The organism is Hymenobacter chitinivorans DSM 11115 (genome assembly GCF_002797555.1).
Taxonomy (GTDB): Bacteria; Bacteroidota; Bacteroidia; order Cytophagales; family Hymenobacteraceae; genus Hymenobacter; species Hymenobacter chitinivorans.
Genome location: NZ_PGFA01000001.1, coordinates 1,492,472 through 1,604,082, shown reverse-complemented (window position 1 = coordinate 1,604,082; position 111,611 = coordinate 1,492,472). Strand labels below are relative to the sequence as shown.

General features: G+C 63.2%; 106 protein-coding genes (2 of these 106 running past the window's edge). 61 read left to right on the top strand and 45 right to left on the bottom strand.

Translation table 11 applies throughout. The features are described 5' to 3' along the window. Positions 1-70: the 5' end (the start) of a glycosyl hydrolase gene (locus CLV45_RS06710; protein WP_100335597.1), read on the bottom strand. 2,783 nt of this gene lie to the left of the window's left edge; the window shows 70 of its 2,853 coding nt (coding positions 1-70); it begins with the start codon at positions 68-70; its stop codon lies beyond the left edge, outside the window. A gap of 170 nt (positions 71-240) precedes the next feature. Beyond that, complete coding sequence (locus CLV45_RS06705; RefSeq protein ID WP_100335596.1) at positions 241-1,392, bottom strand: glycoside hydrolase family 88/105 protein; 1,152 nt, start codon at positions 1,390-1,392, stop codon at positions 241-243. Between the two features lie 461 nt (positions 1,393-1,853). Between CLV45_RS06705 and CLV45_RS06700 the strand changes: the two genes are divergently transcribed. The 3 genes from CLV45_RS06700 (at position 1,854) to mgrA (ending at position 4,516) form a co-directional block, all read left to right on the top strand. Then, positions 1,854-2,642: a rhamnogalacturonan acetylesterase gene (locus CLV45_RS06700; RefSeq protein ID WP_100335595.1), complete on the top strand. Its 789-nt coding sequence runs from the start codon at positions 1,854-1,856 to the stop codon at positions 2,640-2,642. Between the two features lie 23 nt (positions 2,643-2,665). Beyond that, entirely contained in the window at positions 2,666-3,457 is a 792-nt protein-coding gene (locus tag CLV45_RS06695) for a rhamnogalacturonan acetylesterase (RefSeq protein WP_100335594.1), read from the top strand. A 66-nt stretch (positions 3,458-3,523) separates the two neighbouring features. Further along, positions 3,524-4,516, top strand: coding sequence for an L-glyceraldehyde 3-phosphate reductase (mgrA, locus tag CLV45_RS06690; RefSeq protein WP_100335593.1), 993 nt, complete (start codon positions 3,524-3,526; stop codon positions 4,514-4,516). Between the two features lie 91 nt (positions 4,517-4,607). On the opposite strand, the gene CLV45_RS06685 is transcribed toward mgrA, so the two are convergent. Together CLV45_RS06685 and CLV45_RS06680 are read right to left on the bottom strand one after the other, a co-directional pair. Further along, entirely contained in the window at positions 4,608-5,096 is a 489-nt protein-coding gene (locus CLV45_RS06685; protein ID WP_100335592.1) for a carboxypeptidase-like regulatory domain-containing protein, read from the bottom strand. Positions 5,097-5,366: 270 nt separating this feature from the next. Then, entirely contained in the window at positions 5,367-6,575 is a 1,209-nt protein-coding gene (locus CLV45_RS06680; RefSeq protein ID WP_100335591.1) for an acetate/propionate family kinase, read from the bottom strand. Positions 6,576-7,037: 462 nt separating this feature from the next. On the opposite strand from CLV45_RS06680, the gene CLV45_RS06675 reads away from it, so the two are divergent. Both CLV45_RS06675 and CLV45_RS06670 read left to right on the top strand, forming a co-directional pair. Beyond that, positions 7,038-7,763 (top strand): DoxX family protein, encoded by a 726-nt coding sequence (locus CLV45_RS06675; protein ID WP_100335590.1) that lies wholly within the window; start codon positions 7,038-7,040, stop codon positions 7,761-7,763. 122 nt (positions 7,764-7,885) lie between these two features. Then, a complete protein-coding gene (locus CLV45_RS06670) occupies positions 7,886-8,185 on the top strand; it encodes a hypothetical protein (protein ID WP_100335589.1) in 300 nt (99 codons plus the stop codon). A gap of 185 nt (positions 8,186-8,370) precedes the next feature. Here CLV45_RS06670 and pta read toward each other — a convergent pair whose 3' ends face one another. After that, entirely contained in the window at positions 8,371-10,464 is a 2,094-nt protein-coding gene (gene pta, locus CLV45_RS06665; RefSeq protein WP_100335588.1) for a phosphate acetyltransferase, read from the bottom strand. Positions 10,465-10,781: 317 nt separating this feature from the next. Between pta and CLV45_RS06660 the strand changes: the two genes are divergently transcribed. The 3 genes from CLV45_RS06660 to CLV45_RS06650 all read left to right on the top strand — a co-directional run bounded on the left by CLV45_RS06660 (position 10,782) and on the right by CLV45_RS06650 (position 13,416). Further along, complete coding sequence (locus CLV45_RS06660) at positions 10,782-11,606, top strand: universal stress protein (RefSeq protein ID WP_170061823.1); 825 nt, start codon at positions 10,782-10,784, stop codon at positions 11,604-11,606. A 378-nt stretch (positions 11,607-11,984) separates the two neighbouring features. Continuing rightward, positions 11,985-12,320 carry a YbaB/EbfC family nucleoid-associated protein gene (locus tag CLV45_RS06655; protein WP_100335586.1) on the top strand — a complete coding sequence of 112 codons (336 nt, stop codon included), beginning with the start codon at positions 11,985-11,987 and terminating at the stop codon, positions 12,318-12,320. Further along, positions 12,310-13,416, top strand: a complete 1,107-nt coding sequence (locus tag CLV45_RS06650) for a glycosyltransferase family 2 protein (protein ID WP_245882765.1) — start codon at positions 12,310-12,312, stop codon at positions 13,414-13,416. Before CLV45_RS06655 ends, CLV45_RS06650 begins: the two co-directional genes overlap by 11 nt. Before the next feature lie 38 nt (positions 13,417-13,454). Here the strand turns inward: CLV45_RS06650 and CLV45_RS06645 are convergent, their stop codons facing one another. Next, the gene (locus CLV45_RS06645) at positions 13,455-13,673 is read right to left on the bottom strand and encodes a PspC domain-containing protein (RefSeq protein WP_100335585.1); all 219 of its coding nucleotides are present in this window, start codon (positions 13,671-13,673) and stop codon (positions 13,455-13,457) included. Between the two features lie 256 nt (positions 13,674-13,929). Here CLV45_RS06645 and CLV45_RS06640 point away from each other — a divergent pair, with 256 nt between their 5' ends. The 7 genes from CLV45_RS06640 (at position 13,930) to CLV45_RS06610 (ending at position 22,525) form a co-directional block, all read left to right on the top strand. Beyond that, on the top strand, positions 13,930-15,657 hold the full coding sequence (locus tag CLV45_RS06640) for a tetratricopeptide repeat protein (RefSeq protein WP_100335584.1): 1,728 nt from the start codon (positions 13,930-13,932) through the stop codon (positions 15,655-15,657). Between the two features lie 575 nt (positions 15,658-16,232). Continuing rightward, positions 16,233-16,661 carry a hypothetical protein gene (locus CLV45_RS06635; RefSeq protein ID WP_100335583.1) on the top strand — a complete coding sequence of 143 codons (429 nt, stop codon included), beginning with the start codon at positions 16,233-16,235 and terminating at the stop codon, positions 16,659-16,661. A gap of 280 nt (positions 16,662-16,941) precedes the next feature. Continuing rightward, on the top strand, positions 16,942-17,925 hold the full coding sequence (locus CLV45_RS06630; RefSeq protein ID WP_100335582.1) for a pyruvate dehydrogenase complex E1 component subunit beta: 984 nt from the start codon (positions 16,942-16,944) through the stop codon (positions 17,923-17,925). 478 nt (positions 17,926-18,403) lie between these two features. Next, positions 18,404-19,447 carry an aldo/keto reductase gene (locus tag CLV45_RS06625; protein ID WP_100335581.1) on the top strand — a complete coding sequence of 348 codons (1,044 nt, stop codon included), beginning with the start codon at positions 18,404-18,406 and terminating at the stop codon, positions 19,445-19,447. A 104-nt stretch (positions 19,448-19,551) separates the two neighbouring features. Next, positions 19,552-20,547 (top strand): aldo/keto reductase, encoded by a 996-nt coding sequence (locus CLV45_RS06620; protein WP_100335580.1) that lies wholly within the window; start codon positions 19,552-19,554, stop codon positions 20,545-20,547. Between the two features lie 104 nt (positions 20,548-20,651). Continuing rightward, positions 20,652-21,554 (top strand): alpha/beta hydrolase family protein, encoded by a 903-nt coding sequence (locus CLV45_RS06615; protein WP_100335579.1) that lies wholly within the window; start codon positions 20,652-20,654, stop codon positions 21,552-21,554. A gap of 47 nt (positions 21,555-21,601) precedes the next feature. Further along, entirely contained in the window at positions 21,602-22,525 is a 924-nt protein-coding gene (locus tag CLV45_RS06610; protein WP_100335578.1) for a helix-turn-helix domain-containing protein, read from the top strand. A gap of 7 nt (positions 22,526-22,532) precedes the next feature. On the opposite strand, the gene CLV45_RS06605 is transcribed toward CLV45_RS06610, so the two are convergent. Beyond that, entirely contained in the window at positions 22,533-23,954 is a 1,422-nt protein-coding gene (locus tag CLV45_RS06605; RefSeq protein WP_157807329.1) for a hypothetical protein, read from the bottom strand. A gap of 215 nt (positions 23,955-24,169) precedes the next feature. On the opposite strand from CLV45_RS06605, the gene CLV45_RS06600 reads away from it, so the two are divergent. Continuing rightward, positions 24,170-24,706 (top strand): DinB family protein, encoded by a 537-nt coding sequence (locus CLV45_RS06600; RefSeq protein ID WP_100335576.1) that lies wholly within the window; start codon positions 24,170-24,172, stop codon positions 24,704-24,706. Positions 24,707-24,996: 290 nt separating this feature from the next. Here the strand turns inward: CLV45_RS06600 and CLV45_RS06595 are convergent, their stop codons facing one another. Beyond that, positions 24,997-25,443, bottom strand: coding sequence for an acyl-CoA thioesterase (locus CLV45_RS06595; RefSeq protein ID WP_100335575.1), 447 nt, complete (start codon positions 25,441-25,443; stop codon positions 24,997-24,999). 67 nt (positions 25,444-25,510) lie between these two features. Then, the gene (locus CLV45_RS06590; protein ID WP_100335574.1) at positions 25,511-26,254 is read right to left on the bottom strand and encodes a class I SAM-dependent methyltransferase; all 744 of its coding nucleotides are present in this window, start codon (positions 26,252-26,254) and stop codon (positions 25,511-25,513) included. Positions 26,255-26,392: 138 nt separating this feature from the next. Here CLV45_RS06590 and CLV45_RS06585 point away from each other — a divergent pair, with 138 nt between their 5' ends. The 3 genes from CLV45_RS06585 (at position 26,393) to CLV45_RS06575 (ending at position 28,692) form a co-directional block, all read left to right on the top strand. Then, a complete protein-coding gene (locus CLV45_RS06585) occupies positions 26,393-26,794 on the top strand; it encodes a hypothetical protein (protein ID WP_100335573.1) in 402 nt (133 codons plus the stop codon). Positions 26,795-27,124: 330 nt separating this feature from the next. Continuing rightward, on the top strand, positions 27,125-27,991 hold the full coding sequence (locus tag CLV45_RS06580) for a hypothetical protein (protein ID WP_170061822.1): 867 nt from the start codon (positions 27,125-27,127) through the stop codon (positions 27,989-27,991). A 53-nt stretch (positions 27,992-28,044) separates the two neighbouring features. Then, positions 28,045-28,692 carry a YceI family protein gene (locus tag CLV45_RS06575; protein WP_100335571.1) on the top strand — a complete coding sequence of 216 codons (648 nt, stop codon included), beginning with the start codon at positions 28,045-28,047 and terminating at the stop codon, positions 28,690-28,692. A gap of 122 nt (positions 28,693-28,814) precedes the next feature. Here the strand turns inward: CLV45_RS06575 and CLV45_RS06570 are convergent, their stop codons facing one another. Then, complete coding sequence (locus CLV45_RS06570; protein ID WP_170061821.1) at positions 28,815-29,624, bottom strand: universal stress protein; 810 nt, start codon at positions 29,622-29,624, stop codon at positions 28,815-28,817. Between the two features lie 210 nt (positions 29,625-29,834). On the opposite strand from CLV45_RS06570, the gene CLV45_RS06565 reads away from it, so the two are divergent. Further along, on the top strand, positions 29,835-31,451 hold the full coding sequence (locus CLV45_RS06565; protein WP_157807328.1) for a L,D-transpeptidase scaffold domain-containing protein: 1,617 nt from the start codon (positions 29,835-29,837) through the stop codon (positions 31,449-31,451). Between the two features lie 300 nt (positions 31,452-31,751). On the opposite strand, the gene CLV45_RS06560 is transcribed toward CLV45_RS06565, so the two are convergent. Further along, entirely contained in the window at positions 31,752-32,087 is a 336-nt protein-coding gene (locus CLV45_RS06560; protein ID WP_211289912.1) for a thioredoxin, read from the bottom strand. Positions 32,088-32,257: 170 nt separating this feature from the next. Between CLV45_RS06560 and CLV45_RS06555 the strand changes: the two genes are divergently transcribed. Continuing rightward, positions 32,258-33,853, top strand: a complete 1,596-nt coding sequence (locus CLV45_RS06555; RefSeq protein ID WP_245882763.1) for a sensor histidine kinase — start codon at positions 32,258-32,260, stop codon at positions 33,851-33,853. Next, on the top strand, positions 33,850-34,902 hold the full coding sequence (locus CLV45_RS06550; RefSeq protein ID WP_100335568.1) for a response regulator: 1,053 nt from the start codon (positions 33,850-33,852) through the stop codon (positions 34,900-34,902). Before CLV45_RS06555 ends, CLV45_RS06550 begins: the two co-directional genes overlap by 4 nt. Before the next feature lie 209 nt (positions 34,903-35,111). On the opposite strand, the gene CLV45_RS06545 is transcribed toward CLV45_RS06550, so the two are convergent. Both CLV45_RS06545 and CLV45_RS06540 read right to left on the bottom strand, forming a co-directional pair. After that, complete coding sequence (locus tag CLV45_RS06545) at positions 35,112-35,501, bottom strand: group III truncated hemoglobin (RefSeq protein ID WP_100335567.1); 390 nt, start codon at positions 35,499-35,501, stop codon at positions 35,112-35,114. Positions 35,502-35,527: 26 nt separating this feature from the next. Next, positions 35,528-36,022 carry a hypothetical protein gene (locus tag CLV45_RS06540; protein WP_211289911.1) on the bottom strand — a complete coding sequence of 165 codons (495 nt, stop codon included), beginning with the start codon at positions 36,020-36,022 and terminating at the stop codon, positions 35,528-35,530. Positions 36,023-36,212: 190 nt separating this feature from the next. Here CLV45_RS06540 and CLV45_RS06535 point away from each other — a divergent pair, with 190 nt between their 5' ends. Further along, a complete protein-coding gene (locus tag CLV45_RS06535; protein WP_100336976.1) occupies positions 36,213-38,642 on the top strand; it encodes a heavy metal translocating P-type ATPase in 2,430 nt (809 codons plus the stop codon). A 21-nt stretch (positions 38,643-38,663) separates the two neighbouring features. After that, on the top strand, positions 38,664-38,810 hold the full coding sequence (gene ccoS, locus CLV45_RS06530) for a cbb3-type cytochrome oxidase assembly protein CcoS (RefSeq protein WP_100335566.1): 147 nt from the start codon (positions 38,664-38,666) through the stop codon (positions 38,808-38,810). Between the two features lie 10 nt (positions 38,811-38,820). Here the strand turns inward: ccoS and hutI are convergent, their stop codons facing one another. Continuing rightward, positions 38,821-40,086: an imidazolonepropionase gene (hutI, locus tag CLV45_RS06525; protein ID WP_100335565.1), complete on the bottom strand. Its 1,266-nt coding sequence runs from the start codon at positions 40,084-40,086 to the stop codon at positions 38,821-38,823. A gap of 125 nt (positions 40,087-40,211) precedes the next feature. Further along, positions 40,212-41,234: a spore photoproduct lyase family protein gene (locus tag CLV45_RS06520; RefSeq protein ID WP_211289937.1), complete on the bottom strand. Its 1,023-nt coding sequence runs from the start codon at positions 41,232-41,234 to the stop codon at positions 40,212-40,214. A 332-nt stretch (positions 41,235-41,566) separates the two neighbouring features. On the opposite strand from CLV45_RS06520, the gene CLV45_RS06515 reads away from it, so the two are divergent. The 4 genes from CLV45_RS06515 (at position 41,567) to CLV45_RS06500 (ending at position 46,582) form a co-directional block, all read left to right on the top strand. Next, positions 41,567-42,421 carry a hypothetical protein gene (locus tag CLV45_RS06515; RefSeq protein ID WP_100335564.1) on the top strand — a complete coding sequence of 285 codons (855 nt, stop codon included), beginning with the start codon at positions 41,567-41,569 and terminating at the stop codon, positions 42,419-42,421. Between the two features lie 29 nt (positions 42,422-42,450). Then, a complete protein-coding gene (gene pncA / locus CLV45_RS06510; protein WP_100335563.1) occupies positions 42,451-43,068 on the top strand; it encodes a bifunctional nicotinamidase/pyrazinamidase in 618 nt (205 codons plus the stop codon). 5 nt (positions 43,069-43,073) lie between these two features. Next, positions 43,074-43,583, top strand: a complete 510-nt coding sequence (locus CLV45_RS06505; RefSeq protein ID WP_100335562.1) for a 2'-5' RNA ligase family protein — start codon at positions 43,074-43,076, stop codon at positions 43,581-43,583. Positions 43,584-43,798: 215 nt separating this feature from the next. Continuing rightward, entirely contained in the window at positions 43,799-46,582 is a 2,784-nt protein-coding gene (locus tag CLV45_RS06500; protein ID WP_100335561.1) for a TonB-dependent receptor, read from the top strand. Between the two features lie 67 nt (positions 46,583-46,649). On the opposite strand, the gene CLV45_RS06495 is transcribed toward CLV45_RS06500, so the two are convergent. Continuing rightward, a complete protein-coding gene (locus CLV45_RS06495) occupies positions 46,650-47,387 on the bottom strand; it encodes an SDR family oxidoreductase (protein ID WP_100335560.1) in 738 nt (245 codons plus the stop codon). 145 nt (positions 47,388-47,532) lie between these two features. On the opposite strand from CLV45_RS06495, the gene CLV45_RS06490 reads away from it, so the two are divergent. Next, on the top strand, positions 47,533-48,951 hold the full coding sequence (locus tag CLV45_RS06490) for a hypothetical protein (RefSeq protein WP_100335559.1): 1,419 nt from the start codon (positions 47,533-47,535) through the stop codon (positions 48,949-48,951). Positions 48,952-49,080: 129 nt separating this feature from the next. Beyond that, positions 49,081-50,604, top strand: a complete 1,524-nt coding sequence (locus CLV45_RS06485; protein WP_100335558.1) for a malate:quinone oxidoreductase — start codon at positions 49,081-49,083, stop codon at positions 50,602-50,604. A 206-nt stretch (positions 50,605-50,810) separates the two neighbouring features. Here the strand turns inward: CLV45_RS06485 and CLV45_RS06480 are convergent, their stop codons facing one another. Beyond that, entirely contained in the window at positions 50,811-51,617 is an 807-nt protein-coding gene (locus tag CLV45_RS06480) for a class I SAM-dependent methyltransferase (protein ID WP_100335557.1), read from the bottom strand. Between the two features lie 125 nt (positions 51,618-51,742). On the opposite strand from CLV45_RS06480, the gene CLV45_RS06475 reads away from it, so the two are divergent. Beyond that, positions 51,743-52,156: a hypothetical protein gene (locus CLV45_RS06475; protein WP_100335556.1), complete on the top strand. Its 414-nt coding sequence runs from the start codon at positions 51,743-51,745 to the stop codon at positions 52,154-52,156. Positions 52,157-52,246: 90 nt separating this feature from the next. On the opposite strand, the gene ctlX is transcribed toward CLV45_RS06475, so the two are convergent. From ctlX to CLV45_RS24835, 7 genes are all read right to left on the bottom strand, one after another. Continuing rightward, complete coding sequence (gene ctlX / locus CLV45_RS06470) at positions 52,247-53,173, bottom strand: citrulline utilization hydrolase CtlX (RefSeq protein WP_100336974.1); 927 nt, start codon at positions 53,171-53,173, stop codon at positions 52,247-52,249. A gap of 141 nt (positions 53,174-53,314) precedes the next feature. Continuing rightward, positions 53,315-54,298 (bottom strand): hypothetical protein, encoded by a 984-nt coding sequence (locus CLV45_RS06465; RefSeq protein WP_100335555.1) that lies wholly within the window; start codon positions 54,296-54,298, stop codon positions 53,315-53,317. 233 nt (positions 54,299-54,531) lie between these two features. After that, positions 54,532-55,728, bottom strand: coding sequence for a DUF1624 domain-containing protein (locus tag CLV45_RS06460; protein ID WP_100335554.1), 1,197 nt, complete (start codon positions 55,726-55,728; stop codon positions 54,532-54,534). A gap of 106 nt (positions 55,729-55,834) precedes the next feature. Next, on the bottom strand, positions 55,835-56,671 hold the full coding sequence (locus CLV45_RS06455; RefSeq protein WP_100335553.1) for a phosphatase PAP2 family protein: 837 nt from the start codon (positions 56,669-56,671) through the stop codon (positions 55,835-55,837). Positions 56,672-56,818: 147 nt separating this feature from the next. After that, positions 56,819-57,235 (bottom strand): hypothetical protein, encoded by a 417-nt coding sequence (locus CLV45_RS06450; protein WP_100335552.1) that lies wholly within the window; start codon positions 57,233-57,235, stop codon positions 56,819-56,821. A gap of 93 nt (positions 57,236-57,328) precedes the next feature. After that, positions 57,329-57,838: a hypothetical protein gene (locus tag CLV45_RS06445; RefSeq protein ID WP_100335551.1), complete on the bottom strand. Its 510-nt coding sequence runs from the start codon at positions 57,836-57,838 to the stop codon at positions 57,329-57,331. 101 nt (positions 57,839-57,939) lie between these two features. Next, positions 57,940-58,110 carry a hypothetical protein gene (locus CLV45_RS24835; RefSeq protein WP_157807327.1) on the bottom strand — a complete coding sequence of 57 codons (171 nt, stop codon included), beginning with the start codon at positions 58,108-58,110 and terminating at the stop codon, positions 57,940-57,942. A gap of 210 nt (positions 58,111-58,320) precedes the next feature. Here CLV45_RS24835 and CLV45_RS06440 point away from each other — a divergent pair, with 210 nt between their 5' ends. Next, the gene (locus CLV45_RS06440) at positions 58,321-59,403 is read left to right on the top strand and encodes a mechanosensitive ion channel family protein (protein ID WP_100335550.1); all 1,083 of its coding nucleotides are present in this window, start codon (positions 58,321-58,323) and stop codon (positions 59,401-59,403) included. A gap of 96 nt (positions 59,404-59,499) precedes the next feature. Here CLV45_RS06440 and CLV45_RS06435 read toward each other — a convergent pair whose 3' ends face one another. Continuing rightward, positions 59,500-60,177 (bottom strand): hypothetical protein, encoded by a 678-nt coding sequence (locus CLV45_RS06435; protein WP_100335549.1) that lies wholly within the window; start codon positions 60,175-60,177, stop codon positions 59,500-59,502. A 188-nt stretch (positions 60,178-60,365) separates the two neighbouring features. Continuing rightward, positions 60,366-60,971, bottom strand: a complete 606-nt coding sequence (locus CLV45_RS06430; RefSeq protein ID WP_157807326.1) for a GrpB family protein — start codon at positions 60,969-60,971, stop codon at positions 60,366-60,368. A gap of 172 nt (positions 60,972-61,143) precedes the next feature. On the opposite strand from CLV45_RS06430, the gene CLV45_RS06425 reads away from it, so the two are divergent. The 3 genes from CLV45_RS06425 to CLV45_RS06415 all read left to right on the top strand — a co-directional run bounded on the left by CLV45_RS06425 (position 61,144) and on the right by CLV45_RS06415 (position 64,965). Continuing rightward, on the top strand, positions 61,144-61,728 hold the full coding sequence (locus CLV45_RS06425; protein ID WP_100335547.1) for a hypothetical protein: 585 nt from the start codon (positions 61,144-61,146) through the stop codon (positions 61,726-61,728). Positions 61,729-61,777: 49 nt separating this feature from the next. After that, a complete protein-coding gene (locus CLV45_RS06420) occupies positions 61,778-62,719 on the top strand; it encodes an NmrA family NAD(P)-binding protein (RefSeq protein ID WP_100335546.1) in 942 nt (313 codons plus the stop codon). Positions 62,720-62,910: 191 nt separating this feature from the next. Then, positions 62,911-64,965: a HelD family protein gene (locus CLV45_RS06415; RefSeq protein WP_100335545.1), complete on the top strand. Its 2,055-nt coding sequence runs from the start codon at positions 62,911-62,913 to the stop codon at positions 64,963-64,965. 17 nt (positions 64,966-64,982) lie between these two features. On the opposite strand, the gene CLV45_RS06410 is transcribed toward CLV45_RS06415, so the two are convergent. From CLV45_RS06410 to hutU, 10 genes are all read right to left on the bottom strand, one after another. After that, the gene (locus CLV45_RS06410; protein ID WP_100335544.1) at positions 64,983-65,672 is read right to left on the bottom strand and encodes a hypothetical protein; all 690 of its coding nucleotides are present in this window, start codon (positions 65,670-65,672) and stop codon (positions 64,983-64,985) included. A 31-nt stretch (positions 65,673-65,703) separates the two neighbouring features. After that, on the bottom strand, positions 65,704-66,132 hold the full coding sequence (locus CLV45_RS06405; RefSeq protein ID WP_157807325.1) for a hypothetical protein: 429 nt from the start codon (positions 66,130-66,132) through the stop codon (positions 65,704-65,706). Between the two features lie 41 nt (positions 66,133-66,173). After that, on the bottom strand, positions 66,174-66,647 hold the full coding sequence (locus tag CLV45_RS06400; protein WP_157807324.1) for a hypothetical protein: 474 nt from the start codon (positions 66,645-66,647) through the stop codon (positions 66,174-66,176). 81 nt (positions 66,648-66,728) lie between these two features. Continuing rightward, positions 66,729-67,058 carry a GNAT family N-acetyltransferase gene (locus CLV45_RS06395; RefSeq protein ID WP_100335541.1) on the bottom strand — a complete coding sequence of 110 codons (330 nt, stop codon included), beginning with the start codon at positions 67,056-67,058 and terminating at the stop codon, positions 66,729-66,731. A 169-nt stretch (positions 67,059-67,227) separates the two neighbouring features. Continuing rightward, positions 67,228-67,854, bottom strand: coding sequence for a hypothetical protein (locus CLV45_RS06390; RefSeq protein WP_100335540.1), 627 nt, complete (start codon positions 67,852-67,854; stop codon positions 67,228-67,230). 307 nt (positions 67,855-68,161) lie between these two features. Continuing rightward, complete coding sequence (locus CLV45_RS06385; protein ID WP_100335539.1) at positions 68,162-68,887, bottom strand: NADPH-dependent F420 reductase; 726 nt, start codon at positions 68,885-68,887, stop codon at positions 68,162-68,164. A 498-nt stretch (positions 68,888-69,385) separates the two neighbouring features. Next, on the bottom strand, positions 69,386-70,114 hold the full coding sequence (locus tag CLV45_RS06380; RefSeq protein ID WP_100335538.1) for an NADPH-dependent F420 reductase: 729 nt from the start codon (positions 70,112-70,114) through the stop codon (positions 69,386-69,388). Between the two features lie 234 nt (positions 70,115-70,348). Next, positions 70,349-71,038, bottom strand: a complete 690-nt coding sequence (locus CLV45_RS06375) for a hypothetical protein (protein WP_157807323.1) — start codon at positions 71,036-71,038, stop codon at positions 70,349-70,351. Positions 71,039-71,538: 500 nt separating this feature from the next. After that, positions 71,539-72,966 (bottom strand): HNH endonuclease, encoded by a 1,428-nt coding sequence (locus CLV45_RS25200; RefSeq protein ID WP_211289910.1) that lies wholly within the window; start codon positions 72,964-72,966, stop codon positions 71,539-71,541. 33 nt (positions 72,967-72,999) lie between these two features. Next, positions 73,000-74,778, bottom strand: a complete 1,779-nt coding sequence (gene hutU, locus CLV45_RS06365) for a urocanate hydratase (protein ID WP_245882754.1) — start codon at positions 74,776-74,778, stop codon at positions 73,000-73,002. Positions 74,779-75,134: 356 nt separating this feature from the next. Here hutU and CLV45_RS25195 point away from each other — a divergent pair, with 356 nt between their 5' ends. Further along, positions 75,135-75,578 (top strand): hypothetical protein, encoded by a 444-nt coding sequence (locus tag CLV45_RS25195; RefSeq protein WP_211289909.1) that lies wholly within the window; start codon positions 75,135-75,137, stop codon positions 75,576-75,578. 192 nt (positions 75,579-75,770) lie between these two features. Further along, positions 75,771-76,859 (top strand): MBL fold metallo-hydrolase, encoded by a 1,089-nt coding sequence (locus tag CLV45_RS06355; protein ID WP_157807322.1) that lies wholly within the window; start codon positions 75,771-75,773, stop codon positions 76,857-76,859. Between the two features lie 138 nt (positions 76,860-76,997). On the opposite strand, the gene CLV45_RS06350 is transcribed toward CLV45_RS06355, so the two are convergent. The 4 genes from CLV45_RS06350 to CLV45_RS06335 form a co-directional block, all read right to left on the bottom strand. Beyond that, positions 76,998-77,801, bottom strand: coding sequence for a DUF4097 family beta strand repeat-containing protein (locus CLV45_RS06350; RefSeq protein ID WP_100335534.1), 804 nt, complete (start codon positions 77,799-77,801; stop codon positions 76,998-77,000). 160 nt (positions 77,802-77,961) lie between these two features. Continuing rightward, positions 77,962-78,771, bottom strand: a complete 810-nt coding sequence (locus CLV45_RS06345; RefSeq protein WP_100335533.1) for a DUF4097 family beta strand repeat-containing protein — start codon at positions 78,769-78,771, stop codon at positions 77,962-77,964. Positions 78,772-78,891: 120 nt separating this feature from the next. After that, complete coding sequence (locus tag CLV45_RS06340) at positions 78,892-79,698, bottom strand: DUF4097 family beta strand repeat-containing protein (RefSeq protein WP_100335532.1); 807 nt, start codon at positions 79,696-79,698, stop codon at positions 78,892-78,894. A 161-nt stretch (positions 79,699-79,859) separates the two neighbouring features. After that, entirely contained in the window at positions 79,860-80,765 is a 906-nt protein-coding gene (locus tag CLV45_RS06335) for an arginase family protein (RefSeq protein WP_157807321.1), read from the bottom strand. A 118-nt stretch (positions 80,766-80,883) separates the two neighbouring features. Between CLV45_RS06335 and CLV45_RS06330 the strand changes: the two genes are divergently transcribed. The 7 genes from CLV45_RS06330 (at position 80,884) to CLV45_RS25190 (ending at position 86,807) form a co-directional block, all read left to right on the top strand. After that, positions 80,884-81,351, top strand: a complete 468-nt coding sequence (locus CLV45_RS06330) for a copper resistance protein NlpE N-terminal domain-containing protein (protein WP_100335530.1) — start codon at positions 80,884-80,886, stop codon at positions 81,349-81,351. A gap of 173 nt (positions 81,352-81,524) precedes the next feature. Further along, positions 81,525-82,259, top strand: coding sequence for a YebC/PmpR family DNA-binding transcriptional regulator (locus CLV45_RS06325; protein WP_100335529.1), 735 nt, complete (start codon positions 81,525-81,527; stop codon positions 82,257-82,259). 122 nt (positions 82,260-82,381) lie between these two features. Beyond that, positions 82,382-82,921 (top strand): DUF998 domain-containing protein, encoded by a 540-nt coding sequence (locus CLV45_RS06320; protein WP_100335528.1) that lies wholly within the window; start codon positions 82,382-82,384, stop codon positions 82,919-82,921. 47 nt (positions 82,922-82,968) lie between these two features. Further along, entirely contained in the window at positions 82,969-84,033 is a 1,065-nt protein-coding gene (locus CLV45_RS06315) for a serine hydrolase domain-containing protein (RefSeq protein ID WP_100335527.1), read from the top strand. A gap of 157 nt (positions 84,034-84,190) precedes the next feature. After that, positions 84,191-84,829, top strand: a complete 639-nt coding sequence (locus CLV45_RS06310; protein ID WP_100335526.1) for a pseudouridine synthase — start codon at positions 84,191-84,193, stop codon at positions 84,827-84,829. Between the two features lie 268 nt (positions 84,830-85,097). Continuing rightward, positions 85,098-86,174 carry a proline iminopeptidase-family hydrolase gene (locus CLV45_RS06305; RefSeq protein ID WP_100335525.1) on the top strand — a complete coding sequence of 359 codons (1,077 nt, stop codon included), beginning with the start codon at positions 85,098-85,100 and terminating at the stop codon, positions 86,172-86,174. A gap of 78 nt (positions 86,175-86,252) precedes the next feature. After that, positions 86,253-86,807, top strand: a complete 555-nt coding sequence (locus CLV45_RS25190) for a hypothetical protein (RefSeq protein ID WP_100335524.1) — start codon at positions 86,253-86,255, stop codon at positions 86,805-86,807. A gap of 146 nt (positions 86,808-86,953) precedes the next feature. Here CLV45_RS25190 and CLV45_RS06295 read toward each other — a convergent pair whose 3' ends face one another. Beyond that, entirely contained in the window at positions 86,954-87,979 is a 1,026-nt protein-coding gene (locus CLV45_RS06295) for a hypothetical protein (protein WP_100335523.1), read from the bottom strand. Between the two features lie 462 nt (positions 87,980-88,441). On the opposite strand from CLV45_RS06295, the gene CLV45_RS06290 reads away from it, so the two are divergent. From CLV45_RS06290 to CLV45_RS06275, 4 genes are all read left to right on the top strand, one after another. Continuing rightward, the gene (locus CLV45_RS06290) at positions 88,442-88,792 is read left to right on the top strand and encodes a hypothetical protein (RefSeq protein WP_100335522.1); all 351 of its coding nucleotides are present in this window, start codon (positions 88,442-88,444) and stop codon (positions 88,790-88,792) included. Between the two features lie 282 nt (positions 88,793-89,074). Beyond that, positions 89,075-90,160 (top strand): 23S rRNA pseudouridine(2604) synthase RluF, encoded by a 1,086-nt coding sequence (gene rluF / locus CLV45_RS06285; RefSeq protein WP_100335521.1) that lies wholly within the window; start codon positions 89,075-89,077, stop codon positions 90,158-90,160. Between the two features lie 299 nt (positions 90,161-90,459). Next, a complete protein-coding gene (gene yiaA, locus CLV45_RS06280) occupies positions 90,460-90,894 on the top strand; it encodes an inner membrane protein YiaA (RefSeq protein ID WP_100335520.1) in 435 nt (144 codons plus the stop codon). Between the two features lie 101 nt (positions 90,895-90,995). After that, positions 90,996-91,247 carry a Kazal-type serine protease inhibitor family protein gene (locus CLV45_RS06275; RefSeq protein ID WP_100335519.1) on the top strand — a complete coding sequence of 84 codons (252 nt, stop codon included), beginning with the start codon at positions 90,996-90,998 and terminating at the stop codon, positions 91,245-91,247. Positions 91,248-91,339: 92 nt separating this feature from the next. On the opposite strand, the gene CLV45_RS06270 is transcribed toward CLV45_RS06275, so the two are convergent. After that, entirely contained in the window at positions 91,340-94,165 is a 2,826-nt protein-coding gene (locus CLV45_RS06270; RefSeq protein ID WP_100335518.1) for a TonB-dependent receptor, read from the bottom strand. Between the two features lie 333 nt (positions 94,166-94,498). On the opposite strand from CLV45_RS06270, the gene bioB reads away from it, so the two are divergent. From bioB to CLV45_RS06225, 9 genes are all read left to right on the top strand, one after another. Beyond that, positions 94,499-95,497, top strand: coding sequence for a biotin synthase BioB (bioB, locus tag CLV45_RS06265; protein WP_100335517.1), 999 nt, complete (start codon positions 94,499-94,501; stop codon positions 95,495-95,497). 261 nt (positions 95,498-95,758) lie between these two features. Beyond that, positions 95,759-96,022, top strand: a complete 264-nt coding sequence (locus CLV45_RS06260; protein ID WP_100335516.1) for a hypothetical protein — start codon at positions 95,759-95,761, stop codon at positions 96,020-96,022. 15 nt (positions 96,023-96,037) lie between these two features. Then, positions 96,038-97,195, top strand: coding sequence for an aminotransferase class I/II-fold pyridoxal phosphate-dependent enzyme (locus CLV45_RS06255; RefSeq protein WP_100335515.1), 1,158 nt, complete (start codon positions 96,038-96,040; stop codon positions 97,193-97,195). A gap of 55 nt (positions 97,196-97,250) precedes the next feature. Further along, positions 97,251-97,892 carry a dethiobiotin synthase gene (bioD, locus tag CLV45_RS06250; RefSeq protein ID WP_100335514.1) on the top strand — a complete coding sequence of 214 codons (642 nt, stop codon included), beginning with the start codon at positions 97,251-97,253 and terminating at the stop codon, positions 97,890-97,892. A 174-nt stretch (positions 97,893-98,066) separates the two neighbouring features. Further along, on the top strand, positions 98,067-99,407 hold the full coding sequence (bioA, locus tag CLV45_RS06245) for an adenosylmethionine--8-amino-7-oxononanoate transaminase (protein ID WP_100335513.1): 1,341 nt from the start codon (positions 98,067-98,069) through the stop codon (positions 99,405-99,407). Continuing rightward, positions 99,400-100,719, top strand: coding sequence for a beta-ketoacyl synthase N-terminal-like domain-containing protein (locus CLV45_RS06240; RefSeq protein WP_100335512.1), 1,320 nt, complete (start codon positions 99,400-99,402; stop codon positions 100,717-100,719). The genes bioA and CLV45_RS06240 overlap by 8 nt, the downstream gene beginning before the upstream one ends. Before the next feature lie 105 nt (positions 100,720-100,824). After that, the gene (locus CLV45_RS06235; RefSeq protein ID WP_211289908.1) at positions 100,825-102,189 is read left to right on the top strand and encodes a M28 family metallopeptidase; all 1,365 of its coding nucleotides are present in this window, start codon (positions 100,825-100,827) and stop codon (positions 102,187-102,189) included. 35 nt (positions 102,190-102,224) lie between these two features. Further along, positions 102,225-102,836 carry a hypothetical protein gene (locus CLV45_RS06230; protein ID WP_100335511.1) on the top strand — a complete coding sequence of 204 codons (612 nt, stop codon included), beginning with the start codon at positions 102,225-102,227 and terminating at the stop codon, positions 102,834-102,836. Between the two features lie 67 nt (positions 102,837-102,903). Continuing rightward, positions 102,904-103,605, top strand: a complete 702-nt coding sequence (locus CLV45_RS06225) for a carboxypeptidase regulatory-like domain-containing protein (protein ID WP_157807320.1) — start codon at positions 102,904-102,906, stop codon at positions 103,603-103,605. Here the strand turns inward: CLV45_RS06225 and CLV45_RS06220 are convergent. Together CLV45_RS06220 and CLV45_RS25440 are read right to left on the bottom strand one after the other, a co-directional pair. Further along, a complete protein-coding gene (locus tag CLV45_RS06220) occupies positions 103,598-104,185 on the bottom strand; it encodes a DUF4269 domain-containing protein (protein WP_100335509.1) in 588 nt (195 codons plus the stop codon). The two genes, CLV45_RS06225 and CLV45_RS06220, sit on opposite strands and share 8 nt — an antisense overlap. Positions 104,186-104,457: 272 nt before the next feature. Beyond that, on the bottom strand, positions 104,458-104,580 hold the full coding sequence (locus CLV45_RS25440) for a hypothetical protein (RefSeq protein ID WP_262496863.1): 123 nt from the start codon (positions 104,578-104,580) through the stop codon (positions 104,458-104,460). Between the two features lie 114 nt (positions 104,581-104,694). On the opposite strand from CLV45_RS25440, the gene CLV45_RS06215 reads away from it, so the two are divergent. Then, complete coding sequence (locus CLV45_RS06215; RefSeq protein WP_100335508.1) at positions 104,695-106,029, top strand: aspartate kinase; 1,335 nt, start codon at positions 104,695-104,697, stop codon at positions 106,027-106,029. A 68-nt stretch (positions 106,030-106,097) separates the two neighbouring features. After that, positions 106,098-107,243: a diaminopimelate decarboxylase gene (gene lysA / locus CLV45_RS06210; protein ID WP_100336971.1), complete on the top strand. Its 1,146-nt coding sequence runs from the start codon at positions 106,098-106,100 to the stop codon at positions 107,241-107,243. A 226-nt stretch (positions 107,244-107,469) separates the two neighbouring features. Here the strand turns inward: lysA and CLV45_RS06205 are convergent, their stop codons facing one another. Next, complete coding sequence (locus tag CLV45_RS06205) at positions 107,470-109,134, bottom strand: glycosyltransferase family 39 protein (protein WP_100335507.1); 1,665 nt, start codon at positions 109,132-109,134, stop codon at positions 107,470-107,472. 124 nt (positions 109,135-109,258) lie between these two features. On the opposite strand from CLV45_RS06205, the gene CLV45_RS06200 reads away from it, so the two are divergent. Both CLV45_RS06200 and CLV45_RS06195 read left to right on the top strand, forming a co-directional pair. Then, positions 109,259-110,758, top strand: a complete 1,500-nt coding sequence (locus tag CLV45_RS06200) for an SDR family oxidoreductase (protein ID WP_100335506.1) — start codon at positions 109,259-109,261, stop codon at positions 110,756-110,758. Positions 110,759-110,956: 198 nt separating this feature from the next. Next, on the top strand, positions 110,957-111,611 hold the 5' portion of the coding sequence (locus CLV45_RS06195) for a prolipoprotein diacylglyceryl transferase family protein (protein ID WP_100335505.1). It continues 1,205 nt past the right edge of the window; the window shows 655 of its 1,860 coding nt (coding positions 1-655); its start codon is at positions 110,957-110,959; its stop codon lies beyond the right edge, outside the window.

Genomic DNA, 111,611 nt, shown 5'->3' with positions numbered 1-111,611 from the left:
GGGCTTGCGCGAAGCCGGGTTGGGCCAGCGCGGCGGTCAGCAACAGGGACAGAGCCAGGGACTTTTTCATATGGGAGCGGGTTATAAAGAAGAACGTCATGCTTTATCTGTCGTCCGCTTGCCGAAGCAGCTCTACCGCACTGGTCAGTAGATTTTACTATTGCAACGAAGCGGCAGAGATGCTTCGCAGGACTCAGCAGGACGTTCTGTGTTGCCCGCCAGACACTTCGGCCTGAGCGGTTATGGTTGCAGCTTGTAGACCTCACTGCCGGCCAGCAGGAAGCAGCCCAGGCCGTAGTCTTCGAAATCGGGCCGGCTGGTGTAGCTCACCGGCTGTCCGTCCTTGGGTTCCTTGCCGGTGCCCTGCACGTAGCCCAGGAAGCCGTCGGGGTGCAGGCAGTCCTTAATCATGCCCTGCCAGGCCTTGGCAATGATGGGCTGGTAGGTTTTGCGGTCCAGCAGGCCGCGGTTGATGCCCCAGGCCATGCCGTACACGAACAGGGCCGTGCCCGTCAGCTCCTTGCCGCCGAAGTGCGTCTCGTCGTGCAGGCTCACGTTCCAGAAGCCGTCGGGGCGCTGCAGCGGCGGCAGCGCCTTGATCATGTTCATGTACATCTGCACGTACTCGTCGCGGTGCGGGGCGCTGCGGGGCATCACGTCGAGCACGCGCACCATGGCCGCCACCACCCAGCCGTTGCCCCGACTCCAGTAGCAGTCCTGGCCGTTGGGCTCCTTGTAGGGCGGCACAAAGTCCTTGTCGCGCCACCACAGGTTGTCCTCGGCATTGAACAGTCCCTTGCCCCCGTGCTGGGTTTTGGAGTAGTTATAGATCTGGTACATCTTCTCGTAGTAGCGGCTGTCGTTGTACTCGGCGCCCAGCTTGGCATACACCGGCATGGCCATCTGCAGGGCGTCAATCCAGCTCCAGTCGTCCACTTTCGGGCTGTTAACCATGTTGTCAATGCTGGCCTTGATGTCGCGGATGCGCTCGGGCTTGCGGTCAATCAGGTAGAGGTCGATGTAGGTCTGGCCGGCGCACTGGTTGTCGGCGTCCCGGTCGGTGATGCCGTTGCGGATGCCCCACTTGTGCTTTTCGGCCCAATCCACGGCGTAGTCGTAGTAGCGCTTCTGCTTGTCGAGCTGATACAGGGCCATCAGGCCTTCGTAGTACACGCTGCGGGTCCAGATATGACTGGGGCGCAGCTTGTTGGTCATGATGTCCTTGCCCGGGTCGGGCCACTTCTGCATGAAGTAGTCATTGGTCAGGGTCAGGGCTTTGAGCACCTTTTCTTTCTTGGGCAGCTTCTGGGCCGGGGCCGGGGTGGCCGTCAGCACCAGACCCAGCAAACCCAGGCCGGCAAGAGAAGTAGTGAGCAGGGAAGAAAGCTTCATGGAGGACGCGAGGTGGTAGAATCGGGTGAAGAAAGGCTGAACCCGGAAGATAGCGCTAGGAAGCGGTTTTCGCCACTTCCGACCCGCTCCCCGGGCTTGACCTCTCATTATTAGCCCGAAAAATAATCCATTTGTCGGCGGCCGGCTGCCGTAAGCCGCTTTCAACGGCGCCGGGCAGGCAACGGGTAAGGGGCATCGGCGCGGCGCAACAGCATGAATTACAGAGCGGCCGGCCGGACCAGCCGCTTTGTAGGTTGCAAGAAAACCAGGAGCCGCACCCAAACCCTCCTGTACTCTTCGGTACGCCGCTTTTGGTGCCGACCCGCAGGCCCCGGCCGCCGTTGCTTTGCTCACTATTTGCTCACTAAAAACCACCGGAACCCACAGGAGAGTGCAGGATGGGCCAGCCCGGCCGGCGTGCGTCCTTGCCGCAGCGTACTGTTGCTTTTCCCCGCTAATTCATGAAACACCCACTGGTTTTCCGCTTCGGCCTCCTGGCTGCGCTGGCCCTGAGCACCCTGCTGCTGGCCTTTGGCAAAGGACCCAAACGCCCCACACTCTATCTGATTGGCGACTCGACGGTGCGCAATACCAATGCCCCGCAGATGGGCTGGGGCACGCAGCTGCCGGCTTTTTTCGACACGGCCAGAATCAATATCGACAACCGGGCTATGGCCGGGCGCAGCACCCGCACCTTCGTTTCGGAGAAGCGCTGGCGCGTGGTGGACTCCCTGCTGCGGCCCGGCGACTTTCTGCTCATGCAATTTGGCCACAACGAAGGCAGCGCCCCCGACACCACCAAGGCCGGCCGCCGGGGCGTATTGCCCGGCACGGGTGAGGAAACCAAGCAGCTGATCTGGCCCAATGGCCGCCCCGAAACGGTGCATACCTACGGCTGGTACCTGCGCCAGTTTATCCGCCAGGCTAAAGCCAAAGGCGTGACGCCCCTCGTGGCCTCCATGATTCCGCGCAACCAGTGGCAGGATGGCAAAGTGAAGCGCGCCACCCAGAACTTCGGTGGCTGGGCCCGGGAAGTAGCCCGGCAGGAAAACGTGGCCTTCATCGACCTCAACCAGCTCACGGCCGACAAGTACGACCGACTCGGCCCCGAGGCCGTGGCCAAGCTCTTCGCCGGCGACCATACCCACACCAACGAAGCCGGCGCGTTGCTTAACGCGGCCTCAGTAGTGGAAGGCATCCGGGCCAACCGCAAAATCGCGCTGAACAAGTACCTGGCCAAGCAGCAGTAAGCAGCAACGACACTTGCTTTCCTATGAAACTCTTCCGCCCCACCCTCACCTTACTGCTGGCCCTGGCTTTACTCTCGGCTTTTCTGCCCCGGCCCAAACCCCGCCCCACGCTCTTCCTCATCGGCGACTCGACGGTGAAAAACGGTAAGGGCCGCGGCGACGGGGGCCTCTGGGGCTGGGGCAACTTCCTGCCCGCCTACTTCGACACGACCCGCATCCGCCTCGAAAACCACGCCCTGGGCGGCACCAGCTCCCGCACCTTTCGCAGCCAGGGCCACTGGGCCAAGGTGTTGCCCCGCCTCCAGGCCGGCGACTTCGTCATCATGCAGTTTGGCCACAACGACAGCAGCCCCATCAACGACACGACCCGGGCCCGGGGCACCATCAAAAGCAACGGCGAGGAAACCCAGGACATCGTGAACCTGCTCACCAAGCAGCCCGAAACGGTACACTCCTACGGCTGGTATCTGCGCCAGTTTATGGCCGAAATCAAGGCCCAGGGCGCCACGCCTATCGTCTGCTCCCCGATTCCGCGCAACGCCTGGACCGGCGGCAAAGTCAACCGCAGCCGGGAAGACTACGGCCGCTGGGCCCAGGAAGCCGCCCGGCAGGGCGGCGCTGGGTTCATCGACCTCAACCAGCTCGCGGCCGATAAGTACGACCGGGCCGGCGAAGCCACCGTGCGCGCCACTTACTTCAACCCCACCGACCACACCCACACCATCGAGGCCGGGGCCCGACTTAACGCCGAAGCCGTGGCCGAGGGCATCCGGCAAGCGAAACACCTGGCCCTGCGCAAGTATTTGCGGAAGTAGTTGCGAGAATTGGGCGCGGCCACCCATCTTGCCCGCTCGTTCTTTCGCCTTACCGTTTTTCCAACCATGCACTACCTCCCCAGCCCCGGCCGCTACCAGGACATGACCTACCGCCGCTGCGGCCGCAGCGGCCTCAAACTACCGGCTCTTTCCCTGGGCCTGTGGCACAACTTCGGCGACGTCGACCAGCTCTCCGTGGGCCGCAGCACCCTGCGCCGGGCCTTCGACGCGGGCGTGACCCACTTCGATTTGGCCAACAACTACGGGCCGCCGCCCGGCTCGGCCGAGCTCAACTTCGGCCGCATTCTGCGCGAGGATTTTGCCGGCTACCGCGACGAGCTGATCATTTCAACCAAGGCCGGCTACCACATGTGGGAAGGGCCCTACGGGGAATGGGGCTCGAAAAAGTACCTGGTCAGCAGCCTCGACCAAAGCCTGCGGCGCCTGGGCCTGGACTACGTGGACATCTTCTACCACCACCGCCCCGACCCCGACACGCCGCTGGCGGAAACCATGACGGCCCTCGACCTGCTCGTGCGCCAGGGCAAGGCTCTGTACGTGGGCCTGAGCAATTACCAGCCCGCCGAAGCCCGGGAAGCCTTCCGCATTCTGCGCGAGCTGGGCACGCCCTGCCTGATTCACCAGCCCAAGTACTCCATGTTTGAGCGGTGGGTGGAAGACGGCCTGCTCGACTTGCTGGCCGAGGAAGGCGTGGGCTGCATTCCCTTCTCGCCCCTGGCCCAGGGCCTGCTCACGGATAAGTACCTGCGCGGCATCCCCGCCGACTCCCGGGTAGCCAAGGGCGTCGGGTTCCTGACCGAAAACCAGCTGACGCCGGAGCGCCTCTCGCAGGTGCAGCGCCTGAACGAGCTGGCCCAGAACCGCCACCAAAGCCTGGCCCAGATGGCCCTGGCCTGGCTGCTCAAGGATGAGCGGGTCACCTCGGTCCTCATCGGCGCCAGCCGCCCCGAGCAGCTCACCGACTCGCTGCAGTGCCTGCACAACCTGCAGTTCACCCCCGACGAGCTGACGGCTATTGAGCAGGTTCTGCAGGGGTAAACGTGGCCTTTGCCAGGCTGACGACCCTAAAAAAGAAGCGCCCGAACTAGCAGTAGTTCGGGCGCTTTGCGTTTTGTCGAGCCAGCCAGACTTAGCGGCGGGCCAAGGGCTGCAGGGCCACGCTCACGCCGTTTTGCAGGTGGGGCTGGTTGAGCATCACGACCTGGTCGTGGTAGCCGGCGCACCCGATGGTCAGGCTTACCGGGGCGTTGCTGGGCAGGGCCAGCAGAAAGTCGCCCTGGCCGTTGGTCACCACGGCCGGGGCGTGGGTGTTGGTCATCCAGACGGTGGCCCCGGGCAGGGGCAAGCCGTCGGCCCCGGTAACCCAGCCGGCCAGCGTCAGGGGGCGGTGGTCGTTCATTACGTCGCGCGCCGGCGCTACCTGCACGGGCTGGAGCTTGGTCACCTTGGCCGTGGCCCCCGCGGCCGCCGTGCGCTTCTTGGCAGTACGGGCCGGCGCGGGCTTCGTCTGCTTAGCAGCCGGCGTCGAATCGTTGGCCCGGGCGGCGGGGCCGGTCAGCAGAGTCAGGGTCAGCAGCGCGGAGAGGCAAACGGCGAGGGCGGGGCGAAGTGGGAACATAGGCGGGCAGAAAAGAGGTAGCAAGAGCGGGTTTGGTACCACCGCCGCCCGTTGGTGGCGCAGTGATGAGTCAAACCTAGCCGCTATGGTTCAGCTTATCCGGCCTACTTACCCAACGGGCGCTGGCACGATGTCAACGACTGGATTCCCTGGCCGAAAGAAAAATAGCACTCCTCGCTTCCGCACCTGCTTCCGGCGGCCCAGCAGTTCTAGCTTTTCCCGACTAAAGCCAACGTTTCGCCCCCAACGACGCTTTAGCACCTGCCTGCTTTAGGCCGGCAACAGCAGCTGAGCGCACTGCCGGGCTATTTCCAGCTCCTCGTTGGTGGGAATTACCAGAATCCGGGCCCGCGCTCCGGCACTGCTGATGTCGCGCAGGCCCGGCGCCCGGCGCTGGTTCTGGGCCTCGTCGAGCTGCAGGCCGAAAAAGTCCATGTCCTGGCACGCCAGGCGGCGCACCAGGGCGTCGTTTTCGCCTACGCCGGCCGTAAATACAATGGCATCCAGCCCGCCCAGCACCGCCGCGTAGGCCCCGATATACTGCCGGATGCGGTAGGCATACAGGTCGTAGGCCAGCTGGGCCCGGGCCTCCCCCGCCGCCAGGGCCCGGGTTACGTCGCGCATGTCGCTAAAGCCGGTGAGGCCCAGCATGCCGCTTTCCTTGTTGAGCAAGGTGCTGACCTGCTCCGCCGAATAGCCCAGTGGCCCGAGCAGATGCAGCAACACCGAAGGGTCCAGGTCGCCGGAGCGGGTGCCCATCACCAGCCCGGCCAGGGGCCCGAAGCCCATGGTCGTATCCAGGGCCCGGCCGGCGCGCACGGCCGCCATGCTGCAGCCGTTGCCGAGGTGAATGGTAATCAGGCGGGCGTCGGGGTTGTTCAGGTAAGCGGCGGCCTGAGCCGCTACGTATTGGTGGCTGGTGCCGTGAAAGCCGTATTTGCGGATGCGCTGCTCGGTATACAAAGATTCCGGCAGGGCGTAGCGGAAGGCGTGCTCGGGCAGGGTCTGGTGAAAAGCGGTGTCGAATACCGCCACTTGCCGGGCCTGGGCAAAGAGCCGCTCGGCCACCTCAATGCCCAGCAGATTGGCCGGGTTGTGCAGGGGCGCCAGGGCAAACAACCGGTGAATTTCCGTTTTTACGGCCTCGGTAATCAGCGTCGTAGCGGCAAAAGCCTCGCCACCGTGCACCACCCGGTGGCCCACCACGGCAATTTCGGTCGGGTCCTGAATGACGCGGCCTTCGCCCTCGGTCAGCAGGCGCACCACTTCGCGCAGACCAGCTTCGTGGTCGGGCAGCTCCCGGGTCAGGCGCTGTTCGGCCGCTTCGGCACCGGCTCCGTCGAAAACCTTGTGGGTAATGGTGGCCTGCTCCTGCCCGATTCGCTCCACCAGGCCGCTGCACACGGGCTGCTCGGCGGGCCAGCGGAAAAGTTGATACTTAATAGACGAGCTGCCGGAGTTGACGACGAAAATATTCATGGAAGAAATTGGGCGGCCCCACCACGGGGCCCAAAAGTAAGACGGAACAGGTGGCAATACCCAGCAGTACGAGCATTGCCGCCCCAAAGTACGCCCGGCGGCTGCTCCACCGCCCGCCCCGATGCACAACTACGCCTGCTCAGTAGCACTGCGCCCGGCCGGCGCCCTGAGTAGATGGCCCCACCCCGCTCCTGCGCCTGGCTTTAGCTACTTCGGCTGGACCCACGGCCTTTCATGGCCCTTAACATCATAACTATCTACTTTTATGGCATTTACGCATCAAATCAACTGCATTCCAGGAAACGGCAACAGGAAAATACTCGGGCAAACCATTTTTTTATTTGCATACTTTGAAAAACAAAGTACTTTTGAAACATCAAGCTCGCACTGCTGCCGCCCTGCCAAAACCAACCGACGGCTCAGCTCCTGCAATCAACCTGCCGCGCCCCAACGCCCCACCCGATGAGCCTCGCTGCTACCCTCGACTCGCTTCATGCCCAGGCCCGGCACAACCGGTGGCTGCAGCATTTCACGGTCTTCAACCGGGTTGTGCTGGCCATGGGCTTTTTGCCGGCGGGCTACGTCAAAATTGCCGGGGAGCGGTTCACCGACCTGGCAATTAACCAGCCGATGGGGCATTATCTGTACGCTTTTTACCGCACCGGTTTTTATTACCCATTCGTGGGCGTGGTGCAAATGCTGGCGGCGGTGCTGCTGCTCATTCCGCGCACGGCCACGCTCGGCGCCGTGCTGTATTTTCCCATCATCCTCAATATTTTTATCCTGACCATTTCCGTGCGCTTCGTCGGCTCCATACTCACGTCGCCGCTCATGGTGCTGGCCAACCTGTACCTGCTCTGCTGGGACTACGACAAATTAAAACACCTCCTGCCCTGGCGCCGCCCAACCCCCGAGTTGGAAACCCAGCACTCCATCAGCAACGCCTTCCCGACTTATTTTTTCGCCGGCGTAGTGGCTGCCATTTTTACCGTGGCCTTTACCGTCAGCCACCTGTATACTATTCAGCCCTACAACACTTTTCAGGACTGCATCAAGCGCTGCCCGGGCAACAGCAAATCGGCGGCCTGCTACACGTTCTGCGACTGTATCCACAACGGCGGAGAGCCGCTGGATAAGTGCCTCGACGAGTACAACCGAGCCCCCGCCAACCCGGTCCGACGGCCCTAAAAACGGTCTAACCCAGCAAATGCACCGCTTCCGGCTTTCCTCAGAATACCTGAGCGGCTTCTGCCTGCCACGTACTTTCCCGGTTTTTTTTTAATAAACACTCACTTTCAAACCCCCACACCATGACCAACTCTTCAAATGCACTGACCAGCACTTTTACTGTAACGGGCTGGCTTTTCGGCCTGCTTGCTTTGGCAATTGGCCTGATCAACACCTTCTGGGGCAATGACCCGGGCTTCGGCATTTTTATCGTGGCGCTTTCCCTGGCTTTTTTTCCGCCGCTAAATGCGCTGCTGAAAGAAAAAATTGGTTTTGCAATTCCCGTGGTGGCAAAATGGGTGCTGGCCTTTTTAATTTTCTGGCTGGCACTGGGCGTAGGTGAATTATTCGATAAAATCGACCTTATGATGGCCAGCTTCTAAGCTCCGGCAAGCATGGTTTTACTTTATAGGCGATACAGAAATTGTGTCCTACTCTGTTATTATTTTGGCTACGGATAGAGATAAACAAGAGCACCAATTCTATATAACAGAGCAGGCAGGTCGCCACCAACGCCAGCGTTGTCGGCGGCCTGCCTGCGGACTTTATTCCCATTTTCAAAGCCGCCTTATTGCTGCTGACTTTGAATGGCGGTGATAACCACGGTGTTGAACACGTCGTCCACGGTGCAGCCCCGGCTTAGGTCATTTACCGGCTTATTCAGGCCCTGCAGCACCGGACCAATGGCCAGGGCGCCGGTTTCGCGCTGCACGGCCTTGTAGGTGTTGTTGCCGGTGTTCAAGTCCGGAAAAATCAGCACGCTGGCCTGGCCGGCTACCTCCGAGTCGGGCAGCTTCTGCCGGCCCACCAAGGGGTCCACGGCGGCATCGTACTGGATGGGGCCTTCCACTTTCAGATCGGGCCGCTTCCGGCGCACCAGCTCGGTGGCCTGCCGCACCTTGTCCACGTCGGCCCCGGCGCCCGAGGTGCCCGAGGAGTAGGACAGCATGGCCACGCGGGGCTCGATGCCGAAGGCCCGGCTGCTTTCGGCCGAGGAAATGGCAATTTCGGCCAACTGCTCGGCCGTTGGGTTGGGGTTCACGGCGCAGTCGCCGAAGACGGCCACCCGGTCGGGCAAGCACATGAAGAACACCGACGACACCACCGACACGCCCGGCTTGGTTTTGATAAACTGCAGGGCCGGCCGGATGGTGTGCTGGGTGGTGTGCACCGCCCCCGATACCATCCCGTCGGCGTGGCCCTTGTACACCATCATCGAGCCGAAGTACGACACGTCGCGCAGCAGGTCGCGGGCCATGTCCTCATTGACGCCCTTGTCTTTGCGCAGCTCATAAAAGGTGTTGACGTAGTCGTCGTAGAACTCCGAGTGCACCGGGTCAATGATGCGCACGTGGTCGGTGGGCCAGCTCAGCCCCAGGCGCTTAACGGAGGCCAGCACTTCCTCGGTGGTACCGAGAATGGTCAGGTCCACAATGTTCTGGTGCAGCAGCTGGGCGGCGGCCCGCAGGATTCGGTCGTCGTTGCCTTCGGGCAGCACAATGTGGCGGCGCTGGCGCTTGGCCCACTGCATGAGCCGGTACTGGAACATGTGGGGCGTAATGCCCTCCGCTTGGAAAGTAGTGAGCTGCTGGGCCAGGGCGGGCACGTCGACGTAGCGCTCAAAGGTGCGGATGGCCAGCTGCACCTTCTTGGGGTTGTCGGCCGAGATGCGCGACTTGACGGCCGCCAGCCGGGCGCTGGTTTCGAAGGTGCCGGTGGGCACGGCCAAGATGGGAATCACCGTTTGCAGGCCGCGCAGCAGGCGCAGAATAGGCTCCTCGGGCTCCCAGCCGGCCGTCAGGACCACGCCGGCCACCTTGGGGTAGCTGGCCGAGAGGTTGGCCTGCACGGCGCAGATAACGATGTCGCCCCGGTCGCCGGGCGTCACGATGACCACGTTTTCCTTGAGGTAGTTTAGGAAGTTGGGCACGTTCATGGCCCCGGTCACGAAGTTGTCGACCTGGTTGCCGAGCAGCTCTTCCCCAAAAAGCAGCCGCCCGCCCAGGGCCTTGTGAATTTCCTGCATCGTGGGGTTGAGCAGGGCTTTGTCCTCGGGAATGACGGACAGGATAACCTCGGCCGGGAGTTGGGCGCGCAGCAGCTCCTGCACATCAGCCACCTGCCCGGGGTGCACCTTATTGGCCACCACCGTGAGCACCTGCACCTCCCGGGCCTCGAAGCCGCGCAAAGCCGTGAGCGTGTTGCTGATGATTTGGGCCGTGGTTTTGCCCTCCCCCGACACGACCAGCAGCACCGGTTCGCCCAGGTTTTTGGCAATGGTCACGTTCAAATCAAACTTGAAGGCGGTGCCCTGGCCCACGAAGTCGGTGCCTTCCACCACGATGAAGTCGTGCTGCTCTTCGAGCTGCTTGTAGCGGCGGATGATGGTGTCAATCATTTCGCCCTGCCGCTCGGTTTCAATCAGCCGCAGCACTTCCGGGCCGGTGTAGGCAAAGGTATCTTCGTAGGCCAGCGGCAGCTGGAAGTGGCGCAGCACGGTGTCGAGGTGAGCATCGTGCTTGTCGTCGGGCCCCGGGGTAATGACGGGCTTGAAGTAGCCGACTTTCTGGGCTTTGCTGAGCAGCATATTCACCAGGCCCAGCGTCACGAGGGATTTGCCGCTGTAGGGCTCGGCGGAGGCAATGAAGACGGTTTTGGTCATAACAAGGCTAACGTAGCAGGTGGGCTTGGTGTTGGCGCAGGGGCCGGACGGGGGCTTTGGGCACGGGGCTATTCTCGGCCGGCTTTTGCCGAAGTCCGGCGGGTACAATGTAATCGGCAGACCAGCTTCGGCTACAGCTGGCCGCTTTTTCGGGTCACAAAAGTAGCGGGCACCACCGAGTTAACCCCTGGCCCGCGGCCTGATAAAGGTCAGGCGTTTGGCTGATGCGCGTCATGTGCGGCCGGGCCCGGGTAGCCGACTTTTACACCATCGGCCCTGCCTGCCGCGTCCGGTTCTCCACCACAAAATCTACTGTCATGCTACCCGCCTTCGTTGTACTTACCGACTTATCAACGGCCGCCGAATCGGCCCTGACCTACGCCACGCTGCTGGCCCAGCGGCTCAGTGGCCGGCTGCAGCTGCTGCACGTGTACCAGGACCCCATGGTGGTGCCCGAAGCGGCGATGGTAACGGTGCCGCTGGTGCTGGAAAGCCGGAAGGTTCTGCTCAGCGAGCTGGTCGAGCGGGCCCTGCGCCTGCCCATTCCGGCCAGCGCCGAGCTGGCCGTCGGCCCCTTCCGCGACGCGGTGGCCGAAGCCGTGCAGGTGCATCACCCGCTGCTGCTGGTGCTGGGCCGCGAAAAAGACCCCACTCTGCTCGACCAGTTGATTCGGCTGCAGGCCACGCCCATTCTGCAGGCGGCCCGCTACCCGTTGCTGCTCGTGCCCGAAGGCTATACCAGCTCCCGGCTGCCCCGCCGCCTGGTGGTAGCCGCCGACGACCAGCCGTTCTGGCTGACGGCGCCTTCCCTGGCCTTGTCGGAGCTGCTGGACCACTGCTACGCCACCACCACCGTAGTCCACGTCGCCCCGGAATCGGGCCCCAGCCGGGCCGACGTGGGCTTGGCCTCGGTGCAGCGCACGGGTCTGTTTGGCTCCCTTACCGGCAACAGTCTCTACGAAATCCGGGAAGCGGCACCCGCCGACGGCATTCTGCAGGCGGCCGAGGAGCTGCAGGCCGAAATGGTAGTGGTACTGGCCCGGCCCCACAGCTTCCTGGGCGGCCTGTTTCACCGCAGCGTCACGGCCCAGGTGCTGCGCCACAGCAAAGTACCCGTGCTGGTGTTGCCTACCACGGCGTAGCCTGTATCGTCAGCTTTTTTGTAAAAATGCAGCCACCTGCTGCCCTTGTCCGCTCCGCCGGGCGGGGGCAGCAGGTGGCGTTTACGGGGCAGCCCGGCAGCGGCGGGCGGCCGTGGGTAAGCGCGGCCGTTTCAGGACGTTTCCGGGGCGGCGGGCGGCTGTGGTGTCGGCGGCTTCCGTGGCCGCGCGGCTCCCGGGCGGTTAAGGTGCGGGGGCTTTGCGTAAATTGCCCCGCAATTCTGCTTTCCGTACGCCGTAAGGCCGGTGGGTGAAGTGGGGCCAGAATTATCGGCTCCAACGTCTCTTCCCGCCTGCCTTTCCCGTATTCCATTTAATGCAACCACCCTTCCAGCTTGCTGGAAACAACGAATAGACCCTATGTTTGACATGATGGGCATGATGGGCAAAGCCAAGGAGCTCCAGGAAAAGCTCCAGAAAGCCCAGAGCGAACTGCAGTACCTGACTGTCACGGCCGAGTCGGGCGGGGGACTGGTGAAGGCCACCGTAAACGGCCACCGCCAGCTGCTCAAGCTCGATATCGACGAGACCCTGCTCACGCCCCAGGACCGCGACATGCTGGCCGACCTAGTGGTAGCGGCAGTGAACAAGGCCATGAACGAAGCCGGCGAAAAAGGCAAGGAAGAGCTCAAAAGCAAGACTTCCGGCCTGCTACCCAACATTCCCGGCTTCGATTTGGGCAGCTTTGGCCTCTAGCGGGGCCGGCCCCGGCGGCCCGTGTGCCGACGTGGCCGTGGTGATTCTGAACTGGAACGGGCAGCAGTTTTTGCGGCAGTTCCTGCCCGCCGTGCTGGCTTGCTCCGACGGGGCCCGCATCATCGTGGCCGACAACGCCAGCACCGATGACTCAGTGGCCGTGCTGCGCAACGAGTTTGCGCAGGTCGAAATCATTCAGAACCCCGAGAACCTAGGCTTTTGCGACGGGTACAACCGGGCCTTGCAGCAGGTGGAGGCCAAATATTACCTGCTGCTCAACTCCGACGTGGAGGTGACGCCCGGCTGGCTGCGCCCGTTGCGGGAGCTGCTCGAAACCCGCCCGGAAGTAGCCGCCTGCCAGCCCAAAATCCGGCAGTACAGCCCCGAGGCGGCCCAGCGCGAGCTGTTTGAGTACGCCGGGGCCGGCGGGGGCTACCTCGACGGGCTAGGCTACCCTTTCTGCCGGGGCCGGCTCTTCGACACGCTCGAAAAAGACCTCGGGCAGTACGACGACCCACGCCCCGTGGCCTGGGCTACGGGCGCCTGCATGATGGTGCGGGCCGCCGCCTGGCAGCAGCTGGGCGGCCTGGAACCGGCCTTTTTTGCCCACATGGAGGAAATTGACCTCTGCTGGCGGCTCTGGAACGCGGGGCAGCAGGTGTGGTACCACGGCGGCAGCACGGTCTTTCACGTGGGCGGCGGCACGCTGCACAAGTCGAACCCGCGCAAAACCTACCTCAACTTCCGCAACGGCCTGGCCCTGGTCTACAAGAACGTGGCCGAGCCGGAGCTAATTAGGGTTATCGGGGCCCGGCTGGTGCTCGACTGGGTGGCGGCCCTGCGCTTTCTGCTCCAAGGCAACACCGCCGACGGCAAAGCTATCCTGCGCGCCCACCGCGACTTTTTCAACCAGCGCCGCTACTGGCAGCAAAAGCGCCGGCAGCACCCGCAAAAACTTCTGACCCGCCACCGCCCCGGCGTGTACCAGGGCAGCCTCGTCTGGGCCTATTTCGGTAAAGGAATTCGCGCTTTTAGTCAGCTCAGCCCGCAAGAATTTGGCGGAATGCAAGACGCAGCAAGCCCCACCCCTTCTTAAAACGGCTACTTCACCAACTCACCACTTCACCACTTCACTTACAAGTCCCAGACGGTGCTGCGCTGCCGGCGCATGGCCCGGCGCACGTTCATCCAGAAGGCCAGGGCGAAGTACAGCACGATGGGCGAGCCAAAGGTGAAGAACGACGCGTAGACAAAGGACAGGCGCACACTGCTGCTGGAGAAGCCCAAACGGTTCCCCAAAGCATTGCAGACACCAAAGCTCTGCTGTTCGATGAAGTCGGTTAGTCGTTTCATAGCTCCTCATTTTTAACCGGTTGAACCGGTTACTGCTCCTCAAAATAACAAGAAAACCCGCGGACGGCAAGCTCAGCGGCTACAATTGAACACAATTTCTGACCCCTCCCGGCAGTTTTTACGTTTGTAGGCCAGAATTTCCGCCCTGCCTCCGTACTGCCTAGCTTTTTCGCCTATGAGAGTTTATTTGCGCTTGTTTCCGTTCGGGTGGGTAGTGCTGGCCGCAGCCGCACTGCCGGGTTGTACGTTGCCCCGGATGCTAAAGGTTGCGCAAGAAGGTCAGCAAGTTACGGTGCAGCCCTCGGTGCTGGAAAGCAACGGCGAGAATGTGCTGTTCGAAGTCTCGGCCCGGGTGCCGGCCAAGCACCTCAAGAAGGGCAACGCCTACAACCTGGCCCTGAGCTACCGCTACGACAACGGCCTGCGCGAAGACACCGTGGGCCGCCTCACCTTCGTCTCGGGCGAGTACACCTACGACACCGAGAAAAAAGACGAGCTGGTCATCACCAAGCAGTTTTCCTTTCCCTACTCGCCCCGCAAAAGCCCCGGGGAGCTGCTGGTTCTGCCCGATGCCCACCAGCTCAAGCCCAACGGCAAGCGGGTGAAAGGCACTCCGTTTCGGTTGGCCCGCGGCATCGTCACGACGGGCCGGCTGGTGGTGCGCCAGGATACGGCCATCGGCCTGCTGCCCGAAACGGCCGACAACAACATGAGCGGCACCCGCATCCTGCCCTTCTTCTTCGACCAGGGCAGCGCCGCCATTCGCAATTATTTGGGCACCAACGTGCAGGCTCTGGAAGACTTTATCGAGGCCAACCAGCACACCAAGAAGGTGATGATTGCCGCCGGCCACTCCCCCGACTCTATCGACGCCCGCGACGCCCGCCTGGCCGATAAGCGGGTGCAGGGCCTGCTGCGCTACTACAAGAAGCGCGTCGATACCGATTCGTACCTGAATAAGGTCGGCGACATCAAGTTTGAAACCGTGGCTTACCACCGGCGCTGGGACCTGTTTCTGAACAAGGTCCAGAACTCGGCCCTCAAGCCCGCCCAGATCGACTCGGTGGTGCTGCTGATTAACGACTCCAAGGGCTCGTTTGCCCAGAAGGAGCGGCAGCTGCGGGCCCTGTCTTTCTACGATTACCTCGACCAGTACATTTACCCGGTGATGCGCTTCGGCACGGTGGCCGTGGAGTACACCGCCCCCAAGCGCTACGACTCGGAAATCTATTTGCTCTCCAAAAAGATTGTGGAGAAGGAAATGGAGGCCGACGCGCTGACTCCCGAGGAGCTGCGCTACTCGGCCACGCTCACGCCCCTGCTGGCCGAAAAGCAGCGCATCTACGAAACGGCCGTGGCCACCACCGGCCGCTGGGAAGCCTACCACAACCTGGCCGTGGTGCTCTTGCAACGCTCCGAGAAGGAAGTCAGTGACAAGGTGCGCAAGGCCTACCTGCGCCGGGCCGCCACCAACTTCACCCTGGCCGCCCACCGCAACCCCACCGCCGACCTGTTCTACCGCGTGGGCACGGCCTACCACCGGGCCGGCGACCGGCTCGAAGCCCTGCAGAACTACGACTACGCCATCAAGCTCGGCGGCCCGCGGCCGGTGCTGGAAAAAGTCTTTGCCGACAAAGCCGCCCTGGAAATCGAAGTCGGGCAGCTCGATGATGCCCTGGGCAGCATCAGCTACAGCGGCAAAACCTACCAGAACACCATGAACCGGGCCCTGATTTACTTGCTCAAAAGCAACTACGAGGGCGCCGCCGGCATTTACCGCGAAGCCCTGGACCTGAAGCCCAGCGACCCGCTGGCCTACTACTGCCTGGCCGTAGTAGCGGCCCGCACCAAGGACGAAGCCCAGATGGGCCAGTTCCTGCGCCGCGCCGTGCAGCTGGACCGCGCCTACGCCCAGCGCGCCGTCGAGGACCTGGAGTTCCGGGACTACGCCGCCGGCAAAGTGTTCCTCGAAGCGTTGCGGTAACAGAACGAAACTCCCCTCCTTTTTTCAAGGAGGGGTGCCCGAAGGGCGGGGTGGCCTAATCGTCGCTTCGTTGAACGGCAGCTCTACCCTGGTAACCCGTTCCTAGGCAGGTAAGTCGGTATAAAGCGCCAACTACCAAGTTCGCACTACTGCGCCGCCGTGAACCATCGCAGAACCGTGTAGTTCGCGTGCCCCGCGCCAGTAGAGTCGTTTTGGCACACGAACTACACGGTTCGCGCTACTACGCCGCCACCGGCAACGACCTTCTAAGCGGTGGAAATGAGCTTCGAACCGGTGGAAATGATTCACTAAGCGGTGGAAGCGACCTTCGAAGCAGTGGAAATGATCTTCTAAAGGCTGGCAATGACCTTCGAAGCGGTGGAAATGGTCTTCGAAGAGCCGTGAATGAGCTACTAAGCAACGGCAATGATCTTCGAAGCGGTGTGAACGATGTAGAGACGCATTCTTACGTCTCGTCGTAGGCGCCGTACCAACGATTGTCGTTCAACGAGGAGACGCAACTATGCGTCTCTACAGCGGCCAAAAGTGTCAATCAGCTGCTACCTTACCGGCCTATGGACTTTATAAACTTCACTCTCGACAAGCAGAATATCGGACTGGAATGGGCCAACGGCGGCTACGCTGATTTGCACAACGACTTCGATTTCGTAGAGCTGCGCTACAACCCGGCCGCCGCTACGCTACGGCTGTCGTGGCAGAAATCGACGGGTGAATGGGCCCGGAATGTGCCGTGGCCGGCGCTGCACCTGGTTTTTGAAGGTGTGAGCTACCTGCGGGTGAAAGAGCGGGACCCAGAATATCCTTTTTCCGAGGACAGCACGGTGCAACATATTTGCCGCACACCGACGGAGGCGCGAGAGGAGTTTGAGAACATCTATTTTAACAAGGATGCCCAACCGGATTACGACGTACTCTTATACTTCGAAAGCGAGTGGGGAATCAAAGTGAATGCGGCTACGGGGCGGCTGCAACTTGAATCCTAAACAGTCTTCTCGGCAGTCGCTCGGCTATGCCGAGTGACGACTACGCGTGAGCAGCTCTGCTGCGAATTACCGCGCGCCAGCAGAACGGCCACACGGCACGGGACGCCCGGGGCAGAGCCCCTCCGCATAGGCGTCACTCGGCAATAGCCGAGCGACTGCCGGGGCGGCGGCAACTTGAATCGTAATCGTGCTTGCCCGTCCCGGCTTGTCGTTGTAGCTTTACGGGCCGGAAAATTTCCGGCATTTTGTTTCTGACGTTTCGAATTCCTGTAATCTGATTATGCGGACCATCCAATTCCGGGAAGCCCTGCGCGAGGCCATGTCTGAAGAAATGCGGCGCGACCCGCGCGTGTTTCTGATGGGCGAAGAAGTAGCTGAGTACAACGGCGCCTATAAAGTAAGCCAGGGCATGCTCGACGAGTTTGGCGCTGAGCGGGTGATTGACACCCCGATTGCCGAGCTCGGCTTCGCCGGTATCGGCGTGGGCGCGGCCATCAACGGCCTGCTGCCCATCATCGAGTTTATGACCTTCAACTTCTCGCTGGTGGCCATCGACCAGGTCATCAACTCGGCCGCGAAGATCTACTCCATGTCGGGCGGGCAGTACTCCTGCCCCATCGTGTTCCGCGGCCCGACCGGCAACGCCGGCATGCTCTCCTCGCAGCACTCCCAGAACTTCGAGAACTGGTACGCCAACACCCCCGGCCTGAAAGTAGTGGTTCCCTCCACGCCTTACGACGCCAAGGGCCTGCTGAAAAGCGCCATCCGGGACCCAGATCCGGTGATTTTCATGGAGTCGGAGCTGATGTACGGCGACAAGGGCGAAGTGCCCGAGGAAGAGTACCTGCTCGAAATCGGCAAGGCCAACGTGGTGCGCCAAGGCAAGCACGTGACGCTGGTGAGCTTCGGTAAAATGATGAAAATCGCCCTGGCCGCCGCCGATGAGCTGGCCAAGGACGGCATCGAAGCCGAGGTAATCGACCTGCGCTCGGTGCGCCCCATCGACTACGACACGCTGGTGGAGTCGGTGAAGAAAACCAACCGCATGGTGGTGGTAGAAGAAGCCTGGCCCCTGGCCAGCATCAGCTCGGAACTGGCCTACACCGTGCAGCGCCGCGCCTTCGACTACCTCGACGCCCCCGTGGTGCGCGTGACCTGCATGGACGTGCCCCTGCCCTACGCCCCCACCCTGATTGAAGCCTCGCTGCCCAACGTGGCCCGCACCATTCAGGCCGTGAAGGAAGTAACCTACCAGAAGGCTTAGTTTCAGCTTTTCTAAGGCAAGCAAAAGCCCTGGCTACCGCGGTAGTCAGGGCTTTTTTAGTTGATTGTTGTTAGTTGACTGTTGTTAGTTGATTGTTGTTAGTTGATTGTTGTTAGTTGTTAGATCTGTCATCCTGAACGGCGCGAAGCAGAGTGAAGGACCTTCCTTACCTACCCCACTGAGGATTGTACCAACGTACCAAAGCCCTTTTCCGCGCAAGCAGAAAAGGGCTTTGGTACGTTGAATGATGCTTGTCACGAAGGCGAGGCAGGTCCTTCGGCTGCGCCTCAGGAGGACAGACTGCCTAACAACAATCAACCAACAACTAACAACTAACAACAATCAACGAACAACAATCAACTAACAACTGCATTTTGTGTTGCAGAAGCGTGGGTTTGTGTAGGCTCGACGGGCCAGTCAGGCCGGACCTTTGGGAAAGTTGTTTTACCAGAACAGCCCCACTCCCAACCCCTGCTTTATGTCGCTACCCAACTTCCGTACCCTGGGCCGCTCCGGCCTCGTGGTCAGCCCCCTGGCCCTGGGCACTATGACCTTCGGCACCGCCCGCTGGGGCTCCGATGATGACGTTTCCCGGGCCGTGTTTGATGCTTACGTCGACGCGGGCGGCAATTTCCTGGATACCGCCGACGTGTACTCGGGCGGGCAGAGCGAGGAAATGCTGGGCCGCTTCGTGGCTGAGCGCCGCCTGCGCGACCAGCTGGTGCTGGCCACCAAGTTCAGCTTCGGCGGGCAGGCGGGCAACCCCAACGTGGGCGGCAACGGCCGCAAGAACATCCTGCGGGCCCTGGAAGGCTCCCTGCGCCGCCTCCACACCGACTACGTGGACCTCTACTGGCTGCACGCCTACGACTCGGTGACGCCAGTGGAAGAGGTGCTGCAAACCCTGGGCGACCTGGTGCGGGCGGGCAAAATCCGCTACTTCGGCTTCTCCAACGTGCCGGCCTGGTACGCCACCAAAGCCGCCACGCTGGCCGCCGCCCACGCCGTGCCCGGCCCCGTGGCCCTGCAGCTGGAATACTCCCTGGTGGCCCGCCGCATCGAGCAGGAGCACGTGCCGGCCGCCCTCGAAACGGGGCTGGGTATTACGCCGTGGAGCCCGTTGGCGGCCGGCTTTCTGGCCGGCAAGTACCAGCGTGAGGGCGCCGGGGCCCGGGGCGAAGGCCGCCTGAGTGGGCCCAACCCCTTCGGTAACCTGAAATTCACCGACCACAACTGGCGGGTACTCGACGCGCTGCGGCCCGTGGCGGCCGAGCTGGGCCGGCCCTTGGCCCAGGTGGCCCTGGCCTGGGTGGCCCGGCAGCCCGGCATCAGCTCGGTCATCGTGGGGGCCAGCAAGGTGGCCCAGCTGCACGAGAGTGTGGCCGCACTCGACATTGAGCTGAGCCCGGAGCAGCTCCAGACCCTGGACGAGGCCAGCATCCTGGACCCGTTCCAGGACCGGTTCTGGCCCATGCTGAAGAAGGCCGTGTTCGGGGGCGGCAGCGTGCAAGGGTGGCAGTAGCAGCGTTTTGTGTTGCAGAAGCGCGGGTTTGTATACCTGCGGCAGCTACCCGGCGGCGGACCTTTGTGCAGTAGAACTATTCATCCTTCTTACCTGAAAACAAGATGAGCACCATCAAACAAGTAGCCCTGGGCAGCCAGGGTTTGGAAGTACCCGTGGAAGGCCTGGGCTGCATGGGCATGACCAGCGGCGTCAACGGCATGAGCGTGTACGGCGAGGCCGACGAGGTGGAAAGTGAAGCCACCATTCACCGGGCCCTGGAGCTGGGCGTGAACCTGCTCGACACGGCCGATTTGTACGGACCGATGGTCAACGAGCGGCTGGTGGGCCGGGCCATTGCCGGGCGGCGGCAGGACATACTTCTGGCTACCAAATTTGGCTTTGAAGTCGACGACCAGGAAAACTGGACCGGCGGCTACAACGGCCGGCCCGAGTACGTGCGCAAAAGCATTGAACGGTCGTTGCGCAACCTTGGCACCGACTACGTGGACCTCTACTACCTGCACCGTATCGACCCAAATACGCCGCTGGAAGACACCGTGGGGGCCATGAGCCGGCTGGTGGAGGAAGGCAAGGTGCGCTTTCTGGGCCTCTCGGAAGTGACGGCCGAGGAGCTGCGCCGGGGCCACGCCGTGCACCCGATTACGGCCCTGCAAACCGAATACTCGCTCTTTGACCGGGGCGTGGAGGAAAACGGCGTACTGCAAGCCACCCGGGACCTGGGCATCGGCTTCGTGGGCTACTCCCCGCTGGGCCGGGGCTTTCTGTCGGGCGACATCAAGACCCCGGACGACTTCGAGGCTTCCGACTCCCGCCGCTTTTTCCCCCGCTACCAGGGTGAGAATTTCTATAAGAATCTGGCCTTGGTGGAGAAGCTCCAAAGTTTGGCCCAGGCCAAGGGCGTCACGGCGGCCCAGCTGGCCTTGGCCTGGGTGCTGGCTCAGGGCGTGGTGGCCATTCCCGGCACCAAGCGCCGCAAGTACCTGGAGCAGAACGTGGCAGCGGCCAGCCTCGCGCTGAGTGAGGCGGAGCTGGCCGAGCTGGAAGCCATTATGCCAGTGGGCAGCTCGGTGGGCGCAGCCTATCCGGAAGGCTTTTAGCCGGCCGGATAAACGGCCGGGGCCGGGCTGGTATTATTGGCCCGGCCCCGATGCGCCGGAACCCACAATTAGCGTACTTGCCGGCCTAACCAACCCCGACGCTGATGAGCTACCCGGTGGGCTACCGCAGCCTCCTTGTAACCGACGCAACCCTGGCCCTGACCTTTCCCGTGGTGGTGCTCTACCCCAGCGCCGGACCCGAACAGCCCGAGCAACTGGGCCCCTACGAGCTGAGCCTGGCCCGGGCGGCAGAGCCAGCTCCCGGCCGGTTTCCCGTGGTGCTGATTTCGCACGGGACGGGCGGCTCGGGGCTGGTATACCGCACGCTGGCGCACTTTCTGGCTAGTCAGGGCTTTGTCGTGGGCCTGCCCGAACACCCGCACAACAACCGCGCGGACGACTCCTGGGCCCAAACGCCCCAGAACCTGACGGCCCGCCCCCGCCACCTGCAGCTGGCCCTCGACGCGGTGCTCCACGACTCCTCCCTGGCCCCGGCCACCGCGCCCGACGCCGTGGCGCTGATTGGACACTCCCTGGGCGGCTACACGGCCCTGGCCCTGGCCGGCGGCACGCCCACCACGCTGCCCCGGGAGTCGGCCGACGGGCGGCCCCGGCTGATTCCGACGCCGACGGATGGGCGTATCCGGGCGCTGGTGCTGCTAGCTCCGGCCACGCCCTGGTTTCGGGCGCCGGATACGCTGTGCCAAATACAAGTGCCGGTATTGCTGCTCACCGCCGAAAAAGACCAGCATACCGGGCCCTGGCACGCGCAAAACGTGCTGCGGGGCCTGCCCGACCCCGCCCGGGTGCAGCACCGGGAGGTGGCAAACGCCGGCCACTTCTCGTTTCTGAGTCCGTTTCCGGCCGCGCGGGTCAGTCGGATGTTTCCGCCTTCCCAGGACCCACCGGGCTTCGACCGGGCGCAGTTTCAGCAGGAGCTGCAGGCCGAGGTTTTAACTTTTCTACGGGCGGTGCTCCAACCTGCGGAGGTCCAACGAGGTTTGTAGCATAGTTGTCCGCGGGCCGCTTTTTCCAACCCGGTTATTTTCCTCTTATGAAACAGTCAGCCCGCGAATTCAAGGTTTTATCCACCGTGTCGGATTTCACCCGCCACTTCAACTTTCCGCCGCCGGCTCACCCGCTGCTCACCGTTATTGACCTGGAAAAGACGCGCCATTTGGTGCCGCCCACCAGCCCGGTTGTGCGGCAGCTCTACATTATTTCGCTGAAGAAAAACCTCAAGGGCAAGCTGCACTACGGGCACCGGGCCTACGATTTCAGCCAGGGCGTGCTGGCGTTTTACGCGCCCGGGCAGTTCTGCGAAGGCAGCCCCTCGGTAGATATTTCGGAGCTTAGCGGCTGGATGCTGGTCTTTCACCCCGACTTGCTGCTCAAGCACCCGCTGGCCAAGAAAATCAGCACCTACGGCTTCTTTTCCTACGCCGTAAACGAGGCCCTGCACTTATCCGACGCCGAGGAACAGGCCCTGGAAGGCTTGATGCACAACATTCGGCGCGAGTATCAGCAGCCCATCGACGCCTTTAGCCACGACGTGCTGGTGGCCCAGCTCGACGTGCTGCTCAGCTACGCCAACCGCTTCTACCACCGGCAGTTTCTGACCCGGCGCACGGCCGAGCACGACCTGCTGACCCGCTTTGAAACGCTGCTGACGGCCTACTTCGCCCAGGACGGGGAACTGCCCTTGCCCACCGTACAGCACTTTGCCGATCAGCTGCACGTGTCGCCGGCTTACCTGAGCGACATGCTGCGCACCCTCACCGGCCAGAACACCCAGCAGCACCTGCACCACGGCCTGATTGAAAAAGCCAAGCACTTGCTGCTGAGCACCTCGCTGAGCATCAACGAAACCGCCTTTCAGCTGGGCTTCGAGTATCCGCAATATTTTACCCGCCTTTTCAAAAGCAAAACCGGCCTGACGCCGGCCGCCTTCCGGACGGCGGACCACGCGGCGGCCTAGCATTTTCTCAGCGCTGGGCCTCGGTCCCGCCCAACGGAGCCAGCACCCGCACGTCGGCCGTGAGCTGGCGTTGGGTTTGGGTTGAAAGCCGCAAGCAGAGTAGCACAAATACCGCGTAGCCGGCCATCAGCAGGGCTATTCTGGGCCAAGGCAATGCCGTCCAGGCGGGCCGCCACTGGGCCCCGCCGAAGCAGGCCACCGCGTACAGCAGCAGGTGCAGGGGCAGCAGAAACCGGCACTCCATGGCAATGGGCAACGCCGCCAGGCACGGCAGCAGCAGGGCCGCTACCGTGAGCAAACTGCGCCCGTCCACGGCCCGCCCGCCGGCCGCTGCCACAACCAGGGCCACAAACCAAACCGAGTAGTGCAACCCCGCCAGCCACGGGGACCGGGCGGTAATTCGGGTGACGAACGGGCTGGGATACTGTACGTCGAGGCCGTTAAACAAATGCCGGCCGTAGAGAGCCACAAAGGCCAGCGGCTCGCGCCGGGTCGCAGCGGCATACTGGGCGTAGCTGGTGAAATGGCGGGTGTGCAGGCGCTGCAGCAGGGCCTGGCCGGCCGGGTCGGTGTAGAGCATGCGCGGGGCGGGAAAGGCCGGGTCCAGGCTGGTTTCGTACTTCTGAATAACTAGCCCCCAACCCAGCTGCGCCAGGTACAGGTTGGCCGTGGGCAGGCGGGCATCGCGCGACAACACCAGGGGCGTAGCCACGTGGTGGTGGCGCTGGTTGAGCAGCAGCTGGGGCCCACCCAGCAGGGCCGCGCCCAATAGCAACCCGCCGAGCTGCCCCAGGCGCCGCGGGCCGGGCACATGCAGCACGCTCAGCAACAGTACCGCCGGGGCGGCCAGCAAGTACACGGGCCGGATGTTGGCGGCCGCCATCAGGCCGGCGCCGGCCAGCACGGCCGCCCCTGGTCCGCCCCGGCCCAGCACCAGCCACAAGCTCAGCACCAGGGCCAGCACGGCCGGAAAGTCGGACAGCACGAAGTTGAAATAGTCGCGCCAGAACAGGAAGCCCAGCCCGGCAAATGCCAGCCGCGGCAGCCAGTCCAGGCGGTGGCGCGGAAACAGCCGCAGCCACAGCGCCGGCCCGGCCCAGCCAAAGAGCAGCGCCGCGTAGGCGGCCCCCATCAGGCGGGTAAGCGTGAGCGGGGCAGCCCCGGTGAAGTGGGCCACGGCCTTGGCCGGCAGGTTGAGCAAGGGCAGTAGGTAGCCCCGCAGCGCATCATCGTAGGCCAGAAAATGGAAGCTTCCGGCCCGAAAAAACCGCTCGGTCAATGTCCAGTAGCCCAGCGCGTCATACACCATTGCGGAGCAAGCCGAAAACGGCAGGTACAGACAGTACAGCAGAAAGATACCGGCGGTGAGCGGCCAACTGCGGGAGCCGGACGACGGAAGCCGGGCAACTGGGGCTTTAGCGTCGCTCATCGGCGGAACCGGCATAAGGACGGCCCGGCTTCGTTGCCGCAGTTTGCCGCTGGAAAGCAGCCTAAGGAAGAAAAGCAGAAATTCATGCCGGGCGGAGTAGAAGGCCGAAAAACCAGCCCGTGGCCGCCCAGGCGCCTGGGGTAGGGCCGAGCTGCAACGGGGTATTTTACGTACCTTTTGCCCAAATCTACTGACTTCTTTCCGCCTCCGCCCGCATGAATCATCGTCTGCACATCCGCTTCGAGCAGCTCGAGCAAGCCACTACTCGCCTGCTGGCCTCGGTCGAGGCCCTGGGGGAGAAAGCCCACCAGTCGCCCGGGGTGGGACAATGGTCGGCGGCCCAGGTGGTGCAGCACCTGCTGGTGGCCGAAACCGGCATTGGGCAGTACATCAGCAAGAAGATTCAGCAGGAAGAAGGCCTGACCAAAACCAGCTTTATGACCTTCGTCCGCTCCCGGGTGCTGCGCCTGGCCCTGCGGCTGCCGTTTCTGCGCTTCAAAGCCCCCAAATACCTGGCCGCCCTAACGCCCGACACGGTGCCGCCCCTGCCCGAGCTGCGCGCCGACTGGGAGCGGGTGCGCCGGCAGCTGGAGCAAATCCTCAACGAGTTTCCCAGTCTGCTGCTCAACCGCGACATTTTCAAGCACCCCCGCTCGGGCATGCTCAACATCTACCAGACCCTGGACTTCATGGTCGACCACGTGCTGCACCACCAGAAGCAGCTGGAGCGCATTACCAAAGCAGTGAGTTAATATGCTCAGGTGCTGATGTGGGGAAATGTGCTAATGCTTATCTGTCCTTGCGAGGCGCAGCCGAAGCCATCCGTCCTCTGCGCAGTACAACTCGTTCTTGTACCAGAAAGCCCTTTATCGGTAGTTCGATAAAGGGCTTTTCACATTAAAGAGCGGAGCACATTTCAGAGGACGGATGGCTTCGCAAGCTCGCAAGGACACATTCCCCCTCATTCCTCACATTCAACCACATTTAGCACATTCACACACGTCAAGCATTAGCACATTCCTGCCATTAGCACTTGAGCACCCTACTTCTGTCCCCGCTCGATGTCGGCGTAGGACTCGTGCTTGTCGAGCTTGAGCATGGCGGCTACCATTTCGACGGGGGGCACGGTGAGCTTGCGCAGGCGCAGATCGAGCCAGGCGCCGTCGACGGCCACGGTGGCGGCCACGCGGCCGTCGGCTTTGTAGATGGTGTGAATGATGCGCCACCGGGCCCCGTCGGCGCTGAGGCCGCTGAGCTCGGCGGTGACCTTGATGGCCTCACTCAGGCTGATTTCCTTGAGGAAGCGGGTGTCTTCGCGGAACAGAATCGGGCCGATGCCCAGCTCGGCGAAGCGCTTCATCGGGAAGCCTGCCTCGGCCAGGAACTCGAGGCGCAGCTGGGCGGCGTAATCGGTGTAGGCCGAGTGGCGCATGTGGACGTTGGGGTCCATGTCGGCCCAGCGGGCAGTGTAGGTTTTGGCGTATTCCATAAACGGGTAAAGCGGTAAAGAAAGCCGGCCCGCCGACCGGCGCCGGCTGCGCATGCAGCCGGCGAACTTACTGGTTGTCGATATTCTGCTGCTTGAGGGTGAGGCGCACCAAATACTGCTGCTGGTCGTCTTCGCCCAGGAACTCAACTTGGTAGCCGGCTTCCTCGGCGTAGTCCTGCAGCAGGCTGGCATCGGCGAAAAGCCAGTCGAAAGTAGCCCCGGTTTCCTCGCCGTAGCGCATGGAATACTCCACCTCGCCGTAGTAAGGGCCGTTGAGGTTGAGCACCAGGGCGCCGTCCTCGTCTTCGTAGAGGTAGCTGATGTCGGAGGAAGTGGCCAGAATCTGGCCGCCGGGGGCCAGCAGGTGCTTGGCCTGCTGCAGAAACTTCTCCAGCCCTTCGAGCGTGCCCACCAGCCCAATACCGTTCATGAGCATCAGAATCGTGTCGTAATGCTCGGTGGCGGGCAGCTCGAACAGGTTGTGGCAAGCGGCTTCCTGCACCCCGCGCTGCTGCAGCACCTGCACCGCGCCGGGGGAGGCGTCGATGGCCTTGACCTGAAAGCCCCGGCTTTGCAGCTCCAGGCTGTGGCAGCCGGCCCCGGCCCCGGCGTCGAGCACCCGGCCGCGGCATTCTTCCAGGGCGGTGCGCTCCAGCTCGGGCATTTCCCAAAGGGTGCGGAAAAAGTAGCTGGCCGGCAGCGGCTCTTCGTCGGCCACGTTGCTGTGCACGGTCAGCTCGGCCTTCTTGTTGCCTTGTAGATACGCCAGCAGGGCGTGGCCGATGGGGTCGGGAGCAGGAGATTGGGACATGTCGCAAAGGTAAGAGGAGTTGCCACAGGGTACGAAAAACAGCGGGGGCCGGCCGGAAATCGGGACGGGCCTGTATCTTTCCGGCCCCGATCTGCGTTGTTTTCCCGCAACCCTTCTTTCCTTTTCGCCCTTTCTGCAATGGCCAGCAACCTCGACTACCTCGACCCTAACCTGATTCCGCTCGAAGACAAAGTAAAAGCCTACCTGGAGGCCGAAGAAGACCTGCGCAAGGCCGTCGTCGAGTCCAAGTCCTTGCCCAACAACGCCGCGGCCGAAGCCCAAGCCAATGCGGCCTTTGACCACCGCCCCGCCACCGGCAGCTTCGACCAGCACGCCGACGAGGTGGAGCAGCGCCTGCAAAACCTGCGGGACGACTTGCAGCTGCTGCGCCAGGAAATCATCGGGATGCTGCCCACCCGCAACGAATTCGTGAAAGTAAACCTGGGCTACGGCCCCAGCCGGGTGGGCGCCTTTGCCGTGGAGCACGGCGGGGAGACTACCTCGGCCGAGCCGCACTACGAGCTGCGCATCGTGCATTAAGCTTTTCTGCCCGGGCTTCGGCCCACCCTAGCAAGCCGCTGCGGCTCCTGAGAAATTCGGGGGCCGCAGCGGCTTGCTTTGTTTGGTGTAAAACGGGGCCGAAAAAAATACTGCGCCCCCCATGAGGCCGCAGGCAACCCTTTCGGCCGCGCCGCCGAGTAAGTATTCAGCTAGCCGCTCCGGCGGCTGGGCAGGCCCGGTTCCGGCGCCCATTTTCCGCGTGCTGGCCACACAGTTGGAAATACCGCCGAGCTATTGGGTCCGGGGCGGCCCGCGCCGATGGGCGGCCTGCCTCCTATCATTTCCTCCCACCTTTTTTCCGTGCATATTATGCTTGGTCAGACCTTCTATGCCCTTGGCCGCCGCTTGTTTCGTTACGGAGCGGTAGGGTTCCTGCTGGGTACCGCGCTGAGCCTGGCGGGTTGCAGCAGCTCCCAGGACGACGATGCCGCCGCGCCTAAGCCCGCCATCCGCCTCGAAACCAACGCCACGCTGGGCAAATACCTCGTTGATGCCCAAGGCAATACCCTCTACTACTTCGGCCGGGACCTGGCCGGCACCAATTCCTGCACGGGGGGCTGCGCAGCCCTGTGGCCCCTGTTTTACGCCGAAAACCTGGTGGTGGGCGACGGGTTGAAAGCCGAGGACTTTGCCACCATTACCACCACCGACGGCCAGAAGCAGACCACTTACAAAGGCTGGCCCATGTACTACTACGCCCCGGCCAACGGCAGCGGCCAGAACGTGCGCGAACAGCCCGGCGAAGTGAAAGGAGAAAACGTGGGCAACGTCTGGTTTGTGATGAAGCCCGACTACGGCCTGCTCCTGGCCCGGGCCAACGTGACCAACAAAACCACCACCCAAACCACTCAGAAAAGCTTCCTCATCGACAGTCAGGGCCGCACGCTCTACACCTTCGCCCTGGACCAGACCAAGCCGACCACTCAAAGCACCAACTGCAGCGGGGGCTGCATCACGACGTGGCCGGTATACCTGGAAACGGGCCGCAACTTGCCCTCAATGCTGAAAAGCAGCGACTTTGGGGTCATCACCCGGCCCGACGGGCCCAACAATACCACCCGGCAGCAAACCACCTACAAGGGCCTGCCGCTCTATTACTACGCCCCCGACGGAGCCACCCGCAGCAAGGTGGAAGGCGACGGGGTCGGGGGCGTGTGGTCGGTGGCTACGCCGTAGGCGGGCCGCTAACTCCCGAGCACCGCTTTTCACCACGCTAACCGTTACTGCTTATGCTCTCTAAAATTACGCTTGGCGTCGGCTGGGCGCTGTTCGGCCTGGGCTTTGCGGCCCGGGCCCAGACGACCGAACTCCCGACCAGCCCCACGGGCACGGCCTCGACTGGGCCGGCCGTGGAATTGCCTTCTTCCAGCCACTCGGCTTTCCAACTCAAGTACGGCACCAACTACGGGCAGATTACCTTTTTCTCCAGCACGCCCATCGAGGATATCGAGTCCCAGAACCAGCAGGTGGCCGCCATGGTCGACCTGGTGACGGGGCGGGTGGCTTTTTCGGCGCCCATGAGGGCGTTTCACTTCAAGCGCCACCTGATGGAGGAGCACTTCCACGAAAACTACGCCGAGTCGGACAAATACCCCAAGGCCACCTTCAGCGGCAAACTGCTGGCCTTGCCGGCCGGGGCCAAGCTCAAGAAAGCCCCCCAGCCGGTGGAGGTGCAGGGCTTTTTGACCATTCACGGGGTGAAGCGCAAAATCAAGGTGCCGGGCACGCTCGAAATCAAGGACGACCAGCTGCTGATAACCTCCACCTTCGCCGTGGCCCCGGCCGACTACAACATCGAAATTCCGTCTTTGGTCCGCGACAATATTGCCAAGTCGGTGGACGTGAAGGTGCTGCTCGTGTGCACCCAGCTGCCTTGAGTAGCGGCCCGCGCCGCGCCGGCCCGGCAGTCATTGACCAAAGCCCGGGTGCAAAGCTTGTTGTGGGGACGCGCTTTGCACCCGGGCTTCCGGTTTGCCGGCAAACCGGAAGCCCGCCACCGCTACTGGGCGGGTAGTACCAGCACCGGCACCGGGCTGTGCAGCAGCACCTGGGCCGTGACGCTGTGGTGAAACAGGTGGCCGAGCACGCTCCGCCGCCGGGCCAGCAGAATGACCAGGTCGAACTCCCCGCTCCCGGCGGCGGCCAGAATGGCGTCGGCGGGCCAGGCGTGGCGCAGCGTCCGGGTTTTGAGCGGCAGCTCCGGACTCAGGCCCAGCAGCGCCGCGGCCTCCTCAGCGGGCCGGGCGGCCTCCTCAGCGGGCCCGGCCCCAACGTGCAAAACCGTAAGGCGGGCGTGCAGCGGGTTTAGCAGCCGGTCCACCACAAGGGCCGATTCGGGCAGCTCATACGGCTCGTTATCTAGGGCCAGCAGCACCCGGCGGGGCAGCCCCACAACGGCTTGCTCGGGCACGACCAGCATGGGCCGGGTTGTGGTTGGCAGCAGCTCCAGGGCCGTGGTCGTGGCCAGCTCGTCGGGCAGCTCCTCGTGGCGCGGGCGGCCCAGCACCAGCAGGGCGGGCTGGTGCTGGCGCAAGGCCCCGGTTACGGCCTCGGCCACGCGGCCCTGCTGCACTTCGGTTACGGCCGGTACCGGCAAATCTTCCGTGAGGCAGGCCAGGGCCCGGGCCGCTACGTCCGGACTGCGGCGGGGCTGGGGCGCGGTGAGCAGCTCGGAGTCCAGAATACCGGGGGCACACACGTGCAGCACCACCAGCGGCGCTTCCAGCACCCCGGCCAGCGCGGCGGCATAGTCCAGGGCCCGGGCGGCGGGCTGGCGGAAGTCGGTCAGTACAAGCAGGGAAGCAGCCATTGCCAGGAAGTGAAAGGGTGAGAATGCGGCAGCAAGAACGCGCCGCGGGGCTGGTCTTCCCCTGCCGGAAGTCAGGCGCCGCAGCTGATTTTTGTCAGTTGTCCGGGGCGGCGTTTCGGCTACTCTTGCAGCTGGCCTGAACACCCTTGCTACTGAGCTCCGCCAGGGCTGCTCAACCGGCTCCGAGGCTCCAGCTCTGCTCCCCTTCCCATGCGCGCACCTTCTTCTTCTGCGGCTTCCCCAAGCTCCGACCATCCTTCCGGTGCTGCCACCGCCGCCCAAAACCCACGCCGGGCCGGCCGCGGCTGGCGGCTGAGCTGGGTGGCCCCTTTGCTCTTGCTAACTAGCTGGTGCTCCTCTCCGGCCCGCGTTGGGGAGCTGCCGGCCGTGGTCCTGGCCCAGTTTCGTGACCCGGAACCCGCGTCGGCCGGCCCGCTGCTGCGGGCCCTGCTCGATACCACGGCGGCCGGCAGCGCCGCCGCGGCCGATGCGCGCCTGGGCCTGGAGGTGGGCGCGGCGGTGCGGCGGTTTTACGGTGCGGAAGTGCTACCGGCCTGGACGCTGGCGGCGGACAGCCTGAATGCTCCAGCCCGGGAGGCGCTGGCCTTGCTGCACCGGGCCCGGGAATTTGGCCTGCGCCCGGCCGACTACGGCGGCTCCCGCCTGCGGGCCCTGCGCGACTCCCTGACCCGGCCCACTGCCTCCGGTCGGCGGGCCCGGCAGCAGGCCCGGCTGGAACTCCTTCTCACCGACGCCGTGCTGCGTTTCATGCTCGACCTGGGCCGGGGCCGGCTCCGGACCTACACCGTGGCGGGGCGGGAAAAAGCGCGGGGGCAGGTCTGGCAGCCAGCCGAGGAGCTGCGCGCGGCCTTGTCCGGCAATACCGTGGCGGCCACCCTGCGGGCCGCCCAGCCCACCCACTGCGAGTACCGGCAGCTGCAGCAGGCTTTGGCCCGGTGGCTGACCCGGCCCGTAGCTCCCGACTCGGCCGTCTTCCGGCAGGTGCAGTACGAGCACGCGGCCCTGAATCTGGAGCGGTGGCGCTGGGAGACCCTGCCGCCCGACTCAGCATACATCCTGATCAACATTCCGGCCTACGAGCTGCAGGTGGTAGCCCACGACTCGGTGGTGCGCCGGCACTGCGTCATTGTGGGCAAGCCCGAAACGCCCACGCCCACGCTCAGCAGCCGCGTCAGTTACTTTACCCTGGCCCCCGAGTGGCGGGTGCCCCGCTCCATTGCCGTAAAGGAAATGCTGCTCCGCCTGCGGGAAGACGCCGGCTACCTGGCCCGCAACGGCCTCAGCCTCTATGACGCCCGGGGCCTGCCGCTCGACCCGTATTCGGTGGACTGGCGCCAGGTCACGGCCCGCGGCTTTGGGTATTCCATCCGGCAGGCGGCGGGTTGCGACAATGCCTTGGGCAACATCGTCTTTCGCTTTGCCAACCCTTACTCGGTGTACCTGCACGACACGCCCATGCGCCAGTTCTTCACCCGCCCCGACCGGGCCCTGAGCCACGGCTGCGTCCGGCTGGAACAGCCCCTGCGGCTGGCCGCCTACCTGCTGCGGCGCGAAGGCCGCCGGGAGCCTCTGCCCAACGAGGCCGAGTGCGCCCGCCAGCCCCAGCCCCGCGACGTGCGACTGCACCGCGCCCTGCCCCTGCACATCCGCTACGCCACCTGCGTGGCCGAAAACGGCCACTTGCGCTTCCTGCCCGATATCTACCACCTCGACGAGCCCCTGCGCAAGGCGCTGTTTGGCCCTACGGCCTTACCGGCTAAGCCTCGTCCTGCCCCAACTGCCGCCGCGGGCCGTGAAATTTGGTAGGTCCGATACTCTGCAAGCTGGTCGGCCTGCATCCTTTTCCTCAGGTGAGCACTATTCGTCCCTGGGCTCAGAGGGATAACCGGGGTGAGTGGGGCAGCCAGGGCAAGGGCTTAGCCCAGGAGTACCTTTCAAAATAAAATCTGATAGGTACGCCAATTGTGGAGTACCTACTAAAATAAAATTGAGAAGGTACGCCAGATGAGGAGTACCTATTAAAATAAAAATGAGAAGCTACGACTCGAGCCTGCTTCCCTTGGCGGCAACGTATCCTGCCGGCCTGCCTAGCCCGCCGCAGTACGCTTAGGGCACCGCCTGGGGCAGGACTGGCACCGTGGGCCGGAGCTTGCTGAGCAGTAGCGGGGCCAGGGCCTCGTCAGTGGGCAGGCCCTGGTGGCGCCAGAGCTCCACGCCCTGCTGCACCAGCACCAGGGCCGGCAGCTCGGTGGCCGCAAAGCTGCGCACCACGGCCGGGTGGCGGGCCTCCTCTACCCGCAGCACCCGCACGGCCGAGCCCAGCTGCCGCTGCAGGGCCTGTAGGGCGGCTGGGGCCGGGCGGACCGCGCCCACCGCGGGCAGCAGCACCAGCAGCACCGCCGCCTCGGGGGGCCGCACAGAATGGGAAGGAAAAGTGGACATCGGAACTCGGGCTAAGGGTGCAGCCGTAAAATTACCGGCCCGGTCCGGCCGCCGGGATGATGCCGGTCAGGGGGCTACCTGATTTTTATCAGCCCCGGCCCCAAGCTGCCGTCTTTTATCTTCGCACCCGCCGCCGGGCCTTTCTGCTGCTCGGGCGCGTATTCCGCTCTATGCTGCCTGCCTCCTTCGCTCCCGCCCTGCTCGATTTGCTTTACACCCAGGCCCGGGAGTTTGTGGGAATTTATGACCTGACCCGGGGCTGGTTTACCCAGGTCAACCCGGCCGGGCTGCAGCTGCTGGGCTACCCGTCGGAAGCGGATTTTCTCGCGGACCCCAGTCGCACCCTGCGCGCCACACCCTGGGCCGAGGGCCAGTGGGAAGCCCTGTGCGTCCAAACCCGGCGCGAAGGCCGCCAGGAAATTGAGGCCGAAATCCGGCGCTACGGTGCGGGCGGTACGTTCTGGGGCCGGGTCGAGCTGGCGTATTTTGAGCACAGCGGGCAGCCGTACCTGCTGGTACGCCTCACCGAGCAAAACCGCCTGCAGCAGGCCGAGCGGGAGCTGGCCCACAGCGTGCGCCGCTTCGAAGCCGTCTTTACCAATGCCACCATCGGCATCATCGTCTGCGACCGGCCCGGCACCATCGTCTCGGCCAACCAGCTGTCCGAACAGCTCTTCGGCTACCGGCCCCAGGAGCTCATGGGCCGCAGCATCGACGTGCTGGTGCCCAACGCCGCCGGCCGCCACCACGACAAGCTCCGGGCTTCCTTTAATGAGAAACCCTCGGTGCGGGGCATGGGCCACAACCGCGACCTGCTGGGCCAGCGCAAAGACGGCTCGGTGTTCCCGGTGGAAGTCAGCCTGAGCTATTTCCACCTCGACGAGGAGCTCTACGTGGTGGCCTACGTGCTCGACATCACCTTTAAAAAGGAAGCTGAGCGGGAGCTGATTGCCCAGCGCGAGTACGTGGAGCGCCTCAACGCCGAGCTCGAGCAGAAAGTAGCCGACCGCACCCACGCCCTGCTCAGCACCCTGGAACAGCTCGAGCAGCGCGGCCAGGAGCTGACCCAGGCCCTGGCCGCCGAGCAGGAATTGGGGGAGCTCAAGTCGCGCTTCGTGAGCATGGCCTCCCACGAGTTCCGGACCCCGCTCACGGCGGTGCTTACCTCGGCCACGCTGATCGAGAAATACCCCGCCACCGAGCAGCAGGACAAGCGCCTGAAGCATTTGCAGCGCATTCGGGCCTCGGTGAACCACCTGAACGATATTCTGGAAGAGTTTCTCTCGGTGGGCCGCATTGAGGAAGGCAAAATCGAAGCCCGGCCGGTGGAACTGGATTTGGGCGGCCTGCTGGAAGAAACCGTGCTCGACGTGCAGGGCATGCTCAAAACCGGGCAGCGTATCGAGCGGCAGGTCCTCTGCCCCGGCCCGGTGCGCCTCGACCCGTCGTTGCTGCGCAAAATCCTGGTCAACCTGCTTTCCAACGCCATTAAGTACTCGGGCGAAAACTCCCTGGTGCGCGTGCTGGCCGACTGCCAGCCGGGCCAACTCACCCTGCGGGTGCAGGACCAGGGCCTGGGCATTTCGAGGGAAGACCAGGAGCACTTGTTCGAGCGGTTTTTCCGGGCCCGCAACGCGGCCAACCTGCCCGGCACCGGCCTGGGCCTCTACATCATTGCCCGCTATTTGGAGCTCATGGATGGCACGATTGCGCTGGACAGTGAGCTGAACGTGGGCACGACCGTCACCATCACCATTCCGCTATGAAAACCATCCTGCTGATTGAGGACAACGAGCTGATTCGCGAAAACACGGCCGAAATCCTGGAGCTCTCGGGCTACCACGTGCTGACGGCCGAGAATGGCAAACTCGGCGTGGAGCTGGCCTTGGGTACCAAGCCCGACCTGGTGGTGTGCGACATTATGATGCCGGTGCTCGACGGCTACGGGGTGCTCCAGATCTTCAACCAGAACCCCCAACTAGCCGGTGTGCCCTTTATCTTTCTGACGGCCAAAACCGAGCGGAGCGACCAGCGCCGCGGCATGGAGCTGGGCGCCGACGACTACCTGACCAAGCCCTTCGACGAGGCCGAGCTGCTGAGCGCCATTACGGGCCGGCTCAACCGCTTCCGCCACCTCAAGCCCGACTACGACCTGCAGGCCCCCGGCGGGCTCAACGAATTCCTGGACGATGCCCGGGCCGTGGCCAACCTGGAAAGCCTCTCGGCCGACCGCCGGGTGCACCCCGTCCGCAAAAAGCATGACATCTACCTCGAAGGCGACGAGCCCACCCGGGTGTACTTCGTGAAAAGTGGCCGGGTCAAAACCGTGAAAGCCACGGCGGGCGGCAAGGAGCTGATAACGGGCCTCTACGGCCCCGGCGAATTTTTCGGTTACCTACCCCTGCTCGAGCACACCGCCCACAGCGACTCGGCCGTGGCCCTCGACGACTCCGAGCTGGTCTACATCCCCCGCGACGATTTTGCCCAGCTGCTGAAGAATCCCGCGGTGGGCCAGCAGTTTATCCGCCTGCTGGCGGGCCGGGTCACCGAGCGGGAGCAGCAGCTGCTGGGCATGGCCTACAACTCCATCCGGCGCCGCGTGGCCGACACCCTGCTGCGCATGCACGAGCAGGCCGCCACCGCCCCCGACGCGGCCATCTACCTCTCCCGCGACGACATGGCCGCCCTGGTCGGCACCGCCCCCGAGTCCCTGATCCGGACCCTGAGCGAGTTCAAGAACGACGGCCTGATTGAGCTCACACCCAAGAACATTCGGGTATTGCAGCCCGAGAAGCTGCGCCGGGCCCACTGGTAGCGGTTGGGGCCGTTAGCTTAGTTACTATAGAACGTCATGCTGAGCGAAGTCGAAGCATCTCTACCGCAGTGGTAATCAAATTGCTTTGACAACGAAGCAGTAGAGATGCTTCGACTTCGCTCAGCATGACATACGCCACTACAACGTCAGCACGCGAGATGTCTCCTCTCTGCTTGAAGCGCAGAATGGTCGACAGGACGTTTGGTGGTTTACAGCAATGAGAGCGGGTCGCGCTTGCGGAGGCGGTACTCAAACATGGTGGCAATATTCAGGGCCCGCACTTTGGCAATATCGGCCACGGGGCCGGCGAAAAGCTCATCGACGGTGGCTTCGAAGAGCTGCATCCAGCGGGTGAAGTGGGTGGCATCAACGGGCAGCGGCATGTGCTTGGGGAAGGGCCGGCCCGAGTAGCGCGAGGTGCCCAGCAGCAGGCTGCTCCAGAAATCGTACATAATGGGCAGGTGGCGCTGCCAATCTACGTGGGCAAAGCCGTTGAAGACCGGGTCGAGCAGCTCGTCCTGGTTTACTTTCTGGTAGAAGGTATCGACCAGGCGCTGCACGTCGGCTTCGGTCTGAATATCGGGGCGGGAATCAGTCATGAGCAGGGGGAAATACAATCGGGCAATCAGGCGGCCAGCTGGGCGGCTTTACGGTTGAGGACCTGCCCGCGGGCTACCTGCAGCGCCCAGCGGAAGGCCCAGCTGCCGGTGAGCAGCAGGGTCAGCAGCTTCACCACGTCCAGGCCGATATAGACCAGGTGCAGGGAGCTGGGCGGGGCCGGGTGGCCGGCCAGCAAAGCCAGGGCCCGCGCATCCAAAGCGGGCAAGAGCCAGAAGGTTTGGAGCAGCAGCACGCCGCTGAGCAACCCCAGGGTGGTGGCAAGATGGGCCGGCACGCGCAATACCAACGCGCTGCCCACGGCCACGGCGGCCAGCAGCAGCTCTACTTTATTCAGCGCGGCAAACACGATACGGCCAATGCCCAGCCCCAACGGCACCGTAATATTAGGCGCGGTGAACTTAAGCGGGGCTTCCAGAAAGGAAATGCCGGCCACCATACCGGCCCAGACGAACAGGGCCAGCACCAGCAGCAGGGCAGCAGGAGCGTGGGAACGAGGCATAATACGCAGGCAAAAAAGCTGGTCGGACCGACAGCAGCGGCGGCCCGACCAGCACGGAACAACACGGCAAAGATGCGGGTTCGGTCCGGGAGTTTAGGCTGAGATGAATCAGCGCGGCACCTGACGTTCGTCAGCTTTTCGGCGGGCTCCGGGTCGGAGCTTTGGGTTTCCAATCCGCTTCGCCTTGCCCGTGACTCCTGCCCCTGCTCCCGTTGCCCCGCCCCGCTCCCACCTGGCCTGCGCCCACTGCGGCGACGACTGCCCCGAAGAACCAATTCGGCTGGCGGCCCGGCCCGCGCTGGCCTTCTGCTGCCAGGGCTGCAAGGCCGTGTACGAGCTGCTCGACGCCAGCAACCTGTGCACCTACTACCGCCTCGACGCGCAGCCCGGCCAGAAAGTGCAGCCCGTGGAGCTACCCGGCCGCTTCGACTACCTCGCCCTGGAGTCGGTGCAAAGCCAGCTGCTCACGTTTCAGTCGCCCACGCTGCACCGGCTCACCTTCACCATTCCGCAGATGCACTGCGCCTCCTGCATCTGGCTGCTCGAAAACCTGTTCAAGCTCAACCCCGGTATCAGCAGCTCCCGGGTCAACTTCCTGCGCAAGGAGCTGACGGTGAGCTACCAGCCCGCCACCACCAGCCTGCAGGCAGTAGTGACGTTGCTGGCTTCCATCGGCTACGAGCCCCGCATAACCCTGGCCGAGCTGGGCGCCCAACCCCACCATGCCAATCGGCGCCTGACCTACCAGCTGGGCCTGGCCGCCTTTGCCTTCGGCAACGTGATGCTGATGGCCTTTCCCGACTATTTTTCCTTCACTGAGCAGCTCCAAAGCCTGTTTGGCCGCTTCTTCGGCGGCCTGAGCCTGTTGCTGGCCCTGCCCGTGCTGCTCATCAGTGCCCGCGACTTTTACTTCTCCGCCTGGCAGGGCCTGAAGCAGCGCTACATCAACCTCGACTTTCCCATCAGCCTGGGCCTGACGGCCCTGTTCACGACCAGCATCTTCGACCTTGCCACCGGCCGCGGCCCGGGCTACTTCGACTCCTTTACCGGGCTGGTGTTCTTCATGCTCATCGGCAAGTGGGTGCAGCAGCGCACCTACGACGCCCTGCGCTTCGACCGGGACTTCACCTCCTACTTTCCCGTGGCCGTGACCGTGCTAAACAAGGACGGCGGCGAGCAGTCGGTGTCGGTAAAAGAGCTCAAGGCGGGTCAGCGCATCCGGGTGCGGCACCAGGAAATCATTCCCGCCGACGCCGTGCTGCTGCGCGGCAACGGGCAGATTGACTACAGCTTCGTGTCGGGGGAAAGCCTGCCGGTGCGCAAGCAGGCCGGGGAAACCGTGTACGCCGGCGGCCGGCAGGTGGGCGAGGCCGTGGAGCTGGAAGTGGTGCGCGAAGTGTCGCAGGGCTACCTCACCCAGCTCTGGAACAACCCCGCCTTTGAGAAGGAAGGCAAGCCCACCCTAGAAACCTACGCCAACCAGGTGGGCCGCTACTTCGTGGCCGTAACCCTGCTGCTGGCCCTGGGCGCGGGGCTCTACTGGTTTCCGCGCGACCCGCAAATGGCGCTACGGGCCTGCACTTCGGTGCTGGTTATTGCCTGTCCCTGCGCTTTGTCGTTGGCCACGCCCTTTGCCCTGGGCGCCGCCCTACGGGTGCTGGGCCGCCACAAGCTCTATCTGAAAAACGCGGCCGTAGTCGAAACCCTGGGCCGGGCCACTACCTTGGTATTCGACAAAACCGGCACGCTCACCGATACCCAGCGCGCCGTGGTCAGCTTCCACGGCCTTGGGCTGAGTGCCGAAGACGAGCAGCGCGTGGCCGCCCTGGCCGGCCAATCAACTCACCCGCTCAGCCAGCGCCTGGTCGAAAAGCTCGGCACTGCGCCCCTGCCGGTAGAAGGCTTTCGGGAAACGACGGGCCAGGGTTTGCGCGGCGTGGTGGCGGGCCGGGAGGTGCGCCTGGGCTCGGCCACCTTCGTCGATTTGCCCGCGGCAGCCCCGCCCGGCGAGCGGCAGGCCCGGGTGTACGTGGCCCTGGATGGACTAGTGCACGGCTGGTACGAGGTCAGCAGCGAGTACCGCCCCGGCCTGGGCTCGCTGCTGCGGGAGCTGGGCCAAACCTACCAGCTGGCCCTGCTCACCGGCGACAACGCCGCCGACGAGCCCCGCCTGCGCCAGCTCTTCGGGCCCGCGGCCGAGCTGCGCTTTAATCAGTCGCCGCTCGATAAGCTGCACTTCGTGGAACGCCAGCAGCAGCAGGGCCGGCGCGTGGTCATGGTCGGCGACGGGCTCAACGACGCCGGAGCCCTGCAGCGCGCCGACGCCGGGGTGGCCCTCTCGGAAACCCTGACCAACTTCTCCCCCGCCTGCGACGCTATCCTGGACGCCGGCAGCTTCGGGCAGCTCGGCACCGTACTCAAGTTTTCCCAGGACTGCCTGCAGATCGTGCTGGCCACCTTCGTGCTTTCGTTCTGCTACAACGGCATCGGCCTGGGTTTGGCCGTGCAGGGCAAATTCACGCCCATCGTGTCGGCCATCCTGATGCCCATCAGCTCACTGAGCGTGATGGTGTTTGCCACATTATTGGTCCGCTACGCCGCCCGGCGGCGGGGCCTGTAACCCACCTTTGTATTCTTCGCCATGACCATTATCTTCCTGCTTATCGGCATCAGCCTGCTGGTGGCCCTGCTGTTCCTGGGCGGCTTCCTCTGGGCCGTGCGCTCGGGCCAGTACGAAGACGACTACACCCCTTCGGTCCGCATGCTCTTTGATGACGAGCCGGAGTAGCGCCGCCCGCTCACGGCGCTTCCAGCGCACTGGTCACGCCGCCAATGATGACTTCCCGAACCGGGTTTTCACCCAGCCAGTAGGGTATCTGCTGGTAATCGGGCACGTCGAGCACCAGGATATCGGCCCGCTTGCCGACGGCAATGCTGCCAATTTCGGTTGCCCGGTTCAGGGCCCAGGCGGCGTTGAGGGTCACGCCGGCAATGGCTTCGAGCGGGGTTAGTCCCATTTTCAGGCAGGCCACCGACAGGGCCAGCCACAGGTTTTTGCTCGGGCAGGAGCCGGGGTTAAAATCGGTGCTGATGGCCACTGGCAGGCCCTGCTCGATGAGCTGTCGGCCAGGGGCGTAGGTTTCCTGGCGCAGAAACAGCGGCACCAGGGGCAGCAGGACCACTACCGTTTGGCCCCCGGCCGCAATGGTGGCGGCATCTTCGGCATTGAGGTAGTCACAGTGGTCCACGCTGACGGCCCCCAGCTCGGCGGCCATAGCCGAGCCGCCCAGGTCGTGGAGCTGTTCGGCGTGAATTTTCAGCCCAAACCCCAGCTCCCGGGCCTGCTGCAGGTAGCGCCGCGAATCTTCGACGCTGAAGGCGCCCTGCTCGCAGAAAATATCCACGAACTCGGCCTCACCCCGCAGCGCAGGCAGCACTTCGGCAGCCAGGAAATCGAGGTAGTCGGCCGGGCGGCCCTTGTATTCGGGCGGCACTACGTGGGCGCCCAGAAACGTAGGCACCACCCGCACCGGCTGCTGCCGGCCCGCCTGCCGGGCCACGCGCACCAGGCGCAGCTCGGTTTCCCGGTCGAGCCCGTAGCCGCTCTTGGCCTCCACCGTCGTCACGCCGTAGCGCCGGAAGTCGCGCAGGTGACGCAGGGCGTTATCGAGCAGCTCGGCTTCGGAAGCGGCCCGGGTGGCGCGCACGGTGCTCAGAATCCCGCCGCCCGAGGCCAGAATATCGAGGTAGGACTCGCCCTGGAGCTTGCGCTGAAACTCGTGGGCGCGGTTGCCGGCAAATACCAGGTGGGTGTGGCACTCCACCAGCCCCGGCATCACCACTTTACCCTGGGCATCCACGATTTGCGTGGCGGGAGTAATCTGGCTTTCATCCAGCTCAGCCATCAGCCCCAGGGCCACGATACGCTCGTTTTCGCAGGCCACAAAGGCATTCTCCAGAATCAGCCAGGAAGCCAGGTCGGGACCGGTGAGCGGGCGGTGCGTGGGGCCGCCGCTGAGCGTGAGCAGCTGGCCGCAGTTGCGAATGAGCAGAGTGTAGGGCACGAACGAAAGGCGCCCGGGGTGAAAACGGGCCGCGGCCCCAAGCTACTCATATAAAAAAAGGATCCGCCAGCAGCTGACGGATCCTTTTCACTTCTCTTGGCTTGCCCAGACTAGCAGTCAGCCGGTTACGTCCAGTACTGAATCGGGGCCCCGGGAAAGCGGCGCTGCCACTCGGTGAAGAAGAACTGCTTGAGCGTGCGCATGTCCTCGGGCTGGTAGACGTACTTGGTGCCCCCGAACTTGTTGCGCTTCACGGCCCGACCGGCTTCTTCCAAGTCGAGACTGGTATTGGGGTACCACTGTAGCAGCACGTCCTTGGAGCCGGGCGTAAAGCGGTGGCTGATCATCTCCACGGTCAGGTCGCAGTCGAAGTCGAGGGTGGCCGCCAGCCGGTCGAGCAGGGTAGTGTAGTGCTCCCGCCAGCCCGGAATGGGCATAATCGGGGCCAATACCACGCCCACGGGGTAGCCGCCCCCACCCTGCGCCCGGGGCAAAGCCAATTGGCGTAGGGCCCGCAGCCGGGCTTCCACCGAGGCCGTGCCGCCTTCGAGGCGGCGGGCAATGGGCTCGGCATTGAGGCTGAACCGGGCCCGGGTGTGGCCATTGTGGGGCAAGCCGAGCAGGGAATCAACCTGGTCGTACTTGCTCACAAACCGCAGCTGGGCGCCTTCGCGGCGGCCGTAGTAGCGGATGCACTCGGCCAGGCTGCCGGTGAGGTGCTCAATGCCGAGCACGTCGGTGTAGCAGCTCACCTCGAAGCTGGTGCGCCGCCCGGCTTGCTCGTAGCTGGCCGTGGCTTCGAGCAGCTTGGGCAGGTTGGCGTAGGCCCGTACCACCGGCGGGCCCTGCAGGCTGCCGGCCAGGTAGCAGTACTGGCAGTGGGCGGGGCAGCCTTCGGCCAGGTTCATCTGCCAGTCGGCCGAGGGCGGAGTTGGCTGCAGCTTCAGGGCGCCGGGCGGGGCGCACACCACGGCCAGGGTGTTCTTGGCGTTGCGGTAGGTTTCGCGCACGTCGGCCCCGCGCAGGCCGGTGAGGCGGTTGCTCTTAAGCAGCTCAATGTCGAGGCCGTGGGCCTGGGCCCGCTCGTACATCTGCTGGCCAAAGGGCTCCTGCAAGGCGTCCGGGGTGAAGAGCACGCGCTTGGGCAGCCACAGCTTAGCCGAGTGCGTGCGGGGCTGCAGCGCTCCCAGTACGGGAGCGGACTGGTCGGTGAGCAGGGTATCGGAAAGCTGGACTACGGTGCCGGTTTCGAGCATCAGATCAGGTAGCTGGTGGTGTTATAAAAACAGCCGCGCAGGCTTTTTAAGTCCATTTCACCCTTGTTTATACTGATTTTTAATAATGGATAATCAGGCACATAACTTGTTTTTCAACTTCCAGATATGAAATTCCGCCGGGGCAAGGCAGCGGTTGGGTACAAAGCCGCCATCCTTGGTAAGCAGCCACTCGAATTTCTTCTCCTACCCTATCGATTCCGCCCATGAAAAACTGGTTTTACGCCGCCGCTTTCCTGCTTGCTTCTCTGCCCCTCCACGCCCAGCAAGGACCGGCCGAGCTGGTTAGCGCCGAGCGGGGCTTTGCCCGGGCGGCCGGGCAAACTTCGACCAAACAGGCGTTTCTGGCCAACATGGCCGATTCGGCCATCATGTTTGCCAACGGCCGGCCCGAGCTGGCCCGGCCCGCCTGGCAGAAGCGGCCCGAGCAGCCCGACGCGCCCAAGCTCATCTGGGGCCCGGCCTTCGCCAGCCTGTCCAGCTCCGCCGATTTGGGCTACACCACCGGCCCTTGGCTGATAGAGCAGGCAGACGGCAAACGAGTGGCCTACGGGCAGTTTTTCACGCTTTGGGGCCGGCAGGCCGAGGGCGGCTGGAAGTTTCTGCTCGACGTGGGCGTGTCGCACCCGGCCCCGGCCGCCCCCGAGCCTCCCACCGACGTAGCCACCCGCAGCCTGCCCAAAGCCCGCCTGCCCAAAACGTCCCGCGCCCAGCTCCTGGGCCTCGACCAGCAGCTGAGCGCGGCCATTGCAGCCCGGGGGACCGGGGCGGGCTACGCGGCCTGGCTGAGCCCCCAGGCCCGGGTGCTGCGCGAAACAATGCCGCCCCTGACCACGCCCGTCGCCGTGGCGGCTCAGGTGGCCGCCGAGTCGGGCCGGCGCTTCACGGCCCAGGGCGGCCGGCTGGCCCGGGCCCAGGATCTGGGTTACAGCTACGGTACGTACCTTGGCACCCAAAACCCCGCCGACCAGGGCGGCTACGTGCACGTGTGGCAACAGGAAGCCGGCCGCTGGCGTTTAGTGGCGGAAGTACTCAGCCCGACCACCACTGCTAAGCCCTGAGCCGGTAGTCAGCCCCCGACTTACCCCGTATGAAAGCACTGCTGCTGATTGATATTCAACCCGATTTTCTGCCCGGCGGCTCGTTGGCCGTGCCCGAGGGCGACGCGGTAATTCCGCTGGCCAATGCCCTGCAGCCCCACTTCGACCTGGTGGTGGCCACCCAGGACTGGCACCCGGCCACCCACAAAAGCTTTGCCGCCAACCACGCGGGCCGCCAGCCCTTCGAGCAGATTGACCTGCACGGCCTGCCCCAGGTGCTCTGGCCGGTGCACTGCGTACAGGGCACGCCCGGGGCCGAACTGGCGGCCGCCGTGGAAGCTAACCGCGTGGAGGCCATCTTCCGCAAGGGCACCGACCCGGAAATTGACAGCTACAGCGGCTTTTTCGACAATGGCCACCGCAAAGCCACCGGCCTGGCCGACTACCTGCGCGGCAAAGGCATCCGGCAGGTGTACGTGGCCGGGCTGGCGGCCGACTACTGCGTGTACTTCACGACCAAGGACGCCTTGCAGGAGGGCTTCGAGACTTTCCTGATTGAGGACGCCACCCGCCCGATTTCCGCCGAAGGATTTGAGCGCGCCAAAGCCGACCTCGAGCAGCTGGGTGGCCACATCATCCAGAGCACGGAGCTGCTCGGCCCGGCCTAACGCGCATGGACGCCGCCCCGCTGATTCTGACCCTGGCCCTGGACGAGGCCGCGGCCAGTTTTTTCAACGCCCTGCGCCGCCGGCACTTCCCGCCCGAGCGCAACTACCTCGACGCCCACCTCACGCTGTTTCACCACCTGCCGGGCCCCGAGCAGGCCGCCATTACCGGCCTGCTGAGCGAGTATGCCCGCGGCCTGGCCCCGCTGCCGCTGCAGGTAAGCGGCCTGCAGTTTCTGGGGCAGGGCGTGGCCTACCGCGTCGGGAATGAAGCCGTGGAAGCCTTGCACCGCGACCTGCAGCAGGCCTGGTGGCCCTGGCTTACGCCCCAAGACCAGCAGAAGCGCCGCCCCCACGTGACCATTCAAAACAAAGTACGGCCCGAGGTAGCCCGCGCCCTGTACCAGCAGTTGACTGAGACATTTGAGCCGTTTGCGGCTACTGGCACCGGGCTGCAGCTGTGGGCGTACCGCAACGGACCCTGGGAGGCACTGCAGTATTTTCCGTTTGGGGCATAATGTAGAACCGTTAACCATATATTCATTTTATACTATTTTCAATGACTCATCATCTTTCTTCTCGGTCGTCGGTGGGAAGAAAGCTCGGTTCATTGTCTGGGCTGGGTAGTTCATCGAATAATACCGTGAAACTCGGGTGCGGTATCTAGATTGGGGATTGTCCAAATCTGCAGTAGATTTGAAATTCCTCGCTCCCGCTCTACCACACCCCGTGCATGCAACACTTTTACGTTCTATTTGCCACCGCGCTGCTTACCGGCGCGGCTCCGGCTTCGGCTGCGCTTCCCGCTGAGTCTTGCATTGCCAGTACTTCTCCAAATCATCCTATTACCCACCCTACTCCCGACGACGCCGTGGGGGGTAGGGTGCGCGGGGAGGAAGGCGAGCCGCTGCCCGGGGCCACCATTTTTATTAAGGGCTCCTTCGTGGGTACCAGTACCAATCAGCTGGGGCAGTTTCACCTCAAGCTGCCCTTCGATAAAGGCCCCGTGACGCTGGTGGTTTCCTTTTTGGGCTACGAGTCCCGGGAAATTACCTTATCCGAAGCCGACCACGAGCTCGTCATTGACTTGGAGCCGAGCCCGGCGGCGGTGAATGCCACGGTGGTGTCGGCCTCGCGGGTGGAGGAAAACATCCTGCGCACCTCCGTCACCATCGATAAAGTTACCAGCGCCCAGATAGAAAAAATCAGCACGCCGGAAGTGTTGGCCGGTTTGGGGCAGCTGCCGGGCGTGGATGTCAACTCGGCCTCGATGCTCTTTACCAGCGTTAGCACCCGGGGCTTCAACACGGCCAAGAGTGAGCGGGTGATTCAGCTGGTGGACTACATGGACACGGCCCTGCCCAGCCTGAACCTGAGCCCGGGCAACCTGGTGGGCATTCCCGAGCTGGATATGGAGAGCATCGAACTCATCCACGGTCCGGCTTCGGCCCTGTACGGAGCCAATGCCCTGAGCGGGGTGGTGCTCTTCAACTCCAAAGACCCTTTTGTTTACGAGGGCTTGAGCGTCCGTCTGCGCGGCGGCCAACGCAGTATGGTTGACGGGCAGCTGCGCTACGCCAAAAAGCTAGGTAAAAAGCTGGCCGTAAAGTTCAACGCCAGCGGCTTTCAGGCCACCGACTGGATTGCCACCAACCGCGAAGCCGCCAGTTTCTCGGTGAACCCCGCCGGTTCCCCGCTGGGCTACGACGCGGTGAGCAGCTACGGCGAAATCAGTTTTCAGTACTCGCCCAGTGCGCGCCAGCAAATGCCCGGCGGCACCCACCCCGACTTGTACGGCAAAACGGTGTACATGCCCGGCTTCACGGAGCAGGAGCTCATCGGCCCCGACCAGAAAACCCGCTCGTACCGGGTACAGGGCGCCGTGGCGTATTTGCTGAAAGACAACCTACAGCTGACCCTGGAGGCCAAGTACGCCACCGGCACCTCAACGTATCAGAACATCAGCCGCTTCCGCGTGAAAGACCTGGGCACCAAGCAGTACCGGGCCGAACTGAAGAGCAACCGGGGCTTTATCCGGGCCTACTCCACGGAGGACTTCACCGGCAGCAGCTACGAACTGACCCAACTCAGCGCTTTGCTGCTGAATTCCCCGGCCCCGGTCAATACGCCGTACGGGACGCTGAGCTACGCCCAGCTCTACTTCTCGACCTACAACACGGCGTATAAGCAGGCTATTCAGCAGCCCGGCGCCACTCGGGAGCAGGCCCAGGCTTTGGCCCAGCAGGCCGCCAACGCCACCCAGCTCAAAGCCTCCGACCCGCGCTTCGGTGAGCTGCGCACTCAGCTAATTGCCAACGACGTGCCCGGCCAAGGCGCCCAGCAGCGGCTCAACTCCTTTCTCAACGACATCAGCACCCAGCGCAGCTTCCGGGTGTCCGACTTCGGTACCGACCTGATTGTGGGCGGGGCCTACCGCGAATACCGCCTTGGCTCGGGCGGCAAGCTCTTCCGCGACACCGACGGGCAGCGCCTGCGCAACTACGAGTTTGGGGCTTACTCCCAGCTTACCCAAACCGGGCTGCACGACCACCTGAAGCTGGCCCTGGCCGCCCGCGTGGACTACTTTCAGAACTTCTCCCCGGCGTTGTCGCCCCGGGCCTCGGCCGTGTACTCTTTCGGGCCCGATAAGCGCCACAACTTCCGCGGCTCCTACGCGGCGGCCTACCGCAGCCCCTCCCAGCTGGAGCAGTACGGGCAGTCCGACGTTACCACGTTTATCGTGCTCGGCAACATCGGGCGGGGCTTCCAGGGCTATGGCTTCACCGACGCCGCCGGCCACCCCTACGGCACGCCCGGCATTCCGCTGTCGGCCTTCGAAATCACGCTCCCCAAGCTCAAGCTGGAACACGCCCAAACCCTGGAAATTGGCTACAAGGGCATGCTGCTGCCCAAGCTCTACGCCGACGTGAGCTATTTCCGCAGCCTCTACCACGACTTCGTAGGGGCCAAAACTTTTGTCGGCAACGTGGACGGCTCCCGCCCCAGCCAGCAGCAGCTCGATGAGGGTTTGCCCACGCTTGCGGACCGCAGCAAGCCCACGCGCTTCATCTTCAGCTGGTACAACCACGACCAGCAGGTGCGTACCCAGGGCGCTACCCTGGGCCTGGCCTATCAGCTGCACAAGGCCTTGAGCCTTAACGGTAACTACTCGCTCAACGTGCTGGACCGCCGCCACCTGCCCACCGATTTTCAGACCTTTTTTAACACGCCCAAGCACAAGTTCAACGTGGGCGCTACCGGTACCGCGGCCCCTAACCTGACCTACGCCCTAAACTACCGCTGGGCCGAAGGGCACCGCCAGGAAATGCCCTTCGCCTCGGGCACCGTCCGCTCCTACAGCTCCACCGACGCCTACCTGGGCTACACGTTGCCCAAGCTCTCGACCACCTTCCAGGCCGGGGTTTCCAACCTCTTCAACACCAATAACATCCAGATTATTGGCGGCCCGCAGATTGGCCGCCTGGCCTTCCTGGGCGTGCTGGTCAACGTGAAGTAAGCTGGTTCGACCGGGTTAGGTTTTCGGCCCGACAGGCGCTAGGAAAAGCCGCTGTCGGGCCGAAAACCTACCGGTTGTTGATCAGCTGAAACCGGGCGTCGGTGACCTGGCGCACGGCTTGGCGGATTTCCTCCGAGGTGCCGTAGCCTACTTCCTCTTCCCCGGCGGCCAGGCGCTCCATGACGGAGTCGGCAAAGGCGTCGACGGGGACGCCAAAGGTGTGCAGGCCGGCCCCGCCCAGGTCGGTATTCACGGCCGGTGGCACGATTTCGAGCACCTGGATGGGCGTGGCGGCCAGCTGGTGGCGCAACGACAGGGTGAAGGAGTGCAGCGCGGCCTTGGTGGCGCTATAGATGGGGGCAAAAGCGGCCGGCGCAAACGACAACCCCGACGTGACGTTGATAATGGCCGGGTTGGGCTGCTGCTGCAAGTGCGGAATAAAGAGCAGGGTCAGGTGAATCGGGGCCTCCAGGTTGATGATGAGTTCCTGGCGGCGCGCTTCCCAGTCCTCCGTGTCCTGGGCCAGCTGCAGCCGATTCTGAATACCGGCGTTGTTGACCAGCACGTTGACCTGGGCAAACTCGGTTTGCACCCAGTACAGCAGCGCCTGCCGGTCGGCGGCCGAGGCCACGTCGCACACCCGCGTGTGCAGGCCGGGCAGCTGGGCCTGGGCCTCGCGGAGCTTGTCTTCGCGGCGGCCGACGACAATAACCTGGCTGCCGGCCTTTACGAAACGCTCGGCCAGGGCCAGGCCAATTCCGGAGGCCCCGCCGGTAATCAATACGGTGTTGTTGGCTAAATTCATGCGGAAAGAAAAGTGTGTATGCGTGGGGTAAAGCTTAGAAAGCATAGTACCCGCCACCCCGGCCATTTGTTGGCGCCCAGGCATTTTTTATTCCCTGACTTAATGCTGTATTTGCGGCTTCTACCATCTTTGGCCTTCCCGCAGAATGCGTTTACCTCTACTTATTATTACGGCCTGTTCGGGCTTCGTTCTTAGTGCCCGGGCCCAGGCTTTCGAGCCGGGCTTCGTAGTTACCACCGCCGGCGACACGCTCCGGGGCGAAGTTGAAAACAGCTACTGGGAAGCCAACCCCACCAGTATCCGGTTTCGGGCCGCGGCCAGCGCCCCGGTTAGCAGCTACTCTCCCACCGAAGCCCGGGCCTTCCAGCTGCGTAGCGGCCGGTATTTTCGCACCGAGTTGCTGCCCCTGAGCCGCGGGGCCGAAACCCGCACCCCGCTGCTGCAGCGCTACCTTTCCACCGACCAAAAGCAGGAAACGGTTTTTGCCGAGGTGCTGGTTGAAGGTGCCGCGCCGCTGCTGCGCTACGTGCTGCCCGGGGCCACGCACTACTTCGTGCGGCGCGAAAACCAACCCTACATCGAGCTGACTGAGCGCAAACACCTGGGCCCCGACCGGAGCGGCCGTTTGGTTATCGTCGACGCCAACACCTTTCGCATTCAGCTGCAGCAGTTTTTCGGCGACTGCCCGGCCGCCGTGCAGCAAGTAGCCAAAGCCAGCTTCACGGCCCGCGACCTGGCCGCCGTGGTGCAAACCTACAATCAAAGCTGCTCGGCGGCCGGGCAGGCGGGCCCGAGCTTTCTGGTCACCAACCAGCCCGCCCACAAGCTCCAGATCAATGCCGGCCCCCTGACTGGGGTGCAGTTTCAAAGCATCCGCCTGCAGGCTGAGTCGCCGGGAGAACCCTACGAGGAGGCCCCGGTGCTGAACGGCACCGACCTGGGCCACCGGCCCCAGCCCGTGCTGGGCGTATACGCCGACGTGCTCATGCCCAACCGCCGCTTAGCCCTGCATTCGAGCGTGCTGTTTAGCCAGTTGGGCCAACGGGGCACGACGGCAAGCCGCGGCAACGTGCCAGCCGCCGAATACCGCTGGAAAGGCCACAACGTGGCGGCCCGGCTGGGCGTCCGCTACTTCGTGCCGGTAGGCGCCCGGCAGCAGCTGTTTCTGGGCGGCGGCCTCACCCTCGATTGGTTTACCATCACCGAATCGAGCCTACGCTACGGCGACGGGCAGCCCCGGCAAGTGGCCGGCGTCAGCGTGCCGGGCGCGGGCCGCTTGCTCGGGCTGCTCGAAACCAAGAACCCGAGCGTGACGATGCCCTACCTGGAAACCGGTCTGCGCCGGGGCCGCTTCACCGTGTCGGTAGACGCGCGCTTTTTCGGGGACAACTACGGCGATGAGCTGACCGTCAGCAAGGTGTGGCGCGACAACCAGGGTCGGGTGTACGCCCTCGACCCGAACCGCTACGTGGCCAAGTGCTGGTTTGTCAATGGCCTGCTGGCTTACCGCCTGACTAAAAACCGCGACGCGGCCCGGTCCGCCGCCGGGCCGGCCAGCCGGTAGGAAGCTCGACCCTATTGGCCCTGGCAGGCACCAAACGCACTTTTTTTACCAATTGGGCCCAACAAAAAAGCCTTTTTCTGCTTTTCGACGTAGGCAATACCTTTGCCGACTTCTTCGCTACGTCCCTCTATGAATACTACCGATAACTCTCCGGAAAGCGCGGTCGATGTCGTGCTCATCGGCGCCGGCATTATGAGTGCCACGCTGGGCATGATGCTCAAGGAGTTGCAACCCGACCTGACCATCACGGTGCTCGAGCGCCTGGATGTGGCCGCCGCCGAAAGCTCCGACGCCTGGAACAACGCCGGCACCGGCCACTCGGCCTTTTGTGAGCTCAACTACACCCCCGAGCGGCCCGACGGCTCCATCGACATCAGCAAGGCCATCGGCATTGCCGAGTCGTTTGAAGTCTCCAAGCAGTTCTGGTCGTTTCTGGCCGAGAAATACGCCGTCAAGGAGCTGCAGCGCTTCATCAACCACATTCCGCACATGAGCTTCGTGTGGGGCAACGACAACGTGGAGTACCTGCGCAAGCGCCACGCGGCCCTGACCCAGTCGCCCTTGTTCAAGGGCATGGAATTCAGCCAGGACCGCCAGCAGATCGAGCAGTGGATTCCCTTGGTGATGGAAGGGCGCGACCCGAGCCAGCCCGTGGCGGCCACCAACATGGAGCTGGGCACCGACGTCAACTTCGGCTCCCTGACCCGGGGCATGTTTTACCTGCTGCAGGAAAAGCCCGGTGTCACGTTCCACTTCAACCACGAGGTAACCAAGCTCAAGCGCCGCGACGACGGCAGCTGGAGCGTGAAGGCCTCCGACCGCCTCAGCGGCCAAACCCGGAAAGTGCGCGCCAAATTCGTCTTTATTGGGGCTGGTGGCGGCTCCCTAACCTTGCTCGAAAAGTCCGACATTCCGGAGGGCCACGGCTTTGGCGGCTTCCCCGTGAGCGGGCAGTGGCTCAAGTGCGTCAACCCCGACGTGATTGAGCGGCACGAGGCCAAAGTGTACGGTAAGGCCGCCGTGGGCTCCCCGCCCATGTCGGTGCCCCACCTCGACTCGCGCATGATCAACGGCAAGCGGGAGCTGCTGTTTGGGCCCTACGCGGGCTTTAGCACCAAGTTCCTCAAAAAAGGCTCCTTCCTGGACTTGCCCGCTTCCATCCGGGCCGGCAACCTGCGCCCCATGATTATTGCCGGCCTCAAGAACATTCCCCTGACCCGCTACCTCATCAACCAGGTGCGGCAGTCGCCCCAGGACCGGCTGATGGCCCTGAAGGAATACCTGCCCAATGCCCGGGCCGAGGACTGGCAGCTCGAAATTGCCGGTCAGCGCGTGCAGGTCATTAAAAAAGATGCCAAGGAAGGCGGCGTGCTCGAATTCGGCACCGAAGTCGTCAGCGCCGCCGACGGCTCCATTGCCGCGCTGCTGGGCGCTTCGCCGGGGGCTTCCACGGCCGTCAGCATCATGGTCAGCCTGATTCAGAAGTGCTTTAAAGAACAGGGCAACTCACCGGAGTGGCAGGCCAAGTTCAAGGAAATGATTCCCTCCTTCGGCCAGAAGCTCAACGACAACCCCGAGTTGCTGGAGCAAATCCGCAACCACACCAGCGCGGTGCTGGGCCTGGCCGCCCCCGCCGACGTGGTGGGCAAATAGGTTTGTTTATCAGACGCAAAAAGCCTCCGAACACCACGTCCGGAGGCTTTTTTATGCACTATACCATTCGTCATGTCGACCAGCGGGAGACATCTCGCGTGCAGCAGTACTCAGAATTCCCATTGCCCGCGAAATGTCTCCTCTCTACTCGAAGCGCAGAATGCTCGACAGAACGGTGGTAGAAATAGCACGCCAGTCCTGCTACTTCACGGCCGGGTAGCCACCACCGAATACACCAGCGGGGCCTGGTTGCCGAGCGGACCGATGCGGAACGTGCCGTCGGGCTGGGCCACGGTGTGGGCAAAGCAGTTGTAGGGCGAATAGTCGTACTCCCGGAAGCTGGTCAGCTGCAACCCCTGCCCCAGCAGGCTGCCGATGACCTCGCTCAGGCTGTGGTTCCAGGTAATGGACTGATGCACGATGCCCGCTTCCCGGTCGGCGTAGGTGCCCACCTCGGTTTCCTCGATGGGTCCGGTGTTGAAGTAGCTGTACTGCAGGCGGGTAAAGTCGTTGTCGAACATCCAGACCACGGGGTGAAACTCGGCCAGTACCAGCCGGCCGCCGGGCCGCAGGTAGTGGCTTACCAGTGCGGCCCAGCGCGGCAGGTCGGGCAGCCAGCCCAGCACGCCGTAGCTGGTAAAGACCACGTCGAAGCGCACGTCGGCGGGCAAGTGCTGGGGCAGCTCGTGGATGTCGCAGCAGATAAACTCGGCCGCCACCCCGATTTCGGCGCTCAGCTGGCGGGCGGCGGCAATGGCCGCGTCGGACAAGTCGACGCCGGTGACCTGGGCGCCCAGGCGGGCCAGCGAGAGGCTGTCCTGTCCGAAATGGCACTGCAGGTGCAGAATCCGCCGGCCGGCCACATCGCCCAGCAGGTCGAGCTCAATCTGGTTCAACGACGACTTACCGGCTTTGAACGCCTCCACTCCGTAAAAATCGGACGTCAGGTGGGGGCCGGTGCGGGCATTCCAGAGGGCGCGGTTCAGGTCGAGGTAAGCAGCGGGCGGGTTCATAGGAACAAGGAAAAAAGCTTGCAACCGAAATCAGGACGAAAGTATCATTGCCGGGCCAAAACGCCGGGCTCGGTAACTAAGCTCAACCATAGCCGTATACCAACTTCTGCCCTCCTTGTTTTGCCATGTACCACACCTTACCCGCCCGCGACTATCAGACCCTGAGCTACCGGGACGACGTGTGCTTTATTATCAACCGCATCCTGCGCCCCCTGGACAACACCGAAATTCAGGAGGCCTACTCGGTGATGCTGGAGGCGGCCAACCAACACGGCTGCCAGCACTGGCTGATTGATTTGCGCCGCGACGCTACCTACCGCCCCAAGCTGCTTTCCACCTTTTTCCCCCAGCCCGGCGACCGGACCGGCGCCCTCACTTACCTGGCCTATCTGGTTTCGCCCACCCTGCAGCACGACATGGAAGACCAGGGCGACGTGCCCACCCTGGATTTCTACGAGGGCCAGGCCTTCCGGGCCCGGATTTTCGTGGACGAGCAAGCTGCCCAGGACTGGTTGGCCGCGAATTCGTCGGCGGCCTGAGCCCAGTGGTCCGACCCTACCTCGTTATGCCAGACACCAACGTTCGGCCGCCGGCAAGGGCCGCCGAACGCTTTTTCGTGCCTGGAATATTTAGGCCCGCGGCGGCAGAAAAATTTCGGCCAGCATGCAGCGCGCACTGCCGCCCCCAATGGTTTCGATGGTCGGAATAGATAGGGGCAGCAGCTCGCAGTAATGGCTCAGGCGGCGGCGCTGCTCCTCGGTCAGGGCGTCGTGGGCGCTCTGCGACATCACCAGCAGCTCGGGGGGGCCGGCGGTGGGTTGCACGGTGAGCATATTGCCGGCAAACCGGGTTACCTGGGCCAGGGAAATGGCAATGATTTCGTGGCCGGTCGTGGTTAAAGATTCCACCACGCGGGCCCGTTCGGCGGCATCGGTAATGCTTTCCAGGCAGATAACGGCAAACGCCGGGCCCACGCACAGCATCACGTTGGTATGGTAAATAGATTGGCCCTGGGCATCGGAGGCGTGAAAGGCGACGGGCGCGTAGCCCAGGCGGGCGGCCACTTCGGCAAACAGGCCGGCATCGGTGCGGGCTGAGAGGCCGGCGTAGGCCCGGCGGTGCTCATGGTCGAAGATGATGCTGCCGGTGCCTTCCAAAAACCGCCCTTGCTGCTCGTGGGGCGACAAATCGACGATTTCAGTTACTGCGAACTGCTGGCCCAGGCGCGCCAGAATATCGGGGCGGCGCTCGGCGCGGCGGTTGGGGGCGCACATGGGGTAGAGCAGTACGCGGCCGTCGGGGTGAAACGTGCCCCAGTTGTTGGGAAATACGGCGTCGGGCTTGGCCGGGGCGGGCGTGTCGTCTTCGACCAGCACCCGCACGCCCCGCGCCCGGAGCGTGGCCACGGCCTGGTCGAACTCGGCAAAGGCCTGCTGCTGCACCTGCGCGGGGCTGAGTTGGGTCAGGGGCTGCTGAAAATGGTTGGAAGCGGCCGTTTCGGCGTTGAAACCAAAGCTGGTGGGCCGCACGAGCAGCACGGTAGAAGCAGATTGCATAGGTGGCGGGCCAGAAATGAGTGGGAAAGTAGCGCCGGCAAAGATGCGCCGGGCCAGGCGCATGTGCTACCCTGCCGACGCGAAAAAGCCGGAACCGGAGCGGGGCGGCTCCAATTCCGGCTCGGTTAGCGGCCCGGGGGCTTACAAGTAAATCGTGTGCACGCCTTCCCCCTGGCCTTTGGAACCTACGCCCGACACCGAAGCGCTGATTTTAACCGGGCTACCATCGTAGGAGAAGCTGAAGCTGCCCGTGGGCGTGGCCCAGCCGTAGGCCCAGGTAAGCTGGGCGTAAGTGCTGTGCAGGGAGTAGCGGCGCTGCCGGGCCTCGGCCGAGCCCACCGACATCCAGGCGCTGGTCGAGCCGGAGTTGGTGCTGATCTTGCCGCTGGCGTACAGAATGCTGTGCTGCACGGTGATGTGGCCGCGCTGCCCGCCCCAAATCCACTTGATGTCGAAGCTGAGCACGGTGGCCGTGAAGGCCGAGGTGGTTACCTTGGCCTGCTCGGTGGCTGCCCCATCAGCCAGCTGATCTTCCACCGTAAACAGGTTGGCCAGGATGTTGTCGTACACCAGGCCCCGGTCGTTGTAGAGGCAGAGCGAAGTGAAGCGCTGCCCATCCCGCTCCCACACCAGCTCCACCTGGCCCTGGCCGGGCTGCACCACTTTATCGAGGTAGGTGCTGATGCCCGAGCGGGCGTCGGCCACGGTGCCGGAAGCGCCGGCCGCCTGCTTGCCGGCCGCGGTGCTGGCCTGCAGGGTGCTGAGCGTAAAGGCGGGCGTCTGCTGGGCTTTCAGGGCTTTTTCGGCGTTGGTATACACCGGAATAATGCTACCCGCGGCCAGGATGCGGGCTTTGGCGGCCGTCAGGTCCTCGGCTTTGGCGAGGCGGCCCAGAAAGGAATACGACACCAGCTTCAGGTTCAGGGCCGGGTTGGAGTTGGCAAAGGCAATGGTCGAGTCGAGCTGGCCCTGGATGCGGCGGTTGGCCTGCGCCGCCGGGTCGAGGAGGCGGGTGTCGTTGATTTGGGTGCGTGGGGCGGGCAGGTTTTGGGCTTCTTTCTGGCAGCTTGTCAGGGCCAGCCCCAGCAGGGCCGCGCTTAGCAGGGAGGTAGTAAGTGTTTTCATGGGTTGTGGTTGGGAAAAGGGTGAGGAATAAGGCGAATAGCCAAATATGCCCGCTTGACCAACCAGAGAAAAGGAAGAATATATAGAAATTATATATAATATTTTGCCAATTTTAAATAAAACAAAACCCAGCAGCACTTGCTTGAAAATGGGCTGGGACGTATTCCCGCGGTTTTGGTTGAGCTTGGCTTGGGCACCTAAACTTCGGCAACTGTGACAGACGCGCCAGTGGCTTACAGATAAGAAAGCCACCAATAGGAGTGGCGCCGCTTGTAGGCCTGGTACCAGCGGCAGGGCAAGTACAGCAGCCCCACCACGCTCAGCCACACCACGTAGGCCCGCAGCAGGCTCGGCGCGTAGGTAGCGGGCCAGTCTTTGCGGTCAATAAAGCCGAAATTGATGGGATGCCCGAAGGCCAGCGTGGTCCAGAGCAGGGCCCCGAGGCTGATGAGCAGCAGGTGGAGCAGGTAGTAGAAAAACGGCACCCGGCCGTAGGTGCGCAGTACTTCGGCCCCGCGGCCCGCGGCGGTTTCGGCGGCGCTCAGCAGCAGCAGCGCCACGCCGAGCGTGAGGCTCAGAAACAGCACGGAGGGCGGATACTTAGTGATATTCAGAAAAGACAGCACGGTGTAAAAACTGCCCCGGGGCTGCACACTCCACAGGGTGGGCTCCCCGTACCAGTTGGTGAGCCGCAGCGCCACGAAGCCCAGCAGCAGGGCGGCTCCGGCCAGGCGCAGGCGGCGGTTGCGCTGCTCGAGCGGGAGCGTAAACCAGGGCCCCACCCAGTAGCCGGCCACCAGCACCGCCGCCCAGGGCCCGATGGAATACGCCACCAGAAACGCCGGACTGCCACCCGTGGCCGGCACCAGAAACGGCCCGTTGTGCAGCAGGGCCCAGATGAGGTTGGCAGAAGTAACCGGGGCAATGGTCGGCAGCAGATTGTGCAGGGCCAGAAAGCCGAGCGACAAAGCTCCCAGCAGCCAGCGCGGCAGCCACAGCAGGGCGGCCAGCAGCACCATGCCCCAGCCCGTAGCCCAGATTACCTGCAGCAGCACCATCTGGTAGCTCCACTGCAGCAGGAAGTTGATAACCAGCATTTCCAGGGCCACCAGCCACAGGCCACGGGTGAGCAAAAACCAGCTCACGGCCGGGCGGCGGACGGTTTTCTGCTGGTAGAGAAAGATGCTGACCCCGGCCAGAAAAACAAAGGTCGGGGCGCAGAAATGGGTAATCCAGCGGGAGAAGAACAGCAATGCCGAAGCCTGGCTGACGTCCTCGGGGCGCACCGGCGTGGGGCTCCAGAACTCGCGCACGTGGTCCAGGGCCATAATAATCATGACCAGGCCGCGGACCAGGTCGATGGACTGCACCCGGGCCGGGCGGGCAGAAACGGCGGAAGCGGGTGGCGGCAGGGCGGCAACGTCGGGCATAGGGCGGGCGGTGAAACGAGGCTTAAGATGCCGAAAAGCCCCGGATTAATTGACTTTCCCCCAGTCTTGCCACTTTCCCCGCCCTACCCTACTCCGGCCGGCGCGGCTAGAGCTGCTTGGTGATGCGCAGGCCGCCGTAGGAATACCCGTTCACGTTCACGCCCTGCAGGGGCGTTACCGACAAGCCCCGGCCGCTGGTGGTTTTGTGCAGCTGGGGCACCAGAATACCCACCGTAGCGCCCACGGCGTAGCCCACCAGGTTGTCGGACAAGAAGTGCTTACCGGCTTCGATGCGGTAGTAGGCTACCACGGCGGGCACCACGGCCGCCGCGCCCCACACGTAGGGCTGGGCGGGCGAGTCGGGATTGTAGTCGTGGAATACCTTGGCCGCGAAGAAGGTGGCCGTGGCGGTGTGGGCCGTGTGGCCGGCGAAAAAGGAGTTGGTGGAAATCTTGCTGCTCCGCTCGGAAGCGCTGCCTTCGGAACCGTACAGGAAAGGCCGGTAGCGGTACACGTTGCCCACGGTAGAGGTAAAAATAGCCGCGGTAGTAGCCATGGTTTCGAGGTAGAGCACCACCACCTGCCCGTAGTTACTGCGAATATCGGGGTTGAGGGCCAGTAGGCCGGGCGCCAGCACCAGGGAGCCGTAACAGGCCAGGTCACTGGCCGTCTGGGCCTTTTCGCTGTAGTTGCCGGCCACGAATCGGTCGAACTTGGGCACGTCGTTTTTGCTGAGGGCGGCCAGTTCGGCTTCGTTCAGGCCGGTTTTCTGCTGCACCCGGTACAGGCCAAAGCCGCTCACGGCGCCCAGGCCCACCAGCACGGGGGCATCGACGGCAAAACGGGTGCGGTAAGGCGAGGTAGAGGCCGACTGAGCCGTGGCGGCCGACGGGGCCAAAGAGCTTAATGTGCCGGCCAGCAAAAGGGAGGAAAAGAGCTTCATACGGGTAATTCAGGGAGAGAATGAAGCTGAAACGAGCAACGCCCGCGTAAGGTTGACAGCTCGGCTGTAGGACCTGCTTTCCTTGCTATTGCTCCCCTAGCTTCGCGCCGCGCCGCTTTACGTACGCTCCGTTTTTGCCTGGGCCGCCTAACCGACCACGCAGGCCCGCAGCCAGGCCTGGGCGGCGGGCAGGTTGTCGAAGAGCTCAATCCGGAACCGGCCGGCAACCCGCTCGCGCAGGGCTGCGGCCGACTCCTGGGAAAATGCGTCGGGATTGTCGAGGTGGGCCCAGTAGCGCAGGCCGGTTTGCTCGGCGTAGGGAATCCACTCCCGCTCCAGCCAGTCGAGGGAGGCATTCCAGCCGCCCACCAGGTGACGGTTGTCGTTGAGGACGGCCACACACCCGCGGCTCTGCATCTGGTCGAGGTAAGCCCGGGCGCCCTTCAGTACGTTGCCGCTGGTGGGGTAGCCCACCCAATCGGCGTAAATCCAGGGTCCTTCCGCCTGGTAATGAATTTCCAGGAACAGCTTACCCACGGAGGAATACAGTTCTTCGAGCAGCATACGCAGTTAATTATGCCCAACCCGGACCGTAGGCAACCCGCAACGGTTGAGCTTTGTTTAACCGCTCCCTATCTCTGGCGCACGGCGGTCCTCCTACCGGATGGCCGCGGGTTGGGCCGCGTGCAGCCGGGCCGTCAGCAGCCCAATTGGCAGGCCGATGCAGAGCATCAGGATGCCCATTTCGGTAGCGGCCGAGACGGGGTTAAATGGCCGCCGGGGCACCTGGGACAACGGCACCACGCCCAGATTCATGACCAGCCACACCACCACGCCGTAGAGCAGGCCCGCCGCCGCGGGCCTGCGCCGCAGCGCTGCCACCCGTGGGTAAAGCCCAAAGTAGAGGGTCGTCCAGGAAAAGGCAATCAGAAAATGCAGCAGCAAGCCCCCGAGGGCCGAGGCTAAACCGCCGGTGAGGGCGGCGGGGCCAACCGCACCACTGGCCACAAACCGCAGCACGCCCAGCGGATTTTTGTGGGTGAGCAGCGTGTATTTGAGGCAGGCGGCGGTGATATCGAGGGCACCGGCAACCAGGCCGGTCGTGCCGATACCGGCCAGCAGCTGCCGGGGCGTGAGCCGAGCGGCGGGCAGAGAAACAGAGGTCATGGCGGCGGGGAATGGGAGCTGCCCAAAATAGCTGATAGCGAGCGAAATGCCGCACCCGCTGGCCAGAAAAATCCCCGGTGCCGGCCCGCAGCGGGGCTGCCTCACGGCCCGTACTGCCGGTGCGGAATACCGACGGGCGCGGCGCTCATCACCTGCTTCGCCAGCCGGGTCAGGCCTTCGTCGTGGCCGGCGGCCAGTTCCTGGGTGAAGGCGGCCACCTCGGCGGCGGTAAGCAGCAGGCTCATTTCGTACCAGGCGCTGGTGCCACACACGACTTTCAGCTAGTAGTGGCCACTAGCTTCCGCCCGTAACAGGTCGTACATCCAGGGCTGGTTGCGGTAGAGCAGCGTCATTATTGCAGCAACAGAATACCACCAAAGCTAGGCAAAACGCCCGGGAAGACTGCGCTAACCTTTCGGCGGCCCGACCGGTACACTCCGGATACGCCGGGTGGAGCAGCTCTTGCCCCGCGGCCGTTTGGTATGAAAGCACAAATCCAGCATCTGCTGTCCCACTTCCCCGATATTTTCACCGCCCTGGGCATTATGCTGGGCGGCTTACTGCTCGGGCTGGTGCTCAAATACGCGGTTTTCAGCGTGCTGCGGGCCTTTGGTCGGCGCGAGAATTCGACCCTGGCCCGCTCGGTGGCCCAGCACCTGAGTCTGGCCAGCGCCTGGTTTTTCCCGGTGCTGGCCATTTCCCTGCTCCTGCCCCTGGTGCCGCTGCCGCCCCGGCCCTTCGAGGTGCTGCGCCGCCTGGTGGAGGTGGTTCTGGTGCTGACCTTTGCCTGGGGCCTGATCAAAACCGTGGACGTGCTCCAGGACCTGGTGCGGCAGCGCTACCGCCTGGAAAGCGCCGATAACCTGCGGGTACGCAAGCTATTTACCCAGTTGCAGTTCGTCAAGAAGCTGGCCGTGTCCCTGATTGCCTTCGTGGCCGTGGGCCTGGTGCTGATGAGCTTCGAAACGGTGCGCCGCCTGGGCACGGGCCTGCTCACCTCGGCCGGTATTGCCAGCGTCATCGTGGGCTTTGCCGCCCAGCGCTCCATCAGCAACCTGCTGGCCGGCTTCCAGATTGCCTTCACCCAGCCCATCCGCATCGACGACGTGCTGGTGGTGGAGGGCGAGTGGGGCCGGGTCGAGGAAATCACCTTTACCTACGTGGTACTCAGCATCTGGGACGAGCGGCGCCTGGTGCTGCCGCTCAACTACTTCATCGAAAAGCCCTTCCAGAACTGGACCCGCACCAGTGCCCGCCTCACCGGAGCCGTGCACCTGCAAACCGATTATACCGTGCCCGTGGAAGCCGTGCGCACCGAGCTGCGCCGCATTCTGGAGGCTCACCCGCTCTGGGACCAGCGCGTGGGCGTGCTGCACGTAACGGATGCCAAGGAGCGGACCCTGGAGCTACGGGCTTTGGTCAGCGCCGCCAATGCGGGCGACGTGTGGGAGCTGCGCTGCGCCGTGCGCGAGCAGCTCATTGGCTTCCTGCAGCGCGAACATCCCGGCAGCCTGCCCCACACCCGGGTGCTGTTGCCCGAGGCAGCTGCCGGGGGCCCGCACTAAACGTGGCTTGCCCAAGCGTGAGGCTGCCCACCCAGCAGAGCAATGCTCCGGCGTATTTCAGGGGCTGAAGCTCCGCAAAAGCCCTTGGCGCCTACTTTACTCCCCAAACCGCAAGGCCTCTTTCTTCATCCAGCCCCGGGTGGTTACTTTCTCCCAGTTGGTGAAGGACACGTACACGGCCTGGCCCTGCTCCTGCCCCAGGCGCACCTTGTCGCCCTGCTCGCAGTAGGCCCGGCGGGGCGCAAGCAGGTCGGGCGAGTTGTAGAAGTACGAGCGGGCCACGCGCACCACGGCCGTACGGGCACTGCCGGCCTCGGTAGGGTCAGCCCCGGACGTTCCCTGTGCTTCCGCCGGCGCGGCAACCGATGGGGTACGCCGGGGCGCCGGGACCGGGCGGGCCGCCGCCGCAGCACCGGCCAGGCGACTTACTTCTTCCGTTTTCAGCCAGCCCGTCACGGTAGCACCGGCCGGATTCACAAACTGAGTTCGGACAAAGCCGTTGCCCTCGTCCTGCCCGAAAAGCACGTCCCCGCGGCGCAGGTATTGGCCCGTGGGCTTGCTCTGGCCGGGCGAAGCGTAAAAGTACGCCGCTTCGGCCCGCACCCGGTAGCGGCGGCCGGCCGTGGGCGAGGGCGGCGCATCGGCCGCGTCCCTGCCGCCAGTGGAAGCCGCCGCGGGCGGGTCGACGCGCAGCTCGGAGTCCGGGCGCCGGGCCGAGTCGTCAGCGCAGGCAGTGAGGCTCAGGGCCAGCAGGACAGCGGCTCCGATGGTCATTTGCCGGGCCGGGCGAGCGGGAGTAGCGGGTTGTTTAGGGGCGGTTGGGTATTGCTCGTGCTGCACCATGAGGGGGAAGGGGCCAGGCCCATTGCTCTTTTGTGCAGCGTACGTAGGCGGACGGCAGAAAGGCCGTTATCAGGAGGCCGGAAGTCGGGCTGGCGCAAGCTTCAGCTAATTTCCTCCTCCTACTCGTGCGCCGCGGGCAGCTGCCAGCCCGTAGCCTGGGCCCAGAGCTCAGCGGCCTGATAGAGCAAATGAAACACGGGCTCCTTCACAAACAAATAGCCTTCGATGCTGGCCGGAAACAGGTGCGCCGCCCGCTGCTTGAGCAGCTCATACTCCTGCCGGGCCGGGGCGTGGGCGCGCAGGTAGTCGCGGCAGAGCAGGGCGTAACGGGCATTGAAGCGGCCGGCCTCCCGCACGTGCAGGTGCAGGCGCCGCTCCCCGGCCGGCTCCCGCAGGTAGAGCTTGCGCAGCTCCGGCGAATCGGGCGGCAGCGGGTGGAAAATGTCGTACTGCCAGGCCAGGCCCTGCTGAAAACCCGCCCGCCGCAGGGCCGCCACCAGGTTGCCGGCCTCGGCCAGCTGGGTTACGGTCAGCTGCACGTCGATGACATCCTTGGCGCTCAGGCCGGGCACCGCCGTGGAGCCGATATGGTCGATGCGCCCCAGGGCCGTACCCGCTACGGCCCGCAGGCGGGCGGCCAGGCGCTGGTATTCGTCGGCCCAGGCCGGGCGGTAGGGCTCCAGCACCACGGGCCGGGACTCGGGAAAGAAGGCGGGCAAGGTCATAGCGCGGCACAAGTAGCGGGAGGCGCGAAAATAAGGTATTTGCCGCCTCCCGCCGGGCCCCACTCCTACTTTCACTGCCGGCCAATCCGCGGCAGCCGGTTTTCTGACCAGGGGCGCGGGAGCTGCGTATGCACTGGCATTACTCGTCCACCTTGCTCCGCTGCGGTTTGCCATGAAAACTCTTTTGTCGGTCTTTTCTTTCCTGCTCGGCGGGTGCGGCACCTGCCAGGAAGTGACGTTGTCGGCCGAGGAACGGGCCTGGTTTGCGACCTACACCGAAGGCACCCGGCTCACGTTTCGCAGCAACCAGGGCCGCACGGCCACCGCCACGGTCCTACCCCGCCAGGAGTGGCACGAAAACACGAACTGCAATAAGCTGGAAGCCGGGCCCTACCAACCCATTTTCAGCCAGCTCGTGCTGCGCCCCGCCCTGCCCTACGATGCCCAGCACCGCGACTTTGTGGTCAACATCCGCAAGCATAAGCCCGGGCGCGCGGGCTGGCTTACGCTGAACGTGGCGGGCCTGGAGGGCGACTCGGCGGCTCTGGCTGGCGGCCCCTTGGCCCGGCTCGTGCGCCAGAGCTGCACGCTGAGCACCACCGGCAAAACCTACCCGGCCGCCTACGTCTTTCGCCAGGGCCAGAACGCCACCCAGCGCGGCACCGGGCCGGTACGAGCCTTTTTCTGGGATAAGCACGACGGCCTGATTCGCTATGAGCTGGCCGGGGGTGAAATATTCGAGCTGGCCGCCCAGTAACCTCAACCACAGTTTTGCGGTTATCTAGTTTCCTCACCTACCCCAACTTATGACTCCCACTTCTGCCGCTACGGCCTCCGACCCAACCTCTACCGCTGCCCCCATCGTCCTGGCTGGCGCCACCGGGGCCCTGGGCCTGCTGATTGCCCACGCTCTGCGCCAGCGCGGGGCCACCGTGCGGGCCCTGGTGCGCCCCCTGGCTACCACCGGCGCCGAGGCCGCTTCCCTGCGCCTGCAGGGCGCCGAGATAGTGGCCGTGGAATACGACGACGCAGCGGCCCTGATCCGGGCCTGCGAGGGTGCGGCCTGCGTCGTGTCGGCCTTGTCGGGGCTGCGGGAAGTGATTGTGGAGGCCCAATCCCGCCTGCTCGACGCGGCCGTGGCCGCCGGCGTGCCCCGCTTTATTCCCTCCGACTATTCCGCCGACTTTACCCGCCTGCCCGAGGGCTCCAACCGCAACTTCGACCTGCGCCGCGAGTTTGCCCGCCGCCTCGACAAAGCTCCTATTCAAGCCACTTCGGTGCTCAACGGCATGTTCACGGACCTGCTCAAGGGCCAGGCCCCGGTTATTCTGACCGGTCCCCGCCGGGTGGTGTACTGGGGCAGCCCCGACCAGCCCCTGGACTTCACCACCATGGTCAACACGGCCGAGTATACGGCCGCCGCGGCCCTGGACCCGACCACGCCCCGCTACCTGCGCGTGGCCGGGGAAGTGGCCAGCATCCGCGGGCTGCAGGCGGCCGCCCGGGCCGCTACGGGCCAGGAGTTTAAGCTGCTGCGGGCCGGTAGCCTGGGCGTGCTGGCCGGCCTGATTAAGGTAACCAAGACCGTGGCCCCGGCCCGCCATGAGGTGTTTCCGCCCTGGCAGGGCATGCAGTACCTGCACAATATGCTCAGCGGCCAAGCCAAGCTCGCCGAGCCCCTGGACAACGACCGGTACCCGGGAATCCGGTGGACCCAGGTGCGCGAGGTGCTGGCCGGCCGCGACTAGCAGGGCAGGTTTACCCGACTGGGCTAGTAACTACGTAATCAGTAGGCGGCGCAACTGGCGCTATGCTTTTTCGGGCCAGCCGGAAGTCGTAGCGCCGGTTGCGCCGCCTTTTTCGTTCTAAAAGCGGCCCAAGTCTGCAACTGACCAGAATTTGCCGGACCTTTGGGGCCCATTAGGCAAAAGCGCAGTTCATGAACGAAACGGAACGAGAAGAACGGGAATACCTGGAGGAAATCAAGGAGAAACTGTCCTTGGCGGTGAAATGGGTAGATGACTCGGTCAAGCAGTTTTCCAACGAGCTCCGGCAGAAAAAGCAGTACATCCACGAGCACCAGTCGGGTATGGACGACGCCGACATGGTGGCCGCGGGCCAATCGATTAACCGCATGGCCTTTACCGGCGAAGCCGCCGTGGCCCGCAAGCGTAAGCTGCTCAAGCTGGCCCAGTCGCCCTACTTCGGCCGCATTGATTTTGCCGCCCAGCACAAGGCCGCGGCCCCGGTCTACATCGGCGTGCACTCCTTCACCGACGTGCAGCAGCACCAGAGCCTGATTTACGACTGGCGGGCCCCCATTTCCTCCATGTTCTACGATTTCGAGCTGGGCGACGCCTTTTACACCACCCCTTCCGGCACGGTGCGGGGCAGCATCGAACGGAAGCGGCAGTACAAAATCCGGGATGGGCGCCTGGAGTTCATGCTCGAAAACGACGTTAACATCCACGACGACGTGCTGCAGCGGGAGCTGGCCAAGTCCTCGGACGACAAGATGAAGAACATCGTGGCCACCATTCAGCGCGACCAGAACGCGGTGATTCGCAACGAGGAGGCCCTGGTGATGGTCATTCAGGGCGTGGCCGGCTCGGGCAAAACCTCCATTGCCCTGCACCGCATAGCATTTCTGCTCTACCGCTACCGCGAAACCATTGCGGCCAAAGACATCCTGATTATCTCGCCCAACAAGGTCTTTGCCGACTATATTTCCAACGTCTTGCCCGAGCTGGGGGAAGAGCATATTCCCGAGCTGGGCATGGAGGAGCTGGCCGCCGACCTGCTCGACCACCGCTACACGTTCCAGACCTTCTTTGAGCAAGTGTCGGCTCTGCTCGAGCACCACGACGCGGCTTTCATCGAGCGGATTCAGTTCAAATCGTCCTTTGAGTTTTTGAGCAAGCTTAACCAGTACCTGCTCCACATTGAGAATACCTACTTCGCCGTAACCGACCTGCGGGTTGGCGCGACCGTCGTGCCCAAGCAGCTGCTACTGGACAAGTTCAGGACCTACCACCGGGTGCCGCTCCTGAAACGATTTGCGCTGGTGGCCGACGACGTGCGGGCCTACGTGCGCGACGCGGTGCGCCGCAAGCTGACCGGGGGCGAAAAAGCGGCCATCGGGGAAGGTATTCCGCGCATGTTTAAGCTTAACAACGTGCTGGACCTGTACCGGGATTTTTACCGCTGGCTTGAAAGGCCCGAGCTGCTCAAGCTCGACCACCGGCTGCGCCTGGAGTACGCCGACGTTTTTGCCCTGATCTACCTGCGCCTGCGGCTGGAAGGCATCAGCGCCTACGACCAGGTCAAGCACTTGCTGGTCGACGAAATGCAGGATTACACCCCGGTGCAGTACGCGGTGTTGTCGCGCCTGTTCCGGTGCCGCAAAACGATTCTGGGCGACGTAAGCCAGACGGTTAACCCCTACAGCTCCTCCTCGGCCGAAACCATTGAACGGGTATTTCCGCAGGCCGACGTGGTCAAGCTCTTCCGCAGCTACCGTTCCACGGTGGAGATTACCGCCTTTACCCAGCGTATTGCGCCCAACCCCAACATTATTCCGCTGGAGCGGCACGGGCCGGAGCCGGCCGTACGCCCCTGCACCAGCCCGGACGACGAGCTCCAGACAATCCGGCAGCTAATCGGAGCCTTTGCGGGCTCCAGTAATCATTCCCTGGGCATTATCTGCAAAACCCTGCGGCAGGCCGCCCGGGTGCACGAGGCCGTCAGGGAAATGCCGGGGGTGCATTTGCTCACGCCCGAGTCCACCACGTTCAAGGAAGGCATCATCATTACCACGGCCCACCTGGCCAAGGGGCTGGAGTTTGATGAGGTCCTGGTGCCGTTTGCCTCGGCCCGCAACTACCAAACCCAGGTCGACAGGAGCATGCTCTACGTGGCCTGCACCCGGGCCATGCACCGGCTTACCCTCACGTATTCGGGTGCCGTTACGGCCTTTTTGGCGGCCCGCAGCTAGCTTCCCAGGCTTCCGCTTCAGCGCCCGGGCGCCGAGCCAGCCCCCGCCGGCGTAGCCACGCGCACCGACTGCAGCACCTGGGCCGCTTCCCGGCCCAGGTGCTGGCAACGGGGTTGCTTGCACTCAAAGAGCAGGGTAACTTCCCAATTATGACCGGCGCCCGGCAGCACCGTTACGGCCCGCACCTGGCTGTAGGGCGCCGCTACCAGGGAGTTGCCCCCGAAGGATTCGACCACGGAAAACGTGCGGCCATCGACGACGACCAGCTTTTGTGACTTCCAGACGATGGGAGCCACGCCAATAGCCTGATTGGTTTCGTCGGCGTGCCGGCGGCGGCGGGCCACCGTAGCCAGGCTTTCCTCAGCGCTGCTGGTGGCCTGGGTAATGATGGTCAGCCGGTCGAGGGGGCCCTGGCACACGGTGCCGCGCCGGTAGAAGCCGCTTTCCTGCAGCAAGCACCCACGGGCCGCTACAAACCGGTATTTGCACTGGTCGCCGCCGGGTGTGTCGGCCTGGTCGACCCAGGTAAGCAGCGTATCGTAGCGGGCGGGCACGTGCAGGCTGATGGCCCCCGGGGGCGAAACAAACTTAGGCTCCGGGGCAAAGGCAACGGTGCGGGCCACAAACCCGGCTGGCACGGCTGGCTCCCGCTCGGGCGCCGCGCAGGCACTCAACAGCAGCAGCAATAGAAGCGCAACGAACGGCATAAGGCGGCAGGAAGCAGGTAGGAAAAGGGGGCTACAGGCGGGAATCGGGGGCCGGGGCGGCCGCCGGCGAACCAAGGGCCAACCGCAGGCTACAGAGGGCCAGCAGCAGCGTCAGGGGCGTAAAAACCAGGCGTTCCAGCGTGGTGTGGGCCAGCAGGTTGCCCACGGTGTTGAGCAGAAAAAGGCCCGTCATCAGCCAGAGCGCCGCCCGGAGCAGGAGCCGGGGCACCCGCCGCCCCCACCCACCCGCCGCTGCGCGCACCACGGCCAGCAGCAGCAGATTTACGCTAATGGCAACGGCTTCGAATCGGACCATTTGGCCGTAGCTGCGCAGGCGCCCACCCCACACGCTGCCGTAGGGCACCAGGCCGGTCAGGACCAGCAGGTGAAAGAGCACCATCAGGCTCAGGATAACAAACAGCGCAATAGCGGCGGTGCGGGTCGGGAAACGGTTTTTCATAAGCGCAAACAGGTAGCGAATAGGCCCCAAATCCGGCCGGCTCAGGGCTTGGCCAGGGGCAAAGCAAAGCTGAGGCCCTTGGATTCAGCGGTGCGCAGGTCGAGCTGGCCGGGCTGACGGCGGGCATCCCGGGCGGGTAGCAACGGAGTGAGCGTGCCGTTGGGCCCCACCAGGGCCACATCCTGGTAGGGAATAAAGATTTGCAGCTGGTCACCGGTCTGGTAGGAGCTCAGCAGGGGCCGCAGGTCTACCTGGGGCTTTTCGACGAGCAGGATGGGCAGCACCGGCCGGCCGTGGCGCACCAGGGTGAGCTGGGCGTGGCGAAACCGGTAGTCCTGGGCCGGGCAGCCGGCCCCGGGCCCCACCCGCAGCGTGGCGGCGGCCGGCAAGGCGCTGGCCGGGCCTGCCAGGGGCTGGTTGTTGCGCAGCAGCTGCACCACGGGCTTGGCGCAGTCGGTTTGGGCCCGGGCGGCGCCGGCCACGAGCAGTAGAGACACGAGTACAGCGCTACGCATAATCAGACGGCGTTAGCCAGTGAAAGAGAAATGCCTAACGCGGCAACCCCGCCGGGCATTGCCGGCGGCCCACCGCCCGTACTACGCCTCCGCCGGGGGTTGAAACCAGCGCTGGTAGGCCGGGGCCACCAGCCGCTGCCATTCGGGGTGGCGCTTCAGGTAGCTGGTCACAAACGGGCACAGGGGAATCAGCTGCTGCTGCCGGCGCTCCACTTCGGCCAGCACCTTCTCCACCAGGGCCGTGCCCACCCCCTGCCCTTCCAGCTGGCCCGGCACCTCGGTGTGAAACAACGCCAGGGCCCCTTCCCGGTTGCCGTATTCCATGAAGGCGGTGGCGTAGTTCACGGTCAGCTCGAAGCGGTGGCTGCCGCTGTTATCGATGAGAGGCAAGGCCTGGAGTTCGGGTTTCATAGCAGCAAGGGCTAAGTAAGGTACACGCCCCGGCGGCGGCCGGCGGGGCGGGCTAAAGCTACGGAAGGCGGGCGGTACTTACCGGAAATATGCCGGGCGGAATTGACTTTCGGCCGATTCGCGGGGCAGACCAGGCAATGACGGGCCGGTTCCGGCGGGGCGGGAGGGCTTAACCGCCCAGGGCCTGCCGGTAGCGGGGCGGGATGGGTAAGCCGCGCAGATGGTTGGTCATGGCAAACAGGATGAGCCCAGCCACGACCACGCCCGCGCCCCCGATAAGCCAGGCCTGCTGCCGGGCCCGGACCCGACCGAAGAGGCCAGCGGCTTTCAGGTAATGTAAGCTGGCCACGTGCAGAAAAACGGCCACCACCGCCAGGAAGTAGTACGGCACAAAAAACAGGCTGAACGGCCAGGTATTGATGCCCGCAGCGGCAAAATACAGGTTGGTATCCAGCCCAAACCCGGCCCGGCCCGTCAGCACGGCCCCCGTGTGCACCACCAGGAAAAAGACCAGGTACAGGCCCGACAACCGCTGCACCCGCTCCGCTACCGGTGGCGCCGGCAGCCGGCGTCCCCGCCAGTATAGGCGCAGGCCCGTACCAAGCTGAATGACCACGGCCAGCAGCAGCCCAGTTTCTACCACCGGGTGCCGGTACACGACCCGCAGCACCCGCATCGTGGCCAGGTGGGCCGGCACGCTCCACAGCGCCACGAGGTGATTTCCCAGATGAGCCAGAATAAAAACGGCCAGCAGCAGGCCCGTCCAGTAGTGGTAGCTAAGCAGCCTAAAGCGCATAAGACGTGACGAAGTAAATCAGCCCCAATACTACTCATTGCCGCTATATAATCCGGTGGGCAATTCGCGCCACTGCTCCGCCGGGGCTACTAGCCTCCCTGCATAGAACGAAAAGCGCCGCCCCGGTTTCCCGGGGCGGCGCGGTAATGGGTTGCCACTAAGCCAGCAGTGGAAGTACACCCTCCACTCAATACCAAAGCAAGAGTGGATCTGAATCTTGCCCAGCACCCCACCCCCAACCGCCCTGCGGAGCCCGTCGAAGCATGACGTTCTGGGTAGGTGGGTAGCGAAGCCTACAAGCCGGCTCCTACAGCTTGACGCCCTGGGCGGCCATGGCCTGCTCCTGCTGGGCGTGGTTGGCCTTGAACTCTTCGTGCTGGGCCTCGGTGCGCGCGGTGCCCAGGCGCTGCAGGTTCTCCCGCAGCTTATCGGCCGGCAGGTCGGCGCCGTACGAAGGCGTGCCGGGCTGCTGCCGCCACGACTCGTGCAGGGTGCCGTCGTCCACGGCGTCGAAGCCCAGCTCTTCTACCAGGGCCATTACCTTTTGCTTGGCGGCGGCATCGTCACTAGCCACGGGCAGGGCAATGCGGCCGGGCGTGCCGGCGGGCTGGCCCTTCTCCACGATGTGGTGGGCGTAGATGTTGTTGAAGACCTTCACCACCGGGCGGCCCAGGTGCTGCTGCACCCACTCACTCTCGGTCAGGCTGCCCGTTTCCAGCTCCGGAATCCGGCCGTCGCGCAGCATGGGGTAGTAGTTGCTGGTATCAATGACGGGCACCTCGGCCGGCACGCTGGCCAGCAGGCCCTGGGGCAGGTCAGGAATATTTTTGAGCGGAATGGTCACCACGATGAGGTCGGTGCCGCGCTGGGCGGCCTCCTCGGCCGTCACGGGCGTCGCGCCGGTTTTCTGGGCCAGCTCCTGCAGGGTTTCGGGGCCGCGGGAGTTAGCCACGTATACGGTATGACCGAGGCCCGTAAGCCGCACGGTGAGGGCGCTGCCGATGTGGCCGGCGCCGATGATTCCAATGTTCATGGTCGGGAAAGGTTAGGTGAGGCAAGCAGCGTCACTGCGCCGCCGCAGGTGGTTAAACAGCAAAGCCCGGGTTTTGCTTTTTTGGGCCGGGCACTTCCAAACGACCCGCGCGGCCCCGGGGCCTACGGCCCGTTCAAGCCCCAAACCGACCAGTGCGGCCGCGTGGCGTTTCAGCCCTGAGCAGCAGGTGAGCAGCGCAGACAGCAAAAATTCAGAGTTGAAGCTGCTTAGGAAGCCTTTCTGCGGGTAATTATCTGTCCTCCTCCATCTGGCGTACGCAGAGCGAAGGACCTTCCTCACCTAGCCCACTGCTGTTCTTACCACCGGAAAAAGCCCTTTACTACGCAAGTAGTAAAGGGCTTTTCGTATTGAAAGGCGCTGGTCACTGAGGCGAGGAAGGTCCTTCGCTGGGCTCAGGATGACAGATCCGCCTCATTGCCTAGCAGAACGTCCGGCGGGCAGTAAGCCGGGTGTTAACCGCTGCCATTCGGCCGCCTTCTACTTCAGCTTGATGCCCTGGGCCTGCATGGCCTGCTCCTGCTGGGCCTGGTTGGCCAGAAACTCGGCGTGCTGCTCCGGCGTGCGCGCGGTGCCGAGGCGGGCCAGATGCTGCTGCACCTGGTCGGCGGGCAGGTCGTTGCAGTAGATGGGGCCGCCGGGCTGCTGCCGCCACGACTCGCGCATCGTGCCGCCGTCGAGGGCGTCGAAGCCCAGCTCTTCCACCAGCTGCAGTACTTTCTGCTTGGCGGCGGCATCGTCGGAGGCCACGGGCAGGGCAATGCGGCCGGGGGTGCCGGCGGGCTTGCCGTTGTGTTCGAGGTGGGCGGCCAGGATGTTGTTGAACACCTTCACCACGGGGCGGCCCAGGTGCTGCTGCACCCAGCCGCTTTCGGTCAGGTCGCCGGTTTCCAGCTCGGGGATGTGGCCGTCGCGCAGCAGCGGGTAATAGTTGCTGGTATCGATAATGGGCACGTCGGCTGGCACGCCGGCAAACAGGTCCTTAGGCAGGGCCGGGATTTTCTCCAGCGGAATGGTCACCACAAGTAAGTCGGTGCCGCGCTGGGCGGCTTGCTGGGCCGTAACGGCGGTAGCGCCGGTTTTCTGGGCCACGTCCGTCAGCGTTTCGGGGCCGCGGGAGTTGGCAATATAGACCTGATGGCCAAGGCTGGTGAGCCGCACGGCGAGGGCGCTGCCGATCTGGCCGGCCCCAATGATTCCGATGTTCATACTCGGGAAAGGTTGCGTGATTCAAGCGCCGGCCACGTGCCGGCGCAGGTGGTTAAACAGCGCCGGCCGGATTTTGCTTTTTTGAAAGGCCTCATAGCCCGGTAAGCGGCAGTAGCTCAGCCAACAAAAACGCCCGGCTTCCACTCTGGAAACCGGGCGCCGGATAGCTGCAACTAGGATAGAATGGGGCGTGGGGCAACGACGGCCGGGCTAATTCGGCCCCAGCGGGCCGGGCTAAGCCTCGGTGGCCGCCGGGGCGGGACGGTGCTGGTTGAAGAACTTCTTGTCGAAGTACGTGAGAGCCTGCCCCGGCTGCTCGTCGAAGATGAGGCCCAGCTGCCGGGCATTGCGCGAGAGCTGCCGGGTAAGCAGGTCCCGCTCGGCGCGGGTGCCCACCCGGGCGTCGGCCTGGGCCTTCTTCTGCCCGGTCTGGGCCTTGAAGGCCCCCAGCAGCGCGTCGCGGTACTGGGTGTAGACCGTCTTGAAGTCGGCCTCGAACGTGCCGCCCAGTTCCACCAGGGCCTTGTCGTAGCGTTCCAGCAGCCCGGGCCACTCGGGGTAGTCAGCCTGGTGGTACTCATCGGCGCCACTGGGGTAGAAGCGCAGGCGCTGGGCCTTGTCCTTGAGCTTGTAGTTGACGTACTCGCGGCCGGCACCCACCAGCCAGTCGAGCAGCTGCTGCCGGGCCGCGGCCTGGGTCAGCGTGGCGCCCTTGCCGCCGCTGCGGGCAGTGCTTCCCTGGCTGCGCTGCCCGAAATACGCTTCGTAGCGCGCTTCGGTAGCGGTAATCAAGTCGGCAAAACGGTCCTTGTCGTTGCCCTTGCGCAGCCGCTCCAGGTGGTCCCGGGTGCCGGCTTCCAGCTCCACAAAGCTGATGGCGTCGTCGGCAAACCAGTCGCCGAAAACCTTGTCCAATGATAACATAAAAGAGTAAGTAAGTGAAGGTTAAACTTCTCCCTAGCTACCGATAATATTCTGGAAATCCTATTTAAAAACTCCGGTCGACCAGCCAGAAGTCTGCCGGAGCCTCCCGGCTTTTCCGCAGGGCCCGGCAGAGCTCTGCCGGGCCCTCCCAGCTTTTCCCGAGCCCCCGGCAGAGTTCTGCCGGGCCCCCCAAAGTTTTCCGGTCGGCCCGGCAGAACTCTGCCGGGCCGGCCAAGAAACTTCGGACAGTATTCCAGAGCTCTGCCAGTACCTCCGAAGTTTTCGGGAGGCTCCGGCAGACTTCTGGCTGGCTTGGGGGCTTTTTTCGGGCGCGGCTTGGTTGGCTTGGGCTCGTGCGGTGGGAAGTTGGGCCGGTTCCGTTATCCGTTAGAACGAACAACGCCGCCGGAGTTTCCTCGGGCAGCGTTGGGGGGGTATTGGTAATAGTGCAGTTTATACTTAAATTTATTTAAATCGAATATTTCAGGTTTGCAGTAAACTTATACTTCGATGATCTTCAGTTTATCGATCAGCTTATGATTGTACTCCTGCGCATCTATAGCATAGTGAGCACGGCGATGACAAGAAGGACAAAGCGCTATTACATGCTCTGGATGATCTGGTCCTCCATCTGCAATTCGTGTTGTATGATGTGGTTCTAGGTACGGTTCCTGCTTTTTGGTTATAAAAGGCGCTTTATTCCCACAGCCTTCACATACGCCGTTAGCGCGTTTTAATACGTAATCCTTTATAGCTTTAGACCGCACAAATACATTCTGGCGTTTTTGCTGTGGAGTTGCATCCTTACTTGCTTTCTCGACAGCTTTTTTTCTTAATTCACCTAATAACTTGCCGCTCTTTTTGCTAACACTTGAGTATTGCACGAACGGCTCTTGCATGGAAAATATAGTTTCTTCCTCGTCTGAAGTATCAACATCAAGCTCAAACACAATAGCCATCCTAAGTTTTCCATCTATATCTACTCTTTCTTCTTTATGATGACCGAGGCAGAAAGCTTGACCCATATATCTTGCATATCCTTTCCCTATTTCTTTAGATGTCTCAAATAGGTGTACTCTTTTACCAAGACTGGCATGATCACGCAATGCTTTATTGCTATTTGACATTTTCATGTCACCCTTCTGCCCCTCTCCAGTGTAATAAAAAACTCCATCGGGGCGAAATCCATCTTTATAACCATATATTTTCCCAACCTCTCCTGTAAATAGAAATATGTCAGGATATCTAGCCGGTGTGGACATGCCACCTTGGTCTTGCCCTCCATAAAGAGCATGAATATCGCGCTGTCTATGATAGACTTTTCCTACTTCAAAATATATTGCTACTAATGTATCAGAGCTAATCTCAACTTTCTTTTCTCCCTTCGCTGTTAAGTATAACGAATTTGAATTTAGAAGCTTTGCTACATAGGTTGCTTCGCCACCATATTTATTAAAACGCTTTTTGTTTACTCTCACAACATATCCACCTGGCCGGTAGATGGGTTCATAGGACACATCTTCTTTAAACTTAGTCCATGTCAGGTCAATTTTATTCACACTGCAAAAAAACACATAAGGAAAATGATAGCTACCCCATAAGGCATTTGACAAATCCTCCATTTTTTCCTTCCATATGCTTCTAACATTGCACATATAAGGAATATCTCCATCTTCTGATATTGTTCTGATTAGCAGCATCACATCGCCAATAGCTAACTGCCGAATAGTACTTGCGGCTCCCTCAGGAACACCCCAGGCATGCAATGAGCCAGATGGAAACGCTTTTTCTAGCTCACTCACTATCTCATCTCTTAAATGTGTGGGTGCATACCTTTTTATATCATCAATTGAAATCTCTTTTTCAATTGTTTTAGGAAAGTCGCGGGCAGCCCCTTTTCGGCCAACCTCATGAATGAATAATTGCATTACTAGAAAGAAAGTATTGAAAATCAAAATTAATTACTCCCGGCCCGGAATCTTCACTCCGCGCTCCTCGGCTACCTGCTGGGCCAATTCATAACCGGCATCCGCGTGGCGGAAGACGCCCATGCCGGGGTCGGTGGTGAGGACCCGGCGCAGGCGCTCGGCTTTTTCGGGGGTGCCGGTGGCTACGATGACCATGCCGGAGTGGGTGCTGTTGCCGATGCCCACGCCGCCGCCGTTGTGCAGGCTCACCCAGTCGGCGCCGGAGGCCGTATTGGCCAGGGCATTGAGCAGGGGCCAGTCGGCCACGGCGTCGGAGCCGTCCTTCATGCCTTCGGTTTCGCGGTTGGGCGAGGCCACCGAGCCGCAGTCGAGATGGTCGCGCCCGATGACGATGGGGGCCGAAACCTCCCCCCGGGCCACCAGGTCGTTGATCACCAGGCCGAACTTTTCCCGCTCGCCGTAGCCCAGCCAGCACACCCGGGCCGGCAGTCCGATGAAGGGCACCTTGGCCTGGGCCTTTTCAATCCAGCGGGCCAGCATCTTGTTGTCGGGGAAAGTTTCGAGCAGGGCCCGGTCGATGCGCAGGATGTCCTGGGGGTCGCCGGAGAGGGCGCACCAGCGGAAGGGGCCTTTGCCCTCGCAGAACAGGGGCCGGATGTAGCCGGGCACGAAGCCGGGGTAGAGAAACTGCCCGTTCTCGTCGCGCACGTTCAAGCCACCTTTCTCAGCCTGCCCGCGCAGGTTGTTGCCATAGTCGAGGGCCACGCTGCCGGCGGCCTGCATGTCGATAATGGCCTGGCAATGCTTGACGATGGACTGCAGGGCTTGGCGCTTGAACTCCTCGGGCTGGTCTTTGCGCAGCTGCAGCACCTGGTCGATGTCGCCCTCCGGGATGTAGTCCATCAGGTCGTGGGCCGAGGTCTGGTCCGTGATGATATCAACTTTGTACCCCTGGGCCAGCAGCTCGGGCAGCACGGTGGCGGCGTTGCCGGTGAGGCCGATGCTCCAGCCTTTGCGCTCGGCTTTATACTGCTCGCACAGCGCCAGGGCGTGGCTTAGGTCGCGGGCCTGCTCGTCGAGGTAGCCTTCCTGCACCTTCTGCTTGACGCGGGCGTCGATGGGCTCGATGACCAGGCAGACCCCGTCGTTCATGGTCACGGCCAGGGGCTGGGCCCCGCTCATGCCCCCCAGGCCCGCCGTCACGGTGACGGTGCCGGCCAGGGTGCCGCCGAAGTGCTTATCCCCCACCGCGGCAAAGGTTTCGTAGGTACCCTGCAGAATGCCCTGGGTGGCAATGTAAATCCAGGAGCCGGCCGTCATCTGCCCGTACATCATCAAACCTAGCTTGTCGAGCTCGTCGAAGTATTCCTGGGTGCTCCAGGCGGGCACGAGGTTGGAGTTGGCAATGAGCACCCGCGGGGCGTGGGCCCAGGTGCGCAGCACACCCACGGCCTTGCCGCTCTGCACCAGCATGGTTTCGTCGGCTTCCAGGTTCTTGAGCGTCTTTACGATCGTCTGGTACTCCTTCCAGTTGCGGGCCGCGCGGCCGGCGCCGCCGTACACAATCAGCTCGTCGTACACGAGGGAAACGGCCGGGTCGAGGTTGTTTTCGAGCATGCGCAGGGCTGCTTCGGCCTCCCAGGTTTTGCAGCGCAGCTCGGGGCCGTGCTGGGCTTTCACCGTTTGCTCGGGCTTGTACTCGTAGTACATGGGCCGCTGGGTGGGCTTGGCGGGCTGGTTGGCGGCGTCGGAAACGGAAGTGGCTTCGAGGTTGAGCTCGGGCGCGGCGGTAGTGGAAGCAGGCTGGGACATGGGTGGCAAGTCGTTTTAGCGGGGTGGGTGGAGCGGCGAATATAGGATTTTCGGCGCGGGAGGCCGCGGTATTCTGGCCGCCCGGCGCAGTAGTTTTTCGGGCTGGGCCCCGGGTTTAAGCCGGCCGGCGGTGGTGATACAGCCCCGACCAAACCAGCTGAAGAATAACGGCAACAGTAAGCTCAACATTGGAATAGTCTTATCAAAGCACGCAATAGATGAGCTTAATCATATATTATCAAAATATTTTTATAAAAATGGGTTACCCAGTCCCAAATCAGAGTATAAAGCTTCCGATACCTCGTTTCGGGGCATCGGACTCAACCATTCTACCTCACCAAAACCTTTATTCTATCATGAAAAAGACCTTGTTTTTCGCTCTGGCTGCGGCCTCGCTCACTTTCGCCTCCTGCGGCGGCGGCAACAACCAAGAAGGCGGTGGCGGCGGCTCCACCAGCGGCTCGGGCACGGAAGGCACCGGCGCTTCGTCGGATGCCGCCGGCTCCGAGGCTGGTGCCAACGACATGAGCTCCGACACCTCGATGAGCGGCGGCGCGGGCGGCACCACGGCCGGCACGGGCACCGGCACCATGTCGGGCAGCAGCACCTCGGGTAGCACTGGCGGCGGCAGCACCGCTGGCGGCACGGGCAGCACCGGTGGGGGCTCCACGGCCGGCGGCGGTAGCACGGCGGGTGGCGGCTCGACCGGCGGGGGCTCTACGGCGGGTGGCAGCACCGGCGGTGGTAGCACCGCTGGCGGCACGGGCAGCACCGGTGGGGGCACCACCGGCGGCCTGTAAGCCCGCCCACCCTATTCGGCAAAAAGCCTCTCGTATCCCGGGAGGCTTTTTTTTGTCTTCGGCCCTACGGCTTAAAAGGATTGAGGCGCGGCGGGCCCCGGGCAAGTGGCGCCGGAAAAATAGTGGCAAGCCTATCCTCGGGGCGGGATTATGCGTACTGCTGATTTCCGTCCAATCAATTACCCCGAATTTATGAAACAAGTAGCCCAGGGTGTGCACCAGCTCACGATCCAACGCTTCGTTAATCTGTATTTCGTGGAAACCGGCCGCTCGGGCGAGTGGGTGCTGGTCGATACGGGTTTGCCGGGCGCGGCCAAGGATATCATTGCTGCCGCCGACAAGCTCTTCTACCCCGGCACTCACCCCGAGGCCATCCTGCTCACCCACGGCCACATGGACCACGCCGGCAACGCCCGGGAACTGGCCGAGCACTGGAAGGTACCGGTGCTGGCCCACCCCCTGGAGCTGCCGTTTCTGACGGGCAAAGCCGTGTATCCGCCCGCCGACCCGACCGTGGAACGGGGCGGCACCCTGGCCTTCGTGGCGCGGTTTTTCCCGCCCCAGTCGTTTCAGCTCAGCGACATTGTCCAGGCCCTGCCCGCTCATGATACTGACCCGCCCTTTTTGCCCGACTGGCAGGTAATCCACGTGCCGGGCCACGCCCCGGGCCAGATTGCGCTGTTCCGGGAAAAGGACCGGACTCTGCTCGGCGCCGACGCTTTTGCCACGGCCAACCACGAGTCGGTGCCCTCGCTGCTACTGCAGGTGCCCTGCATCAGCGTGGCCGGGGCCCCGTTCAACTACAACTGGCAGCAGGTGCGCGAGTCGGTGCAGCAGCTGGCGGCGCTACGGCCCGAGAATATCGGTTGCGGCCACGGCCCGGTGATGCGCGGCACCGAAGCCACGGAGGGCCTGAGCGCCCTGGCCCGCGAATTCCCGATGCCGACCCGGGGCCGCTACGTGCAGGAGCCGGCCCGCACCGACGAAACCGGCGTGCAGTTTGTGCCCCCGGCCGCCGTCGATACGCTGCCGGCCAAGCTGGCCGTCATCGGGGCCGGCGTGGGTTTGGCCATTACCGCCGCCGCTTTGCTGGCGGGCAAGAGCAAGAATAAGAAAGGTAAAAAAGCCGGCCGCCGGAAGAAAAATTCCTCCTACGGCTACGCCAGCAGCTTCGAAAACGCCGATTCGTACAGCACCGGCTACGGTGAGCGGGAAGACGGCACCATCGTAGGCCCCGGCCCGAGCCGGCCGGAGTGGCGCAAAGGCGGCGTCGGCGACTAAGCCGCCGGTGCAGAGCCGTGGCACCACCGTAAGCGGCCCGACAACCGCCCAATCCGGAGTTTACCGCCGCCCGAAAAACGACCAAGGCCGCGTCAGCAACTGCTGGCGCGGCCTTGCTGTTGCCTGGGGTCCGGGGTTTTAGAGCTGGGTGAGCTTGATGCTGCCCTTGGTCGTTACGGCCCGCACCGGGGCCCCACCCTGGCCCAGGGTGGCCGTTACCACTTTCTGCAGGGTGGCCGAGTTGGTCACGGGCAGCTTGCCGGCGCTGATGGTGCCCACGGTGGTGGCGGCAAACAACCGGGCCGAGTAGTTTTTGGGCAAGTCCCAGGTGATGCTGCCGTTCTGGGTTTCCACGTCGAGCCCCTCGCCTACCCACTTCGGGCCGGCCAGCTTAATTTTCACGCCCCCGTTCACGGTGCGTCCCTTCACACTGCCGCCCACGTTGACGAGCGAAATGCCGCCGTTGGCCGCTTCAAAGGTCACCGGCCCCAGTAGGTTGCTCAGGTTGATGCCGCCGTTGAGCGTGCGCAACGTCAGGGGCATGGCCCGGGGCACGAAGACTTCGTAGCTCACGGCCCAGCCCAGTTCCCCGGGCTGGGAGCTTTCGGCCCGCAGGGTGTAGTCTTTGGCCATGATGGTGATGCTGCGGCCCAGCTGCGCGGCCTCGGCGTCGGTTTTGCCCCAGGCCAGAATCTTGGCCCGTACCAGCACCTGCTTCCCGTCGTAGCCCTTCACGGTGATACCGCCGTTGGCCCGGCCGTCGATGGTAATGCCCTCGGCGGGCGCGGGCAGGGCTTTGTCGCGGGTTTCGCAGAAGCGCTTACTGCTGCTACTAGTAAACGTACCGTCGCCGCAGGTGGTGGTGAAGACGGGCGCAGCGGTTTGGGCCGGGGCGGCGTAGGCAGCCAAGCTCAGAAGCAGGCCGAGAAACGGGATTTTCATGCGGGGCAAGGCGGGAAGAGGCAGCGGCCACGAGGCGGCCGGTTTGCCCACAAGCCGAAATGGCCCGGAATAGTTGCCGGCCGAGCTGATTTGGTGCTCTTTAACGTAAAAAGCGGCGCCAGCCGAATCCAGCGCCGCTTTTTAGCCGGGCGTTACGGTACTATTCCTGGTTGACCTTGATGCCACCGTTGACCGTAACGGCCCGCACCGGGGCCCCACCCTGGCCAAGGTTGGCCGCAATTTCCTTGTGCATGAAGCCCGACTTGCTCACGGGCAGATTATCGGCTTTGATGGAGCCCATGGAGGTGCTGGTAAACAGCTTGGCCGAGTAGTTCTTGGGCACGTCCCAGGTGATGCCGCCGTTGGTGGTTTCCACGTCGAGGCCCTCGCCTACCCACTTCGTGCCGGCCAGCTTGATGTGGAGGCCGCCATTCACGGTGTGGCCCTTCACCTGCCCGCTCACGTTGCTGAGCGAGACGCCCCCGTTGACGGCGTCAAACTTGACGCTGGAGTCCAGGTCTTTCAGGCTGATGCCGCCGTTGACGGTTTTCAGGGCCAGAGCCGTTTTGCGGGGCACAAACACCTCGTAGCTTACTGCCCAGCCTTGCTCGGCCTGGCTGGGGCCTTCGGCGCGCAGGGTGTTGCCGCCCGACTTCACCGCGACTCTCTTGGCCAGCTGCGCGGCGTCGGCGTCGGTTTTGCTCCAGGTGCTGACCTTGGCGCGCACCAGCACCTGGTTGCCGTCGTAGCCCTTCACCGTGATGCCACCGTTGGCTTCCCCGTCGATGGTCAGGGTTTGGGCGCCGGGGCTGGCCAGGGTCAGGTCGCGGGTTTCGCAGTAGCGCTTGGTGCTGCTGTTGTTATTGTAGGTGTTGCCCTCGGTGCAGGTCGAGGTGAAGGCCGGGGCGGTTTGGGCCTTGGCGGAGACGGATGCCAGGGCCAGCAGCAGGGCGGCAGAGAATGTTTTCATAGCGCAAAAAGGAAGTAGAGGTGAACTGTCGGGACGAGGCCGGCCGCGCTGGGCCGACGGGTAAATTGGTAGAAGCAAGGGCCGGACCATGCGTTGCCTGGCGGGCCGGAAAAAATGGGCTTACTCGGCGCGGCGCACAGTGATGCCGCCGTTGGTCGTCACGGCCTTTACCGGGGCCCCGCCCTTGCCCAGGTTCACGGCAATGTCGCGCCCGATTTTGCCCGACACGGAGTTGCCGAAGTCGGTATCCACTTTGCCGTTGACGGTGCGGCTGATGAATTGGGCCGAGTAGTCGGCCGGCAGCTTCCAGCGGATGGACCCGTTCTGGGTAGTCAGGTCGAGGCCTTTGCCCTCCCACTTTTTGCCGGCCAAAGTGATGTTCAACGAGCCGTTCTGGGTGCGGCCCTTCACGTCGCCGCCCGAGCCGCTGACCGTTACCGAGCCGTTCTGGGCCTCGAAGGTCACCGGGCCGCGCACGTTCAGCAGGCTGATGCTGCCGTTGTGGGTTTTCAGGTCGAGGGCCAGCTTTTCGGGCACGAATATCTCGTAGCTCACGGCCCAGTGCTGCTCTTCTTCCGTGGTGGTGCTGGTGGCCTGCAGTTTGTTGGCGGCGGCTCCGACCTGCACGGTGGCCGCCTGGGCTTTGGCCGCGGCGGCATCGGTGCCCCAGGCCTGCACCCGGGCCCGCACCCGCACGTCCTTGCCGGCCCAGCTTTTCACGCTGATGCTGCCGTTGCGCATGCCGTCCACCACCAGCGGCCCCGACGCAGGAGCGGCCACCACCAGGTCGCGGGTTTCGCAGTAGCGCTCCTGCCCGCTCTGGTAGTATTTGCCCTCGTCGCAGGTCGAGGTGAACGTGGGTGCCGTTTGGGCGGTGGCCGTTAGCGAGGCAGCGCAGAGCCAGAGAAGGGGTAGCAGCTTTTTCATGGTGCGGAAGGGAAGTGGGAAGTTGGTTTTTGAAGAGACGGGGCCGGGAAGCCAACCGCTGCGCAACCAACGAAATATTTCGTATTTAAACACGAATTATTTCGTACTTCTTTCCCACCACATAGCTAAGTCACTGACAACCAACAACTAAAAACTAACAACTACTGCTTCGCCACGCCGGTCAAAAACGCGGTGATGATGGTAGCGGCCAGGCGGGCCGTCTGGTTGTCCCGGTCGAAAATCGGGTTCAGCTCCACTACTTCAAACAAGCGCACCGCCGGGTGGCGGCCGGCCAGAAACGCGGCTTCCACGGCCTGCCGGGGCGTAAACCCATCGGCGCTGGGTGCCGACACGGCCGGGGCAAAGGCTTCGGCGCACCCGTCGATGTCGAAGCTGACGAAGGCCGGGCCCTGGGCGGTGGCCCGGTGCAGGGCCCGTTCCATAAACAGCGGCAACCCATCCTGCTGCACGTGGGCCAGGGGCACGATGGTGGCCTGCTGCTGGTGCAGAAAGTCGATATCCTCTTTCGTATTAAGGTTGGAGTGCAGTCCGAGCTCGGTGAAGCGCGTTCCGGCCAACACGTTTTCCCGCAGCAGCTTGCCAAACGGTGTCCCACTGCTGATAATCTCGGGCTTGTCTTTCACGTCGGCGTGGGCGTCGAGGTTGATGCCGCCCACGGGCTGGCCGCCAGTGGCGTCAAACAGGCCGCGCACGGTGCTGTAGGTGCCGTCGTGGGAGCCGCCCAGCACCACCACGCGCGGGTACTGAGTAAGCAGCTCACTTAGGCGCTGCCGAATGGTGGCGTGGTTGCGGGCGTGGTCGGGGTCCTGCAGGCTCAGGTTGCCGGCGTCGGCGATGCGCAGGCCCGAAAGGTCCACGTCGTGCTCCAGGTTGTAGGTTTTGTGGTAGCGGCGCAGCTCCCGCCGCATGGCGTCAGGGGCGTGGACGGCCCCGGCCCGGCCGCCTTCCAGCACGGTGCCAAAGTCGAGGGGCAGGCCGACCAGGCAGACATCGGCTTCGGGTAGCTCGGCGGCGGGGCGGATTAGTTCGCGCAGAAACGGGGGCATGGCGGCGGGCAAGTGGGGTGGGCAATGGGGTGGAAAACGCCGAAATGTAGCTTGATCTTTGCATTCGGGCCCGACCTGCCGACCTGGCGCGGCCCCACCTTCCGTTGTATCTTGCCCTATGTTTACTCGTTTTCTGGTGCTCGGCACCACTGCCCTGCTCTTGCTCAGCGGCCCCGCGGCCCAGGCCCAGCAGCCCACGCCCACTCCGGCCGCGGCCAAGGCTCCCGTGCTCGGCGCCTCGTTTTTCACGTCCTACACCTACCTCTCCTACGCCATTGTGGACCAGGAAACCAGCGCCAAGCCCATGGAAGCCAAGGGCGTGGGCGGCACGCTGACCCTGCACCCCGACGGCACCTACCAGAAGCGCCTGCAGCTCTCGGGCAACGGCGGAGTGATGAACTTCAGCCAGGACGGCCGCTTCACCTTCTCCGGCGACCAAATCACCTTCAGCTACACCGACTCCAAGGGCCAGCCCCGCGTGGACCAGGGCTCGTTCAAGTTTCAGCCCAAAGCCCGCACCCTGACGCTGATGCTCATCGGCTACCCCACCGGCAACAAGGGCATCTACACCCTGCGGGCGGATTAGCGTCGTTGTTGATTGTTGGTTGTTGATTGTTAAGTCGGCGGGTTTGATCCTGACAACAATCAATAACAATCAACTATCAACAAACAACCTTCAACTGCTAACTTGCGGCTCCTTTCTGGGCTACCCACCCAGCTCAACAACTCACAATTTCACCATTTCACAAGTTCACATAGATGGGAAGAGCATTTGAATTCCGCAAAGGCCGGAAGATGAAGCGCTGGGACAAGATGTCCAAGGACTTTACCCGCATCGGCCGGGAAATCGTAATGGCCGTGAAGGAAAGTGGTCCTAACCCGGATACCAACTCCCGCCTGCGCACGGCCATGCAGAACGCCAAGGGCGTGAACATGCCCAAGGACCGCGTGGAAGCCGCCATCAAGCGGGCCAGCAGCAAGGAGGAAAAAGACTACCAGGAAGTGGTGTACGAGGGCTACGCGCCCCACGGCGTGGCCGTGGTCATCGAAACCGCTACCGACAACCCCACCCGCACCGTGGCCAACGTGCGCATGTACTTCAACCGCGGCAACGGCGCCCTGGGCACGGCCGGCTCCTCCGACTACACCTTCACCCGCAAGGGCGTGTTCCGCCTCGCCGCCGAGGGCCTCGACCTCGACGAGCTGGAATTGGAGCTCATCGACGCCGGCGCCGAAGACGTGTACGCCGACCAGGAAGAAGACGAGCACGGCACGGTGAAGGACTTCATCGTGGTGGAAACTGCCTTTACCGACTTCGGCCAGATGCAGAAAGCCCTGGAAGAAAAGGGCCTGAACGTGGTATCGGCCAACCTGCAGCGCATCCCCAACACGACCGTGACCCTGGAAGGCGAGCAGCTGGAAGAGGTGATGAACCTGATTGAGAAGTTCGAAGAGGACGACGACGTGCAGGCCGTGTACCATACGCTGGGCTAAGCTTTTCGCCCCGGAAGAATTTTTCGAAGCGCGGGCCGCTCCATTTGGGGTGGCCCGCGCTTGGTTTTAGTCCTTGCCTGAGCCTATTTGCAGCGCTTCTGACCTGTAGTTCTGCTCAACCGATGCTCTTCCTCCTTCTAACGGCACTAACCGCGTACCTGGTGCTGGGCATCGGGTACTTCGGCTTCCGGCGGCCCGGCTATTCCCATCTGCGCCACACCATCAGTGAGCTGGGCGAAGATGGCGCCCCAAACCGCCGGGCCGTAAGCTGGGGACTGTTTTTCCAGGTGGGCGCAGGCCTGCTGCTGGGCGCCTTACTGGCCCATACTCCCGCGTTGCGCGGCTTGCTGCTATGCCTGGGCATCGGGTACGTGGTGGCGGCTGTGTTTCCCTGCGACGTGGGCTCACCCTCCAGCGGCTCAGCCAAGCAGGCGGTGCACAATCTGGGCGGGGCAGTGGAATATATTGGCGGTATTTTCTTCCTGCATCAGGCCCAAGGCGCGCTGCTGTTGCAGAACGTGGTGCCGGCCAACACGCAGCTCGGCTTGCTTATCGGCTGCCTGCTGGCTCTTTCGCTGCCGGGCTTCCCCGGGCGCGGCCTGGTGCAGCGTGTGGCCGAAGTGCTGCTGTTTGGCCAGGCGCTTTGGCTCAGCATCCCCTAATATTGTCTTTCGATTATCCTTATTTCTCCGGGCCCTTACGGCTGCTTATGAAACACCTCCTGACGCTGGCCCTGTTGCTCTGCTCTCTCGTTGCCACGGCCCAGCAAGCCGAGCTGGAAGCCCTACTCAAGCGCGAAAACGTGCCCGGCCTGCAGCTGGTCTACACCAAAAAGGGCGAAACCAAGCAGTACAGCCTGGGGCTGCGCCAGGCCAGCACCGCCCAGCCGATGGATGCCACCACCACTATGCAGGCCGCTTCCCTGGGCAAAGTGGTGCTGGCCTACACCGCCCTGCGCCTGCACGACCAGGGCCGCTTCGACCTGGATAAGCCCCTGCTGACCTATGCCCCCTACCCCCGCCTGCAAGCCGAGCCCCGGGCCGGCCGCATCACCGCCCGCATGGTGCTGGGCCACACCAGCGGCCTGCCTCTCTGGGCCGAATATCCCCTGGCTGACTCCTGGAAAACCTCCAAGCTGACTTTGAAATTTGCGCCCGACAGCTGCTGGAGCTACTCCGGCGAGGGCTACGTCTGGCTGCAGCGCACCCTGGAGCATATCACCGGTAAAACCCTCGACCAGCTGGCCCAGCAGGAAGTATTCGGGCCGCTGAAAATGAAGCACAGCTCCTTCACCTGGCAAGCCCGCTTCGACCAAAACGCCGCCTTCGGCCACGACGAGGCCGGCAAGCCCACCGAAGTCAAGCGCTTCGCGGAGCCCAACGGTGGCTTCAGCCTGCTCACCACCGCCGCCAACTACAGCCGCTTCGCCCGAGCCCTGCTGCGCGGACAGGGCCTCAAGCCGGCCACGGCCCGGCTGCTGACCACCGCTGCCAACCCCGCCACCCGGTGCACCACGCCCCCCACGGCCACCGCCGCCAACATCAGCTGGGCCTGGGGCCTGGGCCTGGCTTCCACCAGCCACGGCCCCGCCCAGTGGCACTGGGGCAACAACGGCGACTTCCGCGGCTTCTTCATGACCTTTCCCCAAACCCAGGAAACCCTGGTCTTCTTCACCAACAGCGCCAACGGCCTCAAGCTGGTCGACGACGTGCTCAGCCTCTTCGTGGGCCCGGGTCAGTACCAGGCCATGCAGTGGCTGGCCGAGGAAAAGTAAGCACCCCGTAAGCCAGTAGCGCGCACTTTATAATTCGCCCCCCACACTAGTCGCGAGTAAACAATACTAGTCGTCAGGTTCTCCTCTCCTCTTTCGGATAATGCGCATCAAGCATTTGCGGGGCCGGTGGGTGAGGCGCACGACAGAACGAAGTAAAATGACCGACCCCGAAGAACTAGCAGTCACCCACCGCCACTTCATCGTCCACAAACCCTTTGGCTACATGAGCCAGTTTGTGTGCGAGCTGAAAAAGAAGAAGCTGCTGGGCTTGCTCCACGATTTCCCCGCCGGTACTATGTCCATCGGCCGCCTCGACGAAGCCAGTGAGGGCCTGCTGCTGCTTACCACCGACGGCAAAGTCAGTGAGCGAATCCGGGCCAAGTCGGTGGAGAAAGAATACTACGCCCAGGTCGACGGCCTCATTACCGATGAAGCCGTGCGCCAGCTCCAGCAGGGCGTCGAAATCGGGCTGCACGGCGACAAGTACCAGACCCTGCCCTGCCGGGCCTTCCGCCTCGAAACCGCTCCCAACCTCGGCGCCCGGGGCCGCAAAATCCGCGACGACCGGCACGGGCCCACCAGCTGGGTGTCCATTATCGTCACCGAGGGCAAGTTCCGGCAGGTGCGCAAGATGACGGCCGCCGTGGGCTTCCCTACCCTGCGCCTGGTCCGGGTCCGCATCGGCGCCATCCACCTCGGCGACCTACCCGCCGGACAGGTCCAGGAAGTCGGCGGCTTCTTCACCGACGCCCCCGTGCCCACCGTGGTACCCCTCCCGTCCGAACCCGCCTGCTAGAACGTGCCATGCTGAGCAAAGACCGTCATGTCGAGCGAAGCGAGACATCTTGCGGGCAATGGCATATGTCATGCTGAGCGTAGCCGAAGCATCTCTCCCGCAATGCTATTTTGTTGCCTCTGCCACGAAGCGGTAGAGAAGCTTCGGCTACGCTCAGCGTGACGTTCTGAAAGACTTCGCTCTACACCGACCCGGTGGCTTTTGGCCGGGGCAGTAATTATGGCTACGTTTAGCCAACCAGCCTTTTCACCTCCTGCCTTTTCCCGCCATGCCCTACCCATCCTTTCGCGCGGCCGCCCTGCTCCTGGCCGGCCTCGCCGCCGCGGCCTGTTCCCAACAAGCCCCCCAAGACCCGGCCGCCGCTCCCAATTCCGGCGCGGCCCCTACCCTGGCCTCCTATTTTCAGCGCCAGGCACAAGGCGTGCAAACCGGCGGCGTTCAGGTTATTCCCATCACCACCCCCAAGGGCAAGTTCAACATCTGGACCAAGCGCTTCGGCCACAACCCCCGCATCAAAGTGCTGCTGCTCAACGGCGGGCCCGGCGCCACCCACGAGTACTTTGAGTGCCTGGAAAGCTTCCTGCCCCAGGATGGCATCGAGTTTATCTACTACGACCAGCTCGGCTGCGGCCTCTCCGACAACCCCCGCGACACCAGCATGTGGAGCCTGCCCCGCTACGTGGAGGAAGTCGAGCAGGTGCGCCAGGCCCTGAAGCTTGATAAGGACAACTTCTACCTGCTGGGCCACAGCTGGGGCGGTATCCTGGCCGCCGAGTACGCCCTCAAGTACCAGCAACACCTCAAGGGCCTCATCATTTCCAACATGATGATGAGCATCCCGGCCTACAACAAGTACGCCGACGAAGTCCTGGCGCCCCAGCTCAAGCCCGCCGTGCTGGCCGAAATCCGCGCCATTGAGGCCAAAAAGGACTTCCAGAACCCGCGCTACATGCAGCTGCTGGAAGCCAATTTCTACAACGAGCACCTCTGCCGCCTGCCCCAGCTGCCCGAGCCCATGACCCGCTCCCTGGGCAAATCCAACCAGTCGCTCTACGTCACCATGCAGGGACCCAGCGAGTTTGGCGCCTCCGGCAAGCTCCTGAACTGGGACCGGGTGCCCGACCTGCCCCAGCTTGCGGTGCCCGTGCTCAGCATCGGCGGCAACCACGACACCATGGACCCCGAGCATATGCGCATGGTGGCCCAGAAAGTGCAGAACGGCACCGCCCTGATATGCCCCGAAGGCAGCCACATGAGCATGTACGACGACCAGCAAACCTACATGCGCGGCCTCACCAAGTGGATCCTCGGCGTGGACCAAGGCGAGAAAAAGGTGGCGCTGTAGGGGCAGTTTGCTCCGGCCATTATTTCCCTTCTCCGATTGTAATAGTTTTTCATTCACCTCTTTTCCCAGCCTGATAGCATGCCCAGCCAAGACGAGCTGCCCATTCCTCCCGTACTTTTTGATGCTGCCACCGGTGAGTTGCTCATTACGGCCTCAGCCTCTTCCTCCAAACACGATTTTGATTTCTACGAAGGCAAATGGCAACTCCGCAACCGGAAGCTGAAAGCCAAACTCGAAAACTGCACCGAGTGGTTGGAATTCGATTCTACCCAGGAAATGTACCGGGTACTGCAGGGTCTCGGCAATATCGACAACTACCTGGCGACCTTCGACGGGGTGCCCTTTGAAGGAATGTCGGTCAGGCTTTTCAACCCCAAAACCCGGTTGTGGAGCATTTACTGGGCCGACAGCAACGCCGGCAAACTCGACCCGCCCGTCGTCGGCTCTTTTGACCAGGGTGTGGCCCACTTTTTCACCCAAGACACCTTCAATGACAAAGACGTCGTGGTGGTCTTCCGCTGGGATGCCCGCGACAAAGAAAACCCCGTCTGGAGCCAGGCTTTTTCGGCCGATAAGGGCCAAACCTGGGAATGGAACTGGTACATGTATTTCAGCAGGTTCGGCAGCAACTAACCGGACTTGCCCAGGGCGAGAAGAAAGTGGTGCTGTAGATTAGACATTTCCGCGAAATGCCGGAGTTCGAAACCCGCAAAAAGCCCCCTTCTCCGCGCGAAGAAGGGGGCTTTCGTAGTAGGAAGTAGTACTCGGGGCTGCGTGGATTACAGCGTCAAACGAGCAGTGGCCCCTTTGTAGATAGTGCTGTGATGAGACACACTGGACACTATCGAAATGCTTACCCCACGACCTCCTATCCACACCAAGTTACTGCTGGTACTGGAAGAGTTGGTATCACTTGAGCTTCCTCCGACGGTAAAAGCCGGAGAACCGCTCCGCCGGACCGAAGACGTTCCGTCGACCGCCAGATTGGAGGCGTCATTCCACAACCACCCAGCAAACCGGGATTTGTACTCATATTTGGTCCGCACCCCGTGGGAGGCGTAGAAGTAATACGTTACGTTCCACTGCACGGCCACCAGACGGGTATCCCGATCATTCCAGGTTTTAGGTAATGTCCGACCGTTGACATCCGTATACTGGTGCTGCTCATACCAGCCGTAAAAATTCCCCGTGCGCTGGGCTGTTATGGTCTGGCCTTGCTGCTTGGCAATTTTACCGCCAACGTCTTTGCCCCCGCCATCTTCAGCCACGTATTTATAGTCGATTGGGAAATGCTTAATGTCTGGGTCATCCCAATTTCCTTTGAGGAGAATATCCTCCCGTTCAGCGGGAAAAATTAATTCCTCATGCTGATTTATCTTATGAATTTCATCACCCACCTGAAAAACGCCATCCGTATTGAGAATACTAGCAAATTTCTCGTCGGGTACGCCTAGCAATTTTTCCTGGGAAATTAGAAAATCGACCGTTCCGTCTTCGCGCTCCTCGGCGTTAAGCTCAGCATAGTATTCATTAAGCGAGGTGATACCATTCTGCGCATCCCACTCAGTAAGCTTGGCCCCCGCGTACTCCTGCAGTTGCTTCATGGTAGTAACAAACTGATCCTCAGTCGAGAAGACCAGGCGACCATTCTGAACGGAAACTCCTTCTTCAATCGCAGCATTAATGTCTTTCGCCGTTGCCGACGGCGCAGAGGCACCAGCCGCAGGCGAAGCAGGGTCCATGTTTACTTTTTCGCAACTCGCCAAGCTCAACGCCAGCAGTACGTATTTGATATTTGACTTCATCTGAGTAAGGGAAAAGTTAAATGAACAAGTACACGCGTATTTTCGCCATAGAAAATCTATGCCGAGGTAGATCTGTATTCTGGAATGCGAAGTGCTGGATCAGTGAATAAAACCCACACAAACCTCGTGTCAAAGCACAGGCCTTTAATTGCAATAGGTAGCGGTCGGACAGCGTAGAATAATGCTCTGCAGAAGCCTCACAATATTCACTAATAGCCAATCAATTCCTAGTAATACAGGTTACTAAATAATAATAAATTCAGATCTATAATCTAAAATACATTTAATTAAACTTATTGATGAATTCCATCTTTTCTTAACGCTGCTCCTTTTTTTCTCACCGGCCCTCCCCGATAATAGCCCAGGCTTGTTAGAGAAAACAGTCGTATTAATTACAGCTCCGCCGCTCGGCTTGGTCAACGGGTGTCACGCGCGGAGCCATCCCCACATTTCCCCTACCTCATGCCCATTCCCTACCGCCTCCTCTTTTTCCTCGACAACGCCACCACCAGCATCATCGAAATCAAGCGCCTCGACCTGCCCGACGAGCCCGACCGCGGCAAAGTCTACGCCTGGCTGCTCTTCGATAAAGCCTCCCAGGCCCTCACCAAGCTCGATTTCGTCGCGATGAACTCCCAGCCCGAAGCCGAGGAGCGGCAGTTTGCCCAGGGCCAGCTGCGCTTCAGTCTGCGCGAGGCCACCTTCCAGCCCGCCGCCAGCCCCGCCGACGACGAAGCCCTGCTCGTGTGCCCCCCCACCGACCTGCCCCCCGCCCTCGCCGCCGCCGTCGACACCTATTTGCAGGCCCTGTAAGCCTTCCGCCCCAAGCCAAAACACTCCCGCCCTTTTGCAAAACACGTCCGCCCTACGCCAAAACACCTCCGCCCAAGCACGAAACCCCTCCGCCCCCAGGCAAAACCCGCTCGGCCGAACACAAAACCCCTCCGCCCCCAGGCCAAACCCGTCCGCCCCGCGGCCAAACACCCCTGACCTAATTCCCTACCCCCGCGCCACCTGCCAGCCCGGTTCTGCGTAACTTGCAGGCCCGCCTGCCGCCTCGGCCCGCGTTTCACCCTTTTTGCTGCCGTTTGCCCTATGCCCAGTTCCGATACCACCCGCCTCAACAAATACATCAGTGAAAGCGGCGTCTGCTCCCGCCGCGAGGCCGACCGATTCATCGAGCAGGGCACCGTCTTCGTCAACGGCAAGCGCGCCACCATCGGCACCCAGGTCAGCAGCAAGGACAAGGTCATCGTCAACGGCAACCTCATCGAGCCCCGCGCCCCCGAAGACGCCATCTACATTGCCTTCAACAAGCCCCCGGGCATCACCAGCACCACCGAAACCAGCGTCAAGGACAACATCATCCGCTACATCAAGCACAGTGAGCGGATCTTCCCCATCGGCCGCCTCGACAAAGACTCCCAGGGCCTGATCCTGCTGACCTCTAACGGCGACATCGTCAACAAAATCCTGCGCGCCGGCAACCGCCACGAGAAGGAGTACATCGTCATGGTCGATAAGCCCATCCGCGACGAGTTCATCGAGGGCATGCGCAACGGCGTCCCCATCATGGGCATCATGACCCAGAAGTGCGAGGTCCAGAAGGAAACCAACTACATCTTCCGCATCACCCTCATCCAGGGCATGAACCGCCAGATCCGCCGCATGTGCGAGCATTTCGGCTACGAAGTCGTCCAGCTCGAACGCATCCGCGTGATGAACATCAGCATCAAGGGCCTCGGCGTCGGCGACTGGCGCGAGCTCACCGATAAGGAGCTGGCCGGCATCCTGGAAATGACCGCCAAGTCGTCGGGCACCAAGGAAGCCTCCCTGCCCAAGAAGCGCGTCGGCTCCCCCGCCACCAAGTGGAGCACCCGCCCCGCCCGCTTCAGCGAAGACTTCGACGGCGACGCCCCCAAGCCCGCGAAGCCCGGCCGCAAACCCGCCGGAGCCGCCTCCCGCCCCGGCCGCCCCGCCACCGGCGGCGCCAAGCCCGTGCGCAAGCTGGCCAACGGCAAGCCCGCCTTCGACGGCGACAAGCCCTTCAAGGCCGCCGGCCGCCCCAGCGGCCCGGGCGCCAAGCGCCAACCCGCCGCCAAGACCCTGAACCGGACTCCCAAAGGCAACGCCGGCAGCCGCGGCAGCAGCCGCACTACCAGCCGCGGGGGCAAACGCTAGCCCACCGCCCGGCCCCGAGCACCGCTCAATAACAGCCATTTTCTATGTATCAAAAGTCCGTTGGAGCGTCGCCTCCAGCGGACTTTTGTCGTTAATAACAGCCTGTTTAAAGGCAAAAAGACGGTTTTCGATAAATTCTGACAATAAAACCGGCCGCCTTGCCTCCCGTTTAAAAACTCTAATTATCCCCGATAATCCTGCTCCACTCTCTACTGCGGCAGCAAACTTATGAGTAGGTTTGACCACCTTGTTTGGCCAATCACCCTTCTTATTCTTCTACCCATTCTCCCCTTTTTGCAATGAATCCCAAACCCTCCAATGCCTTTATCGGCGCCTCCTGGATGGCCTTGCTGGCCGGTATGGTAGCCTACAACGTAGGCCTGTGGAACGCTACGATGCCGCTCAACGAGAAAGGCTACTACTTCACCATCCTGCTCTACGGACTGTTTGCCGCCGTGTCGCTGCAAAAAACCGTGCGTGACCAGCTAGAGGGCATTCCCATCACCAACATCTACTACGGCCTGTGCTGGTTTGCCACCCTCTCGGCCGTGCTCCTGCTCACCGTGGGCTTGTGGAACGCCACGCTCACGCTCAGCGAAAAAGGCTTCTACGCCATGTCCTTTATGCTGAGCCTGTTTGCCGCCATTGCCGTGCAAAAGAACACCCGCGACAGTCGGCTGGGCAGTGCCGAAGCACCGGCCCCCACCGAGCCCCCGCTGCTGCCCCTGAACTAGCCCCGGCGGCATGTCACAATTAGAGCAACTATGACCTAGGATTCTATATTCAACTTTCCTTATAATTGCCCCATCAACTCATTTATTTCCTCTCACGTATCATGAAAAAATTAGCCGTTTTCGCCCTGCTCCTGTTTGCCGGCACCGCTTGCTCCAAAGAAACTGCCGCCCCGGCAGCCCCCACCACCACGCAGGCCGGCGCCAACGCCAAGGGCGACGACTACCAGTGTCTGGACGTGTACGCCCCAGTCTGCGCCAACGGCGTGACTTACCCCAACGCCTGCTACGCCGGTAAAGCCGGCGTAACGACCTACACCAAAGGCGCCTGCGACGGTAGCGGCGGCGACATTTAAGCCCTGCCCCCACTAACGCCAAAAAAAACGGCCCGCGTCAGTCTGACGCGGGCCGTTTTTTTGCGGGAGCTTACCGAAGTGGCGTTGTCGCCTTACTTCACGTTGACCAGCACGCCCAGGAAGGCCAGGCGGCCAATTTGCGGGCCCCCGATAATCTGGGTGTTGTTGGCATCGAACAGGTTCGAGACACCAGCCTGCAGGGTTGTGGCCAGCTTGGGCACGGTGTAGCCCAGGTAGGCATCCGTGGAGCTGTAGTCACGAACGTTACCCGAAGCGAAGGGCAACTCCTGGCGGTGGCCCTGGGCCCAGCGGTAGTTCACCGAGTAGCTCAGGTTCTTGAGCACGATACCGCCCACGTTGAGGTTGTACTTGTGCTTGGGCGTGTTGAAGTACGTGCGGAAGTTGCTGGGCAGGTTGCTGCGGTCCAGCACGTTGAGCGAGTAGTTACCCCCGATGTTGAAGGCCTTGTGCGCATAGTAGGTGAGGCCCACCGTGGCACCCTGGGTCCGCACTTCCTGGTGGCTGTTGTAGGAAGCGTAGATGATGCGGGCCGGCGAGGCGCTGGCGTCGGTGAAGTTGGACGGAATGGCGGCATTGACCTGGGCTGGGGTGGGACGGGTGCCGTCCACGTTGCCCACGAAGGCCGTGCCCCCGATAAAGTCGTTGTAGCGCGAGCGGAAGTAGCTGGCGTCCACGTACACGTTGGGGATAATGGCGCCTTTGTAGCCTACTTCCACGGTGTTTACGCGCTCCAGCTTCAGCTTATCCACCGTCAGCTCGTAGCCGGCCAGCGAGGTACCGGGCGTGTACGACTTGCCTTCAGCGTTGGTGAAGCTATAGCCCTGGAAGCCGTTAAGGTTACCCAGCAGAATAAACGTATTCACGTCGGAGCGCAGGTACTGGTCGGTCTGGGACGGGCTGCGGAAAGCCTGGCCGTAGGAGGCCCGGAAGTTGTGCTGCTTGTCTTTACCAAACGAGTACACGGCCGAAGCCCGGGGCGAGAACGAAGGGTCGAAGTTCTGGAATAAGTCGATGCGAGCGGCCAGGGCCAGCTTCAGATGATCCTCCAGCAGGCTCTGGGTCAGCTGGGTGTAGGCGCCGTACTCGTAGTTGCGGATGCGGCTGCCTTCGGCGTCCGAAAACAGCTTGCCACCCGAGCCCAGACGGTACTCGCGGTAGGCCCCACCCAGAATCAGGTCGGTGCCGGCATCGGAGATGTGGAAGCTGCGCTGGGCGCTGATATCGTTCAGAAACGAGTTGAAGTTCTGCTGGGCACCGCGGCCGGGCTGGTCGTCGTTGGAAATCTTGTCGCGCAGCGTGGCGAAGCGCGGGTCGGAGGCCTTCAGCTGGCTGGCGTCGGCGGCGGCTTTGGCGGCCGCCTGGGCGGCTTCCACGCTCATGTTGGCCGAGCGGGCCTGGGTGTAGGTCTGGTTGAAGATGTAGAAATACTGCTGGTAGTACTTCGTGGTGCCGCCTTCGCTGGTGGGAGAGCCCTGAATCTGGGCGCTGAGCTGGGTCAGCTCGTAGCTGCTGCCGGTGAAGTCCTCGGTGGAATAAGCCCGGATAAAGCCCTTGCTGCTCTTGAGCTCGGCCCGGTACTGGTTCGTGCCCAGGCCCTTGATCCGGAAGCGGCTCTGGTTCTGGTACGTCGAGGTGCCCACGCCGCGCTTGGCTTCCAGGGTGAGCTTCAAATCGTCCTTAATCAGGTAGGACACGGCTCCCTGCACCCGGTAGGACTTGGTTTTCTGGTCGGGGCCGATGAGCTCCTGCTCCGTAAAGCCGGGCATGTACACCGTCTTGCCGTAGAGCTCCGGGTTTACTTTATAGGCGGGCGTGGTGCCGGTAGCGGGGCGGTTCTGGTAGGGCGAGAAAACGTTGCTGATTTCGCCGTAGCTGCTCACCGCGTCGTAGCCCAGCGGCGAGTCGGCCGCATTGGTGGAGAAGCTGGTAGCCTCGCGGTTGGTGGCAATCCAGTCGTTGGCCTGGAAAGCACTGGCATTAAGCTTAATGGCAAACTTCTCGCCCAGCTTTTTGGCGTAGCGCAGCTGCCCGTCGAGCAGATTCCGCTCCCCGCCGCGCAGGCGTAGGCTCAGCCCGTCGTAGACGAAGGGGTCTTTGGAGTTGAACAGGATGACGCCACTCAGGGCGTTGGCTCCGTACAGGGCCGAAGCCGGGCCGTGGATGAGCTCGATGCTCTCCATATCCAGCTCGGGAATGCCCACCAGGTTGCCCGGGCTCAGGTTCAGGCTGGGCAGGGCCGTGTCCATGTAGTCCACCAGCTGAATCACCCGCTCACTCTTGGCCGTGTTGAAGCCCCGGGTGCTGACGCTGGTAAAGAGCATCGAGGCCGAGTTGACATCCACGCCCGGCAGCTGCCCCAAACCGGCCAATACTTCCGGCGTGCTGATGCGCTCAATCTGCCGGCCCGACACCTTGTCGATGGTAACCGGGGCGCGCAGGATGTTTTCCTCCACCCGCGAGGCCGATACTACGGTTTCGTTCAGCAGCGTGGCGCTGGGAGCCAGCACGACGCTCAGCAGGTTGTCGCGCTTGGTGAGCTTTACCAGCTGGCTTTCGTAGCCCACGTAGGCTACCAGCAGTTCCACCGGGCCGTTGTCGAAGGAGGCGTTCAGGCTGAACTTACCCAGCTGGTCGGTGCTGGTGCCAATGAAGGTGCCCTTGATGAAGATGGTAGCGCCCGGGAGTGGGTCGCCGGTGTTGGTGAGTACTACGCCGCCCACGGTAGCTTCGGCGGGGTCGGGGGTTGTACTTACGGGTTTACGGACGACGGGCTTGCGCTTGGCCGCGGCCTTGGAGGTGGGAGTGCGGTGCGGCGCCTCACCCCCGGTGGGGGCGGCAGCAGCAGGCACGGCGGGCAGCAGGGCTGCCGCCAGCAGAACGGGATAAATTTGTTGCATTCGGTGTGGGGAACTATAGGTCAGAAAGCTCAAAACTAGTATGCACGCAGCATAAAGCAGGCTACTACTGGCTGAGCGCGGGGTTTTGCGAGCTAAACGGCGCAGTACGCTGGCTCAATACCCAAGAATCGGGCGACCGGCCGGGCCCCGCTGCGCCATGCGGGGTGGATTGCCGCTGCGCCAGCTTGGGCTCCGAACGGCTTCCGGCGGGCGGGCGGCGCGGATAATCGGCTTCTCGCGTAACTTGCGGCCCCAAGCTCCCCATTTCGCGGGGCTGACCATCGGCCATCCGGGCCCGCCCTTTCCTTCCCTTCCCAACCGAACGTTCCCACCATGCTCCGTACCGACTGGACCCTCGACGAAGTAAAAGCCATTTATAATCAACCCGTTCTGGAGCTTGTCGTCCAGGCTGCCGCGGTGCACAAGCAGCACCAGGCCACGGGCGAAGTGCAGGTCTGCACCCTGCTCAGCGTCAAGACCGGCGGCTGCCCCGAGGACTGCGCCTACTGCCCCCAGGCGGCCCGCTACCATACTGGCGTGCAGGCCCACAAGCTGCTGCCCGACGCCGAAGTAATTGCCGCCGCCCAGCGCGCCAAAGATTCGGGCTCGACCCGCTTCTGCATGGGCGCCGCCTGGCGCGAAATCCGCGACAACCGCGACTTTGACCGGGTGCTGGGCATGGTAGAGCAGGTAAACGAGCTGGGCCTGGAGGTGTGCTGCACCCTGGGCATGCTCAACGAGTACCAGGCCGAGCGCCTCAAGCAGGCCGGCCTCTACGCCTACAACCACAACCTGGACACCAGCGCCGAGCACTACAGCGAAATCATCACCACCCGCACCTACGACGACCGGCTCAACACCCTGGAGCACGTGCGCAAAGCCGGCATTTCGGTGTGCTCGGGCGGCATCATCGGCCTGGGCGAAACCGACGAGGACCGCATTGCCATGCTCCACACCCTGGCCACGCTGCCCGCCCACCCCGAGAGCGTGCCCGTCAATGCCCTGGTGCCGGTGGAAGGCACGCCCCTGGCCGACCAGCCCCGGGTGAGCGTCTGGGAAATGCTGCGCATGATTGGCACGGCCCGCATCCTGATGCCGGGCACCATGGTCCGCCTCTCGGCCGGCCGCCAGGAAATGCCCATCAGCGAGCAGGCATTGTGCTTTTTGGCCGGGGCCAACTCCATCTTCTCGGGCGAAAAGCTGCTGACCACCCCCAACCCCGACTTCGACGCCGACCGCCAGATGTTCGATTTGCTGGGCCTTACGCCCCGCAAAGCCTTCAAGGACGTGCCCGAAGGCGCCATCGTGCTGGGCAAAGAACAGCTGGTGTAGGGGATTTTACGTGCGGACGTCGCTTCTCTGTCATCCTGAACGCAGCGTAGCGGAGTGAAGGACCTGCCGCGCCTACTCCACTGTAGCTTCTGCCAGCGTGAGGAAGTCTTTTTCCTAACTGAATAAAGCACTTTCTCACGTTGGCATAAACCTCGTCACTGAGGCGAGGAAGGTTCTTCGCTTTGCGTACGCCAGATGGAGGAGGATAGATAATTTCCTCTTTCTCATTCCTTCCCCTAACCGATTACTTCCCCTGTTCATATGAATATCCAATTTGACCTGAACCTCGACCACGCCTACGCCGAAGCCCTGCGCGAGCAGCACGGCTCCGGCAAAGCCCAGGAGCTGATTACCGAGCTGGAAGACCAGATTGGCTCGGCCCTGAACCTGGTGGTGCAGCGCCACGGGGTGCTGCCCGCCGTCGGCGACCGGGTCGAGGTCGACTTTGAGTGGGTCGTTATTACCGGCCGCACCTTCGGCCAGGACGGCACCGTGTGGCTGTCGGCCGACCGGTTTACGGTTTAACTCCCAATTCCCGCGGTGACGCCCGACTCCTCTTCGCCCCTGCTGACCCGCCTGGCCCAGCACCTGGCCCAGCGCGCGGCGGAGGGCACCCGGCGGCAGCTGACGGTGGCTCCGCCCGGCCGCGTCGACTTCAGCTCGAACGATTACCTGGGCTTGGCCCGCTCCGGGGCGTTGCACGCGGCTCTGCGCCAGCGGTTGGCCGACGAAAACCTGCTGGCCGGCAGCACCGGCAGCCGCCTGCTCACCGGCAACTCGGTGGCGACGGAAGCCCTGGAAGCGCAGCTGGCGCAGTTTCACCGGGCCGAGGCGGCTTTGCTATTCAACTCGGGCTACTCGGCCAACCTGGGCTTTTTTCAGGCCGTGCCCCGGCGCGGCGACACAATTCTCTACGACGCGGCCAGCCACGCCTCGGTCAAGGACGGGATTCGCAGCAGCTTTGCCACCAGCTACAGCTTCCGCCACAACGACCTCCAGGACCTGGAAAAGCGCCTGGCCCGGGCCACCGGGGAAGTTTTCGTGGCCGTGGAAGCCCTCTACTCCATGGACGGCGACCAGGCCCCGCTGCGGGAGCTGGCGGCGTTTTGCCAGCCGCGCGGCCTGCACTTGGTCGTGGATGAAGCCCACACCAACGGAATTTACGGTCCCCTCGGCGAAGGACTGGTAGTGGAGTTGGGGCTCGAAAACCAGGTTCTGGCCCGCATCGTCACCTTCGGTAAGGCCCTGGGCAGCCAGGGCGCGGCGGTGGTGGGCCCGGCCGTGCTGCGCGAGTTTCTGCTCAATACCAGCCGGCCGTTTATGTTTACCACGGCCCTGGCCCCGCTGTCCATTGCCACCCTGCAGGCCGCCTACGACCTGCTCCCCGCTCTGCAAGCCGAGCGGCGGCAGCTATTTCACTTATCGGAGCTGCTCCACAGCAAGCTGGCCGGCGTGCCGGGCGTGCGGGTGGGGGCGGGCAGCCACGTTATTCACCCCTTGTTTCTGGCCCAGGCCGGCCCCCAGCGGGTGCGCACCGTGGCGGCCGAGGTGCAGCTGGCCGGCTTCGATTTGCGGCCCATCGTGGCGCCCACCGTGCCCGCCGGCACCGAGCGGCTGCGCCTGATTCTGCACAGCTACAACACCGAGGCGGAGCTCGATGCGCTGGCCGCCACGCTGCGCACCCTGAGTTCCTCCTGATTTTTGCCCGGCCCACGGCAAACAACTGCCCGGGCTGCTGGTATTCCTTGTCCGTATGAGTGTTTCTTCTTCGTGCCCCGAGCGGCTCTTCGTAACTGGTATCGGCACCGACGTCGGCAAAACGGTGGTAGCCGCCATTCTCACCCAGGCCCTGCAAGCCGACTACTGGAAGCCCGTGCAGGCCGGCCTGGAGCCCACCACCGATACGGCCACGGTCCGGAACCTGGTCAGCAACCCGCACTCGGTTTTTCACCCCGAAGCCTACCGCCTGCAGCTGCCCGCCTCGCCCCACGCGGCGGCGGCGGCCGAGCACCTGACCATTCAGGCCGGCGCCTTTCAGCTGCCCGTTACGGCCAACCACTTGGTGGTGGAGGGCGCCGGCGGCCTACTCGTGCCCCTGGCCCCGGGCCTGCTGCTGGCCGATTTGATTGCGCCGCTGGGCCTGGAGGTGGTCGTGGTGTCGCGCAATTACCTAGGCAGCATCAACCACACCCTGCTCACGCTCGAAGCCCTGCAGCAGCGCGGCCTCAGGGTGCGGGGCCTGGTCTTCAACGGGGAGCCCACGCCCGCCACCGAAGACTTTATAGCGCAGCACACCGGCTTGCCCATCATGCCCCGCGTGCACCCCGAAACGGACGTTTCGGCCGCCACCGTCAGCCGCTACGCCCCCACTTTCCGGGCTTGGTTTGGGTTGTAAGCAGCGAGTCATTCCCAGCACAGCTCTGCGAACCTCTGCGCATCCCTCCGCGGGCCTCGGCGGGAACCGTCGCCTGCCGCGGGTACAGCGCCCGGAACCGACGGCCGCCTGTCCGGTTGTAGCTTTGCCGCCCCATCTGCCTTCCCGGGCAGCGTATCAAGCAACGAAAACACAGTGAAATCAACAGTAACCAGCTCCTCCCTGGCCGAGCGTGACCACGCCGTTGTCTGGCACCCCTACACCCAGATGCAAACCGCCCCGCTCCCCATTCCCATCGTGCGCGGCGAGGGCTCGTGGCTCTACGCGGAAGACGGCACGGCGTATCTGGACGGTATTTCCTCGTGGTGGGTCAATCTGCACGGCCATGCCCACCCCCACATTGCGGCCCGCGTAAGCGAGCAGCTGCGCACCCTGGAGCACGTGCTCTTTGCCGGCTTCACCCACCCCGCCGCCGTGGAGCTGGCCGAGCAGCTGCTGGCTATTCTCCCCGCCAACCAGGTCCGGGTGTTTTACTCCGACAACGGCTCGACGGCCGTGGAAGTGGCGCTGAAAATGGTGCTGCAATACTTTCACAACCAGGGCCAGCCCGAACGCCGCACCTTTCTCTGCTTTCAGAACTCCTACCACGGCGACACCTTCGGGGCCATGGCCGTCAGCAGCCGCGGGGCCTTCACCCAGCCCTTCTGGCCCCTGCTCTTCGACGTGGAATTCCTCGATGTGCCCACGCCCGGCCACGAAGCCCAGGCCCTGGCTCAGCTCGACGCCCTTCTGCAACGGCCCGACGTGGCCGGCTTCATCTTCGAGCCCCTGGTGCTGGGCACGGCCGGCATGGTCATGTACGAGCCCGACATTCTAAGCGAGATGCTGCGCCGCTGCCACCAGCACGGCGTCCTGGCCATTGCCGATGAAGTCATGACGGGCTTTGGCCGCACCGGGCCCCTGTTTGCTTCGGAATTACTTACTGAGCAGCCCGACATCATGTGCTTTTCCAAGGGACTCACCGGCGGCACCCTGGCCATGGGCCTGACCACCTGCGCCGCGCCCATCTACGCGGCATTTCTGAGCCAGGACAAGATGCGGGCCCTGTTTCACGGCCATTCCTACACCGCCAACCCCGTGGCCTGCGCCGCCGCCCTGGCTAGTCTGGAGCTGACCCGGGCTGAGCTGTGCACCCAGCAGCGCCAGCGCCTGGAAGCCGCCCACGCTGGTTTCCGCCAGGAAATCGACGGGCAGCCGGGCGTGCGGGCCGTGCGGCACCGGGGCACTATCCTGGCCGTGGAGTACGACCCGGGCGAGGGCACCAGCTACTTCAGCCGCCTGCGCGACGCCTTCTACCAGCTGGCCCTCGACCACCACGTGGTGCTGCGCCCCCTGGGCAACGTGGTGTACTTGCTGCCGCCCTACTGCACTACCGATGAGGAGCTAAACCTGCTCTACACCGTGCTGCGCCGCATGCGTGAGCTAGTCCTCGACTTCACACCCGCCCCCAACCTGCCCGAAATCCTGCATGACTAACTCCGCCGCCGCCGACTCCCTGATTGTCATTCGGGGCCGGGGCCGGGTGTCGGCCCTAGGCCCGATGCTGCCTAACGCGGCGGCGCTGGTACCCGCGTTTCACATGCGGGAGCTGCCGGGCCGGGCGGTGGCCGTGGGCCGCGTGCCGCTCGCCGTGGAGGAAGACCTCCAGCAGCTGCGCCGCGCCCACGCCCCCTACCGCCAGCTCGACCGGACCGTGCTGCTGGCCCTGCTGGCTGCCCGCCAGGCCACCGCCCAGGCCGGCTGGCCCCTGCACCCCGCCAGCCCTTCTCTGCAAGCTGACAGCAAGCTCCTGCAGGGTGACAGATATGCTCTGCAACCCGCCAGCACCTCCCTGCCCCTAACAACCGATAACCAACCACCAACCACTACCCTCGCCGTCAGCATCGGCTCCTCCCGCGGGGCCACGGGCCGGATGGAGCAGTTTCACGAGGAGTTCCTGGCGGCCGGAGCCGTGCCGGCCGCCGCTTCCCCCCTTACCACTATGGGCAACGTGGCCAGCTGGGTGGCCTACGACGCGGGCACCACCGGCGGCGCGGCCCTAAGCCACTCCAGCACCTGCAGCAGCGCCTTCCAGGCCCTGGGTAATGCCCTGGCCTGGCTCCGCGCCGGCATGGCCGACCGGTTTCTGGCCGGTGGCACCGAAGCTCCCCTCACCGACTTCACCCTGGCCCAGATGCAGGCCCTGGGCATTTACTCCCCTTTTGCGGCCACTGAATTCCCCTGCCGCCCCGGCGCCGGCCGCCCCTCCACCTTCGTGCTGGGCGAGGGCGCGGCCGTGTTTGCCCTCGAAAAAGTGAGCCGGGAGGCCCTGGCGGCCGAGCGGGCCAGCCAGCCCACCGCGCCGGTTTTCTGCCTCGAGGGCGTGGGGTTTGGCTTCGAGGCCATTGGCAGCAAAACCGGGCTGTCGGCCGACGGCCAGCACTTCCAGACCGCCATGCGCGAAGCCCTGCGCCAGGCCGGCACCGCCCCCGAAACAGTTGATGCCGTAGTGCTGCACAGCCCTGGCACTCCCGCCGGCGACGCGGCCGAGCGAGCGGCGTTGCGCGCCGTATTCGGCGAAAACCTGCCCGACCTGGTTTCCAATAAATGGCTGCTGGGCCACACCCTGGGCGCGTCGGCCGCCTTGAGCCTGGACTTTGCCTGCGAGATTCTGACCTCCCAGCAGTGGCCCGCCCCGCCCTTTGCCACCGACCTCACGCCCGCTCCCACCCGGCCCATCCGGCGGGTGCTCATCAATGCGGCGGGCTTCGGAGGCAACGCGGCCAGCGCCCTGGTGTCTGTGGTGTAAGTTTTCGGCCGGCTGCCGTTTTTAGACGGCGCCGCCGTACTTTTCATCCTGAATTTCTACCGCGGCTATTTCGCGCCGTCTGCTCCTTCCTTGCCTTTCCACTCCATGAATCTACGTTTCGCGCTGCTGCTTTCGGCCAGCTTTACCCCGGCCTTCGCTTTTGCCCAAACCTCTACTCCGGCCCCGGCTCCCGACCCGGCCATCAAACAGATGGTGGAAGCCATTTCGGCCAAGAACTTGGAAGAAGATATCCGCAAAATGGTGTCCTTCGGCACCCGCCACACCCTGAGCGACACCAAAAGCAAGAAGCGCGGCATCGGGGCGGCCCGCAACTGGGTCGAAGGCGAGTTCCGCAAGTACAGCAAGGCCAGCGGCGGCCGCCTCAAAGTGGAGCAGGACACCTTCCTGGTGAAGCCCGACGGCCGCCGCATCGACAAGCCCGTCATCATGGCCAACGTCATGGCCACCCTGCCCGGCACCGACCCCACCGATACCCGCGTGTTCATCGTCAGCGGCCACCTCGACTCCCGCGTAACGGACGTAATGAACGCCACCGCCGACGCGCCCGGCGCCAACGACGACGCCTCGGGTGTGGCCCTGGTCATGGAAATGGCCCGCGTGATGTCGCAGAAGCAGTACCCCTGCACCCTGATCTTCGTGGCCGTGCAGGGCGAAGAGCAGGGCCTCTACGGCTCGACTCACCTGGCCAAGCGGGCCAAAAAGGAAAACTGGAACCTGACCGGGATGCTCAACAACGACATCGTGGGCAACTCCAAAGGCTACGACCCGGAAATTTCCGACAACAAGCACATCCGCATTTTCAGCGAGGGAGTGCCGGCCACCGAAACCGCCGACGAGGCCAAAGTGCGCCGCACCCTGAGCAGTGAAAACGACTCGCCGAGCCGGCAGCTGGCCCGCTACGGCAAAACCGCCTGTGAGCAGTACGTCAATGACTTCGGAGTATTGCTGGAGTACCGGCCCGACCGATTTCTGCGCGGCGGCGACCATACGCCCTTCAACCAGCAGGGCTTCACGGCCGTGCGCTTCACGGAGGTAAACGAGAACTTCAACCACCAGCACCAGGACCTGCGCACCGAAAACAACATTCAGTACGGCGACCTGCCCGAGTTTGTGGACTACGAGTACCTGCGCAAGAACACCGGCGTCAACCTGGCTACTATGGCCAGCCTGGCCCTGGCGCCCAGCTCACCCGAAAACGTGGGCGTGCTTACGGCCAAGCTCACCAACCGCACCGAGCTGAAGTGGGACGCGCCTAAAGTGGGTGAAAAGCCCGCCGGCTACGTGGTGCTGATGCGCGAAACTACCTCCCCGGTGTGGCAGCAGCGCTTCCCGGTCACCACCACCACCGCCGACCTGCCCTTCAGCAAGGACAACTACATTTTCGGGGTCGTAGCCGTGGATGCTGAGGGCCACGAGAGCCTGCCGGTAATTCCCAAGCCGGTGCGCTAGGCCGCGCGGGACGCCCCGACCACTGAAGTTTGCGCATGAAACAACGCCTCTTCCTGCTGCTGCTGGCCGCCACGGCCGCCTGCTCCACGCCCGCCACCGACCAGCCCGAAACGGCCGCACCACTCCAACCCGCGGCGAAACCCGCGGCGACTGAAGCAGCGCCGGCCCAGACGGCGCGGCGGTTTGTGGGCTGGTATATTCAGAACGCGGAGAAGCTGCCCGCCGACTTTGTGCTAAACTCCGACGCTCAGGACAGCACCAAGTTCTACGCCGTAAACGTCCCGGGTACGGAAGACTGGCTGCGGGCCGTGCAGCAGAGCGGCACTGTATCGGAAGCGTACCTAAGCGACTGGCGCGCCTACTTCCGCCGCTACGACGACACGCTGCGCCTGCACCCGCAAAACGACGGTCCGGCCGCCGGCTTCGACTACGACTTCCTGATGCTGAGCCAGGAACCCGAAGAAAACGCCGCCGATTTGCAGAAGGGCCAGTTTGTAGTAACCCGGCAGCAAGGCCGGCACGCCCAGGTGCAGGCCCGCGGCCCGAAGCACGAAACCTACATCGTGAGCCTGGACTTCGACCTCACGCAGCAAGCTGACGGCCGCTGGCTGATTGATAAAATCAGCGTGCCTGACAACCCTTTATAGCTTCTGCGGATCTGCTAGATAGTCCGGCCGGGATTCGGTCCGCACTTTCTTATTTCAATCTACTTCGATGACTACAATATTAACCCGGTTCCTAGGGAGCTTGGTGCTGCTCTCGGCCCTGGCCTCCTGTTCTAAGGACAAGGAAGCTTATACCGTCGTGGAAGGCATCGTGACGGATAAGTACACGAAACAGCCGGTGGCGGGGGTAGTGCTGGAGGTACAGCAAAACACGGGCTGCCTGGTGTGCATGTCGTCCCGCCGGGACTCGATTACCAGCGCCACAACCGACGCCAGCGGCAACTACAAAGCGGCCTTCAACGCGAATCAGAAAGGCACTTACGCCCTGGTCCCGGCTAGCTCCGACAAGTATTATCTCGGCGGTGATGAGCAGGTGCGCTTCAACCTGACAAAGGGCCAGTCCAACACCGTATCTATTGAGGCAACGCCCTACAAAACGGTCACCTTCCGGGTGAACACGACCAAGCAGGGAAAATCAGCTATCCAGTTTTACTACAACAGCGACGAAAAGCCGGGCCTGGGTAACTTCAATGGACCCATATTCGATGATACCGACCCGAACAGGCAGAATATCGTCTTCACCAAGACCCTTAAAGTGCTGCCCGACCGGGTGTACCGGTTTACTAAAACAACCTATAGCCAGGTCTGCCCGTCCAGCAGTTCTTCCTGTCAGCTCACGGACCAAACCTTTGAGTCCCGCGTCCGCGACATCCGCTTTACCAACGATACGGTCACGGTCAGCTTCAACTAACCGGGCGTAGCGGCAGCGCGGGCAGCCGCTCCCGCAAGGCCTCCGTCGACCAACCTTCCAGCGTCAGCAAAGCCTCGTACGAGTTGCCCGGCAGCCCCAGCAGCTGCGCAAAAGCAGGCTCGGTCTTGAGGCCCTGCTGCTTCAGCTGCCGCACCGCAGTGCGCCACGCTTCCCCGCCGGCCTGCAAAATGGCGTGTTCCACGAGCATATGCCGCAGGGCATTTTGCCGCATCGGGGGCACATCCTGGCCGAAAATTTCCACCGTCTCCCCCGCCGCCCGGAAGCTGCAGACGATGGAATCGTGCTTACCGACCCTGTGCTGGCTGACCCGAAACTCCGGTAGCCGACCGTAATGCTGCTCCAGCAAAGCCCGAAACTGCCGCTGCGCCGCGGGCTTTACCTCGCAGATGATATCCAGGTCACTGTCCGGCAAGTCAATATTCAGCGGAATGGTGCCCGCTAGCACTGGGTCGAAGGCCTGCAGTACTGCCCAAATTCGCAGGTTGGTGAGTACCGTGTAAGCCCGTTGCTGGCGTTGATTGCCGGTTTGCAGATACTGCGGATCTTTCCAGTCGGACATCAGCGCTATTGATTAGGGCGACTTGCTGAAGCAAAGGCCCGCACGGCTTTTTGTTATTCGTTCGGGTATTCAAGGGTAAAAACAGACCCTGGCAGGCTCCGTAAAACTACTCTTTCAGCCTGAAGGGGGGCAAAATAGCTGGGGGCTAAAGAAAATTTACGGCCCGAATGTGGATTATTTCCGCTTCCTGCCCGTACTTGCAGCCGCAAACACCCGCTGGCGGCACCTCGCCCCGGCCCTTTTCAGCCCATGACAACATTCGGTTTCGGTTTTTACTCGGCATTTTCGGTGGCTTTGGCTGGCCGTACCGCCGTGGCGAAGCCGTTGGCCGCCAATTCCAAGATGCTGAAGAAATGCTTCAAACGGCCCTCGACCTGACCGTCGCACTTCTGCATGCTCCTTCCCCATAAGCATCAAGCGCCGGTCCTTCCAGACCGGCGCTTTTTGTTGCTGATTTTCGTACTAGCCTCTCCGCCCCGTTCATTTTTTGGTTAACCCGTTTTTCACTGATGAAAGTTTTAAAGTTTGGCGGCACTTCCGTCGGTTCAGCTGAGCGTATGCGCGCTCTGCCCGCACTTATTCGGGGCTCCGAGCCCCGCATCGTGGTTTTGTCGGCTATGTCGGGCACCACCAACGCCCTGGTCAACATTGCCAAGCTGCTGTACGAGGGCGAAACCACGGCCGCGACCTACCAGACTGAGATTCTGCGCCAGCACTACCTGATTGTGGCCCGGGAGCTGCTGCCCGAGCCCGAAGTGGCCAACGAGGCCATCGGCCACCTCGACTCCGCCTTCAAAACCATCTTCAACCTGACCCGCCACCCGTTGTCGGCTTCCGGCGAGCGGGTGATTCTGGCCCAGGGCGAGCTGTTGAGCACGCTGCTGTTTCACCGCTACTACACCCGCGTGCTGGGCGAAGAGGCCGTGCTACTGCCGGCGCTGGACTTCATGCGGCTCGACAAAAACGACGAGCCCGACGCCGACTACATCGAGGCTCACCTGGCCCAAACCCTGGCCCCGCACGCCGGGCAGCAGCTCTTTATTACCCAGGGCTACATCTGCCGCAACGCCAACGGCGACATCGACAACCTTAAGCGCGGGGGCTCCGACTACTCCGCCTCGCTGATTGGGGCCGCCGCTCACGCCGAGGAAATCCAGATCTGGACCGATATCGACGGGCTGCACAACAACGACCCGCGGGTGGTACAGGGCACCTACCCAATTCGGGAACTGTCGTTCGACGAGGCGGCCGAGCTGGCCTATTTCGGGGCCAAGATTCTGCACCCGAGCTCCATTTTGCCCGCCGCCAAGCACGGCATCCCGGTGCGGTTGCTCAACACGATGCAGCCCGAAGCGCCCGGCACGCTGATTTCGACCCGCACCGGCGACGAGGCCATCAAGGCCGTGGCGGCCAAGGACGGGCTGGTGGCCATCAAGATTAAGTCGAGCCGGATGCTGCTGGCCCACGGCTTTTTGCGCAGCGTATTCGAAGTCTTCGAGCGGTACCGCACGCCTATCGACATGATTACCACCTCGGAAGTGGCCGTGTCGCTCACCATCGACGACTCGACCCACCTGGCCGAAATCCTGGAGGAGCTGGGCCGCTTTGGCAGCGTGGAAGTAGACGAGGAGCAGACCATTGTGTGTCTGGTCGGCAACCTGATTCAGGAAAACAACGGCTCGGCCTGGCTGGTCTTTAACGCCTTGAAGGACATTCCGCTGCGCATGATTTCCTACGGCGGCTCGCCCAACAACATCAGCATTCTGATCCACAGCAGCAACAAAACCCGCGCGCTGCAGGCCCTGAATGAAGGGTTGTTTCAGCCGCGGGCCGTGGTTCAATAGTTTTTCACGCAGTGGCCCGCGGTGGTAAGCCGCCGGGTTTCGCAGTGGCTTTTTTTAAGATTCCCTACATGAGTTTTGCCCTCCCGGCCGATGCCGCGTCCCGGCCGACGCCCTTTTACCTCTACGACCTGGCCTTGCTGGACCGCACCCTCGCGGCGGTGCAGCAGGCCGCCCGCCCCCGCGACATTCACGTGCACTACGCCCTAAAGGCCAATGCCAACGCTCCGATTCTGGCGCGCATCCGCCAGCACGGCCTGGGCGCCGACTGCGTGAGCGGCCCCGAAGTGCAGCGCGCCCTGGACACTGGCTTTGCGCCCCAGGACGTGGTGTTTGCCGGCGTGGGCAAGTCGGATGCGGAAATCAACCTGGCCCTGGCCGCCGACATCTGGTGCTTCAATGCCGAGTCGGTGGAAGAGCTGGCCGTGCTCAACGAGCTGGCCGGGGCCCAGGGCCGCCGGACCCGGGTGGCGCTGCGCATCAACCCCAACGTGGATGCCCACACCCACCACTACATTACCACCGGCCTGGAAGCCAACAAGTTCGGCATCGGCCTCAACGATTTGGGCGGCGTTATCGACCAGCTCGGCACCTTACCGAATCTGGAACTGGTGGGTTTGCACGCCCACATTGGCTCCCAGATTACAAATTTGAGCGTGTTTGGGGAGCTGAGCCGCAAGCTGAATGAGCTGCAAACCTGGCTCGAAGACCGGGGCCATACGTTGCCCCACCTCAACGTGGGCGGCGGTTTGGGCATTGATTACCACAACCCCGACAGCCAGGCCATTCCCGATTTTGAGGCCTACTTCCGCATGTTTGAGCAGCACCTCGTGCGCCGGCCGGGTCAGCAGGTGCACGTGGAGCTGGGCCGCTCCATCGTGGCCCAGTGCGGGGCCCTGGTGAGCCGGGTGCTGTACGTGAAGCGCAGCCAGCAAACCAATTTCGCCATCCTGGACGCGGGCATGACCGAGCTGATCCGGCCGGCCCTGTACGGTAGCTACCACCAGATTCAGAACGTGACCAGCCAGGGCTCCAAGCAGCTCTACGACGTGGTGGGCCCCATCTGCGAGTCGTCCGACACCTTTGGGCGGGAAGTGGCCATGCCCGAAACCCAGCGCGGCGACCTGGTTGTGATTCGCTCGGCCGGCGCCTACGGTGAGGTTATGGCCTCCAACTACAACCTGCGCGAAAAAGCCGAGGCAGTGTACGTAGGCTAGGTTTTGAGGAGCGGTATGTGGGTCTTTTCAGGCCTATCATCCTGAGCTTGCGAAGGACCTTCTTCCCCTAGCCCATTACGGTTTGTGCCAACGCAAAAAGCCCTTTACCACGCGTGGTAAAGGGCTTTTTGCGTTTAATGCGCCTTGTCACTCAAATGAGGCAAGTCCTTCCCTCCGCTGCGCTGCACTCAGGATGCCAGAAGAAACAACGGCGTCTCACCTTCCCTTATTGCCAGCCGCCGTAGTAAATCGTCCAGGGGCCGAGGTGCTCCTGCTGGGGAAAATAGGGCAGCATCCAGCCCCAGAAGTCTTCCAACTCACCTTTGACAATCAGGACGGGATGCCGGGCCAGCAGGCTTTTGAGGTAGGCTTGCTGGGCCGGGTCGTTCATATCGACCAGCAATTTCTGCCAGTTTTTGTCGGCCTCAAACTGGGTTTCGCGCTTAATATCGTCGTTGTCGTGCTGCAGGGTGATGAGCGTTTTGTTGAGCTCGAACGAGAGGGAAGGCAGCATTTCGTCGTAGACCAGCACCAGGCCCTGGTCGAGGTGGCGCTGCTGCAGCCACTGGGCCAGGGGCCGGGTGCTGCTGGCTACCAGCTGATTCTGGTGGAGCAAGGGCTTGGCCGTAAGCAGCAGCGTGAGGGTGAAAATGACCGTCAGGGCCAGCAGCCGGGGCGCCACCCGCACCTGGGTCCAGAGCATTTGCTGCAGCACCAGAGCCACAATGCCCGCGGCCGGCCACAGGGAAGTCAGCGGACTGATTTCCAGGTGTATGCCCAGCGCCCCCGCTAACGCCGGCAACAGGCAGAGCCCGGCCATGAGTAGGGCCAGCACCCCGCTCATCACCACGTACCAGCGGTAGAGGGCGGCATCGGTGAGCTGGCCCAGGTAGTACACCGTGAGCAAGGCCAGGCCGGGGAAGATGGGCAGCAGGTAGAGCAGCAGTTTGGACTTGGCCAGGGAGAAAAACAGCAGCGGCACCAGCACCCAGAAAACCAGCACGTTGCGCCACTGTCGGGGCACGGCCGCCCAGCGCGTGCGCCCGGCCTGCACCAGCAGCGCCACCACCCACGGCAAACTGCCCACGGGCACCAGCACCAGGTAAAACCACCACGGCTTGGCCCGCTTGAAAGCGTCGGCGTTGGCAAACCGCTCGGCCGTTTGCTTCCACAGAAAATAGTCGAGGAAGGCCTTATTCTCGGCCACCAGGTACAGGTACCAACTCAGGCCGATGCCCAGCAGCAGGCCCAGGCCCAGCAGGTGGTGCACCGTAAACGGGCGCCGGGGCTGGGCTTGGCGGAAGTAATGAGCGGCCACCACCATCAGCGGCAGCACCGCGCCCACGGGGCCCTTGGTGAGAAACGCCAGGCCCAGGCCCAGCCAAAATAGGTAGAACCACCGCCAGCCGCCCTGGTGCAAATAGCGCAATATGCCGTAGGCCGCCACCAGCTCCCAGAGCATCAGATAGGCGTCGGTGGTGACGTTGAGGGCCGAAATCAGCACCACCGGGAAGGTACCGTAGAGAATGGCCGCGGCCAGGGCGTGGCGGGCATCGCCCTTAAACAGCAGCTTGCCCAGCCCGAATACCAGCACCACCTGGGCCAGCACGGCCAGCACGGCCGGCACCCGTACGCCCAGGGCCGTGGGGCCCAAGGCAGCAATACCGGCCGCCGTCAGCCAGTAGGTTACCGGGGGCTTGTGAAAGTGCTGGATGCCGAGCAGGCGCGGGTGCAGCCAGTCGCCGGCGGCCAGCATTTCCCGGCTGATTTCGGCGTAGCGGGCCTCGCTGCTTTCTACCACGCCCCAGCTGCCCAGACCCAGCAGCAGGCCCGCGCCCAGCGCCACAACAAACAACCAAAGCCAGGTACGGGAAGAAAGCAAAGCGGGCATAGTGCGGCACAAGGGAAAAGCAGGAACCGCAAAGGTAGCCGGAAAGGCCGGGGCCGCTAGCGCAACCAAAGCCCGCCGCCGGGGTTGTAGTTGCGTATTCCCGCTCCTGACCTAGCCCTGCCCTATGAAAATCCTGCTCACTGGTGCCAACGGCTACATCGGCCGCCGCCTGTTGCCCCTGCTGGTGGAAGCCGGCCACGAGGTGGTGTGCCTCGTGCGCGACCCGCGCCGCTTCGAGCTGCCCGAGTGGCTGCGGGCTAAAGTGCAGGTGGCCGCCGCCGACCTGCTCCAGCCCGAAACCCTGCAGCAGCTGCCCCGCGACATCGACGCGGCCTACTACCTGGTGCACTCCATGAGCGGGCACGACCACGACTTTTTCCGGGCCGAGCAGCTTTCCGCCCAGCACTTCACCGCCTACCTCGACCACACCTCGGCCCGGCAGGTGATTTACCTCAGCGGCATTGCCAACGACCGGAATTTGTCGGCCCACCTTCGCTCCCGCAAGGCGGTGGAGAAAAACCTGCGCAAAGCCCAACACGCGGCCGTCACGGTGCTGCGGGCCAGTATCATCATCGGCTCGGGCTCGGCCTCGTTCGAGATTATCCGGGACCTGGTCGAGAAGCTGCCGGTGATGGTAACCCCGCGCTGGCTGAACTCCCGCTGCCAGCCCATCGGCATCCGCGACGTGATGCACTACCTTACCACCGTGCTCGACCACCCCGACTGCCTGGGTGAGACCTTCGACATCGGCGGGCCCGACGTGCTGACCTACAAGCAGATGCTGGAGGGTTTGGCCGCCGAGCGGGGCTACCGGCGCTACATCGTCACGGTGCCGGTGCTCACGCCCCGGCTTTCGTCGTGGTGGCTGTATTTGGTAACGCGCACCACGTTTTCCCTGGCCCAGAGCCTGGTGGAAAGCCTGCGCAACGACACGATTGTCTCGCTCAAGCGCAGCATTACCCAGGTGCTGCCCCACGAGTGCATGAGCTACCGGGCAGCCCTGGCCCTGGCCTTTACCCGCATCGAGCAGAACGAGGTAATCAGCAGCTGGAGCGACGCGGTGAGCAGCGGCGTAATGGAGAAAAACTACATGGACTTCGTCCAGATTCCGCAGCACGGCATGCTCACCGACCGCCAAAGCCTGCGCTTTACCCGCCACCCCGACGAAGTCATGCAGAACGTCTGGAGCATCGGCGGGCAGCGGGGCTGGTACAAGGTCGACTGGCTCTGGCGCATCCGCGGGCTGATGGACAAGGCCGTGGGCGGCGTGGGCCTGCGCCGGGGCCGCCGCTCGCCCACCCGCCTGCGCCCCGGCGACCCGCTCGACTTCTGGCGGGTGCTGGTAGCCGACCGCGCCGGGCGCCGCCTGCTGCTCTACGCCGAAATGAAGCTCCCCGGCGAGGCTTGGCTGCAGTTCCGCATCCTCGACAACCCGGACGGCTCGCACACGCTGGAGCAGCTGGCCGCGTTTCGTCCCGAAGGCCTGGCGGGCCGCCTCTACTGGTACTCGCTCGTGCCCTTTCACTTCGTGATTTTCAAGGGCATGATTGAAAACATCGTGCACTACCGCAGTGCTCCGGCTACGCTGGGTGTGGAGGAGGCACCCGCAGCGGGCGGGCTGTAACGTCCCCAAAAACGAGGTAGGAGTCTGCTGGCAAACGGCTTACTCAGCTATGGGGCCGCTACGACGGCTACTAGTACGGAAAATACCCGGCGCGGAAGCAGCGGCATTTTAGTAAGTTAGGATTCAGGTAATTAGCTTGTCCAGCCGACTCCCTCTACCTCCGGGGGCGGCTGGTTTCACCGCCTTTCCCGCCCGCTTATGCCCCACGCTCTACTCCTGCTGGCTCCGCCGCTCTGGCCCGTACCCGCCCACGTCGGCTACGATTCCTACACGCTGTTCTACGTGCTAGCCTTCAGCCTGAATCTGGGGCTGCTGGTGTGGGAAGGGCACCGCCGCGGCTACCCACTACGGCCGTGGCTGGTGCTACTGGCCTGCTCCACGCTGGCCTTTATTCTGGGCACCAAGCTGCTGGCCTTTTCGGGGCCCGACTGGCAACTGCTGCTGCGCACCGGGCAGTGGCCGGTTTCGGAAGCGCGCACCGTGCTGGGCGGGGCCCTGGCCGGCACGCTCACCCTGCTGGCTCTGCGGCGGCCGTTTGGTTTTAGCTGGCACGTCTTCGACGCCTTTACGGTGCCCATGTGTGCGGCCCTGATGGTGCAGTGCGTGGGCTGCGCCCTGACGGGCTGCTGCTTTGGTCATCCCACGGGCGGCAGTTGGGGCTTTACTTATCCCCCCGACACGCTACCCTACCTGGTGCAGGTCGACCGGGGCTTGCTGCCGGTGGGCGCGGCGCATTCGCTGCCGGTTCACCCCACCCAGCTCTATACCTTGCTGGTGGGCGCCGCCGTGGGTTCTTTGCTGCTCCTGACCCGGCACCGGCCCTGGCCCGGCGGCAACCGCCGGCTGTTGCACC

Excerpts from the sequence above, each read along its gene's own strand:
- CLV45_RS06290 (WP_100335522.1), top strand. The coding sequence starts at position 88,442 with ATGCCCATTCCCTACCGCCTCCTCTTTTTCCTCGACAACGCCACCACC.
- CLV45_RS06475 (WP_100335556.1), top strand. The coding sequence starts at position 51,743 with ATGTACCACACCTTACCCGCCCGCGACTATCAGACCCTGAGCTACCGG.
- ccoS (WP_100335566.1), top strand. The coding sequence starts at position 38,664 with ATGACCATTATCTTCCTGCTTATCGGCATCAGCCTGCTGGTGGCCCTG.
- CLV45_RS06635 (WP_100335583.1), top strand. The coding sequence starts at position 16,233 with ATGGACTTTATAAACTTCACTCTCGACAAGCAGAATATCGGACTGGAA.
- CLV45_RS06315 (WP_100335527.1), top strand. The coding sequence starts at position 82,969 with ATGAAACACCTCCTGACGCTGGCCCTGTTGCTCTGCTCTCTCGTTGCC.
- CLV45_RS06670 (WP_100335589.1), top strand. The coding sequence starts at position 7,886 with ATGACCAACTCTTCAAATGCACTGACCAGCACTTTTACTGTAACGGGC.
- CLV45_RS06295 (WP_100335523.1), bottom strand. The coding sequence starts at position 87,979 with ATGAAGTCAAATATCAAATACGTACTGCTGGCGTTGAGCTTGGCGAGT.
- CLV45_RS06335 (WP_157807321.1), bottom strand. The coding sequence starts at position 80,765 with ATGCCCCCGTTTCTGCGCGAACTAATCCGCCCCGCCGCCGAGCTACCC.
- CLV45_RS06580 (WP_170061822.1), top strand. The coding sequence starts at position 27,125 with ATGCTTGGTCAGACCTTCTATGCCCTTGGCCGCCGCTTGTTTCGTTAC.
- CLV45_RS06490 (WP_100335559.1), top strand. The coding sequence starts at position 47,533 with ATGCGTTTACCTCTACTTATTATTACGGCCTGTTCGGGCTTCGTTCTT.
- ctlX (WP_100336974.1), bottom strand. The coding sequence starts at position 53,173 with ATGCAATCTGCTTCTACCGTGCTGCTCGTGCGGCCCACCAGCTTTGGT.
- CLV45_RS06390 (WP_100335540.1), bottom strand. The coding sequence starts at position 67,854 with ATGCGCTTTAGGCTGCTTAGCTACCACTACTGGACGGGCCTGCTGCTG.
- CLV45_RS06675 (WP_100335590.1), top strand. The coding sequence starts at position 7,038 with ATGAGCCTCGCTGCTACCCTCGACTCGCTTCATGCCCAGGCCCGGCAC.
- CLV45_RS06495 (WP_100335560.1), bottom strand. The coding sequence starts at position 47,387 with ATGAATTTAGCCAACAACACCGTATTGATTACCGGCGGGGCCTCCGGA.
- CLV45_RS06610 (WP_100335578.1), top strand. The coding sequence starts at position 21,602 with ATGAAACAGTCAGCCCGCGAATTCAAGGTTTTATCCACCGTGTCGGAT.
- CLV45_RS06410 (WP_100335544.1), bottom strand. The coding sequence starts at position 65,672 with ATGCCGTTCGTTGCGCTTCTATTGCTGCTGCTGTTGAGTGCCTGCGCG.
- CLV45_RS06600 (WP_100335576.1), top strand. The coding sequence starts at position 24,170 with ATGAATCATCGTCTGCACATCCGCTTCGAGCAGCTCGAGCAAGCCACT.
- pncA (WP_100335563.1), top strand. The coding sequence starts at position 42,451 with ATGAAAGCACTGCTGCTGATTGATATTCAACCCGATTTTCTGCCCGGC.
- CLV45_RS06425 (WP_100335547.1), top strand. The coding sequence starts at position 61,144 with ATGAAAACTCTTTTGTCGGTCTTTTCTTTCCTGCTCGGCGGGTGCGGC.
- CLV45_RS06215 (WP_100335508.1), top strand. The coding sequence starts at position 104,695 with ATGAAAGTTTTAAAGTTTGGCGGCACTTCCGTCGGTTCAGCTGAGCGT.
- CLV45_RS06235 (WP_211289908.1), top strand. The coding sequence starts at position 100,825 with ATGAATCTACGTTTCGCGCTGCTGCTTTCGGCCAGCTTTACCCCGGCC.
- CLV45_RS06555 (WP_245882763.1), top strand. The coding sequence starts at position 32,258 with ATGCTGCCTGCCTCCTTCGCTCCCGCCCTGCTCGATTTGCTTTACACC.
- CLV45_RS06345 (WP_100335533.1), bottom strand. The coding sequence starts at position 78,771 with ATGAAAACATTCTCTGCCGCCCTGCTGCTGGCCCTGGCATCCGTCTCC.
- CLV45_RS06270 (WP_100335518.1), bottom strand. The coding sequence starts at position 94,165 with ATGCAACAAATTTATCCCGTTCTGCTGGCGGCAGCCCTGCTGCCCGCC.
- CLV45_RS06375 (WP_157807323.1), bottom strand. The coding sequence starts at position 71,038 with ATGTTATCATTGGACAAGGTTTTCGGCGACTGGTTTGCCGACGACGCC.
- CLV45_RS06430 (WP_157807326.1), bottom strand. The coding sequence starts at position 60,971 with ATGACCTTGCCCGCCTTCTTTCCCGAGTCCCGGCCCGTGGTGCTGGAG.
- CLV45_RS06680 (WP_100335591.1), bottom strand. The coding sequence starts at position 6,575 with ATGAATATTTTCGTCGTCAACTCCGGCAGCTCGTCTATTAAGTATCAA.
- CLV45_RS25440 (WP_262496863.1), bottom strand. The coding sequence starts at position 104,580 with ATGCAGAAGTGCGACGGTCAGGTCGAGGGCCGTTTGAAGCATTTCTTC.
- CLV45_RS06275 (WP_100335519.1), top strand. The coding sequence starts at position 90,996 with ATGAAAAAATTAGCCGTTTTCGCCCTGCTCCTGTTTGCCGGCACCGCT.
- CLV45_RS06320 (WP_100335528.1), top strand. The coding sequence starts at position 82,382 with ATGCTCTTCCTCCTTCTAACGGCACTAACCGCGTACCTGGTGCTGGGC.
- CLV45_RS06485 (WP_100335558.1), top strand. The coding sequence starts at position 49,081 with ATGAATACTACCGATAACTCTCCGGAAAGCGCGGTCGATGTCGTGCTC.
- CLV45_RS06645 (WP_100335585.1), bottom strand. The coding sequence starts at position 13,673 with ATGAAACGACTAACCGACTTCATCGAACAGCAGAGCTTTGGTGTCTGC.
- CLV45_RS06200 (WP_100335506.1), top strand. The coding sequence starts at position 109,259 with ATGAAAATCCTGCTCACTGGTGCCAACGGCTACATCGGCCGCCGCCTG.
- CLV45_RS06380 (WP_100335538.1), bottom strand. The coding sequence starts at position 70,114 with ATGAACATCGGAATCATTGGGGCCGGCCAGATCGGCAGCGCCCTCGCC.
- CLV45_RS06260 (WP_100335516.1), top strand. The coding sequence starts at position 95,759 with ATGAATATCCAATTTGACCTGAACCTCGACCACGCCTACGCCGAAGCC.
- CLV45_RS06340 (WP_100335532.1), bottom strand. The coding sequence starts at position 79,698 with ATGAAAAAGCTGCTACCCCTTCTCTGGCTCTGCGCTGCCTCGCTAACG.
- CLV45_RS06620 (WP_100335580.1), top strand. The coding sequence starts at position 19,552 with ATGAGCACCATCAAACAAGTAGCCCTGGGCAGCCAGGGTTTGGAAGTA.
- CLV45_RS06310 (WP_100335526.1), top strand. The coding sequence starts at position 84,191 with ATGACCGACCCCGAAGAACTAGCAGTCACCCACCGCCACTTCATCGTC.
- CLV45_RS06660 (WP_170061823.1), top strand. The coding sequence starts at position 10,782 with ATGCTACCCGCCTTCGTTGTACTTACCGACTTATCAACGGCCGCCGAA.
- CLV45_RS06355 (WP_157807322.1), top strand. The coding sequence starts at position 75,771 with ATGAAACAAGTAGCCCAGGGTGTGCACCAGCTCACGATCCAACGCTTC.
- mgrA (WP_100335593.1), top strand. The coding sequence starts at position 3,524 with ATGCACTACCTCCCCAGCCCCGGCCGCTACCAGGACATGACCTACCGC.
- bioB (WP_100335517.1), top strand. The coding sequence starts at position 94,499 with ATGCTCCGTACCGACTGGACCCTCGACGAAGTAAAAGCCATTTATAAT.
- CLV45_RS06230 (WP_100335511.1), top strand. The coding sequence starts at position 102,225 with ATGAAACAACGCCTCTTCCTGCTGCTGCTGGCCGCCACGGCCGCCTGC.
- CLV45_RS06515 (WP_100335564.1), top strand. The coding sequence starts at position 41,567 with ATGAAAAACTGGTTTTACGCCGCCGCTTTCCTGCTTGCTTCTCTGCCC.
- CLV45_RS06560 (WP_211289912.1), bottom strand. The coding sequence starts at position 32,087 with ATGTCCACTTTTCCTTCCCATTCTGTGCGGCCCCCCGAGGCGGCGGTG.
- CLV45_RS06220 (WP_100335509.1), bottom strand. The coding sequence starts at position 104,185 with ATGTCCGACTGGAAAGATCCGCAGTATCTGCAAACCGGCAATCAACGC.
- CLV45_RS06505 (WP_100335562.1), top strand. The coding sequence starts at position 43,074 with ATGGACGCCGCCCCGCTGATTCTGACCCTGGCCCTGGACGAGGCCGCG.
- CLV45_RS06595 (WP_100335575.1), bottom strand. The coding sequence starts at position 25,443 with ATGGAATACGCCAAAACCTACACTGCCCGCTGGGCCGACATGGACCCC.
- CLV45_RS06305 (WP_100335525.1), top strand. The coding sequence starts at position 85,098 with ATGCCCTACCCATCCTTTCGCGCGGCCGCCCTGCTCCTGGCCGGCCTC.
- CLV45_RS06605 (WP_157807329.1), bottom strand. The coding sequence starts at position 23,954 with ATGAGCGACGCTAAAGCCCCAGTTGCCCGGCTTCCGTCGTCCGGCTCC.
- CLV45_RS06575 (WP_100335571.1), top strand. The coding sequence starts at position 28,045 with ATGCTCTCTAAAATTACGCTTGGCGTCGGCTGGGCGCTGTTCGGCCTG.
- CLV45_RS06420 (WP_100335546.1), top strand. The coding sequence starts at position 61,778 with ATGACTCCCACTTCTGCCGCTACGGCCTCCGACCCAACCTCTACCGCT.
- CLV45_RS06465 (WP_100335555.1), bottom strand. The coding sequence starts at position 54,298 with ATGAAAACACTTACTACCTCCCTGCTAAGCGCGGCCCTGCTGGGGCTG.
- CLV45_RS06615 (WP_100335579.1), top strand. The coding sequence starts at position 20,652 with ATGAGCTACCCGGTGGGCTACCGCAGCCTCCTTGTAACCGACGCAACC.
- hutU (WP_245882754.1), bottom strand. The coding sequence starts at position 74,778 with ATGTCCCAGCCTGCTTCCACTACCGCCGCGCCCGAGCTCAACCTCGAA.
- CLV45_RS06455 (WP_100335553.1), bottom strand. The coding sequence starts at position 56,671 with ATGAAGCTCTTTTCCTCCCTTTTGCTGGCCGGCACATTAAGCTCTTTG.
- CLV45_RS06685 (WP_100335592.1), bottom strand. The coding sequence starts at position 5,096 with ATGTTCCCACTTCGCCCCGCCCTCGCCGTTTGCCTCTCCGCGCTGCTG.
- CLV45_RS06205 (WP_100335507.1), bottom strand. The coding sequence starts at position 109,134 with ATGCCCGCTTTGCTTTCTTCCCGTACCTGGCTTTGGTTGTTTGTTGTG.
- CLV45_RS06550 (WP_100335568.1), top strand. The coding sequence starts at position 33,850 with ATGAAAACCATCCTGCTGATTGAGGACAACGAGCTGATTCGCGAAAAC.
- CLV45_RS06705 (WP_100335596.1), bottom strand. The coding sequence starts at position 1,392 with ATGAAGCTTTCTTCCCTGCTCACTACTTCTCTTGCCGGCCTGGGTTTG.
- CLV45_RS06480 (WP_100335557.1), bottom strand. The coding sequence starts at position 51,617 with ATGAACCCGCCCGCTGCTTACCTCGACCTGAACCGCGCCCTCTGGAAT.
- CLV45_RS06640 (WP_100335584.1), top strand. The coding sequence starts at position 13,930 with ATGCTAAAGGTTGCGCAAGAAGGTCAGCAAGTTACGGTGCAGCCCTCG.
- CLV45_RS06405 (WP_157807325.1), bottom strand. The coding sequence starts at position 66,132 with ATGAAAAACCGTTTCCCGACCCGCACCGCCGCTATTGCGCTGTTTGTT.
- CLV45_RS06445 (WP_100335551.1), bottom strand. The coding sequence starts at position 57,838 with ATGACCTCTGTTTCTCTGCCCGCCGCTCGGCTCACGCCCCGGCAGCTG.
- CLV45_RS06585 (WP_100335573.1), top strand. The coding sequence starts at position 26,393 with ATGGCCAGCAACCTCGACTACCTCGACCCTAACCTGATTCCGCTCGAA.
- CLV45_RS06545 (WP_100335567.1), bottom strand. The coding sequence starts at position 35,501 with ATGACTGATTCCCGCCCCGATATTCAGACCGAAGCCGACGTGCAGCGC.
- CLV45_RS06570 (WP_170061821.1), bottom strand. The coding sequence starts at position 29,624 with ATGGCTGCTTCCCTGCTTGTACTGACCGACTTCCGCCAGCCCGCCGCC.
- CLV45_RS06540 (WP_211289911.1), bottom strand. The coding sequence starts at position 36,022 with ATGCCTCGTTCCCACGCTCCTGCTGCCCTGCTGCTGGTGCTGGCCCTG.
- CLV45_RS06590 (WP_100335574.1), bottom strand. The coding sequence starts at position 26,254 with ATGTCCCAATCTCCTGCTCCCGACCCCATCGGCCACGCCCTGCTGGCG.
- CLV45_RS06460 (WP_100335554.1), bottom strand. The coding sequence starts at position 55,728 with ATGCCCGACGTTGCCGCCCTGCCGCCACCCGCTTCCGCCGTTTCTGCC.
- CLV45_RS06385 (WP_100335539.1), bottom strand. The coding sequence starts at position 68,887 with ATGAACATTGGAATCATCGGCGCCGGCCACATCGGCAGCGCCCTCACC.
- rluF (WP_100335521.1), top strand. The coding sequence starts at position 89,075 with ATGCCCAGTTCCGATACCACCCGCCTCAACAAATACATCAGTGAAAGC.
- CLV45_RS06450 (WP_100335552.1), bottom strand. The coding sequence starts at position 57,235 with ATGCTGCTCGAAGAACTGTATTCCTCCGTGGGTAAGCTGTTCCTGGAA.
- lysA (WP_100336971.1), top strand. The coding sequence starts at position 106,098 with ATGAGTTTTGCCCTCCCGGCCGATGCCGCGTCCCGGCCGACGCCCTTT.
- yiaA (WP_100335520.1), top strand. The coding sequence starts at position 90,460 with ATGAATCCCAAACCCTCCAATGCCTTTATCGGCGCCTCCTGGATGGCC.
- pta (WP_100335588.1), bottom strand. The coding sequence starts at position 10,464 with ATGACCAAAACCGTCTTCATTGCCTCCGCCGAGCCCTACAGCGGCAAA.
- CLV45_RS06350 (WP_100335534.1), bottom strand. The coding sequence starts at position 77,801 with ATGAAAATCCCGTTTCTCGGCCTGCTTCTGAGCTTGGCTGCCTACGCC.
- CLV45_RS06625 (WP_100335581.1), top strand. The coding sequence starts at position 18,404 with ATGTCGCTACCCAACTTCCGTACCCTGGGCCGCTCCGGCCTCGTGGTC.
- CLV45_RS06395 (WP_100335541.1), bottom strand. The coding sequence starts at position 67,058 with ATGAAACCCGAACTCCAGGCCTTGCCTCTCATCGATAACAGCGGCAGC.
- CLV45_RS25190 (WP_100335524.1), top strand. The coding sequence starts at position 86,253 with ATGCCCAGCCAAGACGAGCTGCCCATTCCTCCCGTACTTTTTGATGCT.
- CLV45_RS25195 (WP_211289909.1), top strand. The coding sequence starts at position 75,135 with ATGAAAAAGACCTTGTTTTTCGCTCTGGCTGCGGCCTCGCTCACTTTC.
- CLV45_RS06500 (WP_100335561.1), top strand. The coding sequence starts at position 43,799 with ATGCAACACTTTTACGTTCTATTTGCCACCGCGCTGCTTACCGGCGCG.
- CLV45_RS06225 (WP_157807320.1), top strand. The coding sequence starts at position 102,904 with ATGACTACAATATTAACCCGGTTCCTAGGGAGCTTGGTGCTGCTCTCG.
- CLV45_RS06240 (WP_100335512.1), top strand. The coding sequence starts at position 99,400 with ATGACTAACTCCGCCGCCGCCGACTCCCTGATTGTCATTCGGGGCCGG.
- bioD (WP_100335514.1), top strand. The coding sequence starts at position 97,251 with ATGAGTGTTTCTTCTTCGTGCCCCGAGCGGCTCTTCGTAACTGGTATC.
- CLV45_RS06435 (WP_100335549.1), bottom strand. The coding sequence starts at position 60,177 with ATGACCATCGGAGCCGCTGTCCTGCTGGCCCTGAGCCTCACTGCCTGC.
- CLV45_RS06565 (WP_157807328.1), top strand. The coding sequence starts at position 29,835 with ATGCGCGCACCTTCTTCTTCTGCGGCTTCCCCAAGCTCCGACCATCCT.
- CLV45_RS06325 (WP_100335529.1), top strand. The coding sequence starts at position 81,525 with ATGGGAAGAGCATTTGAATTCCGCAAAGGCCGGAAGATGAAGCGCTGG.
- CLV45_RS06400 (WP_157807324.1), bottom strand. The coding sequence starts at position 66,647 with ATGCGTAGCGCTGTACTCGTGTCTCTACTGCTCGTGGCCGGCGCCGCC.
- CLV45_RS06695 (WP_100335594.1), top strand. The coding sequence starts at position 2,666 with ATGAAACTCTTCCGCCCCACCCTCACCTTACTGCTGGCCCTGGCTTTA.
- CLV45_RS06630 (WP_100335582.1), top strand. The coding sequence starts at position 16,942 with ATGCGGACCATCCAATTCCGGGAAGCCCTGCGCGAGGCCATGTCTGAA.
- CLV45_RS06700 (WP_100335595.1), top strand. The coding sequence starts at position 1,854 with ATGAAACACCCACTGGTTTTCCGCTTCGGCCTCCTGGCTGCGCTGGCC.
- CLV45_RS06330 (WP_100335530.1), top strand. The coding sequence starts at position 80,884 with ATGTTTACTCGTTTTCTGGTGCTCGGCACCACTGCCCTGCTCTTGCTC.
- CLV45_RS06655 (WP_100335586.1), top strand. The coding sequence starts at position 11,985 with ATGTTTGACATGATGGGCATGATGGGCAAAGCCAAGGAGCTCCAGGAA.
- CLV45_RS25200 (WP_211289910.1), bottom strand. The coding sequence starts at position 72,966 with ATGCAATTATTCATTCATGAGGTTGGCCGAAAAGGGGCTGCCCGCGAC.
- CLV45_RS06440 (WP_100335550.1), top strand. The coding sequence starts at position 58,321 with ATGAAAGCACAAATCCAGCATCTGCTGTCCCACTTCCCCGATATTTTC.
- CLV45_RS06415 (WP_100335545.1), top strand. The coding sequence starts at position 62,911 with ATGAACGAAACGGAACGAGAAGAACGGGAATACCTGGAGGAAATCAAG.